The organism is Serratia sp. J2 (assembly GCF_046269175.1).
Lineage (GTDB): Bacteria > Pseudomonadota > Gammaproteobacteria > Enterobacterales > Enterobacteriaceae > Chania > Chania fonticola_C.
In genome coordinates this window covers 1-115,343 of sequence record NZ_JBKABN010000007.1, presented here as the reverse complement: position 1 = coordinate 115,343, position 115,343 = coordinate 1, and the positions used below count along the sequence as shown (strand labels likewise).

Here is a 115,343-nt window from a genome sequence, read left to right as displayed (position 1 = left end):
GGCCTCACCGAACGAGCAGAAGATCACCCCACTCTCCGCCAGCTTTTCACGGTAAGTGGTCGCGACGGAAACCGAGTCGAAAATGGCGTCTACCGCCACTTCGCTACCTTCACGCACCGGGACACCCAACTGATTAAACGCCAGTTCAACCTCGCTAGTCAGGTAGCCGTTTTCCGTACTGGCGCCAGGCTGCTGCTCAGCCCCAGGCTGAGAACCGCAGGAGTCATCACAACTGCCGCAGGACGGCGCTGAATAGTAGCTGTAATCCTGATAGTTCAGCTTGTCATAGTGGGCTTTAAGCCAGTGTGGCTCTTCCATTTGCAGCCAGGCACGGTAAGCCTCCAGGCGGAATTCCAGCATCCACTCGGGTTCGTTACGCTTGGCCGAAATGGCGCGTACCACCTCTTCGTTGATACCTTTGGCCAACTCATCGGTGGCCAGTTGGGTAAAGAATCCTTCCTTGTAGCGACCTTCGCTGACCCAAGCCGGTACATCTTTTGCTGCTTCTACGTTGCTTCGTGTCATGTTGATTGCATCGCTTAAACGCCAAAGCTCTCACCGCACCCGCAGGCGTTCTGAGCTTTAGGGTTATTAAATTTGAACATCTGATTCAGCCCTTCCCGAACAAAATCTACCGTGGTGCCATCGATAAACGGCATCGCTTTGAGCGGCACGAACAGCTTGGCCCCGTCACGTTCGAACAACAGATCGTCGCTGGCCGGTTCGCGGGTCAAATCCAGTACATAGGCAAAGCCCGCACAACCCGATTGTTTGACGCCGAGTTGCAGCCCTTTCACCTGAGCATCCTGCTGCATGAGTCTGATTATCTGCTTCACCGCGCTGTCGCTCAGCGAAATGCCTTGCCAGACGTTGTCTGCCAAGGAAAAAGTACCAACATCTTCCGTATGCATATGGCCTACCTCACATTCGTGTTTTACTACAGCCGATCTGGCTTACCGCCCATGTTAGTGATAATGATTATCACTTCAACCGTTTGTTTTGCGGGGGTATTTACCAAACGCCCGGATTTACGCTCGGCAACACGATAAATCGATGGCGCATCCAGGCAGAATAGACACGGGGATAATTTTTATCCCTCTGAATTCATAGCAATTAATCATATCTTGTACGGCTTATCCCGCAGCCCCGATAAGGTTATAACACCGGATAAGTCGTCTGTTTTAAACATTCATAGAAAATACCTATTTCTGCATTTTGTCTGTCTGAAAAATGCCTTTCCCTGCTTTAAGTCTAGTCGCTCGCGTATTTTTAGCCCGTGGCGGTCAAAAGACCCACAACAGAAAAAAAACTGCGGGGAGCATTGATCATCGCCACAGCTGCAAATATGATAATGATTATCATTAAGCTTTAATTGGGCGTGGACCTATGGCTATCTCGATGAATGCGTGGCTGCTGAGCAAAATTGATGAATACAAGTTCAACATCCGTGATGCCACGGTGGATTTCTATATGGCGGAAGCGGCGCTACAGCGGCCGGAATGCAACATCAATCATCTGAAGCGTTACAACGGCGTCAGCCTTGGCATGGCGAATTTATGCCTGGAAAATGGCGATGACGAGAGTTACCTGCATGCGCTGAGCAAACTGCATAACCGGCTGATCGTCGAGATCAACAACCCACAGCGCTGTCAGCTGTTCCGCGTACAGTGCTATCATTTTGCCCGGCATACGCTAACGCTGATTTGCCAGAAATATTCGATGGAAGGCGGCTGGGACAAGGCTACCGCTTTTCAGAAGGATTTTGTGAAACGGGTCCCCTTCCAGTTATAAAGCTGGCCCCTCTCCCACAGGGCAAGGGGACCGATCGAGTGCAACTGAAATTCGGTGACGCACTTTGGATGAGGGGGCGTTCGCGTTTGCTGAGATGGCCTCCTTACTTCCAAAAAAGCAGAGGCCAACAGCTCCCTCTCCCTGTGGGAGAGGGTTGGAGTAAGGGGGCCTCTATTCCAATACCGCCGTGGTCAGCCGTGAGGTACAGCACAGGCGATCGCGATCGTCGAAGATCTCGATCTGCCAGACCTGATTGCGGCGGCCAGCATGCAACGCGCGACAAACCCCGCGCACCTGCCCTTTAAATACCGCACGCAGGTGGTTGGCGTTAATCTCCAACCCCACCACCTTTTGCTCCCCTTCGGTGCACAGATAACCGGCCATGGACCCCATCGACTCGGCCAGCACCACCGAAGCCCCTCCATGTAACAGGCCAAACGGCTGGGTCGTACGGTGATCGACGGGCATCACTGCTTCTAAATAGTCATCTTCCAAACGGGTGAACTGAATACCCACATGGGCCACCATGCATCCTTCGCCGCTTTGGTTGAGTTGTTCCAGCGTTGTTTCACGTTTCCACAGCTTCACGCAATCATCTCCAGAAGTGCCTGTAATGGATGCCGCACGCCATTGCCTTCAATGCGTTTTACCTGGCTGCGGCAAGAATAACCGGTCGCCAGACAGCGTTGCCTTGGCAAACGTTGTAGCGCCTGATGCCATGATAGCTCATAAATACCCAGGGAATTTTGCAGATTCTTGGCTTCGTGACCGTAAGTGCCCGCCATGCCACAGCAACCGACGCTGACGTTTTCCAACTTGGCGCCAAAACGGGCAAAGATGGCAGCCCACTGCTGGGTACTGGCCGGTAATGCGGTGGTTTCGGTGCAGTGACCAAACAGATACCACGCTTCCCCGGTGGCAGGCTGTTCCGCACGTTCTGCCAACAACTTTTGCAGCCATTCATGGACCAGTTGCACCTGGAAACTCCCCCGTTCGGCCCCGAGAATTTCTTGATACTCGTCGCGATAACACAGCACCAGCGCCGGATCGACACCCACCATCGGCATCCCCAGTTTGGCTACCCGGTTAAGGAAGTCCGCGGTCTTGCGCGCCGTTTTGGCAAAGCGCGTCAGGAAGCCTTTGATATGCTGTGCCTTACCGTTCGGTGAGAAAGGCAACAGCACCGGCTTGTAGCCCAGCTTTTCCACCAGCCGTACAAAGTCTGCCACGACCTGGGCATCGTAATAGCTGGTAAACGGATCCTGTACCACCAGCACATGCTGTTCGCGCTGGCTTTCGCTCAATGCTTCCAACTGTTCAAGCGTCATGCTGAACGCGCTATGGCCCGACAGCTGTTGGCGTAACGTTGGGCTGGATAGCAGCGGTAAATCCACCATACCGATGCTGCTGCGGCTCAGTTCGCGCACCCATGGCTGCTTGAAGAAGAAGTTGAACACCTTCGGCGCTTTGGCCATCAACGGGGTATAGCTCTCGACACCAGCGACCACATAGTCGCGCATTGGGCGCAGATAACGGGTGTGATAAAGCTGCAGGAAGCGCGAACGGAAGCCCGGCACGTCGATCTTGATCGGGCACTGGGTCGAACAGGCTTTACAGGCCAGGCAGCCAGACATCGCTTCTTTGACTTCATGAGAGAAGTCATACTCGCCCTTGCCTGCATGCCAGCTATTACGGGTTTTCTCAACCAGAGTGCGGAAGCTGAGGCGCTGCTGCGGCAACTGCTTTTCCAGCGCGACGGGATCCACGCCCTGCTCTGCCAATAACCGTAACCACTCCCGCACCAGTGCCGCACGGCCTTTCGGCGAATGGATCCGATTCGCGGTGATCTTCATCGATGGGCACATCGGGCTGTGGACATCAAAGTTGAAACACAGTCCGTTGCCGTTACACTCCATCGCGCCACGGAACGAGGTGCGGACATCGATGGGAATGCGGCGATCAAACGTACCGCGTTTCACCGCATCGACTTTCATCATCACGGCATCAACACCCAGCGGCGGGCAGATTTTACCCGGGTTGAGTCGATTGAGCGGGTCAAACGCGGCCTTGATGCGGCGCAGTTCTTCGTAAAGTTCTTCGCCGAAGAACGCTGGGCTATACTCCGCCCGGAAGCCCTTTCCGTGTTCCCCCCACAGCAGGCCACCGTACTTCGCGGTTAATGCCACCACCTGGTCAGAGATCTGCTTCATCAGCACTTCTTGCTGGGGATCGCACATATCTAATGCCGGGCGCACGTGCAGTACCCCAGCATCAACGTGGCCGAACATACCGTAGCTCAGATTATGGCTATCCAACAGTTGGCGGAACTCGGTGATGTAGTCGGCCAGGTGCTGCGGCGGCACGCAGGTATCTTCGGCAAACGGAATGGGTTTGGCTTGCCCTTTGGCGTTACCCAGCAACCCAACCGCCTTTTTGCGCATATTGTAGATGCGCTCAATGCCGCTCAAATCGCCGCAAATCTGATAACCGATCACGCCAGCCTGTTGTTCGGAGATCAAGTCATCCAGACGCTCGCACAACGCTTCCATCTGGCCGTCGATCAGTTCCTTATCGTCACCGGCAAACTCAACGATGTTCAACCCGAGCATCTCTTTATCCGGCACGTTGGTGATCAGTTCGCTGACCGAGTGCCAGACGATATCTTCGCGGGCCAGATTCAGCACCTTGGAATCGATGGTTTCCACCGACAGCGCCTTGGCTTCCACCATAAAGGGGGCATTGCGCAAGGCTGAATCGAAAGAGTCATATTTGACGTTTACCAGCCGCCGCACCTTCGGCAACGGCGTGATATCCAGCCGCGCTTCGGTGATAAAGGCCAAGGTCCCTTCGGCACCGGTAAGAATGCGGGTCAGATCGAAAGTTTGCAGATCGTCGCTCAGCACGTGGCGCAGATCGTAGCCGGTGAGGAAACGGTTAAGCTTGGGGAATTTTTCCAGGATCAACGCCCGTTGCTCGCGGCATCGGTTCAGCACGGTGTGGTAGATCCGCCCCTCTGGCGTATCTTCCTGAGCAATCGTTTCCGCCAGCGGCGTCGGCATGACGCGGGTGTCGATCATTTCGCCCCCCAGCAATACCGCCCGCAGCCCCAACACGTGGTCTGAGGTTTTGCCGTACACCAGCGAACCTTGGCCAGACGCGTCGGTATTGATCATACCGCCAAGAGTAGCGCGGTTGCTGGTAGAAAGCTCCGGCGCAAAGAAATAACCGAATGGCCTTAAATACTGGTTGAGCTGGTCTTTAATCACCCCCGCTTCTACCCGTACCCAGCCCTGCTCGACGTTGATGTCCAGAATGCGGTTCATGTAGCGCGACATATCAACCACAATGCCGGTATTAAGTGCCTGCCCATTGGTGCCTGTGCCGCCACCGCGCGGGCTGAAGGTCAGCGCCTTGAAGCGTTCTTCGTCGGCCAACCGGGCGATCAGCGCCACGTCGGCGGTTGAGCGAGGAAACACCACCGCATCAGGCAACAGCTGGTAAATGCTGTTATCCGTCGCCATCGTCAGCCGATCGGCATAGCTAGTGGCGGTATCGCCGTTGAATCCGCTCTGTTTTAACGCGGCCAAAAAGTCCAGCACCCGTTGAACGAGGCCGGATGCCTGAGAAATTTGTGGGATCATTCGCTTGTTTGACTCTGTCTGCTCTTAATTGCTTAATCGGGCCCGGAACTGGCCCTCCCCTGTCTTTTATTATCACGATAACCGCAAGGGGCGTTACTCGCCCCTGCATCATCGCTATCTACCTCATAATGGCGGGTGTTTTGCCGCTTGTACATCCTGAATTTGGCATTATTTGGCGGGAAAAATGATAGCGCAGCCGATGGCTGCGCTTTAGGAAGAGGAAACTCTGGCGGTTATTCCACCGCGCTTAGTTTAATACTGGCTCCCCAGGAATGATCATGGATGAACGCTCATCCTGCCAGCCCGCAAGGCGCATCTGTTCTTCGATCCACTGACGCGCATGAATGATATCCAACATGGGTTGCGGCGACTTTTCTGTCCACATTTCGATCAGAAAGGTACCACGATAGTTGAGCCGCTGCAGGGTTGTGAACAGCCCGACAAAGTCCACGCATCCGTCACCAAAAGGCACATCGCGGAACTGCCCCGGCGCATCCGCAGTGACCGGATAAGTATCCTTCAGGTGAATTGCCGCGATCTGATCGATGCCGCAACTCAGTTCACTGTCCACATCATTGCCCCAGGCGGTCAGGTTGCCGATATCCGGGTAAACGGTAAACCAAGGTGAGTTGATCTTGTCTGCCAGCACTTTCCACTTGCTGATGGCGTTGATAAAAGGCGTATCCATTATCTCTACCGCACACATCACCTGCGCCCCGGCAGCCAGTGCCACTGCCCAGGCCAGCGAGGCTTCAAAATGCGCTATCGTTTCGCTGTCTTGCGGTTCGTAATAGACATCGTAACCCGCCAGTTGAATGGTGCGAATACCCAAGTCCTGCGCCAGTTTTATCGCCTTGACCATGATAGCCCTGGCCCGCTCGCGGGTGGCGCTATCGCGGCTGCCAAACGGGAAACGCCGGTGCGCCGAGAGACACAGCGTCGGGATGCGAATACCGGTCTGCTGCATGGCCTGAACGATCGCCATCCGTTCGTCCTCGCTCCAGTCCAGGCGAGCCAGACGTCCATCACTCTCATCAATCGACATTTCGACAAAATCAAAACCACAGGCTTTGGCCAGCACCAGCTTCTCAAGCCAACTGGTTTGCTTTGGCAACGCTTTCTCATAAATCCCTAATGGATGATTACGCATTATTTCTCCTCACTGCTGGCCAGCGAATGCTGCTTGGCCCGATTACGATCCATGGCACGTAGAGCCTGCCATTTGTCCAGAAAGATGTTGAACGTCAGCGCGCAGCCCACCCCATAGCCACGTGCAGGCCCTTCGTTAAGAAAGGAGGGGTTAATATTATCTTCACTTAAATATTTAAACTTACGCGGATGTGAGTGTTATTTTCCTGCGGCGTACAATAGTTATTTATTCGCGACCGTCATTTTCTTAAAAACAGCTTACTTATGAGCTTCAATAATTTCCAACCTCGGATTATCCCCGCGGTATTTAGATGAAACGAGTTTATTGGTGATCAGAATATCCACTTCATCCAACATGCATATTTTACAAAAGGAATATTGTTCAAACTTGCTGGAACCGGCCAGCAAAATCTTTTTCGCCGACACCTGCAACATGACCTGTTTTAATCTGGCATTGATTTCATTGCCATCGCGAATACCGTGTTCCTGATTTAACCCTTGGCACGAGAAGAAAAAGGTATTGATCTGAAAATTTCTCAGCGCGCTTTCGGCCACTGGGCCATGAAAGTCATCATGCCTTCTTGAGTATTCACCACCGATGCCTATCACACGGATCTTATCGCGACAGGCCAAGGCCTGAATGATTTTGACCGAGTTGGTGACTACCGTAATCTCAATATCCGGGATCTGCCGTGCCAAAAACCAGCAGGTACTGCTGTTATCCAGCAGAATGCAGTCGCCCGGATGGATAAACTGCAGGGCAGATTTGGCTATTTTCATCTTGATATCAGGGTGTTCTTCCGTTCTTTTGCGAAAGCTCTCAGCCTGATCGACACTGTTTGACACCGCAGTGCGTTCCCAGGAGTCAATCACTGGTACTTCATGTACATCCAGCGCCACGGCTCCGCCAAAGCTGCGGATTAGCTTCTTGTTCTTCGCTAATACCCGCAAATCGCGGCGGATCGTCTCAGGCGATACCTGACAGACCACGGATAACTCAGTTACCAAAGCAGAACCCTGTTGTTGTACGTGCGTACAAATGAGCTTATAACGTTCAGCTTGTAACATGTTATCCCTCTAAAAATACCGAGATTGGCTTAACGCTATAATGATATTTTTTAGTTGGCATGAAAGTGACTCAATTCAAGAAATCCTTTCCCTGACTTTCCCACTCATTATTACGTGATTTTATTAACAATAAACTGCAACAAGACAGAACATCAAACACCTTAATTGTGACTAATATCACATAAAAAAGAGCATTAGACATTATAAAAAGCCATTACCAAAAACAAACGGTCACAATCAGGCACAAAATCAATGCCCGAATGTGACCGATTGCGCCCAAATATAACCATTTACTTTCCCCACCAATGCTGTGCGCTTTATTCCTATTGGCAAGCGCAGTATTTTAACCTGAGAAAAATAATATTATTCGCCAGGTACTCAAGCTTTATTGACGCTAGCGTCTTTACCCGAGTGCGCAGAGAAAAAATTGGTGATACTCCCCACCGCCCAACAGATATCTCACGAGGTAACTCATGTTACAGGAATTAAAACGGCAGGTTTTTGAGGCAAATTTATTATTGCCCAAACATCAATTAGTGACATTTACCTGGGGAAATGTCAGCGGTATCGATCGCCAAAGCGGGTTAATGGTGATTAAGCCCTCAGGGGTGGAATACAGCACTATGCAGATAGAAGATATGGTGGTGGTTGAACTGGCGAGCGGCAAAATCGTCGAGGGAAATAAAAAGCCCTCTTCGGATACGGCAACTCATCTTGCTCTGTATCAGGCCTTCCCCGACATTGGTGGCATCGTCCACACCCATTCCCGCCATGCCACCATCTGGGCGCAGGCGGGAAAGTCGCTTTCGGCATTAGGCACCACCCACGCCGACTACTTCTATGGCACCATACCCTGCACCCGTCTGATGCAGGATGAGGAGATTGCTGGCGAATACGAGCATGAAACCGGTAAGGTCATTATCGAGACCTTTCAACAGCTCGGCATCAACCCTAATGAGATCCCGGCAGTTCTGGTCAACAGCCATGGCCCCTTTAGCTGGGGAACAAATGCGGCCAGCGCAGTGCATAATGCAGTAGTTCTGGAGGAAATCGCCTATATGAATCTGTTTACCCAGCAACTCAGCCCACAGATCCCCACAATGCAAGCCACGCTGTTAGACAAACATTACTTACGTAAGCACGGAGCCAAAGCCTATTACGGCCAATAAACTACTGTCAACCCGCGCCCTGATTATAGCGATAAGCGACCAGCCAGATCCCTGGGTGGTCTGCCCTCCTAGCCGCAAATCTGTTCCCCCACATAACTTATTAATCCCACTAATCAATGAAAGTCTGTACCCCAGACCAAAATTCGCAGGAAAATGTGCGCTTAGCTGTGAAAGTTGCCAAAAATGCTCCATGATAAAAGGGTACCAAGGAATTAACTCACTAGGATGAAAACGCATTCATGACACAACCGCAACGCCGCTACGATTTACCGACGATAATTTTTGGCGTGCTGTTTATCGCCATTTTGATCGTTGCCAGCTTTTGGGTCGTTCAACCGTTTATTTTGGGCTTTGCCTGGGCATCCATGGTGGTGATCGCCACCTGGCCAGTGTTGATTAAGCTACAGCATTTGCTATGGGGCCGGCGGTCTCTGGCCGTGTTGGTGATGACCATCCTGCTGCTCTTGCTGTTCGTACTACCTATTGCCCTGCTGGTTAGTAGCGTGGTGGATAACAGTGCGCCAGTCGTGGCTTGGGTCAACGCACCGGGCCAAATCCACGCGCCACAATTGGAATGGCTACGCTCTACCCCGCTAATTGGGCAAAAACTTTATAGCAGCTATCACCTGCTGGTGAACACCGGTGGCAACGCCTTGATAGCCAAAATACAGCCTTACTTCGGCCAAACCGCTACCTGGTTTGTTGCTCAGGCGGCGCATATTGGCCGTTTCCTGATGCACTGTACGCTGATGTTACTGTTCAGCGCCTTGCTGTATGCCCGCGGTGAGCAGGTCGGTATGGCGATCCGCCATTTTGCCGTGCGCCTTGCTTCCAACAGGGGCGATGCGGCCGTGTTACTGGCCGGGCAAGCGATCCGTGCGGTAGCGTTGGGCGTGGTGGTTACGGCGTTGGTGCAATCCATATTGGGTGGCATTGGCTTGGCCGTTGCGGGCATTCCTGCCGCCACCTTGCTTAGCGTACTGATGTTCGTTTTCTGCGTGGCCCAACTGGGACCATTGCTGGTGCTGATCCCGGCTATTATCTGGTTGTATTGGACCGGTGATACCACCTGGGGGACCGTGCTATTGGTGTGGAGCTGTGTGGTAGGGACGTTGGATAACTTCCTGCGCCCGGCCTTAATCCGTATGGGCGCCGACCTGCCGTTAATTCTAATTTTGTCCGGCGTTATCGGTGGTCTGCTGGCTTTCGGAATGATTGGCCTGTTTATCGGCCCAGTCGTGCTGGCGGTCTCTTATCGGTTGCTTAGCGCCTGGGTAAACGAAGCCCCGGAGCCCACCGCCGATCTGGAAGAAGTCGCCAAAGATTTAGAACAGCTGTGATCCCGGCATCGCCTGCTCATCCATTGGGCAGGCGATTAACCTAAATATTCTCTTTTCCCGCCGCATCGTCCCCGATAATTATTCTGCTGACTCACCTATTGCCATAATAGATGCCATTCAAATACCTGTTCTTGCAATAAACCCGTACATTCCAGGCTGTTTTATTGGGACGATTCTTAATGACGCGCGCCAGATAACTACCTAGTATGAAACTCTATCTTGCTGAAAATCATTGTTTTACAAACATTGTTTTCCAGTCAAGTCAGCTAACAAGGTAACCCCGAATCACTGAATTGCTGTGTGTAGTCTTTGCCCGTCTTTTGATGGGCTTTTTTTTATGCAAAATAACCCGCTCATATAAAAAAACCGCCAGGATTAACCGGCGGTTTTATGTTTTCAACAGACGTTGTTATTCAGGTTTACTTTCTTTGTGACAAATTAACCCAGGTCTGCACCACGGTATCCGGGTTAAGCGACAGGCTATCAATCCCCTGATCCATCAGCCACTCGGCAAAATCTGCATGGTCTGACGGGCCTTGCCCACAGATGCCGACATATTTGCCGTGACGCTTGGCCGCCTGGATCGCCATGGAAAGCAGCGCCTTGACCGCCTCATTGCGCTCATCAAACAGCTCAGAGACCACACCGGAATCGCGATCCAGCCCCAGCGTGAGCTGCGTCATGTCGTTGGAGCCGATAGAGAAACCATCAAAGTGCTCAAGGAACTGATCGGCCAGCAAGGCGTTGGACGGGATCTCACACATCATGATCACTTTCAGCCCGTTCTCGCCGCGCTTGAGGCCCTGACGCCCCAACTCTGCCACCACGGCCTCCGCCTGAGCCACGGTACGCACAAACGGCACCATCACCTCAACGTTGGTCAAGCCCATTTCATTACGTACCCGCTTCATCGCGGCACATTCCATGGAGAAGCAGTCGCGGAAGCTGTCCGCCACGTAACGACCCGCGCCACGGAATCCTAACATCGGGTTTTCTTCGTGCGGCTCATATTTCTCGCCGCCGACCAGGTTGGCGTATTCGTTAGATTTAAAATCGGAAAGGCGCACGATCACGCGCTTCGGCCAGAATGCCGCGCCCAACGTCGCGATCCCTTCGGTCAAGCGACCGACATAGAACTCGACCGGATCGTCATAGCCCAACATCAGCGTCTTGATTTCTGCCTGCAGCTCTGGGGTCTGCTGATCGAACTCCAACAGGGCACGCGGGTGTACGCCGATCATGCGGTTGATAATAAACTCCAACCGGGCCAGCCCCACACCTTCATTTGGCAAGCGAGCGAAGTCGAACGCGCGGTCTGGGTTGCCGACGTTCATCATGATCTTCAACGGGAGCTCTGGCAGTTCAGTGACTTCCGAGCTTTGCACGCTGAATTCCAGCATGTCGCTGTAGACAAAGCCGGTGTCGCCTTCGGCGCAGGAGACGGTGACTTTCTGCCCTTCTTTCAGCAGATCCGTTGCGTGGCCACAACCTACAACGGCAGGGATCCCCAGTTCACGGGCAATGATCGCCGCATGGCAGGTACGCCCGCCACGGTTGGTTACGATCGCAGCCGCCTTCTTCATGATCGGTTCCCAATCCGGGTCGGTCATATCGGTGACCAACACGTCACCCGGTTCAATGCGATCCATTTCGCTGATATTGTGGATGACCTTCACCGGGCCAGCCCCAATGCGATGACCGATGGCTCGGCCTTCCACCAGCACGGTGCTGTTACCGTTCAGTTGGTAGCGTTCCATCACCTGCTCATTAGAACGCACGGTTTCTGGCCGCGCCTGGACTATCAGCAGCTTGCCGGTATGGCCGTCTTTGGCCCACTCGATATCCATCGGGCGGCCATAGTGTTTTTCGATCAACAACGCCTGATGCGCCAGTGCCTGGACTTCATCATCGGTCAAAGAGAAACGATTGCGTTGCTCTTCTGGCACATCTTCGATACGTACCTGCTTGCCGTGATCCTGTGAAGGCGCGTACACCATGCGGATTTTTTTCGAGCCAAGGTTGCGGCGCACAATGGCCGGATTGCCCTTCAGCAGCGTCGGTTTATGGACATAAAACTCATCCGGGTTGACCGCCCCTTGCACCACCATTTCCCCCAGGCCGAACGCCGAGGTAATAAACACCACCTGATCAAAGCCGGACTCGGTATCAATGGTAAACATGACCCCAGAGGAAGCCAGGTCGGAGCGCACCATGCGCTGTACACCGGCGGAAAGCGCCACGCCACGGTGATCGTAACCCTGATGCACACGATAAGAGATGGCCCGGTCGTTAAACAGGGAGGCGAAGACGTGTTTGATCGCCACCATCACCGCATCAATGCCCTGCACGTTGAGGAAGGTTTCCTGCTGGCCGGCAAACGAGGCGTCTGGCATATCTTCAGCCGTGGCGGAAGAACGCACGGCGAAGGAGGCTTCGCTTTCACCCTCGGACAGTTGCTGGTACGCCAGCGTAATTTCACGCTCAAATTCCGCGTGGAAAGGCGTATCGATCACCCATTGGCGAATTTGCGCACCGGCCTTGGACAGTTGAGCAATATCGTCAACGTCAGTCTGATCCAGCAGCTGATAAATGCGCTGGTTAACCCCACTTTGCTCAAGAAAATCGTTAAATGCCTGGGCGGTGGTGGCAAAACCGTTGGGTACGGCCACGCCCAAATCGGAGAGATTGGTGATCATTTCACCGAGGGAGGCATTTTTGCCACCGACACGGTCAACGTCGTGCATGCCAAGCTGGTTGTACCAAAGCACATTACGCAAGTCTGGGCCATTGTTAGACATCGAGACAATCCTTATTGCTATCAGTAGGGTATTGACGGATTTTTGACTCGTACCGCAAAAAACGGCACCCACCCACACTAGCACAATGATCCATAGACAATGGACAGGTGAATCGATCAAGCCAATGAAGAAAATAGCAATTAACAGAATTCCAGCAGGCACAATTTTATTAGGGATCGTTCCCTAAATGGCTAAAAGCTTACAATTCAACAAATTATGTATTATTTAAACTTTTTCTTAAATACCCGTACTTTTAGTGATTTTTTTGACGAAAATAGCGCCAACTTGCGTCGAGGTAGGTAGTTAAAATAGCACTCGCCATTTTATAAAAAATGAAATTATGTTTTACTAAAAAAATCAAATTTCCGCAAATTATTCCCAGCGTCACAAAATTTCTATCCCCCTCTTTACCATATATGGATATGCAGACCATGATGTTGCTATCAGTCGTTTCAGGCATTAAGGAGTTATGGGTGGAAAGAAGCGTTTTTTATATCTCGGATGGCACGGCCATTACCGCCGAAGTCTTGGGGCATGCGGTGCTGTCACAGTTTCCCGTCAAGGCCACCACTTTCACTCTACCTTTTGTGGAAACCGAAGCGCGTGCGCGGGGCGTATGCCAACAGATCAATGATATTTACCAGCAGACCGGGGTGCGTCCACTGGTGTTCTATTCGATTATCTCGCCGGAAGTGCGCCAGGTGATCACCCAAAGTGAAGGGTTCTGCCAGGATATCGTGCAAGCCCTGGTCGGCCCGCTACAGGGTGAATTAGCGGTGGATCCAACGCCGGTGCCTAATCGCACCCACGGGCTCACCGAAAACAACCTGGGTAAGTATGACGCCCGGATCGCGGCCATTGAATACACCCTGGCCCATGATGATGGGATATCGCTGCGCAATCTCGATCAGGCGCAGGTGATCCTGCTCGGCGTATCCCGCTGTGGTAAAACCCCCACCAGCCTGTATCTGGCGATGCAATTTGGTATCCGCGCGGCCAACTATCCGTTTACCGCCGATGATATGGATAATTTGCAGCTACCCGCCGCGTTAAAACCGTTTCAACATAAGTTATTTGGGTTGACCATTAACCCTGAGCGGTTAACGGCGATCCGCGAAGAACGCCGCGAAAACAGCCGTTACTCTTCCCCGCGCCAATGCAGGATGGAAGTTGCCGAAGTAGAAGCGCTGTTTCGCAAAAATCAGATCCGCTATCTCAATACCACCAACTATTCGGTGGAGGAGATCTCCACCAAGATCCTCGATATCCTCGGTATGAGCCGGCGGATGTTCTGATAGTAGGGGCTGGCGGATAGTCGTCTATGCCCCTCTTTTGTGCTTTTTTACCGGTTTTAATCAGCAGATCACAATCTCTACGGTTGAATTCAGCGGTTTTTGCGTTATTGTGATCGCCATCACTTCCCGGTATTCCTGCCGTCGCGAAGAACAAGTTTTAGAGACAATCATGCACAAAACAGATGAACTGCGGACCGCGCGCATCGACAGCTTGGTCACGCCTCAGGCGTTGGCAGAGAAGTTGCCGATCTCAGCATCGGTAGCCGATAACGTGACAGCGTCACGTAAACGTATCGAAAAAATCCTAACTGGCGAAGATAAACGCCTGTTGGTAGTGATTGGCCCCTGCTCCATTCACGATCTGGATGCGGCGATGGACTATGCCACCCGCCTTAACGTATTGCGCGAGCGCTATCAGGACCGCCTGGAAATCGTGATGCGTACCTATTTTGAGAAACCGCGCACCGTGGTGGGCTGGAAAGGCTTGATTTCCGATCCCGACCTGGACGGCAGCTATCAGGTCAACCGTGGCATTGAGATGGCGCGCAAGCTGCTATTGTCAGTGAATCAGCTTGGCCTGCCAACGGCGACCGAGTTCCTGGATATGGTGATCGGCCAGTATATTGCCGACCTGATCAGCTGGGGCGCAATTGGCGCTCGCACCACCGAAAGCCAGATCCACCGTGAAATGGCCTCGGCGCTCTCTTGCCCGGTTGGTTTCAAAAACGGTACCGACGGCAATACCCGCATCGCCATTGATGCCATCCGTGCTGCTCGCGCCGGTCATATGTTCCTGTCGCCAGACAAAACCGGCCAGATGACCATTTACCAGACCAGCGGCAACCCTTATGGCCATATCATCATGCGCGGCGGCAAGACGCCAAACTATCACGCGACCGATGTGGTAGCCGCGTGTGATAGCTTGCGCGAGTTTGATTTACCTGAACAGCTGGTGATCGACTTCAGCCACGGTAATTGTCAGAAATTGCATCGCCGCCAGTTGGAAGTGGCGGAAAACGTCTGCCAACAGATCCGTGCAGGCTCCGTGGCCGTCGCTGGCGTGATGGCCGAAAGCTTCCTGGTGGAAGGCACGCAGAAGATCGTGGCTGGCCAATCACTAACCTACGGCCAATCCATTACCGACCCTTGCCTGAGCTGGTCGGACAGCGAGCAGTTGCTGGCTATGCTGGCCGACGCGGTAGATACCCGTTTCTGATTATTTTAGCCAGCATGCTTTTGGCCTGCTGGCTCTCATTTGCTGCTGCGGTCGCCATACAACAGTTGACCATAGGATTTATCAAGCATTGTGATCACTCTATCAAAACGACTTTTTGGTAGATCAGGCTTTCGTTGATATTGATGTTAATATCATCGAGAAAAAGCAGCGCGCGACCGAACTGCTCATCTCCAAGCCAATAACTTTCGAACTGTGGAAATGAGTAGTTAATATACCCCCAAGCAGGATCGTATATTTGAATGACGCCATTAGCCACCCCATGAAAAACCACAAAGTGCTTTTTTCCAAATCTATTTATGTATAGAATGGCTGGTGAGTGAAGTTGTCTTAATTGTTTTGATGTGATTTTAACGCCTATTGTATCCAGCCCCATTATTTTTGATTGCATGCTAATATCCAAGAGTGAATACTCAGGCTTAACACCTATTTTATTTATCAACATTAGTTCTGATGCACCAATACTATAATACTGCCTTAAAATAAACTCAAAGGATGCCACCCCGCAGGTGTTATCATATAGCTGTTTATTACCCCCGCGGAATTTAGTGTCAAGATAGGTTGCTTCCACATTCGTTTGACAACCGCTAAAAAGCATGAGCCAATATATAACATTCACTATCCATCTCTTCAATAGCTCCCCCAATAAATGTCATGTTAACATTATCACTAGTGAACCCTTTCGATTCTACTCCAAATCATGAACCTATCCATTTAGCCAGGTAAACAATAGTGGGTAGTGCAGATAAATTTACATACATAACACCCATATTTTTAACTCCTTTTATGATTTTATTTTTAGAAAGCCAGTGGATAACAACAGCCATTAAAATAATAAAAAGGGAGTAAAGCGAGGTAAAAACAACATAACCACTGGTTAACCCTGACAAAAGCAGTATCAATGATGAGAACAGCATTACATGTTTCTTTACATTGATAAATATTATAGCGCCTGTAATAAAGTGACAATATGTTGCCATGATAAGAAATCCTATGCTGAATATATTCATATTACTTCTTCTTATGACAACTGCTAGAACATGACCCGCTCCCAGCGCCACCACCAATCGCCGCATTAGTCGCCCCCATAGCACTTACACCTAAAGCCGCACTGGCAGCCGCCCCTGACACCGTAGCGCCCATTAACCCACCCGAAGCACCGGTTACAAAACCACCGACGGCCGCCGTGGCTGCATTCCCCCAATTTATTTGCGCTCCATTTGAGAAGTCAATACCAATTGACCCAGCAGCACCTCCTGCCGCCCCAATGGCACCAATAACCAGAGGTCCAACCTTACCTTTGGTATTATCTAACTCCTCTATATTTAATGGTGAGAATGAATGATATCCCAGCGCCTCTAACTTACGGTATTTATCCTGATCAAAAAATTCAATTTTATTTTCAGCGCACACATTCACACTAAAAACAGAGTAATAACCTAAAGCGCAAAGAAATAAAGCCTGTTTTATCTTCATCATACGCAACCCTTATGCATTAAATGTTTATTACGATACTGAACGCGTTAGATAGGATATTGGAATACTATGCGAAATAAATTTATAACATTCTGACAGGGTAAAGGTTGACACCTATTCACATTCGATAATTCAAACCAAGAGATATAACAGATCCTTTGTTATTACCTACCCCGCCTTTAACACCAACGCTAGCAATAGCATTTTCAGCCAAGTTCACCGTAGTGCCAGCTAATAAGGATGTTTTACTGCTCCACTCTTTCTGGCTAGAAATATAACTATATGCGTTTATGGCATCCTTAGAAAACCCCCAATTTAAATTAACTTCAGGATTTATAGCAAAGACAACTTTCCCCGACATAGTGTATACTTTATAGTCGTTAGTAAACCTCTCCTTCGAAATACCATCGAGATAACCTAATGATAGATTAAGTACCAGAGGATCGTATATCCAACTGAGAGAAGAACCAAGAACGTAACTTTGTAGCGATCCATGTTTAAAATTTGCACCAGAAAACAAAACCGTATAATCTGACAGTCTATAAAACTGGTAACTTAGCCCAACCCCTATCCCATTAAACCTGTACTCATTTTTAGTTGAACCATCATTATTTTCCAATGAAAATTTAGTATTGACCCATTGCCCATTTGCAGTTGCTGATAATGAAAGCTGGCGCGTCAACCCATACATTCCTGAAAAATATCCTGACGCACCATTTTTTTCCCTCCTATACGGTAATGAGGTACGGTCTATAACATATTGACCTGGGCTGATTTGATTTATATAAACCCCGGAATAGGTTCCATCAGAGCTATCATTTATGATGTTTACCCCGACTCCAAATGACCAGCTTTTCTTTTCCGGAAGAAAGTCATCAATTTTTAAAATTGATTTAACCGGTTCTGCACTCACATTCTCCCTTGGTGTCTCTGCATGGGTGATAAAAGATGCCATACCAATTAAAGTCAATAAAATAACACTTCCTTTATTCCCTTTCATATAATCCCTATTTAAATAACATTGACCATGAATAAGATGATAAACATTGAAAAACTCAAGTGTCAATGTCTTTTAATGAAAAAAAGAATTATTTCATATATTATTTTCTTAATTTAAATGTTCTCTTAATATAAAAAGAATTGAGTGCAATGCATTGTTTATATTGGAAAATATCTCTCATTCTGATTTTTTACTGTTCGTGGAAACAGTGTTTTTATAACATGAAACTGTTCATTTCAATACTGAATGACCGTATGCACAACATCTTAGCCGAATTATTTAGTTAGTGTTCTACGCGATAGATTTATGTCATTCAGCTATACTGGCCAAACATCCGAGCTAAACCGATCTGGAGCCCTTCTGTGAACCATTCACTGCTGTCCATTCCCTGTATCACCCTGCAAGGGGAACATAAAACGCTGGCCGACTTTCCGGCGCGAGCCTACCTGGTGGTCAATACCGCCAGCAAGTGTGGCTTTACCCCGCAGTATGCAGGCTTGGAAAAGCTGTGGCAGTATTATCGCTCACGAGGGTTGATGGTGCTGGGCTTCCCCTGCAATCAGTTTGGCGGGCAGGAGCCAGGCAACCCGCTGGAGATTGCCAACTTCTGCACCCTCAACTATGGCGTCAGCTTTCCGCTGTTCAGCAAGATCGACGTCAACGGCGCGCAGGCGCATCCCCTGTTCAGCGAGTTAAAACGCCGTGCTCCCGGTCTGTTAGGCAGCCAACGTATCAAGTGGAACTTCACCAAATTCCTGCTCACCGCCGATGGCGAGCGCATCACACGCTTTGCCCCCATCACCAAACCTGAGCGCCTGTTCGGCCGTATCGAAACCCTGTTGAAATAGCCGTTTTATCAGCAAATTGATCGCAATCAATCTAGCTCCGGTAAGCATGACGACAAAAAGGTTCCATCGGTAAGAAAATTTCCCTTGATGTAACCTTTTGTTCACATGATAATGATTATCAATTTGATACTAATTACCATTTACCGGTTGAATTTATGGACAATCTCAATAATTGCCAACAGTCCAACAACGCTTTGGTTACTCCTGACGGCAGTGCTCCTGCCGCTTTACCGCCCTGCTTCGACAGTGCCGAACTACTGGGCACGGATGGGCTGGCGGTGATCATCCATCAAGGACAACGCTATCAACTTCGCCAAACCAAAGCGGGAAAATTGATCTTAACCAAATAACGTCTTAGTTCCTTTTAACGCCAGCCACCCCGATCTTGCGATCCAGGCAGCCAGCAAATCTATTGATATGTTGAGTCATACGGAGAGTTGCACATGCCTGCCATTTTTGCCTCCCGGCTGCGTTTATCCGCATTAAGCCTGGCCATTGCCTGCGCTTTGCCTACGGTGGTTTTTGCTCAGACCGACACCAGTGTTTCCGCTGCCACCAAGGCACAAGAAAAAAACAGAGATGAGGCCATGACCGTGGTCGCCACCGGTAATCAACGCAGCAGTTTTGAAGTGCCGATGATGGTGACGGTGATCGACGGCAACAGCCCTCAGAGCCAAACCGCCACCACCGCCGGCGATATGCTGCGTCATGTGCCTGGGGTTACCGTGACCGGTACCGGCCGGAGCAATGGGCAAGACATCATGATGCGGGGTTACGATCGCCGTGGTGTGCTGATCCTGGTTGATGGTATTCGTCAGGGAACCGATACCGGCCATATCAATGGCACCTTCCTGGATCCTGGATTGGTAAAACGTATTGAAGTAGTGCGTGGCCCGTCAGCACTGTTGTACGGCAGTGGCGCATTAGGTGGAGTTATCTCCTATGAAACCGTTGATGCCGCCGATCTGCTTTTGCCCGGTCATAACACCGGCTACCGCGTGTTCGGCACGGCAGCTAGCGGCGATCATAGCCTTGGTATGGGTGCCAGCGCTTACGGTAAAACTGACGATCTCGATGGTTTGATCTCTTTCGGCACTCGCGATGTCGGCAATATTCGCCAAGGCGATGGCTTTAATGCACCGAACGATGAGACCATCAGCAACGTTCTGGCCAAAGGCACTTGGGCCATTGATGACAACCAGTCCCTGAGCGGTAACCTGCGCTATTACAATAACCGGGCACAAGAACCCAAAAATCCGCAAACGCCTGATGTTTCAAGCAGTAATGTGTTAACTGACCGTTCTACGATTCAGCGTGACGCACAGCTCGGTTATAAGCTCAAACCTACAGGCCAAGATTGGCTGGATGCCGATGCCAAGATTTATTACTCCGAAGTAGAGATCAATGCGCATACGGACGGCAGCGCAGATGAAGCTCGCAAACAAACCACCAAAGGTGGCAAGCTGGAAAACCGTACCCGCCTGTTCGCCGACAGCTTCGCTTCGCACCTGTTTACCTATGGTAGCGAAGCCTACCGGCAGGAACAGACGCCGGGGGGCGCAACAGAAAGCTTCCCGCAGGCCAAGATCAACTTCGCTTCCGGCTGGCTGCAAGATGAGATCACACTACGTGACCTGCCCGTCTCTTTCCTTGCCGGGACGCGTTATGACAATTTCAAAGGCTCTAGCGACGGTTATGACGACGTCAACGCCAACAAGTGGTCATCCCGTGGTGCGATGAGCGTTACCCCTACTGATTGGTTGATGATGTTTGCCTCCTATGCTCAGGCATTCCGCGCACCGACCATGGGTGAGATGTACAACGACTCCAAGCACTTCTCGATCCCGATGGGGCCAACCACGATCACCAACTATTGGGTGCCGAACCCAAATCTGAAACCAGAAACCAACGCCACGCAGGAATACGGTTTCGGCTTACGCTTTGACGATCTGTTAATGGCCGACGACAGCCTGCAATTCAAGGCCAGCTACTTCGATACCAAAGCCAGGGATTATATCACTACCGGTGTCACCATGGAGTTAGGCCGTGGCCCACGTGGCATGTACTGCATCAGTTGTACCACCTTCTCAACCAATATCGCTCGCGCCAAGATTTGGGGATGGGATACCTCGCTGAACTATAAAACCCGGTGGTTCGGTTTGGATCTGGCCTACAACCGCACACGTGGTAAAGATGAAACTACGGGTGACTGGCTCCCCAGTGTCAACCCGGATACGGTCACCAGCGTGTTGGATATTCCTATTGCCGAGACCGGTTTATCCACCGGCTGGGTAGGAACCTTTGCACAGAGTGCGCATAACGTGGCTACCGGCTACACCAAACAGGCCGGGTATGGCGTGAACGATTTCTACCTAAGCTATAAAGGCCGCGAAGACCTGCAGGGCGTCACCACTACCGTGGTCCTGGGGAACGCCTTCGATAAAGAATATTACTCACCACAGGGCATTCCGCAGGACGGTCGTAACGCCAAACTGCTGGTCAGCTATCAGTGGTAACCCATTGAACCACAGCGGGCAGGCCGTTTTTGCCCGCTCCTCCCCCCACAAGCACAGGAAGAAAAATAATGAGCGAGACCCTATACCAACGTTATGAGCAGGCGAAAATTGATCACCCAGGTAAATATGCCCGCGATCTGGCCGAGCTGTTGGGTATCAGCGAAGCCGAACTGACCCATGCCCGCGTCGGCCACGATGCTCGTCGCCTGCAAGCCGATGCCCGTACGCTGCTGACTGAACTGGAACAGGTCGGCGTCACCAAGTCCATCACGCGTAACAGCTATGCGGTACATGAACAGGTTGGGCGTTATCAGAATCAGCACCTCAGTGGTCATGCTGGGCTGATCCTCAACCCGCGCGAGCTGGATCTGCGCCTGTTCCTCAACCAATGGGCCAGCGTTTTTGCCCTGAGTGAAACCAACAAGCGTGGCGTGCGCCACAGCATCCAGTTCTTTGATCATCAAGGCGATGCGCTGCATAAGGTGTACACCACCGACGAAACCGATCTCGCCGCCTGGTTCGCCCTGGTCGAGCGCCATCAGACTGCGGAAAACTCGGCACTGGAGCTGCAACCGGTCGAGATTAAAGAGAGTAACAGCGCGCCGGATACCGCCAAAATCGATGCCGACTGGCGTGCCATGACCGACGTCCACCAGTTCTTCCAACTGCTAAGCCGCAATAATCTGACCCGTCAGCAGGCCTTCCGCGCCGTGGGTAACGATCTTGCCTATCGCGTGGACAACAGCTCGCTGACGGCGATCCTGGAAGCCGCCAAGTCTGCGCAAAACGAAATCATGATCTTCGTCGGCAACCGGGGCTGCGTACAGATCTTTACCGGCCAGATTGAGCGCCTGATGCCCCAGGATGGCTGGGTCAACATCTTCAACCGCCACTTTACCCTGCACCTGATTGAAGGGGCGATCGCCGAAAGCTGGATCACACGCAAACCAACCAAAGATGGCATGGTCACCAGCCTGGAGCTATTTGCCGCCGATGGCACCCAGATCGCCCAACTTTACGGGCAACGTACCGAAGGCCAACCGGAGCAGTTGCAGTGGCGTGAACAGGTTGCTGCACTTGAACCGAAGGATGTCGCCGCATGATAGCTTCATTGTTTCGTCGCCTGGCGCTGTGCGTTGCGCTGGCATTTCCATTAGCCGCCGTGGCGGCAGAGAGGATTGTTTCGATAGGGGGTGACGTGACCGAGATTGCCTTCGCGCTGGGCGCGGGTGATGAAGTTGTGGCTCGAGACAGTACCAGCCTACATCCTGCTGCGGTGCAGACATTGCCAGACGTGGGCTATATGCGCCAACTGAATGCCGAAGGTATCCTGGCGCTGAAACCCACCCTGATCCTGACCACCGAGTTGGCGGAGCCAGCATTGGTGCTTAAGCAGCTGGAAGACAGTGGCGTGAAGGTGGTGCGTATTCCTGGGGATACCACCGTGCAGGCGGTGCCTGAAAAAATCAGCGTGATAGCCGATGCCATCAATCGCAGTAGCCAAGGCAAGCAGTTGGCTGAACGCTATCAGCAACAGTTGGCAGCGGTAGCCAATACGCCGCTGCCGGTGAAAGTACTGTTCGTGATGAGTCACGGGGGTATTACCCCCATGGCCGCGGGCCAGCAAACTGCGGCAGATGCCATTATCAGAGCGGCTGGGTTGAAAAACGCGATGCAAGGTTTCAGCCGTTACCGCCCGCTCTCGCAAGAGGGCGTGATTGCCAGCGCACCAGACTTGCTGTTGGTGACTACCGATGGCGTTCGCTCCATCGGTGGCCAGGAAAACCTGTGGCTGTTGCCCGGCATGGCTCTGACACCGGCGGGGAAAAACCGCCGCGTGCTGATCGTTGATGATATGGCGCTGCTCGGTTTTGGTCTTGAAACGCCGCAGGCGCAGGGCCTGTTGCGTAAAGCGGCGGAGCAAAAGTAATGCGTTGCCGAACCTCGCCCCGCCTGGCGATCGGCAGCCTGCTGATCCTGCTGACGATCCTGGCACTTGGGGCCGCTAACCTGGGGGCGTTGACACTATCATTTCGCACCCTGTGGCAGGCTCCTCTCAGCGATACCTCCTGGCATATCTGGCTGAATATTCGTCTGCCACGCGTGCTGTTGGCCGTGGTGATCGGCTGTGCGTTGGCGGTTTCCGGTGCAGTGATGCAAGGACTGTTTCGCAACCCCTTGGCCGATCCAAGCCTGTTGGGGATCAGCAGCGGCGGTGCACTGTTCGTCGCCCTGGTGATCGTCATGCCGCTGGCCCTGCCCCCGCTCATCGCGCTATACAGCCATATGCTGGCGGCGTTTCTTGGCAGCCTGCTGGTTTCGATACTGATTTACGGCATCAGCCGCAGCGGGCACGGCAGCCTTTCTCGGCTGTTGCTGGCCGGTATCGCCATCAATGCGCTGTGCATGGCGGCGATTGGTGTGCTGTCGTACCTCAGTAGCGACCAGCAATTACGTCAGTTTTCACTCTGGATGATGGGCAGCCTTAGCCAGTCACAGTGGCCTACCCTGGTAGTGTCCGCTTCGCTGATCCTGCCAGCCGCATTGCTGACGCTGTTACAGGCTCGTCGTTTGAATCTGCTACAGCTGGGTGATGAAGAAGCACATTACCTTGGAGTTAATGTGCAACGCGCCAAGCTGCAGTTGCTACTGTTGAGCGCTCTGCTGATTGGGGCTGCCGTAGCGATGAGTGGCGTGATCGGCTTTATTGGCCTGGTGGTACCCCACCTGGTGCGTATGCGGCTTGGGGGCGATCACCGCTGGTTGTTGCCAGCCTCTGCCCTCGGCGGTGCCTGCCTGCTGTTGGTGAGCGATACGCTGGCACGGACGCTGGTCGCTCCGGCAGAAATGCCGGTAGGCCTGATGACCAGCCTGATCGGTGGTCCCTATTTTCTGTGGCTGGTGATGCGCCAGCGGGAGCGCACCGGTGGATGATTCATCAAAGCTGACAGCACGGCAATTGCGTTACAACCTGGGGGATCGCAGGCTGATCACCGATGTCTCCCTCAGCATCACCAGTGGCGAAATGGTGGCGATTATCGGCCCCAACGGCGCGGGGAAGTCGACCCTGCTACGCTTACTTACTGGTTATCTGGCAGCAGACTGTGGCGAGTGCCGCCTGCAAGGTAAACCGCTTGAGCAGTGGCAACCGCAGCAGTTAGCCAAGGTCCGGGCGGTAATGCGTCAACACAGCGAACTGGCCTTTCCGTTTACCGTGGAAGAAGTGGTTGCCATGGGTCGCTCTCCGCATAGCGGGCGCGATGCCAAACGGGCGATCCAACAGGTGATGGAGCAGACCGATTGCACCAGCCTGGCCCAACGTGATTACCGCCAGCTTTCCGGCGGGGAACAGCAACGGGTGCAACTGGCCAGAGTATTGGTGCAGTTGTGGCAGCCGCAACCCGCACCATCCTGGTTATTTCTTGATGAACCCACCTCGGCGCTCGATCTGTATCATCAACAGCATACCTTACGCCTGCTGCGCTCCCTGACGCGTCAGCAGCCGTTGGCGGTCTGTTGCGTATTGCACGATCTTAATCTGGCCGCGCTGTATGCCGATCGTATTCTGTTGTTGCATCAGGGCCGCCTGGTCGCTTCCGGTACCCCACAGCAGGTATTGCAGACAGATATCCTGACACGTTGGTATCAGGCAGATCTCGGTGTCGCCGCCCACCCGGAGACCGCACTGCCGCAGGTGTTTTTACGTCAGTAACGCTAAGCCATGGAGGGCTTGCTACATTCAGCTCGAACAGGAAATTTCCAGATGCTTGCCCCAATCCGGTGGCAAGGCCGCCAGATCGTCATACTGAGCATCGTCGGCGAAAGGTTGCAGCAACGCCTGGTGCAAACGCGCCAACTTGCTGACATCGTCCTGCTCTGCCGCTTCGATAGCCTGCTGCGCCAAATAATTACGCAAAATCAGTTTAGGATTCGCCAGCTTCATCGCTTGCTGGCGCTCGGCATCACTCACCTGCTCAAGCTGTAAGCGCTGGCGATACTTTTGATACCAACCGTCAAAGGCGCCGCGATCGATAAAGTCATCACGCAATGGCGTTTGCGCCTGCTGCTGCTCAACGGCGCTCAATAAGCGGAAGGTGCGAGTGTAGTCACGTCCCTCTTGCGCCATCAGGCTCAATAAGCCGGTCAGCAGATCGTTATCCTGTTTTGACTGGGTAAACAAGCCCAGTTTGGCACGCATTTGCTCACCATAAGCCTGCATCAACGCCGGTTCATAGGCGGCCAGTGCCTGCTGTAACTGCTCGGCACTCAGCAAACCGGATAGCGTTTGCGCCAATCGATGCAGGTTCCATAACCCCACGGCAGGCTGGTTATCGAACGCATAACGACCCTGATGATCGGAGTGGTTGCAGATATAATCGGGCCGGTAGTCATCAAGGAAGCCATAAGGTCCATAATCCATCGTCAGGCCGAGGATCGACATATTGTCGGTATTCATCACGCCGTGGGCAAACCCCACACACTGCCAATGGGCAATCATACGAGCGGTGCGTTCCACCACATCGGTAAACCACAGCAGATAGCGATCCTGCTCATCAACCCATTGCGACCAATGGCGGGCAATAACGAAGTCCGCCAATTGCCTGACCTGCTCCGACTGTTGGCGGTAATAGAAATGTTCGAAATGCCCAAAGCGGACATGGCTTTCCGCCACCCGCAGCAGCATTGCCCCGCGCTCCGGTTGTTCACGGAACACAGGATGTTCGCTGGTGACAATTGTCAGGGCCCGCGTCGTCGGGATCCCCAGATGGTATAGCGCCTCGGAGGCCAGGAATTCACGGATCACCGAGCGTAGCACCGCCCGCCCATCGCCCATGCGTGAATATGGCGTTAAGCCAGCGCCTTTCAGATGCCAGTCCATACTGCGGCCGTCCACGAGCCGCTGTTCGCCCAGCAGGATCCCCCGGCCATCTCCCAACTGACCCGCCCAGGAACCAAACTGATGGCCGCTGTAAACCTGCGCCAAAGGCTGCATGCCGGGCAACAGGGTTTCTCCTGCCCAGATTGGCGTTTTCTCCGGGGTAAACCAGCTTGCGTCCAACCCCAGTTCCTGAGCCAGTGGCTGGCTGTAATACAGTAAACGGGCCGCTTTAAGCGGCGTCGGCTGCAGTGCGGTATAAAAACCGGGCAGTTGTTGGTAATAAGCGTTTTCAAATTGCGGCATAGGCCCTCCGTAACACTTAGTGTAGAGCCTGGAGGTGCGGATTAACACGGAGGATTTACAAGGGATTCGCCCCTGGCCGATAACCTGCAGGGGCGCGGTAGACTAAAAAGCTGCAGCTTGGTTATTTAGCGCCTGCGGCGTGAGTCTTTTAATGACCTACTACGCGCATGGCTAAAGTGCTTTATCAATGATAAAGCGACAATAATTATCAGTACTGGGATCACGGTAAAAATCATCCAGTCCACTATTTACCCCGGTATGTAAGTAAAAATCAGCTATTATTATCGAACTCTTCAGCAATCCTGCGTAGAGACCGCAGATTATCCACACTGATGGCAGGCCATAAAAACCCCTGTAGCCCTAAAACACCGGTGTTAGTCAGTTTATTGAAATACTCATGTTTCTCAATGCCGCAAACAATAACTCCCTTACAAAGTTGATTGATATTCTTAAGCAGTGAATCGATGACCAGGTCATATCCCTGTTGGGTAACCAATTGCCAATAAAAGCGTTTGTCGATCTTCACAAAATCAAATAAACCATCGTACAACGCGGTCAACGTCGCTTTGCCAGAACCGAAACCATCGAGCCAAAGCGAAAAGTAGGAACTTAACAAGCGGATTTTTCCGTTGTCTTTCCCCGCGGAAAGGTTGGGAAAACTCTCATTAATTTCAAAAGCAATAAACGGCAGCTGCTGCACTCGCTGACGACATGTCTCGCTGCCAAGTAACCAATCGACAACCGTTTCTTCGATATTAATGGTCAATGTCACCCCGCTGGCAACAAACCATGACGCGTGCTTTTCAGCCAGCGTGAGTTGGTCGTTGAATAACTCAATCCTTTGTTCTGGGGTTAATAACCGCAGGCCGATCTCCGTAGGCATCGCCAGGTTGTCGCCCGAGCCAGTAAAACGGGTGAGAAGTTCCACCGCCAGCAATCTTCCCGTCATGGCGTAAATCGGCAAGAAGACGTACTGACTAATAAAATCAACGTCAGATTGAATATTCATTTTAATGCCAGAGGCTTAATGACGTGCAAACCATCGTATAACAATAAGTTATACCGATCAATCCCTCGGGAATAGTTCATAAATAGTAATGTGATTAGCTAGGCGTTGCCAAGTAATTGATAGCTTTAGCGATGTTTTTTTGTTCAGGCAGTCAGGTGCGATAATTATATTTGCGGCATCTATCGTTACACATTAAAAGCTTTACGCAATGCGTGAGTTATTTTTTATGTTCAACGATCAGGTGATGCGGCGACCACCTGATTTCATTAATAAAATTCCTAACTTATTTACCACACAGCACTACTTAATGGTTTCCAACAACCAACGCTGCAACTCACTAAGCTCGCTCTCCTGCTGTGGATATTGCGCTACCAGCTGTGCACAACAGTCTGCCAACGCCTCGCTGCGATAGGCACATCCCACCAGCTTTTCGGCCAAAGTCTGTAATGGCGCAGGGTTGAGGCTGTCGGTGAATATCTGCGCGCGTACAATCGCGCCCTTCTCGACGTCAAAAAAGATATCCACCCCACCCCAGGTAAATCGTTCATTCAGCAAGTGGCTAAACGCTGGCGCTTTGCCAAAATTCCATTCCCAACTGCTCTGCTTGGCAAATTGCTGGGCAAAATCAGGCAGGTCTGGGAAGACATCCGGGGAGATCGCTTCCGGCTGTGCCGTTTCACCATAATGGGCGAAGAAAGCCTGAATAACGGCGTCACAAACCTGCTGATGGTCGATTTCTGGCACAAACTCGGCCAGGTTAGCGACCCTGGAACGTACAGAAGTGATGCCTTTCGCCTGCAATTTTTTCGGATCGGGATTGAGATAATCCGCCAGGCGATTGAGATCGGCATTCAACAATAGCGTACCGTGATGAAAGCCACGATCCTGGGTTTCTCGATAGGCTGAACCGGAAATTTTGCGCATTCCGTCGGCCGTTTCAACCACCAGATCGTTACGCCCGGAAGCCAATGCATCAATCCCAAGCTGTTTCAGCGCCGCCAAAATAATGCCGGTAGAAACGGTTTTATCGTAGCCGGGCTTACCGGCCATAAAGGTAAAGCAGGTATTGCCCAGGTCGTGAAACACCGCCCCGCCGCCGCTGCTGCGCCGTGCCAGACGAATGCCATCCTGTTCCATCCGCCGGGTATTGCATTCTTTCCACGGGTTCTGCGACTGGCCAATTACCACGGTTTCAGCATTACGCCACAGGAAGAGGATTTTTTGCGTGGTCATTTCGCGGAAGATGCACTCTTCTACCGCCAGATTAAACCAGGGATCGTAGGAATCAGAAATCAATAAACGTAAGGAATTCATGGCAGTCACCTCATCATGCAGTGCTGCCATAATACACCAGATAGGGGGTTTGGGTCGTTAAATCCGGCGCGCCTGCCAGTACACCTTGCGCCAGTAAACGTTGTTGAGTGAAGAACGCGTCACGCCTTTGCTGGTCGAGGCATGAATAAACTCGTCGTTGGTATCGTAGATCCCCACATGCAGGCCATTCTCTCCGCTGCCGGTTTTAAAGAACACCAGATCGCCCGGCATCAGCTCGTCGCGCGAGACTTTGGTCCCCAGCCCGGTTTGCTGCGCCGTGGAGCGCGGTAATTGCATATCAAAACGATCGCTGAAGGTGCGATAGACAAAGCCGGAACAGTCAACACCGCCGCGATCCAGCCCGCCGTAGCGATACGGAGTGCCATACCATTGACGCAGTTGCTCGTTCAATTGCGCTACCACCACAATGGAATCGGACAAACGGCCACTCGGCGGTGGCGCATGGCTGCTGCAACCGGCGAGAATTAAACTGGCTAATAGAAACCACACACGCATCGCATTTTACCTTTCACTTGAACACCGAACCGGATCAACCGCCTGCGGTATTTCACCACGCCACTCCAGGTAAGGAGAATGCTGTTTGGCGTTAATTTATCGCCCAAGATAATAAAAAGGCAAGCTTTGTGCGTGAGATATTCGAATCGACAGCGTTTTTTCCGCTATTAACGGTTTTTTTCCGCCCGATGGCTATTAATCAACCAGACGCCGAACAGAATAAACACTGTCCCCAGCGTTTTAAGCAAGGTGGCCGATTCATTAAACCAGGGCAGGATCACCGCCGCCAGGTAAACCAGCGCATAACTGACGCTCAACAGCGGATAAGCCCGGTTCAGCGGCAGGTAATGAAGCGCAAAGAACCAGCACAGCATTGATAATCCATAGCCGAAAATCCCGGCGGCCACCGCCAGCAAGGCCATTCCATACTGGTTGAGTAACGGCCAGGTAACATCGGCAAAGGACAACAGCGGGATCTGCCCCATCCCCCATTTCATCAACAGCTGGGCCAACGTGACTAACAGAACGCTGCCCGCCCCCCAAAGATAACCTTTCATGATTGCAGACTCATCATCAGGATCCCCAGCATAATCGACGCCACGCCGCACCAGTGGCGCACCGTGGTCGGCTCGTTAAACAACCAGCGTGCCGCCAGCGTCACCAGGACAAAGTTGAGGCTCAGCATCGGATAGGCCAAGCTGAGCGGCAGGCGCTGCAATACATTTAGCCACACCAGCATGCCCAGCCCCAATAACAATACTGCCAGCGCCAACCAGCGCAGCGTTAAAGCCCGTCGCCGCTCGCCAGCCTGTTGCCAGGTAAGGGCAGCCTGCTTCTGACACAGCTGCCCCGCACAGGTGAACAGGCTAACCAGGATCACCAATAAATACGCCATCATGGCTGCTGCTTGTACCATACCAATGCCATGCGATGCATCTCGACAACGCTGTCTGGCGTTGGCAAATCTGTCGGCACGTGCTCACCACGGGAGAGTTGCATGATCAGTGACACATCCCCTTGTTTGCGAGCCTCAGCCAACCAGCCAGCAAAATCTTCTTCGCTGATATAGTGGCCGCGCGCATCGGGATACGCCAAGCCATAAGTAAGCTCGCCTTTTTCACCGTACATCAGCACATCGCTGCGTTTCAGTTCCCAGGCCAGGCCTGCAGCGATACCCACGCGATCGGCCAGCACAAACTGGCTCTGGCTGAGCGTAGCTATATTCTCACGAATGAAGTTTTGCGGCTGCTTGGAGTCGATCACCTGTTGCGGAATAGCGTAACCGATCAACAGACAAAGCAGCAGCGGGCAAGCGGCCGCCCAGGTCCAGCGTTTCGCGTTATCACGAGCGGAAATCACGGCAAACAGCAGCCAACCACCAAAGGCAATCAGGCCGAGCACGATTTTCGGCCACTCATCGGCGGTAAACAGATGCACTTTAGGTAACACACCTGAGCCGATGAGCAACAACGCGATAATGCCAATCAGCCCAAACAGGCCATTTAGCACGGCATTCATCTTGAATACCCGAGTACGTAACTGCCCCGCGCAATCCTCGGCGTAAGCCGCCATCAGCAGTGCCAACGGCGCCATGCAAGGCAGAATATAGGTAGGCAACTTGCCTTTGGCGATGCTGAAGAAGATCAGCGGCATCACCACCCAGCTCAACAGGAAAAACAGCTCCGGGCGCTGCACACGCTCACGCCATCCCTTGAGCAGGGAACCTGGCAATAACCCCAACCACGGCAGTACCGCAGCGATCAGGATCGGGATGTAATACCAAAAAGGTGCCTTATGCTGGGCATTGTCTTCGGCAAAGCGCTGAATATGCTCCACCCAGAAGAAGTAGTTCCAATAGTCCGGCTCTCGTTGAGCCACCGCCAGCGCCCACGGCAGGCTGAGCAGTACCGCCACCACAATCGCCACTGGCCCATAGCAGAACAGATCTTTGACCTTACGCTGCTGAATAACAATGGGGATAACGGCAATCACCGGCACCGCCAGCGCCAGGAAGCCTTTGGTCATAAAGCCCATACCACAGGCCAGCCCGAGCAACACATAGGCACCCAGCTTACCTTTGGCTGTGGAGGCTTTCAGCGTCAGGTAATAACTGACCATGGCTGCCGTCAGCCACAGCGAGATCATCGGATCGAGCACGCTGTAAGTGCCGATACTGAATACCAGCACCATCGACAGGAAGATCAGCACCGCCAGATAGGCACGACGCGCATTTTTCCACATCAGCCAGGCCAGAGCAAAGACCAGCAAGGCAGTCAGACCCGTGCTGAATATCGAGCCAAAGCGCACGGCAAAGTTACTATCGCCGAACAACCACTGGCTAATGTTGTTAAACCAGTAACCGGCAACCGGTTTTTCAAAATAGCGCAGGCCTAGCAGGTTAGGCACTATCCAATCTCCGCGCGCCAGCATTTCACGGCTAATTTCGGCGTAGCGGGTTTCATCCGGCTGCCATAGCAGCCGCCCATTCACCGGCAGCAGATACACCAGGGCAAAAAAAATGGCCAATACAATGGCCCAGGATCCTTTCAACGCTTTCATGAAACCTTTTCTCCCCCAACTTCGGTTTGATAACCCAACCAGCCTTCTCGGCCAGGAAATGGTGCGCGAGTAATGCGGCCTAACGGCAGTGATGACACATCTTGGGGCAGCAATGCACTCAGCGGGCAGAACTCGATACCTTGCTGTTTTGCACGCTGTAACAGTTGTTCGAACATGGCCGACTGCGACATGCCTTCCACCTCGGTATGTATGGTGTACACAGGCACCCCACGATCGTTTTCTATCGCTCGCAAAATATAATCATTGAAATCCGCCATGCTGGTCTCACGACCAATCACCTCATCAAAGGTTGGAAGAGTCACGGGGATTTGCACCGTGCCCGGTTGGCCATTCTCTAATAGCGGACGGAACGGGTGGGTGCCACGGCAATCACTGTTATACTCGAAACTAAAACCTTGCTTAACCTCCACGACGCGCTGATCGGCACGCCACCCCGCCACCGCCGAAAATCGGACCGGTTGACCGATCGCGTTTGACAGCGCATCAACGCCCAACTGAACCTGGTGCGTCAACTCGGGTTTGGACCACTTCCCCACCTTGGCCTGCCACCCTTGATGATCCCAGGCATGCAAACCCACTTCGTGGCCCATCTCCAACGTGCGTTTCATCAACGGCCCCAAAGATCGGGAAATATTCCTCCCAGGCCACGCGGTCCCCGCCAGCAGGATATCCCAGCCGTACAGGGAGGCGGCCTTGGAACGTAGCATTTTCAGCAGGAATTGGGGACGAAGCAGGCGCCACAAGTGGCGCCCCATGTTGTCCGGCCCGACGCTGAAGAAGAAGCTGGCCTGAATATCGTACTTGGCAAACAGTTCCAGCAGGCGCGGCACCCCTTCACGGGTACCGCTAAAGGTGTCTACATCAACTCGCAGGCCGACCTTCCTCATGCACCATCACCTTCCTTTACCGTGGTACGCAGGAAGTAGTCCAGAGTTTCGGCAACGGTTTGCTGCATGGCGATCGTCGGCTGCCAGCCCAGCAGGCGGCGCGCGTTCTTGATGCTTGGCGTACGGTGCTCAACGTCCTGATACCCTTTGCCGTAGTAGCTGCTGCTTTCCACGTCCTTGAAACCGGCAAACGGCGGGAAATTGCCGCGCAGCGGATGTTCATTGAAGCTGGCCAACAGCATTTCCGCCAGCTCACGAATACTGGCTTCGTTGGTTGGGTTGCCGATGTTGACGATCTGACCATCACATTGGCCATCGCGGTTTTCAATAATGCGATACAGCGCTTCAATACCGTCGTTGATATCGGTAAAGCAACGTTTCTGCGCCCCACCGTCCACCAGCTTGATCGGTGAGCCTTCGACCAGATTCAGGATCAACTGGGTGATTGCACGCGATGAGCCGATACGTGCCGCATCCAGGTTATCCAGGCGTGGCCCCATCCAGTTAAACGGACGGAACAGCGTGAACTTCAGGCCTTCTTTGGCCCCGTAAGCCCAGATAACCCGGTCCAACAGCTGTTTGGAGACCGAATAGATCCAGCGCTGTTTATTGATTGGCCCGACGATCAGGCGCGAGGTGTCCTCATCAAACTCTTTATCGTCACACATGCCATAAACTTCTGAAGTGGACGGGAAGATGATGCGTTTGTTGTATTTCACACAGTCGCGGACGATTTTCAGGTTTTCTTCGAAATCCAACTCGAACACGCGCAGCGGATTACGGGTGTATTCGATCGGTGTGGCGATTGCCACCAGTGGCAGTACCACGTCGCACTTCTTGATGTGATACTCGATCCACTCGGAATGAATGCTGATATCCCCTTCCACAAAGTGGAAGCGCGGGTTATCCAGGAAGCGGCTGATGGCGTCAGAGCCGATATCCAGACCGTAGATATCGTAGCGGTCTTCGCGCAGCAGACGTTCGGTGAGATGGTTGCCGATAAAGCCATTGACACCCAGGATCAGCACGCGGGTCCGGCGCTTCATCACAGAGCTTGGTTTGGCAGCCAGACGTACGTCGCTCACCATGCCCATTTCCGCTGCCAGGCGGCTGCCTTGCACATACAAACCAGACTCGCTTTGGCCAGCCACGATTTCCAGCGCACCTTCACCACAGGCAATTACCAGTGGGGTGGTGCTCAGCACCGTGCCTGGCTGCTTATCATGCGCGGTATCCAGAACGCGTGCGCGCCAAACGATCACCTTGCGCTGCCCCAGATAGCTGAATGCGCCCGGATAAGGTTCGGTGACAGCTCGCACCAGGTTGTTGATTTCATGAGCAGACTTGTGCCACTGGATCTCACCATCAGCAGCGGTACGGCGGCCAAAATAGCTGGCATCCGCTTCGTTTTGCACCGTCAGGCTGGCCGTACCGTTTTTCAGTTTCGGCAGTTGTTCTTTCAAGACGATCTGCGCCGCTTCCAACACTTTTTTGTGCAGCGTCAGTGCGGTGTCCTGATCGGAAATCGCCACTTTATGCTGACCTACGATATCACCGGCATCCGGACGTTTGACCATCTTGTGCAGCGTGGCACCGGTTTCGGTTTCGCCGTTCACCAGCGCCCAGTTGATCGGCGCGCGGCCACGGTAGCGTGGCAACAGTGAACCATGCAGGTTAAAACCACCTTTTGGAGCCAGAGACAGGATCTCATCGCTCAACATATTGCGGTAGTAGAAAGAGAAAATGATATCCGGCTGTAGCTCACGGATACGCTCAACCCACAACGGATGATTGACATCTTCCGGTGCATACACCGGCAGCTCCAGTTCAGCACCCTGGCGAGCAACGGAAGAGAAGAAGTTGTTTTCACCTGGATCATCGGTATGGGTAAATACGGCCTGTACGTCATAACCCGCTTCTGTCAGCGCTTTCAAGCCTGCGCAGCCGATATCATGGTAAGCAAATACAATAGCTTTCATCATTCTTCTTCCTGAGTATTTTGGGTTGGCTTGGCGCCGACCACTTTCTGGACAAAATAGCGGGGACGAGCACGGACGTCGTTATAAATCCGGCCGATGTACTCCCCTAACAATCCCATACCGACAAACTGTGCACCGATAAAGGTGAATAACACTGCAAACAGCGTGAAGACTCCGCCTGCCGCCCATTCTGGCCCCAAGACCAAGCGCAGCACGATCAACAACACCGCCAGCACGAAGCCCGACAGTGCAATCACGCTGCCTATCACGCTAAGCAGACGCAGCGGCGTGGTGGTCAGGCAGGTGATCAGGTCATACATCAGGTTGATCAGCTTCATCAGGCTATATTTGGAGTCACCGAACTCGCGTTCAGCGTGACGCACCTCGATCTCCGTGGTACGGCGAGCAAAGGTGTTGGCCAGGATCGGAATAAAGGTACTGCGCTCATGGCAATGCAGCATCGCTTCGATGATATGGCGACGATAGGCACGCAGCATGCATCCATAGTCGCCCATGGATTTACCGGTCGCGCGCTGGATCATCATATTGATCATGCGGGAGGCCGTCTTGCGGAACCAGGAGTCCTGACGGTTGGCACGCACGGTACCCACCACGTCATAACCCTCTTCCGCGACGCTGACCAGACGGGGAATTTCCTCCGGCGGGTTTTGCAAATCGGCATCCAGGGTGATCACCAGATCGCCACTGACCTGATTGAAGCCCGCCATGATGGCGGAATGCTGGCCGTAGTTACGGTTCAGCAACACGGCAATAATGCAGCTATCAGGCTGTTCCGCCGCGGCGGTCAGCATGGCGGCAGAGTTGTCGCTGCTGCCATCATCAATCAGAATAATTTCGTAAGGTTGCAATAGTTGTTTACAGGCGGCGGTGGTGCGCTCCAACAAGGCAGGTAAACTCTCCTGCTCGTTGTACACCGGGATCACCACCGAAACTTTGCTAATAGGTTCAGCGCGAGACACGGGAAGACTCCAATACGGAAGACAAGGCATTGACCACGCGATCGACATCGGCTTCGGTCATATCTGGGAACAGCGGTAAAGTGCACAGGCGTGCCGAGTTCCATTCGGTATTGGGCAGTGACAGCTGTGGGTAACGTTCGCGGTAGAATTTTTGCGTATGGGCGGCGCGGAAATGCAGACCGGTGCCGACCCCAACTTCTTTCAGCCGTTCCATCAGTTGATCGCGCCCAATGCCGCAACGTTGTTCATCAACACGCACCATAAACAGGTGCCAGGCGTGATCGTGCGGATAATCTGGTAACCCCAACGGCTGGAAAGGCGAATCTTGCAGCGCGGCCAGGTAACGTTCCGCCAGCACCTTGCGCCGGGCGTTCAACTCTGGCAAACGCGCCAGCTGCACCACAGCGATCGCCGCATGAATATCTGACAGGTTGTATTTGTAGCCAGGTTCAACCACTTCTGCCTGCGGCTTACGCCCCTGCAGTTGGCGGTCAAAAGCGTCAACACCCAGGCCGTGGAACTTCAGGCAGCGGACGCGATCGGCCAGTTCATCGTCATCGGTCGCGATCAGGCCGCCTTCAGCACAGGTCAGGTTTTTGATGGCGTGGAAAGAGAAAATGGCAGTACCACGCGCGCCCACCCATTCACCATTGAAACGGGTGCCTACGGCGTGAGCCGCATCTTCAATCAGGGGGAGGTTGTGGCGTTCAGCCACGGCGCGCAGTTCATCCATCGGTAATGGTGCGCCCGCATAGTGAACGGGAATAATCGCTTTGGTACGTGGGGTGATGGCCGCCTCAACATCGGCTGCACTGACCATCAAAGTGTCCCGGTCAACATCGATCATCACCGGCGTAGCGCCAAGCAATTCGATCATGTTGAGGGTGGAAACCCAGGTTTGTGAAGGGGTAATGACTTCATCCCCTGGCCCGATATCCAGAGCCATCAGAGTGATGTGCATCCCCGCCGTTGCAGAGCAGACGGCAACCGCATGCTTGCAGCCGAAAGTTCGGCAAAACTCGCTTTCCAACTGCTGATTTTGCGGCCCGGTGGTGATCCAGCCAGAACGCAACACCTTTTCTACCGCCGCAATTTCTTCATCCCCAATTGCCGGGCGTGAAAAAGGCAGGAATTGATCCATAATTAAACCCCAAACGTCTAGATTTTCTTTAAGCCACTGTAAGACTTTTACATTTAACGAATAGTAAACGTCGCAAAGAATGATCACTGGTGGATTAACTGCCAATGTACTTGGGCAAGCTTAACTAAACCTTAAGGGAGAAATTATTATCAGGAAACCTTCTGTAAAACTTCTTCATCAAGGAACCAATAATTAGTTGCATAATCATTGAGTTATGCAGTTATATTTTTTTACTTATTTTTTTTCAACCCGTTCAGCGTAGCAGGTAATCGTGGATTTTCCATCTTATTTTGTGAGATTAACGTGAGAATTTGCGCCCTTGCAGGGTAATTATATCGAGCACGTTTACTTTTCGTTTAACCTCCATTTAATCGGTTAAAATAGCAGCTAAACATCGCTAGGCCGTTTTGGTCATAATCCAGCGCTGTTCCCCTACCGCCTGCAGATGAAAATCCACGTCATAAACCTTGGATAATAACCCCGGCTCCATTACCTCGTGGGTGATCCCCTCGGCCACCAGCCGTCCGGCTTGCAGTAACCAGACTCGATCGGCCTGTTGCAAGGTATGATTAAGATCGTGAGCGCAGACCAGTGCACTGCGGCCACTTTGGCAAAATTCGCGCAGCAGGCGATCGAGTGCCACCTTTTGCGCCACATCCAGGCTGTTGGTCGGTTCATCGAGCAGCAGTAATTGGCTTCGCGGGTTGACTGTCGGCCAAACCTGCAATAGCACTGCGGCCAACCGCACCCGCTGCCATTCCCCCCCGGAGAGTTGAGTCAGCATGCGGGATAATTTATCCGCCAGCTTCAGGCTACGAGCCAAATACAAGATGGCGTTCTCCAGCTCGCTTTCGTCCGCTCCGGCGGGCTGATGTAAGGCGAGATATTGAAATACCGGCATCAGCGCAACCGGAGGCTGCTGCTGGCACAGATAAGCCCGGTGCCTTGCCAGTTCATTCCCCGCATACGCTTCCAGCAAACGCCCAGACAGCCGAACTTCGCCAAGCCCTGGCAGCATACCCGCCAATCTGGCCAACAGCGTACTCTTACCCGCGCCGTTTGGGCCGATCAGGTGCACCTGCAACCCAGCGGCGATCTGCCCAGAAAACGGCACTAATCGCCCTTCTACCCCCACCTCACTGAGTTGCAGCATGGCTCTGTTCGCTCCTTTACTTGGCCAAAGCCTGTTTGATGGCCTCGGACACCTGTGGGTCTTCTGGCGTCATATCCGGTGAGAAGCGTTGGATCACCGTACCATCACGGCCAATCAAGAATTTCTCAAAGTTCCACAGGATATCGCCAGTGTGCTTCGGCGCGCGGCCTTTGCTGCTCATCCGCTCCAGGAAACCACTGCCTTCTGGTGCGACGGCCTTTGGCTGTGCGGCAATCAGTTCCCGATACAGCGGATGACGGCCCTCACCATTGACTTCAATTTTGGCAAACATCGGGAATTGGACGCCAAAGGTGCCCCGGCAAAACGCCAGGATCTCTTCATTACTGCCCGGCTCCTGACCAAGAAACTCATTAGAGGGGAAGCCCAACACCGCAAAACCCTGCTCACGCCAGGTTTCATAAAGTTTTTCCAGACCTTCGTATTGCTTGGTCAGGCCGCATTCCGACGCTACGTTGACCACCAGCAGTACTTTGCCGGCATAGGCGTTCAGTGTGGTAGATTGGTTCTCAATGGTTTGCAGGGGAATGGCATAAATGGGGTTGCTCATCAGATGTTTTCCTTTGGTTTTATTTGCAGGTGAGACAGAAAAACGCCGCCGGTCATTACCGGCAGCCGGTTTACCTTACGCTTTTTGTCCGGGCCAGTAACCAGATAAAAAGAGGGGCTCCCAGCGTTGCAGTAACCACGCCGATGGGTAATTCTGCCGAAAACAGCGCAATCCGCGCCACCACGTCAGCCACTAACAGCACGCCCGCGCCCGCCAGCGCGCAGCCAGGTAACAGATAACGTTGGTTGGTCAAACCGCTGAGGCGCAAAATATGCGGGATCACCAGGCCGATAAAGCCAATCACACCCGCCAAGGCCACGCTGGTTCCCACCAGCCAGCCGATGGCCAGCACCAGCAGATTACGCCATATGTGCAGGGAAAGGCCCAACTGCCGGGCCTGCATCTCGCCAAGCGCCATCAAGTTCAGCGCCTTGCCTTGCGCGCATAGCCACAGCAGCGCCGGCAACAAGGCTAACAGCAGCCATTTCTGCCGCCAATCCACCCCGCCGAAACCGCCCATCATCCAGTACATTAGCTGCCGCAGGTCGAGGCTCGAACTGAAATACACGGCCCAAGTCATAATCGCGCTGCACACAATCCCCAGTGCGACTCCTACCAGCAGCAAACGTGCGTTGCTCAACCTACGACGGCGGGCAAAAATCAGCAACAGGGAGGTCATCACCAGGGCGCCTGCGATGGCGTTCATGCTCATCAGCGCCACTGGCAGCAGGCCGTTGCCGAACAGCACCGTCAGCACCAGCGCCACTCCGGCACCGTTGGATACGCCAAGCAGCCCAGGTTCTGCCAGCGGGTTCTCAAACAGGGCCTGCATCGCCGCCCCCGCCACCACCAGGCTTGCCCCCACCAGCATCACCGCCAGCGCTCGTGGCAGACGCAATTGCCAGACAAACAGCTGTGCAGGTTCACTCAACCACTGCGCAGGCCAGATCCACAGATCCCCGGCGCTCAGGCTGAAGGCGAACGCTAGTACGACGCCCAGCGTCAGCCAGGTCAAATAGCGTTTATCGCGACGGTGTTGATACTGTTGTAACAAAGTGAAGGTCTGACTGCTCGGCATAACTACACAACTTCCCTACTGGCCAGGATAACGACCTGAAAATAACGTCTTGCAGCAAATAGTAGGAGGTTAGGACGTTTAGGGGAAGGACTGAGTGAACGAATGGTGGTGAAAGCAGCGGCTGGCACCGCCGGTCATCGAGGTAATGATGGTAATAGACGGGAACAGCATGCAGCGCCGACCTGTGAGGTTGGTAAACCGCCCAAAGAAAAAGGCCGCTTGCGCGGCCTTTTTGGCGTTGTATAACCTACTCTTTCGGGCTGGCGTTCTCCACCCGGCTTTTCAGTTTCTGTCCCGGACGGAAAGTGACCACGCGGCGCGCCGTAATCGGAATGTCCTCACCGGTTTTCGGGTTGCGTCCCGGACGTTGGTTCTTGTCTCGCAAATCAAAATTGCCAAAACCAGACAGCTTGACCTGTTCTCCGTTCTCCAGAGCTCGACGGACCTCTTCAAAGAACAGTTCTACCAGGTCTTTGGCATCCCGTTTGCTAAGCCCTAGCTTCTCAAACAGGTGTTCTGACATTTCAGCTTTAGTAAGCGCCATAGGTTCAATCCCTCAAGGATGCTTGGAATCGCTGTTTTAGAGCCTCTACACATTTTGCAACGGTAGCGGCAATCTCCTCTTCTTCCAGTGTACGGGCGGTATCCTGCAACACCAGACTGATAGCCAGGCTCTTATAACCCTCAGCTACGCCCTTGCCACGGTACACATCAAACAAGTTTACGCCAACTACCTGATTTGCGCCAACTTTCTTACACTCTGCCAAAATATCTTCTGCGGCGACGTTTTCAGCCACTACAACGGCGATATCGCGGCGGTTTGCAGGGAAGCGAGAAACCTCACGGGCCTGAGGCACGGCGCGGCTTGCGAGCTTGTTCCACTCCAATTCAAATACCACAGTACGGCCGTTAAGATCCAGTTTACGTTCAAGTTCTGGGTGAACCACACCGATGAAACCGACACGTTCGCCGTGTAAATAAATGGCCGCACTTTGCCCAGGATGCAGGGCGGGATTGGACTCTGCCTTGAACTGAATTTCGGATAATTTACCGGTCAGCTCCAATACCGATTCCAGATCCCCTTTCAAATCATAGAAGTCCACCGGCTTTCTTGCCAGATCCCAATGCTCATCATGGGTATGCCCAGCAATTACGCCGGCCAGCATGACATCCTGACGGATACCCAGATTTGCCGCAGTATCAGGGACAAAGCGCAGGCCGCTTTCAAACAGGCGCACCCGAGTTTGCTGGCGATTCTGGTTATAAACCACCGCCGAAAGCAGGCCTGTCCACAGTGACAGACGCATGGCAGACATCTCTACCGAGATAGGGCTTGGCAGGATCAGGGCTTCTTCACCTGGGTGCAGCAACGCTTGCACTTTCGGGTCGACAAAACTGTAAGTAATTGCTTCCTGATAGCCATGATCGACCAACATGGTCTTCACGCGCTTCAGGGTCAGATCGGATTCACGGTGTTTGGTCATCACCAGATCGGCGCGCACTGGCACATCCGGGATGTTGTTGTAGCCATAGACACGGGCCACTTCTTCCACCAAATCTTCTTCGATCTCCATATCGAAACGCCAGCTTGGCGCCACCGCCAGCCAGTTGTCGCCCTGCTCGGTAACCTGGCAACCCAGGCGACGCAGAATATCGCTCACCTGCTCGCTTGGCACTACGTGGCCAATCAGACGATCCAGCTTTTCACGGCGCAACGCAATGGTGGCACGCTTAGGTAAGGTGCTTTCATCGCTAACGTCAATGATTGGGCCAGCCTGACCACCGCAGATGTCGATCAGCAGGCGTGTAGCACGCTCCATCGCTTTATGTTGCAGTGCCGGATCTACGCCACGCTCGTAACGATGTGAAGCATCGGTATGCAGACCATGACGACGAGCACGGCCAGTAATCGACAGCGGGCTGAAGAAGGCGCATTCCAGCAGCACATCCTGGGTTTCGTCATTCACGCCAGAGTGCTCACCACCAAAGATGCCGCCCATGGCCAGCGCTTTTTGCTGATCGGCAATCACCAGGGTGTCTGCCTGCAGTTTGGCTTCGTTGCCATCCAGCAGGCGCAGCGTTTCACCTTCGTGGGCCATACGCACCACAATACCGCCCTCAATACGATTGAGGTCAAAGGCGTGCATCGGTTGGCCCAGCTCCATCAGCACGTAGTTGGTGACGTCGACCACGGCATCAATCGAGCGAATACCAGCACGACGCAGCTTCTCACGCATCCACAGTGGTGAAGGTGCCTTCACGTTGATGCCTTTCACTACGCGGCCAAGATAACGTGGGCACGCCTGAGGGGCTTCTACACGGATTGGCAGGGTGTCGGTGATGGTGGCAGCAACCGGGCTCATATCCGGCTCGGTCAGCGGCAGTTGGTTCAGCACGGCAACGTCGCGCGCGACACCAATGATACCCAGGCAATCGGCACGGTTCGGCGTAACGCTGATTTCGATCGCGCTATCGTTCAGTTGCAGATAGTCACGGATATCGGTGCCGATCGGCGCATCTGCAGGCAGCTCAATGATGCCGTCATGATCGTCTGAAATCGCCAGTTCGGAGAACGAACACAGCATGCCTTCAGAAGGCTCGCCACGCAGCTTGGCGGCTTTGATTTTAAAATCGCCTGGCAGTACGGCTCCGACAGTAGCAACGGCTACTTTCAGACCCACGCGGCAGTTTGGCGCACCACAAACGATGTCTAACAGGCGCTCACCGCCCACGTCGACTTTGGTTACGCGCAGTTTGTCGGCGTTCGGGTGTTGACCGCACTCCACCACGTGGCCCACGACCACACCGTTGAATACGCCAGCCACCGGCTCAACGCCGTCTACTTCCAGGCCAGCCATGGTGATTTGATCGGATAATGCTTCGCTGCTGATGGCCGGGTTTACCCACTCGCGCAACCAGAGTTCACTGAATTTCATGTGATATTCCCGCCTTACTTAAACTGTTTGAGGAAACGCAGATCGTTTTCGAAGAACGCACGCAGATCGGTGACGCCGTAACGCAGCATCGTCAGGCGCTCCATACCCATACCGAAGGCAAAACCGGAATAGATTTCCGGATCGATACCCACGTTGCGCAGTACGTTCGGGTGCACCATGCCGCAACCCAACACTTCCAGCCACTTACCGTTTTTGCCCATTACATCTACTTCGGCAGAAGGTTCGGTGAACGGGAAATAGGAAGGACGGAAACGAACCTGCAGGTCTTCTTCAAAGAAGTTGTTCAGGAAATCGTGCAGCGTCCCTTTCAGGTTGGTGAAGCTGATGTCCTTGTCGACGATCAGCCCTTCCATCTGGTGGAACATCGGCGTATGTGTCTGATCGTAGTCGTTACGATAGACACGGCCCGGCGCGATGATACGGATCGGTGGTTGCTGGTTCTTCATTGTGCGGATCTGCACGCCAGAAGTTTGGGTACGCAGCAGGCGCGTCGCGTCAAACCAGAAGGTATCGTGATCGGCACGGGCCGGGTGATGCCCTGGGATATTCAGCGCGTCGAAGTTATGGTAATCGTCTTCGATTTCCGGGCCGGTCTCTACCGAGAAGCCCAGTTCGCCAAAGAAGGTTTCGATACGATCGATGGTGCGAGTGACCGGGTGCAGGCCACCGTTCTCCAGGCGACGCCCCGGCAGAGAGACGTCGATGGTCTCTGCCGCCAGGCGGGCGTTCAGCACCGCAGACTCCAACGCGTTCTTACGCGCGTTCAGCGCATCCTGAACTTCCTGTTTTGCCTGGTTGATCACCGCCCCGGCTGCCGGGCGATCTTCCGCTGGCACTTCACGCAGGGACTGCATCTGTAAGGTAAAATGACCTTTCTTGCCAAAATATTCGACGCGTACCAAATCTAACGCGGCAACATCTTGGGCATCTTCTACGGCTGCCTTGGCGTTGGCAACCAGCTCTGCGAGATGTGACATTGCTTTCCTCTTCCTCTGGCCTTGTGGCCCTAAGTAATTGTTATCTATTATTCCAACACGCCTTTGGTTGATCTTCAAAGAATTTCAAGCCGTAGCCAAGCAAGTGCCGCAGGCCCAAAAGGCGCAGAAGGTGGCCAAAAACAAAAAAGCCTCCACTTGGGAGGCTTAGGCGCTACTTTCCGTTTCTTTTCTTACGCGCAAAGCCTCCTGAAGTCAGGCGCTAAAGTAAAAAAAGAAGCGGAAAATAACAGCGTGCATGTTGGTAGTACCTTGTCGATGGATTGGCAACCAGTGTGATAGCGCCAGCCGATAAAAGTCAATATCTGTATTGAGAACAAACAGTAAAAGAGGGAGCAAGCTCCCTCTTTTCAACCAGCTTACGCCAGTGCTGCTTTCGCTTTTTCAACCAGTGCGCCAAAGGCCACTTTGTCGAATACTGCGATGTCAGCCAGGATCTTACGGTCAATTTCAATAGAAGCTTTTTTCAAGCCGTTAATGAATTTGCTGTAAGACAAGCCGTTCTGACGAGCAGCTGCGTTGATACGTGCAATCCACAGCTGACGGAACTGACGCTTACGTTGACGACGGTCACGGTAAGCATACTGACCTGCTTTGATTACTGCCTGGAAGGCAACACGATAAACGCGCGAACGGGCACCGTAGTAACCTTTCGCTTGTTTCAGTATTTTCTTGTGACGTGCGCGTGCAATTACACCACGTTTTACGCGAGCCATATGCTCTCTCCTAAAGTCTTATTCTAGATTCAAAAAATGTGGCTTATGCGTACGGCAGGCACGCGATAACCAGGACCAGATCGTTTTTAGACACCATGCCTTTCGGACGCAGATGACGTTTACGCTTGGTTGCTTTTTTGGTCAGAATATGACGCAGGTTAGCATGTTTGCGCTTAAAACCACCGCTGCCGGTCTTTTTGAAGCGCTTGGCTGCACCACGTACAGTTTTAATCTTTGGCATGTTAATTAAATCCACTTCGCATTGTTAAACAACGAATCAGTGAGGCGAATAAAACCCACGCACGCTTGCACGGCGTGGGTTCGATTACTTGGAAGCCTTACTGTTTCTTCTTGGGTGCGAGCACCATAATCATCTGACGGCCTTCGATCCTTGTTGGGAAGGATTCGACCACTGCCAGATCAATATCTTCACACAGGTCTTTACGGACGCGGTTAAGCACTTCCATACCGATCTGCTGGTGCGCCATTTCACGCCCACGGAAACGCAGGGTGATCTTGGCTTTATCGCCGTCTTCCAGAAAGCGAATCAGGTTGCGTAGTTTGACCTGATAGTCGCCATCATCGGTGCCAGGACGGAATTTGATTTCCTTAACCTGGATAACTTTTTGCTTCTTCTTCTGTTCTTTGGTCGACTTGCTCTTCTCGTAGAGGAATTTGCCGTAATCCATGATCCGGCAAACTGGCGGTTCGGCATTTGGGCTGATCTCTACTAAATCAACACCCGCTTCCTCAGCTTTTTCAAGAGCTTCATTCAGACTGACAATACCAATCTGCTCGCCATCGACGCCGGTTAGGCGAACTTCTTGCGCGCGAATTTCTTTGTTAATGCGATTTGGACGCGCCGGTTGAACTCGTTTTCCGCCTTTAATACTTTATTCCTCCAGTTGATGAAGACTTCGGCTGCGTATCTCATGTAGCAGCTTGTCTACGACTTCTTGTACGTCCAGGCTCCCCAGGTCTTTGCCACGGCGGGTACGAACGGCAACTTTGCCTGATTCGACCTCTTTATCACCGCACACCAACATGTATGGAACCCGTCGTAAAGTATGTTCGCGAATTTTAAAGCCAATCTTCTCGTTTCTCAAGTCCGCTTTTGCCCGAATGCCTGCATCTTGCAGTTTTTTGGTCAATTGCTGGACGTAATCAGACTGGCTGTCGGTGATATTCATCACCACTACCTGCACTGGAGCAATCCAGGTTGGGTAGAAACCGGCATATTCTTCGGTAAGGATACCGATGAAGCGCTCCATGGAGCCAAGAATAGCACGGTGTATCATTACCGGTACCACGCGTTCGTTGTTTTCGCCAACATACGACGCGCCTAAACGGCCCGGTAAGAAGAAATCGAGTTGCACGGTACCACATTGCCATGCGCGATCCAAACAATCATGCAAGGTAAATTCAATTTTTGGTCCGTAGAAAGCGCCCTCACCCGGCTGATATTCAAACGGAATCCCGTTTTCAGTCAGCGCAGCGGCCAGATCGTTTTCGGCTCGAGTCCACATTTCGTCAGTCCCGATGCGCTTCTCTGGACGGGTGGACAGTTTCACCACAATCTTTTCGAAGCCAAAGACACCGTACATATCGTAGACCATTTTGATGCAGTCGTTCACTTCGGAACGCACCTGATCTTCGGTACAGAAGATATGGGCATCGTCCTGGGTGAAACCACGTACACGCATCAGGCCATGCAGCGAACCGGATGGCTCGTTACGGTGGCAGCTACCGAACTCGCCCATACGCAGCGGCAGGTCACGGTAAGACTTCAGGCCCTGGTTGAAGATCTGCACGTGGCCCGGGCAGTTCATCGGCTTGATGCAATATTCACGGTTCTCTGAAGAAGTGGTGAACATGGCGTCTTTGTAGTTTTCCCAGTGGCCGGTTTTTTCCCACAGCACACGGTCCATCATGAACGGCCCTTTCACCTCCTGATACTGGTGTTCTTTGAGCTTCATGCGCACAAAGGCTTCCAGTTCGCGGAAGATGGTCCAGCCGTCGTTATGCCAGAACACCATGCCAGGGGCTTCTTCCTGCATATGATACAGGTCGAGCTGCTTGCCGATCTTGCGATGGTCACGCTTGGCTGCTTCTTCCAGGCGTTGCAGATAGGCGTTCAACTGCTTCTTGTCTGCCCAAGCGGTACCGTAGATACGCTGCAGCATTTTGTTTTTGCTGTCGCCACGCCAGTAGGCACCGGAGGTTTTCTGCAGTTTGAAATGGTGGCAGAAACGCATATTCGGCACGTGCGGGCCACGGCACATATCCACGTATTCTTCGTGATGATACAGGCCTGGGCGATCGTCATGGCTGATATTTTCATCCAGAATCGCCACCTTGTAGCTTTCGCCACGGGCTGCGAAGGTGTCGCGGGCTTCCTGCCAGCTCACTGTTTTCTTGATGACGTCATAATCTTTGTCGGCCAATTCATGCATCCGCTTCTCCAGCAGATCCAGATCTTCCTGCGTCAGGGTATGGTCGAGGTCAACATCATAGTAAAAACCGTTGTCGATCACCGGGCCAATGGCCATTTTGGTGTCAGGCCACAACTGTTTGATCGCATGACCCAGCAGGTGCGCACAGGAGTGGCGCATGATTTCCAGGCCTTCGGCATCTTTGATGGTAATGATGGCCAACTGTGCATCGGATTCGATGGCATCGTTGGCATCGACCAGTTCACCGTTAACGCGGCCGGCGATACAGGCTTTGGCAAGGCCAGGGCCGATATCACGGGCAACATCCATCGGGGAAACGGCATGGTCGTATTGACGCTGACTTCCGTCAGGAAGAGTAATAACAGGCATTCATAATTCCTTATCTACAGTGGTGACCCACACGACAGATCACATATAGAAATACAATATCGTTTACATACATGATGTTATCTACGCTATTCAGCTTCACTCTGCCAAATATGTACACTCATATGTACACAATTCAAAATGCACCCATGGTGTGACGCGATAACGGACTGACCATTCTAACATCATGGTTTACGCGACTTCTAGCTGTTACTTAATGAACAACTCACACCACCAGATCGTCAAACTCGCTCGTGTGCATATCGTTCAGCGCATACGTGACCACGCCAAACACCTCGACCACTCGATCATCTCCAAAATCTTCATCATCGACAATCGTCACATTCCCTGACCCATCGATATACTCCAAACACCGCACTGGAACCAGGCGCAATCTGCGAATGACGTACTCGCCATCAACAGCAACGAGAATGATGCTCCTAACCGTGCAGTGTTCGTCTGCCCGGTTAAGCTGTTATTCGGGGACTCTTCAGCGGCGCCCGCGGCATTAGGAATGCTTGGCTTCGGCATGAGGAACGAGAACACTTGGCCAATCACTTTAAAAATAGAGCTCAGGATGTCGCCGATAACGCCTTTCGGCTGGTCAATAGACGACAACGTGATCCGTTTCTTTCAGTTCAAAGTTGAGTTAGTCATCGTCTTTTAGGGCAACGCCATTAACACGAATGCAGATGTCCTGGTGCAGGTTATGTTCTGATAACCAGGTATAAAAAAAAGTGCCGCTTGGCACCTCGTCTCGTTCTTTTGGCGTTCCTAGGAATCGCTGAGTCTCAATCAACGGCATATTGGAAATACTCCACTCTAGTGAAAGCCCTTTCGATAATCATCACTGTATCCATCCGTACGCCACAGCCCTCACCTCTGCTATGCAATCAGGCCAACATGGGCAGGCTGTGAGCCTTTGTAGCCAACGAATATTGGATTATCGACCTGCCGCCAAAACACCACATCGCCATCAAAGCACGTCACAAAATCAGCCCCGGCTTCGTAGTCCGGCGTGTGGTGAACCTCGATGCCGAGCACATGCCGGTAACAAACGAGGTTCTCCCGCAAAACCGCAAGACTGGCAAGTATGAGATGGTCAACACCTCGGCACCTGTTCCTGTCTTCCGCTATCTAGTCGAATTGCGTTATCACGACAACCAGACCGGCCAGGAAGAAATCTTCAAAGGTGGATGCAACACGACGGAGTCAATCGTGAACGGAACGGCGCACAAGTTCGGGTTCATCATCCAAGAGATGATCTCCGCTCCGGTTAAAATTGCTTGGTGATAAGGCAGATAGCAAAAAGCCCACCAGTGGAGTGGGCTCTTAACTTAGTGAGACTTCTCTAACTTTTCGATGCAGAACACGCTTTAACTGCGCCTTCTGATAGTTTTGGATCGATTCCATCATTCAGAACTATCCACTCACCAACTTCTTCCTCGAACTCCAAATCTTTCAACCCACCACTCTCATATAATGCATTGAGATTATCTAAATTTTTTTTATCTCGTTCATCTGCATATTCGCTTTCGGCCCAAATGAATGATTTGGCATCTCTAATTGCTTTAGGGTATGTCACTTTGACAGTAACAATATATGAGTCACCAACTTTTTTTTCAGAAACAATGCTATACTTTATTTTCCCATATAAATATTTACTGACTTGATAGTAATCGTTGGTGGTCGGTAATAAATTCCCATCAATAAAGTGAGCACTCTTTAACCACTCATCAGTACACATCGATGTCTTTGATTTCGAGAGCAACCCTGTATCTTTTGTTTCTATAAATTTCCTAACCTTATCCGATGCGGTTTCCTCACCACACCCCAAAAGCATCACCACGCTGGTCATTACGCCAATAGCCAATAGCTTCCTCATATCCCATTCTCATAGGTAAGTAATGGGTAGATGTTAGCAAAGGTGACGGCAATGGGAAGCAAAAAACCCCGGTTAACTGAGTTCAACAAGGTGCCGGTACAAAAGCAGATGATGCGGCAGATACACTAGCCAGATACCCTGCTGCATAATTGATCGCACTTGACTTACCACGATGACTCGGTCAAATTACCCGGGTAAAATAATTTAACCCGGATATAAAAATATGAAAACCCTCAATACGCCGAGCTGCACCGCTTTCTTGCAGCATCAACGAGTGGCTGCCGGGTCTTATGCCGATGTCGCTCAGGCGCTTGCTGCGATGGATCTCACTGCCGGGGGGCTGTTAGTGTTTGATGATGCCACCGGCTCCCAAGTGGATTACCCTTGGCCAGCAGGTTACGTTTGGCCCCAGCCTGATGGCGGTGTCGCTGAGCTTGATGCAGAACCGACAACTCAACCCTCGGTTGGTCGGCCCAAACTCGGCGTAGTGGCCCGCGAAGTGACCCTCCTGCCCCGTCATTGGGAATGGCTGGCACAACAGCGCGGTGGTGCTTCTGCTGCGCTACGTCGTCTGGTTGATGAAGCCAGACGCACCACGGTCGAGCAGGATAATGAACGCCGTATCAAAGAGAACGGCTATCGCTTTATGAGCGCCATCGCCGGCTCTTTACCGGGCTATGAAGAAGCCACGCGCGCACTGTTTGGCCACGACGGCAAGCTGTTTGCCGAGCGAATTGCGCAATGGCCTGCCGATATCCAGGCGCATCTGGCCTGGATGACTCGCGATGCGTTCCCCCGCTGAACGCACTGGTTGTCAGCTACAATAACGTTATTTATGAGCACCGTTAGTGCTCGTTACAGGCCTTTAGGCGCAGGAAAAACGATTAAATGCAAACCCTTCCGCAGCACAAGCAGCCACCGCTTTGGCGCATCTATCTGATCTTTTTGGTGCCCATGGTGCTGTCCAACTTCCTGCAAGGATTTTCAGGCACGCTAAACGGCATCTATATCGGCCAGATGCTCGGCACCCATGCGCTGGCCGCCATCTCCGGTATGTTCCCGGTGGTGTTCTTCTTTATCTCACTGGTGATTGGCGTTGGTGCCGGTGCCTCGGTGCTGATTGGGCAGGCATGGGGCGCGAATGAACCGGAAAAAGTGAAAACCATTGCCGGTACGGCCTTGATGCTGGGCGTGTCGCTTGGCTTACTGGCGGCAGTATTTGGCAGTCTGTTTGCCCGCCAGGCGCTACAAGCGCTAGGCACGCCAGCGGACGTGCTGGAAGAAGCGGTCTCTTACGCCCGCATCATGATGCTGATTATGCCGTTATTGCTGGTATTTGTGTTGTTCACCCAGTTGCTGCGCGGCGTCAGTGACACGGTCTCACCACTCTTGGCCCTGCTGCTGTCTACCATCGTTGGCTTGCTGCTCACACCTGCCCTGATCCGTGGCTGGCTGGGCTTTGCCCCCATGGGCATACAGAGCGCGGCTCTGGCGGGTATGGTCGGTAACGCACTGGCAATGTTGTATCTGACATTGCGTCTGCGCCGCAAAAAACACGTGTTGGCCCCCGACCGGGCCATGCTGGCCGCGCTCAAGCTGGATACGGTGGTGCTACGCAAAGTATTACGTATTGGCCTGCCCACCGGTTTACAAATGGTGGTAATTTCTATCTCTGAGCTGATCATCCTGACGCTGGTCAATCGCCACGGTTCGGATGCCACGGCAGCCTACGGCGCAGTGACACAGATCGTAAACTATGTGCAATTCCCTGCCCTGTCGATTGCCATCACCGCCTCTATTTTAGGCGCTCAGGCCATCGGCGCTGGCAAAACCGAGCGCATTGCTCCTATCTTGCGTACCGGGCTATATATCAACCTCTGGCTGACCGGCTCGTTGATTATTCTGGTCTACCTGCTGTCACATTGGCTGCTGGGTTTGTTCCTGACCAGCCCGGTGGTATTGGCAGAAGCAGAGCATTTATTGCATATCATGCTGTGGAGCATGCTGGTATTTGGTTTCCAGGCGATTGTCGGCGGCATCATGCGCGCCAGCGGCGTGGTGTTGGTGCCGGTGACGATCTCCATTCTCTGCATCGTGGCCGTACAGTTGCCAGCGGCCTATCTGCTCAGCAATCACTTTGGATTAGAGGGGGTATGGATGGCGTTCCCTATCGCCTATTTGACAATGCTGGCATTGCAGACAACGTTTTATAGGCTGGTATGGCGACACAGAAAAATTGAGCGTCTGGTCTGACGCTGGTAGTCACAATACTTTTTGGGCGTAGTGACTGCGCCCCCATTTCATTCTCTTGCTGGGGTTTGTTTTATGTCGAGTATTCTGCAGTTGTTTCAGGCCATCGGGCTGGGGATAGCCCTACTGTTGCCACTGGCCAACCCGCTGACCACCGTGGCGCTGCTGCTTGGTCTGTCGGGAAATATGACCAACGAAGAGCGCAACCATCAGTCGCTGATGGCTTCGGTCTATGTGTTCTGCATCATGACGGTGGCGTTCTATGCCGGTCAACTTGTCATGAGCACCTTTGGGATCTCCATCCCCGGGCTGCGGATCGCCGGGGGTTTGATTGTCGCCTTTATCGGTTTTCGCATGTTGTTCCCACAGCAAAGTGCCGATGAAACACCGGAGGTAGAAACCAAAAGCAGAGAATTGCGCAAGAAAACCTCGGCCAATATCGCCTTTGTCCCACTGGCCATGCCAAGTACCGCTGGGCCGGGTACTATCGCCATGATCATCAGCACCGCATCCAGCGTCAATGAAAATACCCTGGGCTTTGCCCACTGGGTGCTGCTGGCCGCGCCGGTGGCCATTTTCCTGTCGATAGCGATCATTCTGTGGGTCTGTTTACGTAGCTCCACGGCGATCATGAAACTGGTTGGCGAAAGCGGTATTGAGGCCATTTCCCGCCTGATGGGCTTCCTGCTGGTGTGTATGGGCGTACAGTTTATTATCAACGGCGTGTTGGAGCTGATCTCTACCTATGTGCCAATGACCTAACCCAACCGGCCCCGCAGTCGCGGGGCCAATTTGATCGCTATGCCAACCCGTAAACCAAAGCGGAAAGTGCAATCAACCCCATCACAAGTACAAAGACATTACTCAAGGCACGATAACGGCGCATAGCCGGAACCGCGCGCACCGCATACATCGGCAGAATAAACAGGATCACCGCAATCAGCGGACCGCTGATGGTTTCAATGATATGCAAGGCGCTAGGATTCCAGACGGTGGCCGCCCAGGTGAGCAAGAACAGCGCCACGCCGGAGATACGATGAGTCGTCTTGGCATTTAACGGCTTGCCAACGGCGCGGGTTAGCCCATCAATCAGGCTGGTTGCGCCTTCGGTTACGCCTAGAGACGTGCCAAGATAGGACTTTGCCATCGCCAACATCGCCATCACCGGCCCAAGATAGGCAATCAGCGGATTGGAAAACTTGTTGGCCAGGGTGGTCAACACCGTGATGTTCTGCGCTTTCGCCTGCTCCATCTCCTGGTGCGAAAGGCTCAGTACGCAGCTGAACACGAAGAACAGCACGGTGACGCAAATCAGCAGGTAGCTGTAACGCATGATCCGCGCACAACGGCGCTCGGCCTTGTCGCCATATAAGCTGTTCTGGGTGGACGCGAACGACGAAATGATCGGCGCATGGCTAAAGGAAAATACCATCACCGGGACCGCCAACCACAGCGAATGCCACAGGTCGGGGCTGTCAAATTGCGTGTTGGCCAAACCACTGACAAAGTTCTCGGTCTGCCAGGTGGGTACCAGATACAGCGAAATCCCCATCAGAAACACCAGCAATGGGAATACCAGAACGCCCATCGCGGCCACAATAGTATCCTTTCCGCGCAACAGCACCAGATTGAGCACCACCACTACCGCCAAACTCAGCCAGATACGGGGTACCGGGTTGAAGTGAAATTGGTGAGTCAGGAAGCTGTCCAACGCGTTGGTGATGGAAATACTGTAAACCAGCACGATGGGGAAAAACGCCATCAGGTATAGCACCATAATGATCTTGCCGGCTAACACGCCGAAATGCTCGACCACCACGTCCTGAATATTGCCATCGCGGCTGGAGCCGGAAAGGACAAAGCGGGTTAGCGCCAGATGGGGTAAATAGGTCAGAGGGAAAGCGAACAGTGCCATCAATAGCAGCACCAGCGGGCCATTCAGACCGGCATTGATCGGCAGAAACAGGGTGCCGGCCCCCACGGCCGTAGCGTAAAGCCCGAACATCCAGACGGTGTCGGTCTTGTTCCATTTGGCAGCTTGGGCAATGGCCAACCTGCCATGATCTGGAGAAATCGTACTCATGAGACAGCTTACCTTAATCTACAGCGCCAACGATTGCGCCCGACGGAAACTCCCTTCTCCGTAGAATGTTTATATAAAACAGGATATTAATGGCGAGAGAAATTCACCTACCTGATAAAAGGACGGCAAAGGATAAAGAAAATCTCTGGAATGGTCTATATTTCGGCGGTTAACTGCGCGCTTCGTGAGCAGCCGATGCCGCCCACGAGCCGTATGGAATGGAACAATGCCTAGGCGCTGGCGGCGGCGACAAACCGGCGTATTTCACCAATATGCTGCGGGCCGTAAGCACATTGCCCTACTTCTATTTTTGGCTTGTTACGCCCGTGGAAGTCACTGCCGCAGGTAACAAACGCCGAGCGGCCCACGGTAAACTCATACAGCTGGCTAGCCAATTCGGGTGAATGATAGCTTGAGAACACCTCTACCCCCATCACACCAATCTTCAACATTTCATCGATGACTTGGGTATGGTCCTGTTTAACGTTGGCACCGATATGTGCCAGGATCGGTATTCCCCCGTTATGGCGGATCACCTCCACCATGCGGCTCATGGCGGGATAGGTGACCGGCATATAGCACACCTTTCCTGGGCCAAAAAAGTCCCAATAGAAATTGATTAGTGGCATATCGGCCCTTTCCCCCCCGGGCCGATAAGGCATCAGCAACGGATGCCCGTCATTACGCGGATCGTCGAGTATCACTTCACCCATCTGCTCTTCCTGCGGGATAGCGCCACCGCATACCTGCTCCAGACGTTGCTCATCCAGATGGAATTTCAACCCGCGTAGTTTGGCAAACTTTAGCGGCGTCAGTTCCAGTTGAATGGCACTGAAATTATTATAGATTTCCACAAAGTCATTGCTGGGGGTAAACCCGTAACCCAACAGGTGGAAGTTACGCCCAGCGAAGGTGCAGTCGATCTCGATACCGGACAGGACATTGAGGCTGGACGATGCCAGCGCCTTGGCCTCCGGCACCGAATTGGCATTATTATGGTCGGTCACCGCCAACGTACTGATGCCGTTGGCCATGCAGCGTGCAATCACCGTCTCAACCGGGAAGTCTGCATCATCGCTGTAGTTAGAATGCATATGCAGGTCGATTTTTTCCATGGCAATGTCCTTTGACGAATGCTCAAACCAAAACCATACTAAAGCAGCCGCTGAATGCATACAGCGGATTTGACACTTTTTATAGACGGGATCACAAAAGCGTGGGTCTGCTCACGGGTAGTAGATCGAGATTCTGACGAGATCGATAACGGTGCAAACTGTTAACAGGCATTGCCGGTGTCAAATAGCTGCGGCTTCTTGGTCATCAATCTAAAATGCCCCGCTTTTCCGGGGCATTTCACCTGAAGAAATCTGCTTTTTGGTCAAATAGGGTAAACCGCAACTTATCATGTTCGGAAAAGCAGCGTATCGATTAACCTTACACATTTCCTTTTGAACTTGATGCGCTTTCTGTAGGTGTATTTTTTACCAAGACTAATACAGATACGCTTACGCCTATCGACCTCAAAAGCGACGGAAACGTACACTACTATCAATAAAACTATTACCATCACGCCCCTAACCTCCCTTTAATTTCAATTCTCCCTTACGATTAACATTAATAACATTAATGAAATTTTTATTCACCACCTAAAAAACCCACAACAACCTAATCAATAACAATGACATATATGAAATGTGAAGTTAAACATCTCGCAAAAAGGTAAAATACTCAGATAAAATAGCTTAAAACCCTAGGAACACACCGATAAAGGTGATCAAAAATCAACCACCCTGAAATGATTAACAAATCTAATTTATTTAAGGGTAATTAAGACGATTAAAGGGCCTCGAACGAGGCCCTTGGGAAGCTTACTTGGCACCCAGCGGCTCTGGGACAGCAGAACTGCCCATCGCCTTCTCATCGCGGATTATTGAACGATCCTTACGCACGTCAGCCACATCGGAGGCACTGATGGCCTTGGCATTGTTCCCCCAGCTCGAACGGATAAAGTTCACCACGTCCGCCACCTGCTGGTCGTTCAAGCGCCAGCCAAACGGCGGCATGGTGAGATTGGAAACTGCTCCCTTCACCGCTGGCGTGGTATTGCCGACCAACACAATGTGGATCAGCGAAGTCGCGTCTTCGGTCTGCACCACCGGGTTGCCCTTCAGCGCCGGGAAGGCGCGCTTGTAACCAACACCATCGGTACGATGACAAGCGGCGCAGTTATCGACGTACAGCGCGGCTCCGGGCTTACTGTCGTTACCACGCCACAAATCTTTGGCAACGCTGTCTTCAACCGGTGCGGCCTGCTGTTTACCGTCTTTCGGCGGTAAGGTTTTCAGATAGCGGGCGATCGCGGTCAAATCCTCATCGCTGAGATATTGCAGGCTATGTTCGATCACGTCGCTCATGCCACCAAAAACCACAGACTTATCGTTGCGGCCGGTTTTCAGGAACTCGGTCAGTTCACTCTCGCTCCAGGTGCCTAGGCCATCTTTATTATCGCCACGCAGGCTGGATGCCACCCAACCGTCGATCGGCGCGTTACTGCCAGACAGGTAGTCATCCCCTTCCGTGTTGCTCAATGCTTTCTCTTGCATGGTCAGGCTACGCGGCGTATGGCATGCCCCACAGTGCCCAAGGCCTTCGACCAGATAGCGACCACGTTCGATAACCGGATCGGCGTTAGCGTTTGCCGCGAAATCGGCAGGCGTGGGTGCAAACATCGAACGCCAGATGTGCAATGGCCAACGCATGGACAGCGGCCAGGGAATATCGGAGTCTTTGTTCGCTTGTTCGACGGGTTGCACGCCGTGCATGAAATAGGCGTACATGGCACGCATATCCTCCTCTTTTACCAGCGCAAAAGAAGGATAAGGCATCGCCGGGTACAGAGTGCTGCCGTTCTTGGCGACACCTTTACGTACCGCATTGTCGAAATCTTCAAAACTGTAATCGCCAATCCCGGTAGTTTTGTCCGGGGTGATGTTGGTGGAATAGAGAGTGCCAATCGGCGTTTCCATCGCCAAACCACCCGCAAAGGGCACGCCGTCTTTACCATTGGTATGACAGGCCACACAGTCACCGGCACGTGCCAGATATTCACCCCGTTTGAGCAATTCGCTGCTGACCGCCGCGTCCTGCGCCAAAACGGAAAAACTCAGTGCACTGAGAACCAGTGCGGGAACCAAAGCTTTCATCACTCGCCTCCTCATGCCTGTACCAATGGGCCTGGGTTTTTCAGATACTGCTCGCGAATGGCACGGGCAGACCAGTAGGCCAACGCGGCAACGGTGCCGGTCGGGTTGTAGCCTAGCCCCTGCGGGAAGGCCGATGCGCCGATCGAGAACACGTTATGCACGTCCCAGCTTTGCAGATAACGGTTTACCGCGCTGGTCTTGGGATCTTCTCCCATCACCGCACCGCCGTTCATGTGCGTAGTTTGATAGCTGGTGGTATCGAAATGGCTGTTGGCATTTTTCGGGCTGCCGGAAATCAGTTTCGGGTTCATCGCCTTGGCAATCGGAGCCATCTTGTTAAACATAAACTGCGCCATCTTGATGTCGTTTTCCTGCCAGTCGAAGGTCATCCGTAGCAGAGGTTGACCAAAGACGTTTTTATAGGTCGGATCGAGATCGAGGTAATTGCTACGATAAGACTGGTGCGCGCCATGCGCATCCATAGAGACATGGTGCGTATAAGCATCCGCCACCGCGGCTTTCCACTTGCTGCCCCAGGCTGGAGTGCCAGGAGGCGTCGGCAGGCCGGAGATCGGTTTGGTACCCGCCTGGTTAACCCAGAATGGTGAGCCACCGACAAAGCCTTCTTTGCCGTGGTCAAAGTTATCCGCGTTAAAATCATCCACACCGACGCCGTTGCCGCCAGCGCCTATAAACGGGTTGGTGTGGACGTCCTTATCGAAGAACGCCTTGATGGTAGTCATGTTCTGGTAGGCAAAATTACGCCCAACCACCCCTTCACCGGTCTGTGGGTCGTAAGGTTTGCCAATGCCGGAGAGCAGCATCAGGTGCACATTGTGGAACTGGAAGGCTCCGAGGATCACCAGATCGGCAGGTTGTTCAATCTCGCGCCCCTGGGCATCGATATAGTTGACCCCGGTCGCCCGGCTTTTGTCGGCGGTCAGGTTAACCTTCAACACGTTGGCGTTGGTACGCAGCTCAAAGCGCTTCTCCATGCGCAGTGCTGGCAGGATATTGACGTTTGGCGAGGCCTTGGAATACATGTAGCAGGCATAACCGCTGCAGTAACCGCAGAAGTTGCAAGGACCCATCTGCGCGCCATAGGGGTTGGTATAGGAATCTGAGGTATTGGCAGAGGGCAGATTGTAAGGGTGATAACCCACTTCACGCGCCGCCTTTTCAAACAGCTGCGCGGAGAAGGTGTTCTTCTGCGCTGGCAGTGGGAAATGGTCGGAACGGTCTGGCGCAAAGGGGTTTCCGCCTTTGTCTTTACCCACCAACTGCCCCTTCACCGACCAGGCAGTGCCTGAGGTGCCGAATACCTTCTCGGCCTTATCGAAGAACGGCTCCAGCTCGTCGTAGCTCACCCCAAAATCCTGGATCGTCATGTCTTTTGGAATAAAATTTTTGCCGTAGCGCTCTTCATAATGGCTGCGCATACGCAGCTCGATAGGATCGATACGGAAATGCACGCCAGACCAGTGCAGACCCGCTCCACCCACGCCGGTGCCTGGCAGGAAAGCCGCCAACTGGCGATAAGGCACTGCGGTTTGGCTGGTGTTGTGACGGATGGTCACCGTACTTTTGGAAAGGTCCTGGAACAGCTTACGGCGGATATTATAGGTCAGCTCATCGATCACCTGCGGGTAGGAGCCGTCTGGGTAGGTATCGCGCATCGGGCCACGCTCAAGCGCCACCACGTTCAGCCCGGCCTCGGTCAACTCCTTGGCCATAATGGCACCAACCCAACCAAAACCGACGATCACCACATCCTGCTTCTTCATTACCGTTGCCATAATTATCCTCTCTCCCCACGAATCGATACCGGTGGGAAGGGATAACGTTCCCCTCGCTCAACCCAGTCCATAAAGTCAGCGCGTGCGCCCGGAAAATTAATCAGCTTCCATCCCACCATTTCTTTGTTACCGCCATGGATCGGATCGCTGAAAAAACCTTCACGAGTATTTTGCAATAGATAAGAGAAGAACAGCTTGGCAGGCAGTTGCGCAAAATCGGCCTCACCGGATTCGAACCTCTGCAACAGCGCATCCTGTTGTGCGCCATCCAGCTCGGCGAATACTTTACCTGTCGTTTTCTTGCTGTAGGCATCCGCATCGCTGATACCGAGGTTATAAATCTGTTTCGGCACCAACGGTAGTTGATAACCCATTTCCGGTGCGACATCGGGATTGAACGGCCCTTGCATGTACCAGATTGAACCGGTGGCATAAGGCGTATTCATCTGCCGATCGATAAACTCCGGCACGCCGGCTTCCAAAGCGCCCGGGCCGCGCTCGTCCGCAGGGATCAAACGCGCAACCGCCGCCTGAACAAAGGCCCACTCTTCGGGGGTAAAGAAAGTAGGTTGATAGTCAGTCTGCTTGGGAGTATCACTAGCGGCAAGCACCGGTGTGGCCGCCGTCAGGGCACTCACACCGCTGCCACCGATAACGGCTGCGGGGATCAGCGTCATCGATTTCAGCAAGAAATCACGCCGGGAGTTGTTGGTTTTATCGTTCGACATAGCACATTCCTTCCAAAAAAAATCACAACTATTTAACCTCAACCTCGCGGTCTATACGGAGTTTAAACATATATTGTTACGTAATTGTTTATTTTTTGAAGGTCAGAATGTGAGCTTTGGTAGCAATGTTACCGGTAACTATTTGATTGAACGTAAAGTTTTCTTTGTTAATGTAAAATTAACAATTTGTGCGGTTTTTTAGTTCAAAAGGCGGGAGAGCAGCGGAAATGGGATGTGTAGCACATTTTTACCGGCAAGAAATAGCAAAACCGGCCCCTTAGCGAGGCCAGCCGTAGACAATCTTAGGCTAGTAGGCCATCGCTTGATAAGCGGTGGTAACCTTCCACAAGTAACGCGGCGCTTGCGGTGCCGGGTGCTTCTTCTGGATATGCTGATAAAACTCGTCCGGGCTCATCTGATTGATGCGGTTTACCGCCACACGTTTATCTGATGAGAAGGTCCGTAACATCGCGCCAGCCCCGTTCACATAGGAAACGATGGTGGCATAACGTAACGTTTGTGGATTAGTGATCCCGGCTAGCTGCTGGCTTTGAAGAATATTGATATAGGCTGTTCCCAGATCAATATTGACCGCCGGATCCTTCAACTCACGTGAACTTGGCTGTCCGTTCTTTCCCTTCATACGGTAAGCATCACGTCCAGCGGTTGAGGCTTTCAGCTGCATAAGCCCCACGGCATTCGAGGTGCTGACCACATTCGGGTTAAACCCGGACTCCACCTGAATGATCGCCTTAATCAGCGTTTCATCGACGCCATAGTTGCTGGCGGCCTGACGGATATAATCGTTATAAGCGACCGGTGTACCGGTACGGTTGCTTGTTGTTTGCGGTGGGGTTTTTAGCCAACCGCCCGAAGTGCCACTGCCTGTCTGGTTGCCGGTTGTTTGCGGATCTTTCGCACAACCGGCTAATAGTACGATTGCCATCAGGCAACCTATTTTTGTTTTCACAGAATCCCTCACTCCTTTCAATGAGTTGCGTAGCATATACAACTGGTAAGGATACCTGCATAACTTTTTTGGTCTATTCTCAGGCTATCCATATACCAAGAGGTGATTTATGAGTCAATCTTCGTCCATAGGATTTGTGGTGTCTTTCACCTATCCGGAACAGAGCTTAACCGATTTAGCCAAATTAACCGGACAAATGACGCTGGCCGGTTTTTCCACCATGCTCAGCGACAGCAATGGCGTACCCCATGAGCTGGGGATCAACAGTTTTTCGCTAACAACGCCATTAAATCAAGAAGATGTAAAACAGTTGGCACAGGGGCTGGGCGAGGTGGCATTGGGGGCAAAACCCGAGGTCGAGATAGTCACTGGCAGTGACTACTTTAAGCGGTTACATCCCGATACATAAAATGTTATAACTCACACGGCGGTACTATTTCATTAACAACAAACTAACCCCTTGGCAAAGCTGGGTGATGCTTGACTTCCGCTCAATTGATATTGATAATCATTTTCATTTGAATCAGGAGACGTCATCATGCCAATGAAAAACAACGTATTTACTCGTCGTCGTTTTAGCTTGTCCCACTTTCGCCCCCTTGCCCTGCTCTGCGTATGCCTCAGCGTTATTGTTGTGAGCCAACCGGCTTTGGCAAAGGACAAACTGCGCGTGGTGACAACCTTCACCATTATCCAGGATATCGCCCAGAACGTGGCAGGCGACGCCGCCGTGGTAGAGTCCATCACCAAGCCTGGGGCGGAAATCCACGACTATCAGCCCACGCCGCGCGATATCGTTAAGGCACAGCACGCCGATCTGATTTTATGGAACGGAATGAACCTGGAGCGCTGGTTCCAACGTTTCTTCGAAAATATCAAACAAGTGCCTGCCGCCGTAGTGACCGAGGGGATCACCCCGCTACCGATCCACGAAGGCCCGTATAACGGTAATCCAAACCCCCATGCCTGGATGTCGCCAAGCAATGCGCTGATCTACATCGAGAACATCCGCAAAGCGCTGGTACAGCACGATCCTGATAACGCGGAAACCTATAACCGCAATGCCAAAGCCTACGCTGAAAAAATCGCGGCGCTGGATGCCCCGCTACGCGAGCGTTTGTCGCGTATTCCGTCAGCCCAGCGCTGGCTGGTAACCAGCGAAGGTGCCTTTAGCTATCTCGCCAAAGATTATCAACTGCAAGAAGTCTATCTGTGGCCGATCAACGCAGACGAACAGGGTTCACCGCAGCAGGTGCGCCGGGTGATTGATACCGTGCGGGCCAACCACATTCCGGTGGTGTTCAGCGAAAGCACCATTTCGGATAAACCTGCCAAGCAGGTGGCCAAAGAAACCGGCGCACAATACGGCGGCGTGCTGTACGTCGATTCGCTGTCTGCCGCCGACGGGCCGGTGCCCACCTATATCGATCTGCTCAATGCCACCGTGCAGACCATCGCCAAAGGATTCAATCAATGAGTGCAGAGACCTTTATCCGCCCTGAGCTCAGCGTGGATGACGTATCGGTCACCTATAACAACGGCCATACGGCGATCCATAACGCCAGTTTTACCCTTAGCGGTGGTTCGATCTGTGCGCTGGTGGGGGTTAACGGCAGCGGAAAATCGACCCTCTTCAAAAGCATCATGGGCCTGGTAAAACCGACATCTGGCCAAGTGATGCTGAGCGGGCAACCGGTTGTCGCCGCGCTGAAGAAAAATATTATCGCCTACGTGCCGCAAACCGAAGAAGTTGACTGGAACTTCCCGGTGCTGGTGGAAGACGTGGTGATGATGGGCCGCTACGGCAAAATGAACTTCTTGCGCATTCCTACCAAGGAAGACCGGCTACGGGTCGATAAGGCCTTGGAGCGCGTTGGCCTGAGTGAGCTGCGTAGCCGACAGATCGGCGAGCTTTCCGGCGGGCAAAAAAAACGTGTTTTCCTGGCCCGTGCCCTGGCTCAGCAAGGAACGGTACTGTTGCTTGATGAGCCTTTTACCGGCGTGGATGTCAAAACCGAGAACGCCATTATCGAGCTGTTACGTTCGCTGCGCGATGAGGGACACCTGATCCTGGTATCGACCCACAACCTTGGTAGCGTGCCGGAGTTTTGCGATCGGGTGATCCTGATTAACCGTACCGTGCTGGCCGCCGGCCCGCTCGAGACCACGTTCACGCAAAGCAATCTGGAACTGGCATTCGGTGGTGTATTGCGCCATATCAACCTCTCCGGGCCCGATTTGCACGATGACAACGATCCCCGCACCGTGACCGTATTAACCGATGATGAACGCCCTGCGGTGTTTTATGGCCATACCAAGAGCGATCCTCCAGCGCAAAGTCAGCAAAAGGAGAATAATCCCTGATGCTCGAACTCCTGCTACAGCCGTTCAACTACAACTACATGGTCAAGGCTATGTGGGTCAGCGCCATCGTCGGTGCGGCCTGCGCTTTTCTGTCGGCGTATCTGATGCTGAAAGGCTGGTCGTTGATGGGGGATGCGCTTTCCCACTCCGTGGTGCCTGGCGTGGCCGGTGCCTATGCCCTTGGCCTGCCCTATGCAGCCGGTGCGTTTTTCACCGGTATGTTGGCCGCGCTGGCGATGACGTTGGTACGCCACGTTACCCGCCTGCGTGAGGATGCGATTATCGGCTTTATTTTCTCCACCTTTTTCGCCGTCGGCCTGTTGATCATTTCACTCAATCCCACCTCGGTGAACGTGCAGTCGATCATCTTCGGCAATATTCTCGGTATCGCAGATGAAGACGTGTTACAGGTGGAGATTATTATCGGCGTTTCGTTACTGATCTTATGCCTGGTGTGGAAAGACCTGCTGGCGGTATTTTTCGACGAGAACCACGCGGTATCGATCGGGCTTTCGCCATTAAAGTTGAAGATCCTGTTCTTTACCCTGCTGAGCGCTTGTACCGTGGCCGCACTGCAAACCGTCGGCGCCATTCTGGTGATCGCCATGGTGATCACTCCCGGTGCTACCGCCTATCTGCTGACCGACCGTTTTGGTCGGCTGGTGATTATCGCCATCGCGATCGGCGCCTTGACCAGCGGCCTGGGTGCCTATCTAAGTTTCTTCGTCGACGGGGCAACCGGCGGCGTGATCGTCACGTTGCAAACGCTGGTGTTCCTGGCGGCCTTCCTGTTCGCACCGAAGCACGGGCTGTTAGCCTCAAAACGCCGCGTCACCCGTGGCAATTCTCCGGAGGGCAACTGATGGAACTCCTGTTGCAATGGTTCTCTGAGCCGTTTGCCTATCCCTTTATGCAGCGCGCCATCATCGCGGCTATCGTCACCGGTGTCGTCTGCGCCGTGCTGTCTTGTTATCTGGTGTTGAAGGGCTGGTCACTGATGGGAGATGCCATTTCTCACGCTGTGCTTCCCGGCATCGTGCTGGCCTTTGTGTTCAGTATTCCGCTGGCGATTGGCGCATTTCTTTCCGGCATTTTCTGCGCGGTCGCGACGGGTTATCTGAAAGAACACAGCCGGGTAAAGGAGGATACGGTGATGGGGATCGTATTCTCGGGCATGTTTGCCTTTGGGCTGGTGCTGTTTGCCCGCATAGATACCGATCAACACCTCAGCCATATCCTGTTCGGCAATATGCTGGGGATCACCGACGGTGAACTGCAGCAAACATTGTGGATCGCCGGGATCACGCTGGCGATCGTGCTGCTCAAGCGCCAGGACTTTATGCTCTACTGTTTCGATCCGAACCATGCGCGCGTCATTGGTCTGCCAGTGAAGTTACTGCACTACGGCTTACTGTGCCTGCTAGCGTTAACCATTGTGGCCTCGCTACAGGCGGTGGGAGTGATCCTGGTGATTGCGATGCTGATCGCACCGGGGATCATTGCATTCACCCTGTGCCGCAGTTTCAACCGGATGCTGATCGTCGCCACCGTCGCTTCGGTTTTTTCCTGCGTGCTGGGCACGCTGATCAGCTTTCATATCGACGGCGCAACCGGGCCGTGCATCGTGATCGTGCAGGCGCTGCTGTTTGTCATCGCCCTGCTCTATAGCCACTTCAAACCCGTGCAACGTCACGAAATCACCGTAGTTAAAACCACCCCGTAGGCGCCGCATGCGGCGCCCATTTATTGTTGCTGATAAATATCGGGCCGTGCGATCTGCCAGACAAAGTCCTGCTTATTGACCGGCTGATAGCCTACCTGTTGATACAGCCCCGGGGCACTGCTGGTCACCAACATAATGCGCCGCAAGCGTTGTAACACCGGATGCTCCAGCATGCAGGCCATCAACCATTTGGCCAGCCCCTGCCGCGTAAACTCGGGGATGACGAACACGTCACACAAATAGCCGAACGTGGAGTAGTCCGTCACCAGCCGGGCAAAACCAATCTGCTGGCGCTGATGATAAAGGCCAAAACACAGGCTGTTGTCGATCGACTGCTGCACCGTTGTCAACGAGATCCCCTGCGCCCAACTGGTAGTCGCCAAAAAAGCGTGGGTGACAGCCAGGTCCAACTCGCTTTTATCACTGTTGATACGAAACTCACCGCGCTGCCACTGCTGACTCGGCTCCATTGCCCACTCCCGTGAAAATTGATTGGTTTGAAAGTAACGTCTAAACATCGTCGAGCTTTTGCCAAGTTGCAAGCTGAGACGTACTTAAATTAATCAATAGCGTATATACTTTGACCAGACACGCGGCGATGATATTTTCGTCAATAGATGGCGCAGCTGTGCGCCACATCGTGTTTTCGCCGCAGGAAAGACGCTAACCTAATGAAATCGCAGGCAACACAGAAGGGGATTACTATGTGGCAAGCCGTTAGCCGTCTGTTGAGTGAACATCTTGGCAGCGCAGAAATCCGCGAAAGGACTGAACTGCCTGGGGGAGAAATCCACCCGGCGTGGCGCGTGAGTTACGGTGACAGCGAGGTGTTTGTTAAATGTGATGCCCGCGAAATGCTGCCGATATTCACCGCAGAGGCAGACCAACTGGCGCTGTTGGCGCGCAGCAAGACCGTGCGTGTCCCCGAAGTGTATGGGGTTGGCAGCGATCGCGATTACAGTTTCCTGCTGCTGGAGTATCAACTCCTTAAGCCGCTGGATGCGCACGGGGCGCACTGTCTCGGCCAACAGCTGGCCCGCCTGCACCAATGGAGCGAACAACCGCAGTTCGGCCTCGACTTCGATAACCATCTTTCCACCACGCCGCAGCCCAACGCCTGGCAACGCCGCTGGGCCGAATTTTTTGCCGAGCAACGCATAGGCTGGCAGCTACAGCTGGCAGCGGAAAAGGGCATGACCTTCGGTGATATCGACGAAATTATCGACGTGGTGTACCTACGCTTGCAAAACCATCAGCCACAGCCCTCCCTGCTGCACGGCGATTTGTGGCCTGCCAACTGTGCTCAGGCCGCCGATGGGCCTTTGCTGTTTGATCCAGCCTGTTACTGGGGCGACAGAGAGTGTGATTTGGCGATGCTGCCGCTTTATCCCGATTTGCCCGCCCAGATTTATGACGGCTATCAGAGCGTGTGGCCGCTGGAGGCCGGGTTTATAGAACGTCAACCGCTGTATCAGTTGTATTATCTGCTCAATCGCAGCAACCTGTTTGGCGGGCAACATCTGGTCATGGCACAACGGGCCATCGACAAGTTGCTCCATCCAGAAACGCTGTAATATAAAGGGTGGCACATTGGTGCCGCCCTTTAATTTCAGATCTAGGCCACTCCGGCCATTTGCCCTAGCAGCTTGAGCACGAAATAAGCCACCACGGCGATCACCACCGGCAAGATATACAGCGGGAAGTATTGCAGCAAGATGGTGTGGTGCGGCAACGTCACCCGCTCTTCCAATTGCTCACGCGTGTGCCCTTCGCTGCCCTTGGCCTGTTCGAGGATCATCTGATCTTCCAGTCCCTCACGGATAAACTTCACCTGACGCGACATGCGCGCACCGGAAGTCTGCAATGCCAGGCCGACAAAAATCAGGAAATAGATAATGATAAACATCAGATTAGCGCCGCTAAACAGGCTCTTATCCACGTCCGGTACCGGTGAGTTGTACCAGAAAATATTCAGGAATGGCGTATTAAAGCGCACCATGTCGACCATAACGTGGACAAAATCCAGCATCACGGCGTTGATCCCTCTGGACTTCTCACTGTGTTGATAAACAAAACCCAGCAGTGAAACCAGCGTTGAAAGTAACGCCGGGATGAAAACGACCCATCCGAAAATGCGTTTCAAGATGGCAACGCGCCCAGCCTGTTGATACGTCATGTGTTCCCCTTGTAAGCGACGTAACCGTTGTTGCGCTAAGTCTACCTGTAGTTAATGAAACTCGCCCACCGTTTTCTTCGTCTTCCAGTCTGAATCCAGTGAGATCCAGCACTTTGAGATAACCCCCCGGCCCGAAGGGTGCAGGTGCCTGAACAAAAATGATAGAGTGGCGAAAACATTTTCTTTTACTGGTGCTGCAGGAGTTAATTGTTAATGGCTTATTCGCAACGCATAGCAAGCGCAATTTTTGATATGGACGGTCTACTGATCGACTCTGAACCCCTATGGTTACAGGCGGAAATGGACATTTTCAGCTCATTGGGGTTGGATCTGTCTGACCGTCACAAACTTCCGGATACGCTAGGTTTACGCATCGATCTGGTGGTGCGGATGTGGTTCCAGGCCATGCCGTGGCAAGGCCCCTCTCAGGAGGAAGTCGCTGGCCGCATTATCGAGCGGGCCATCGAGTTGGTACGGGAAAAGCGCCCGTTGCTGCCTGGGGTGCAACAAGCGCTGGAACTGTGCCGTAGCCTGGATTTGAATATTGGGCTGGCCTCCGCCTCTCCGCTACATATGCAGCAGCAGGTGCTGAAGATGTTCGATCTGGAGAGCTATTTCGATCAGTTGGTTTCGGCCGAATACCTGCCCTACAGCAAACCTCACCCGGAAGTCTATCTGATCGCCGCCGAACGCCTGGGCAGCGATCCACAGCACTGCATTACTCTGGAAGACTCCTTCAACGGTATGATTGCCACCAAAGCGGCGCGTATGAAATCGATCGTGATCCCTGCGCACGAATACAGCCAGGATCCGCGCTGGGCCTTGGCTGACCTTAAGTTGCAAAGCCTCGAGCAGTTGACCGCCGCCCACCTGGCCTGACCTTGACGGCATCGGTCCTGCCGGTGCCCTTTCCCCAAAAAAACAAAACGTAATTTCATTTTTATTGAATTAACATCCCATTCAAATTATGCTAATCGCATAAAGAAAACACCGGGCGAATCGGTGACACTGTCACTGCCACGCAGTAGCCGTCGTAAGCCCGGTGCTTTCTTCCCTCACGGCTAGAGAGCAATGCTATTATTCTGAATTCCTTCGACTTAATGGGAAAGGTGGCGCTGTTCACCGGCTGCAATATCGGCCTGGGACAAGGCATTGCGATTGGGCTGGCGCAGGCCGGTTGCGACATTATCTTCCCGCGAAGTTGAGCGAACGCAGCATTGCAGCGCCCCTACATTACGAGCCTAGCTGTGTAACTTACCCGTCAAGCACGCCGTTTCAACCCTTTGTAAAACGGCGTAAAATTAACAACTCGTTACAGGGTAACCGCTTCCGTAACTGTAAAAATTCCCATATACTGGATAAATTAACAGTTTAGTAGCCGGAATATAGCAACATGACCGCGGAAGGACATCTCATATTTTCAGTTGCCTGCGCGATCTTTGCCAAGAAAGCGGAGGTGACCCCCGTGCTCGCCGCTGGCGATTGGTGGCACATCATTCCTGCCGCGCTGCTGACGTCGCTGTTACCCGACATCGATCACCCTAAATCCATCTTGGGCCAGCGCCTGCGTTGGATCGCGATCCCAATCTCACGCGCCTTTGGTCACCGTGGTTTCACCCACAGCCTGCTGGCGATCGTCGGCGGCATGTGGCTATTTCAGCTAGAAGTGCCGCGCAGTTGGCCTATCCCCGCAGACGTGCTACACGCCATGATTATCGGGTATTTCAGCCACCTGCTGGCCGATATGCTCACCCCTGCCGGCGTGCCGTTACTTTGGCCCTGCCGCTGGCGTTTCTGCTTGCCAATATTGAATTCACAAAAAGGCAACCAGCTGGAGCGGGTGCTGTGTCTATGCCTGGTGGCTTTCGCCATTTACTGGCAAGGGGATTACACTCTTCCGGTGCAGTCCTATTTTGAGCAAATAAAAAATATTAGACTGTGATCACAAAATAACGCCTATTTTTCCACCTTCCCGCTCATTACATCACCGTTTTTAAGCCAAAAGTTATATTAAATTCTTTTTGGATATAAGTGCGCTGCACCGCAAACTGTTAGGATATTTACATCGCATTACATCGGTGCGTGGCACCTTTTATTATAAGAAAACAAGATTGGAGAAACTGGGGATGAATCTACCGCTCGTATTAAACGTGCTGGTTTTTGCCGCCCTCCTTTTGCTGTTGGCGCAAACCCGCCATAAGCAATGGAGCCTGGCTAAAAAAGTGCTGGTTGGCCTGGCACTGGGTGTGGTGTTCGGTTTGGCACTGCAACTGGTATACGGCTCGGACAACCCGGTGCTGAAAGAGTCCATCGGCTGGTTTAACATCGTCGGTAACGGCTATGTACAGCTGCTGCAAATGATCGTGATGCCGCTGGTTTTCGCCTCTATCCTGAGCGCGGTAGCCAAGTTGCATAACGCTTCTTCACTGGGCAAAATCAGCTTCCTGACCATTGGTACCCTGCTGTTTACCACGCTGATTGCCGCACTGGTGGGCGTATTGGTCACCAACCTATTCGGGTTGACCGCAGAGGGTCTGGTCCAGGGCACACAAGAAACGGCTCGTTTGTCGGCGATTGAAACCAACTACGCGGGTAAAGTGGCCGATCTGAGTGTGCCACAATTGATCCTGTCATTTGTGCCGAAAAATCCGTTTGCCGATCTGACCGGGGCTAACCCAACGTCAATCATCAGCGTGGTGATTTTCGCTGCCTTCCTCGGTGTGGCTTCTCTGCAACTGCTTAAAGATGACCAACCGAAAGGCCAGCGCGTGCTGGTAGCTATCGATACCCTGCAAGCCTGGGTGATGAAGCTGGTCCGTCTGGTGATGAAGCTGACTCCTTACGGCGTACTGGCGTTGATGACCAAGGTCGTTGCAGGCTCCAATATCCACGACATTATTAAGCTGGGCAGCTTTGTGGTTGCCTCTTACCTTGGTCTGGCGATCATGTTCGTGGTTCACGGTCTGCTGCTGAGCTTCACCGGCGTTAACCCGCTGAAATTCTTCCGCAAGGCGTGGCCGGTGCTGACCTTTGCCTTCACCAGCCGTTCCAGCGCTGCCAGCATCCCGCTGAACGTCGAAGCGCAGACTCGCCGTCTGGGCGTGCCAGAGTCGATTGCCAGCTTCTCAGCGTCCTTTGGTGCCACTATTGGTCAGAACGGTTGCGCGGGTCTCTACCCGGCAATGCTGGCGGTGATGGTTGCGCCAACCGTGGGTATCAACCCGCTGGATCCACTGTGGATCGCAACGCTGGTCGGCATTGTTACCGTCAGTTCAGCCGGTGTTGCCGGTGTGGGCGGCGGCGCGACCTTTGCTGCGCTGATTGTGCTACCAGCGATGGGCCTGCCGGTGACCCTGGTCGCCCTGCTGATTTCGGTTGAACCGTTGATCGACATGGGCCGTACCGCGCTGAACGTTAGTGGTTCGATGACCGCAGGTACCGTCACCAGCCAACTGATGAAGCAGACCGACAAAGCCATTATGGACAGCGAAGACGAAACGGAACTGGCTCACCGGTAATACTAGACTGATCCGCAAACTGAACCGGTGCCCAGGCGCCGGTTTTTTTTCGTCATGACTGCCAATGATATCTCATTAGTATTAGTGTGTAGCAAATAGGATCCGTGGAGCCCATTATGATTGAAACGCGCCTGCTACATCAGTTCATCGCCGTCGCCGAGGAATTACACTTCAATCGCGCAGCACAACGGCTGCATATGGCACAACCCCCGTTGAGTCAGGCTATTCGTCGGTTGGAGCATGAGATCGGCGCTCCCCTGTTTGAACGCACCAATCGCAGCGTGTCGCTCACGCCTGCTGGAACCGACTTTCTGGCAACGGCAAGAAAAGTGTTGCGCCTGCTTGATGAAGGCGTCGAACAGACCAGGCGAGTAGCGCAAGGCATCGAAGGCCATCTCACGTTAACCTTCATTAATATCGCCCCCTATGACGCATTGCTAGGCGCATTGCAGCGCTTCCGCTCTGCATTCCCCGCCATCTCCTTCACGATGCGTGAGGCCACGACTCAAGAGCAGGTCGAGGCACTGGAACATGGCCGCGCCGAGCTCGGTTTCATGAGGTCACCGGGCAGGACGGCTCCGGAGCTGCGCTTCGAGTCCATTCTGCGAGAACCCATCATGATTGGCCTGCCAGCCACACACCCTCTCGCGTGCCATGAGATCATTCCACTGGCCGCACTGCGAGATGACGCCTTCGTATCGTCACCACGGCACCTGGGCCAGGGCTTCCATGACCAGCTGGTTCAGCTTTGCGCAGCAGCAGGGTTCATACCATGCATTGCTCAACAGGCGCGTCAGCTGCAAACTCTGGTTGCTTTGGTGGCCAGCGGCTTCGGCGTTGCACTGTTGCCCGCGTCGTTGGCGCAGGAGGGTCGCAAAGACGTGGTATTCCGGCCAATCCAGGTCAATGCACCAGACGCACTGCGGAATGTGGAATTTCTGATGGCTTGGAACCCGCACTCGCCTTGTCCTATTCGAGACAAACTGATCGATGAGGTGCGAGATGCCATGGCATCTCGCCCTTGATTGAAACCTGATAAGTCTTGTTTCGGTACAAATAAGATATTTTACACTCAGGAGCGGTCGCTCCATCATCGTGCTATTGCCAAACGGAGGTACATGATGACAGATCGACGCTTAAACGAGCCGTTCAAAGACAAGGTAGCGATTGTCACTGGCGGTGGCCGGGGACTTGGGAAAGCTTACGCCAAGGCCCTCTTGGAGCGTGGCGCACGGGTAATCGTTAGCGACCTGGGAACCAGCCTTACCGGAGACGGGGCTGACCCAGACGTGATGAGGGAGGCGATACATGCCTTGCAGGTCGACGGTGGATCGTTCATCACCCACAGCGGGCGCCTGGATAACGAGGATGGCTGCCAACAACTCGTAGCGCTGGCCATCGAGCAATTCGGCGCGCTGGATATCCTGATCCACAACGCGGGTTGGGTCGGCTATCAGCCCATTGAGACACAGGAAGAGGAATTCCTTGAGCGCTCCCTTGGCATCAACGTGCGTACGCCGATCTGGTTGAGCAAGCACGCCTGGGCGCATCTCAAGCTTTCCCCATCACCACGGATCGTGCTGACAACCTCTGACCGTGCCATGTATCAACGCTACGCGCAGCCAGGCCTGACGGCCTACGCCGCTGGCAAGATGGCCCAAGTGGGCATCATGAATGCCCTGAGTATGGAAGGAAAACCGGACGGCATTCTGGTCAACGCCATCTCTCCAGTAGCCAAGACCCGTATGTGGGGGATCACACAGCCACCCACAGACCTAAAACCCGAGTGGGTGGTGCCGGGCTTGCTGTATCTGGCCAGCTCGTTATGTCAGGACACAGGCGTTATCCTGCGCGCCAGCAACGGTCAGTTCACTGCAACCCGCTTTTGTGAAAACCCCGGCGTAACCTATCCTACGGATCTGTCGCGAATTGAGTGTGCCAGCGTGGAGGATGTCGCCCACAATTGGCCGCGCATCAAGGAGTTTGGCGATGTGTGACGAGTGTCGTCTGCACAAGATCGCCGAAGTCCGTGCCGACCTTGGCGAGAGTCCAGTCTGGGATAAAGACAACCGCCTTTTGTACTTCGTCGATATCTCTGGTGGCAAGATTAACGTCATGACCCCGCAAGCACGAGTGGCATCCGTCTATCAATCGACGGCGCGCATCGGTGCCTTGGCCCTTACGGATAGAGGCAATCTGATCTTCACCGAAGATACGCGGGTTGCCATTCTGGATCCCAAGGAAGGCGTGGTCCGCACGCACTCTACCGCTGTCCATAACAAAGGCTGCTATCGGTTCAACGACGGGGCCTGCGATCCGCAAGGACGCTTTATTACCGGCCTGATGCACGAGGGGCCGAACCGTGAGGCCGGAGCGCTGTACCGCTATGACAGTGAACTGAACGCCCAAACCATCCAGAGGAATATCGCGCTGCCTAATGGCCTGGCCTGGTCGGAAGATGGCCACACGCTGTTCTTTGTCGATTCCATCGCACGTTCAATATTTCGGGCCGCATACACTCCCAACGGGGAACTGGAGGCCGTAATGCGCTTCGCCGAAACCCCGGCAGGACTTGGACGTCCCGATGGTATTGCCCTGGATCGAGCCGGTGGATTGTGGGTCTGTATGTTCAACGGAGGATGTTTGCTGCGCTACGACCGTAACGGCAGCCTGGGCGAGTGCGTCGCCATGCCCGTGCCGCGCCCCACCAGTTGCTGCTTTGGCGGGGAAGGTTTGGAAACCTTATTCATCACTACGGCGCGCTTTGCCATGACGCGCTCTGAACTGGCTGAATACCCTGATTCTGGCGACCTCTTTGCTATTCGCCCAGCTATTGCCGGTGTTCCACGTCACTTGTTCAAAGAGTGCAAGATGGGCCGATAGCAGAGCAGTGGGATTTTATAAACCGAGGGAGATAACAAAGGCTGGGAGGGAAAGCGTAGGGGCGAAGCTATATTCGGCCCCCTACAACTGCGGCAAGCTTAAAACGGGTAGTCGTGATAACCCATTTGCGCTGAAATCAGACGAGCGGCGGTGTGCAACTGCGCCACGTAGCCCTCTTTGCCTTCTTCAGAGAAGCGGATGGTCGGGAAGGAGATGCTCAAGCCCGCGATCACCACGCCAAAACGGTCAAATACTGGCACCGCGATGCAGCGCAAGCCTTCTTCCTGTTCTTCGATATCTTCGCCAAACCCCTGCTCACGGACCTTATCCAACAGCGGCAGTAATTCAGCGGCGCTGGCGATGGTGTGCGGAGTGCTGCGGGTAAACTCGACGTGGGACAGGATTTCTTCCACTTCGCCGCGATCGCGCCAGGCTAGCAGAACTTTACCAATCGCGGTGCTGTGTAGCGGGTTGCGGCGACCGATGCGTGAATACATACGCAGGTTATACATGGAGTCGATTTTGTGGATATAGACGATGCTGTCTTCATCCAGCGCCCCCAGGTGGATGGTCTCACGCGTCTGGTTAGACAGTTCACGCATCTGGATGTCCGCGCTGCGGATCAAATCGACGTTTTGCAGCGATTTGGCACCCAGTTCAAACAGCTTGAGGGTCAGCGAATATTTCTCCGACTCCCCTTCCTGTGAGACATAACCCAGCGACTTCATGGTTTGCAGGAAACGGTAAACGGTACTTTTGGACATCATTACCCGCTGTGAAAGCTCGGTAATGCCGATCTCACGCTCATCACCCAGTGCCTGCAGGATGCCAAACACTTTCAGCACTGATGAAACGGAATCCGGTTGTTTGTCTAGATCTGCGTTAGCCATGGTTAATACCTTAACTTAACTATTTTTGTTTTAGGAAATTTGAACAAGAGTTTCAGTATAATCGGAACATTTCACCCCATGCAATGGAAGTTGCGCAATATTCGCCATTATTGATGGGATTAGCGGCAGACATCCCACTGCTTTTACATTTAGCACAGAAACGGCGGGTGCATTCGGCGGGAAATATGATTAGCATTGTAATATTCCCCCTGTTTAGTAACCATCTCCATGACAACGCTTGCTAATTCCGACGGCTTACCCGTCCCGCAACGCTACGGAGCGATCCTGGCCATTGCGCTGGGCATTACCGTTTCAGTACTTGACGGAGCTATCGCCAACGTGGCCTTGCCGACCATCGCCCGCGATCTCAACGCCAGCCCGGCCAGCTCGATCTGGGTGGTCAATGCCTATCAGTTGGCGATCACCATCTCGTTGCTATCGCTGGCGTCCTTGGGCGATCTGATTGGCTATCGCCGTATCTATCAGGCTGGTCTGCTGGTATTCAGTATTACTTCATTATTCTGCGCACTGTCCGATTCGCTATTAACACTGACGATTGCACGCGTGCTGCAAGGGTTTGGTGCCGCGGCGATTATGAGCGTCAATACCGCACTGATCCGCATTATCTATCCGCAACGCTTTCTTGGCCGTGGCATCGGAATAAACTCGCTGATCGTAGCCTTCTCTTCCGCCGCTGGGCCTACGGTCGCCGCCGCCATTTTATCCGTGGCCTCCTGGCAGTGGCTGTTTGCCATCAATCTGCCGATCGGCATCGTCGCACTGATGCTGGGAATGAAATATCTGCCGGCTAATAGCCAGAAAAGCAGCAATCAGCGCTTTGACCCCACCAGTGCGCTGATGAATGCCCTGACGTTTGGTCTACTGATCACCGCCATTAGCGGTTTTGCCCAGGGGCAAAGTCTGCTGCTGATTGCCGCTGAAATCGCGGCATTGCTGGTGATCGGTTACTTCTTTGTGCGCCGTCAGTTGCGGCAGACATCCCCTTTACTGCCGGTGGATCTGCTGCGCATCCCTATTTTTGCGCTGTCGATGGGCACCTCGATCTGCTCTTTTGCCGCCCAGATGTTGGCTATGGTGTCGTTGCCCTTCTTCCTGCAGGCCTCTCTGGGCCGTGACGAGGTGGCGACGGGTTTGCTGTTAACGCCCTGGCCGTTGGCCATTATCGTGATGGCACCGATTGCAGGCCGCCTGGTGGAGCGTGTTCATGCGGGGTTACTGGGAGGGATTGGTTTGGCGACCTTCGCGCTCGGTTTGTTCCTGCTGGCACTGTTGCCACATAACCCGACGGATCTGGATATCATCTGGCGCATGGTGCTTTGCGGTGCGGGCTTTGGGTTATTCCAGTCGCCCAACAACCATACCATTATTTCTGCCGCTCCACGCCACCGCAGTGGCGGAGCCAGTGGCATGCTTGGTACTGCGCGCCTGTTGGGGCAAACCTCCGGCGCGGCGCTGGTGGCATTAATGTTCAACCTGTTCCCCACCAGCGGCACACACGCTTCATTGGTATTGGCGGGAGCTTTCGCCAGCGTCGCTGCCGTGGTGAGCTGCCTGCGCATCACTCAACCCCGTGCGAACCTCGCCGAACCCGGTAAATAGCTTATCGAGCACTGCGCCCGTTTGAATAGCAAAAACCCCGGCTCGCCGGGGTTTTTGCTTGATACAGGGTTATTTCAGATACTGGCCGGAACGCAGCGCTTCGATACGCTTGTCCAACGGCGGGTGCGACATAAACAGCTCGCTGAACGACTTGGATTTGCCGTTGATGCAGAAAGCCATCAGGGTGCCCGCTTCCTGCGGTTCATAGCTGGTTTTCAAGCGCTGCAGCGCAGCGATCATCTTCTCACGGCCAACCAGTTTGGCTGAACCCGCATCGGCGTGGAATTCACGATGACGTGAGAACCACATGGTGATAATACTGGCCAGAATACCAAATACCAGCTCCAACACCATCGAAACACCGAAGTAAATCATCGGGTTGCCGTTACCTTCGCCTTCCCCATCACGGTTACCGAGGAAACCGGCGGCCACCTGAGCAATCAGGCGAGACACGAAGATCACGAAGGTGTTCACCACCCCTTGGATTAGCGTCATGGTCACCATGTCGCCATTGGCAACGTGGCTGATTTCGTGGGCGATAACCGCTTCCGCCTCATCACGGCTCATGCTTTGCAGCAAGCCGGTACTAACCGCCACTAGCGATGCATCGCGGCGTGCGCCGGTTGCAAAGGCGTTAATGTCAGGCGCTTGGTAGATAGCCACCTGCGGCATGGCGATACCCGCCTGCTGCGATTGGCGACGCACCGTGTCCAACAGCCAGCGTTCGGTTTCGTTACGCGGCTGTTCAATCACTTCCCCACCGACGGAGCGCAGCGCCATCCATTTGGACATCAGCAGTGAAACAAATGCACCGCCAAAACCGAACAGACCGGCCATGATCATCAGGCCCTGAACGCTACTGGATTGGATCCCTGTCAGGCTAAGCACCAGCCCGAAAACCAACATCACCGCCAGGTTGGTGAGCAGGAACAAAGCTATACGCATCATAGAATGTTTACTTCCTCGTTATTTGTTAACAAAAGGCGACCTCAGATACCCAGATCTTATGGGCATTGGTCACAATTTCAAGATTGGCAGGCCATTAAGCCACTAAAAATACGTAACTTTACAAAGTCACGAAGAAACAAGGGTTTTACAAAGTGTAAACGATCTCGGAGCACAGAGTGGAGACCCCAACAGAAATTTTAGTGCGAGTATAGCGAAAAAAAAGCGCACCCGTAGGTGCGCTCGATAACGTTAAATCCGCAAATAACTTACTTGGCGGCGGCCGTCTGTTGCGATGGCTGCTGCTTTTCGTTATTGGCCAGATCCAGCGCGATCTTGACCGTTTCATCCAGATACGGATCCGGCTCCTTGTAGTCCTTTGGCAGATCTTCCAGGGACTTCAGCGGTTTCTTACCCTCACGCTCCAGGCGCTCATTAATACGGTTCAGGCGCGTAGCATCATCGTCATGGTTCTCTTTCTCACGGATAGCCAGATTAAGAGAAACGATGTTGCGCTTGTCTTTCAACGCCTTGTAATGGGCAATATCCTGCGCGATGTATTGGAACTCGGGATCCTTGGCGATACGCTGCGCATGGTCTTTCAGCAGTTGCGGTTCAAACGGCTTCAAATCACCGGTTTTGGTGTAGGCAGCTGCATTGATGCTATCCCACGGCATGGCGTTATCTTCGAAGCTCTCGCCGGTTTCTGCCGGATCGATCCCCGTTGGCATCAGAATATCTGGTGTGACGCCTTTACGCTGGGTGCTGCCACCGTCAACGCGGTAGAACTTCTGGATGGTGTACTGGACAGAGCCCAGCGCGGGCCATTCAGGGCGCAGCATCTGATCGTAAATCCGGTTCAGTGAACGGTATTGCTGCACCGTGCCTTTACCGAAGGTAGGCTCGCCCACGATCAGCGCACGGCCATAGTCTTGCATTGCCGCAGCAAAGATCTCGGAAGCGGAGGCGCTGAAGCGGTCAACCAGCACCACCAGCGGGCCTTTGTAGTAGACAACGCCGTCGTTATCCGCATCTTCACGGATCTTGCCGTTGTTATCACGCACCTGAACAACTGGGCCACTTGGGATAAACAGACCGGAAAGCGATACCGCCTCGGTCAATGCTCCGCCGCCGTTGCCGCGCAGATCGATAATCAGACTGTCGACATTCTGCTTGGCCATTTTTTGCAGCTGGACTTTTACGTCATCGGTCAGGCCGACGTAGAAGCCAGGGATGTCCATCACCGCGACCTTCTGCTTGCCGACGGTCTTGATCGTCATTTTGACTGCGCGATCTTCTAGACGGATACGCTCACGAGTCAGCGTAACAATACGGGTTTTGGTGCCTTTACCTGCCGGCAGGATCTCCAGGCGAACCTTGCTACCCTTCGGCCCTTTGATCTGCGAGACGACGTCGTCAAGACGCCAGCCGATCACATCCACCATCGGTTTGCCTGCCTGGCCAACGCCGACAATACGGTCGCCCACGGCGATCGCCTTGCTCTTGGCTGCCGGGCCGCCTGCCACCATGGAGTTGATCACGGTGTAATCATCATCCATCTGCAACACGGCACCAATCCCTTCCAGCGAGAGACTCATCTCGGTATTGAACTGTTCGGTATTGCGTGGCGACAGGTAGTTGGTATGCGGATCGATTTCGTGGGCAAACGCAGTCATGATCAGCGAGAACACGTCTTCGCTGTTGCTTTGCGTCAGGCGTTTGATCGCAAACTGATAACGCTTGGTCAATGTGTCACGGATCTCTTTATCCGTTTTGCCGGTCAGCTTCAGGTTCAACTGATCGTATTTGACCTTGGCGTCCCACAGACGATCCAATTCGGCCTTGTCTTTCGGCCACGGCGCTTTGCTGCGGTCTACGTCAATGGTGTCATTGCCGGTGAAGTTCATCGGCTTGTCGAGCAGTGACAGCGCATACTGATAGCGCTCAAAGCGGCGTTTTTGCGCCAGATTGAACAGCGCATAAGGCGTAACCAGTTTGCCGGATTTCAGCTCTTCACCCAGCGTGCTGCGTTTGTCGGCAAATTGCGCGACGTCGGAGGCCAGCAGCACATTGTGGCTGTAGTCCAGCATATTCAGGTAACGATCGAAGATCTTGCCTGAAAAATCCGCATCCAGAACAAACTGGCGATAATGAGAGCGAGTGAAGCGCGAGGTTACGCGCTCACTCACGGTTGCATGTTCAGCTTCCTGCTCAAGCTTGGGCAGTTGATCGATGCGGATGTTGGCTGTATCCGCTCCGTAACTGACACCTGCCCACAGCAAAGCCGCAACTGCGGTTAATCTGACAAATTTGTTCATGCCTTGGTTGGCCTCCGTATCAGAACTGCAAGTGTTCTGCGCGCACAATCATCGCCAGACCGGAGGAGAGCTGTACACGAACGCCATCTTTAGCGATTTCGAGTACGGTTGCGTCCATCGCGCTCTGACCTGCTCTGACTTTGATTTCCTGGCCAATTTGCAGTTTTGAGATGTCTGTGACTGGCACATGACGCGGCTGGCTGGCCTCTTTGGCTACACGAGGTTCACGAGCTTGCTGTGGGCGTGCTTGTTGTGTGCGCGGCTTGCGGTTCTCTGCTGCGGCTCCGCCTTCACGACGTACGGCTGGCTTTTTGCCGGCATGACGCGGACGACGAGGCTCGGCAGTGGCAGACTCACCAGCAGCTTCACGTTTTTTGGCATTCTGTTCGGCACGTTGCGCCTGAACTCGCGCTTTGGCCTCTTCAAGCTGCTGACGAGCATGATCGACATGCTGCTGTTCCAGCTCACCGCACGGGTTACCGTCCAGGTCTACACGCTGGGCGCCAACTTTGACACCGTACAGGTAACGCCAGCTTGAGGTATACAGGCGCAAAGCTGAACGCAGCTGAGTTTTGCTGAGGTTCTCTTCCCCTTGTACACGTTCTACCAGATCCTGAAAAATACCGATTTTCAGCGGGCGTGCTTCGCCTTCGGCGCTAAAGCAGAGCGGGAAACGCTCGGCAAGAAAAGCAATGACTTCTTTAACTGTGTTCAACTTGTGTTGATTTTCCATGAAATTTCCTGATTACAACGGGTTGCCAACAAGCCGCAGGCATGAACAGGCGTCATTATAATGACGCCATCGCTAAATGCCACGTTAACCGTAGATCAACTTGCCGCTACAGTGACATATTTCGCAAAATTGCTCTGTGCCAGCCGTGCGCAAAGCCCCGCCACCACTGCTTTCAGGCCGATTTCGTCCTGTTCATCGAAGCGTTGATAAACTGTGCTGTCGATATCCAGAACACCGATGACCTGACCACTGACCTCTAACGGCAACACAATTTCCGCGTTGCTGGCTGCATCGCAGGCGATATGTCCAGGAAATGCATGAACATCGCCAACGCGCTGCACCTGGTTCTGCGCCGCTGCCGTACCGCACACGCCCTTACCCAACGGGATCCGCACGCAGGCAATCTTGCCTTGGAACGGGCCTAGCACCAGTTGATGGCCTTCCATCAGGTAAAAACCGACCCAGTTTACGTCATCAAGACGCTCATTGAGTAGCGCACTGGCGTTAGACAATGCGGCGATAAAATTATCTTCCCCATCCAGCAATGCGCTCAAATCGCGTTTTAATTCCGCGTAGAATGATTCTTTAGTCATGATTAACCGTTCAAATACTCAAATAGCCCAGACTTAACCCCTATAAAATAAGCATTAAATGCGTATAGCCACAAGGTTAATCATCTGTTGCTTCACAAAACACGGTACAACAGGGTATGTTTGCCGTCTAAAAATCATTTGTAACCTGCGATGCCAATCCCTTTTTACCGGTTGATGGCATTGACGGGTTGGTTTTCCAGCTACGCTAAGTAGACCTCAGGTCGCCAAACAGCACTCATGATGAAGATACTCGCCATTACCGGCCCGCTCTCCAAGGCTCGCCACCAACGCTGTTGTGAATGCGATTTACTGTTCACGTTGCCGTCGTTAACCCGCAATCAGGCCGCCTACTGCCCACGCTGCAACGCCAAGGTGGTGAATGGCCGCGACTGGTCAATGACTCGCCTGACCGCCGTAGCCGTCACCATGCTGTTGCTGATGCCCTTTGCCTTTAGCGAGCCGTTGATCAGCATTCGTCTGCTCGGCACGAAGATTAACGCTAGCCTGTTGGAAGGCATCTGGCAAATGAGCAGCCAGGGTGATCCGTTTACTGCCAGTATGGTCGCCTTCTGCACCATCGGCGCGCCGCTGACGCTATCACTGTCATTGCTGTATCTGTGGTTTGGCCATGCGCTCGGCATGAACCTGCGGCCTGTGTTGCTGATGCTGGAGCGTCTGAAAGAGTGGATCATGCTCGATATTTACCTGATCGGTATGGTGGTCGCGGCGATCAAGGTCAAGGAATATGCAGATATTCACCCCGGCAGCGCCCTGATTGCCTATCTGGCATTGACCCTGCTCAGCCTGCTGACGCTGATCCACATGAACCTGGAGCAGATGTGGGAACGCTACTATCCGCAGGAACAGCCAGAGGGTAAACCAGAGGCGTTACACGTCTGCCTGGCCTGCCATTTTACCGGTTTTCAGGATGAGCGTGGCCGCTGCCCCCGCTGTCATGTGCCGATGTGCCATCGCCAACCTTACAGCCTGCAAAAAACCTGGGCCGCGCTGATTGCCGCCATCGTGCTGCTGATCCCCGCCAACCTGCTGCCGATCTCGGTGGTTTACGCCAACGGCGCGCGTATGGAAGATACCATTTTCAGCGGCGTCGTTTCGCTGGCCAATTCGGGTAATATGCCGATCGCCGCCATCGTATTTATCGCCAGTGTCCTGGTACCCTTTACCAAGGTGATCGTCCTGCTGGTGCTGCTGTTCAGCATTCATTTCAAAACGTCGCACAGCCTCAAAACCCGTATCCGGCTGCTCCGGCTGGTCACCTGGGTTGGCCGCTGGTCGATGCTCGATCTGTTCGTGATCTCGTTGATGATGTCGCTGATCAATCGCGACCAACTGTTATCTTTTACTATGGGGCCAGCAGCTTTTTACTTTGGGTCTGCGGTTATTTTAACTATCCTTGCCGTACAGTGGCTGGACAGCCGATTGATTTGGGATGCACATGCAACAGGAAACGCCGAATACGCCGACTGAGGCGCGGGTCAAAAACAAGCGCCGTATCTCGCCATTCTGGTTACTGCCGTTTATCGCCCTGCTGATTGCCGGGTGGCTGGTCTATACCAATTACCAGGAGAGCGGCAATAGCGTCACCATAGACTTCCAGTCTGCGGCAGGTATTGTCGCTGGCCGCACGCCGGTACGTTACCAGGGTGTGGAGGTGGGTACCGTGCAAAGCATTTCGCTGAGCAAGGATCTGCGTAGTATCGTGGTTGAAGCCAGTATCAAGAGCGATCTGGAAGACTCACTGCGGGAAGGCACACAATTTTGGCTGGTAACCCCTAAAGCCTCATTGGCCGGGGTTTCCGGCCTGGATGCGCTGGTAGGGGGTAACTACATCGGCATGATGCCGGGCAGGGGCAAGCCACAAACCCACTTCACCGCGTTGGACACGCAGCCGAAATACCGTCTGAACACCGGTGAGCTGATGATCCACCTGCAAGCAGACGACCTCGGTTCCCTGAACACTGGCTCGCTGGTCTATTATCGCAAAATCCCTGTTGGTAAAGTTTACGACTACACTATTTCACCAGGTAACAAGGGCGTGATCATCGACGTGCTGATCGACCGCCGCTTTGCCAATCTGGTGAAGGATAACACCCGCTTCTGGAACGTTTCCGGTTTTAAAGGCGATTTCAGCCTGTCCGGTGCCAGCGTGCAGATGGAAAGTCTGGCAGCGCTGGTAAATGGTGCGATAGCCTTTGATTCCCCGCTCGACGGCAAGCAGGCCAAAGCCGATCAAAACTATACGCTGTATCCGGACCTGGCCCGCAGCCAACGCGGGGTGAATATCACGCTGGACCTGCCCGACGGCAACAGCCTTAGCGAGGGGCGCACACCGCTGATGTATCAAGGATTGCAGGTCGGCACCTTGACTCGCCTGGCTCTGCAACAGGATAGCAAGGTAACCGGCGAACTCACCATCGATCCTTCGGTGGTCGATCTGATGCGTAGTGGCACGCGCATTGAGATGCGCAGCCCAAAAATCAGCCTTAACGACGCCAAGCTAAGCCAGCTGTTGACCGGCAACACCCTGGAATTGGTGCCGGGTGATGGAGAACCCCAGCAGCACTTTACCGTGTTGGACAGCAGTAAAACGCTGCTGCAACAGCCTGGCGTGGTAACGGTCACCTTGAATGCCCCGCAAAGCTACGGCATCGACGTCGGGCAACCGTTAATCGTGCACGGCATCAAGATTGGCCAGATCCTGACACGAACCCTGACCGACAGCGGCGTAACCTTTACGGCGGCGATCGAACCTCAACACCGCAGTTTGCTGCATAAAGACAGTAAATTCGTGGTCAACAGCCGTGTGGATGTCAAATTCGGGCTGGACGGCGTGCAGGTGTTGGGTGCCAGCGCCCAGGAGTGGCTGGACGGCGGCGTACGCCTGATCCCTGGAGGTAAAGGCGAACCGGACGCTCAGTATCCGCTGTACAGCAACGCGGAAAAAGCCGCCGAGGGCATCGTCGGCAACAACCCACTGCCGACCTTGACGCTTACCGCTGCCAGCCTGCCAGATGTGCAAGCCGGCTCGGTGGTGTTATACCGCAAGTTCCAGGTGGGTGAGATTGTCAACGTACGGCCCAAAGCCAACGAGTTTGACGTTGAGGTCTATATCAGCCCGGAATACCGCAAGCTGTTAACCAGCGAAAGCATTTTCTGGGCGGAAGGTGGTGCCAAGGTGCAATTGAACGGCAGCGGCCTCACGGTGCAGGCTTCTCCGCTCAACCGCGCGCTGAAAGGCGCCATCAGCTTTGATAACCTGCAGGGCGTTACGCTGGATAAAGGGGCCAAACGCGTGCTGTACGCCTCCGAAACCGCCGCTCGCGCCGTGGGTAGCCAGATCACGCTACGCACCTATGATGCCAGCAAACTGTCCCCTGGCATGCCAATACGCTATCTGGGCATTGATATCGGCCAGCTTGAATCTCTGAAACTGGCACCGGAGCGTAACGAGGTGCTGGCAAAAGCAGTATTGTACCCAGAGTATGTGAAAACCTTTGCCCGTCTCGGCAGCCGTTTCGCCATCGTGTCACCGGAGATTTCTGCCGCGGGGGTCAATAATCTGGACTCCCTGTTGCAGCCCTATATCAACGTGGAACCTGGCCACGGCGGCTCAATGCGCACTTTTGAGCTACAGGAAGCCAGCATTACCGACTCCCGCTACCTGGATGGGCTGAGCGTGATCCTGGACGCCGCAGAAACCGGTTCGCTGCAAATCGGCACGCCGATCCTGTTCCGTGGCATTGAGGTGGGTACCGTGACCGGTTTCTATCTGGGGGCGATGTCAGATCGTGTTCACGTCTCACTGCGCGTCAGCAAGAAATACCAGCATCTGGTGCGTAACAACAGCGTCTTCTGGCTGGCCTCTGGCTATAACCTGCAGTTTGGCCTGACGGGCGGTGTGATAAAGAGCGGTACCTTCCAGCAGTTTATTCGCGGTGGTATTGCCTTTGCCACCCCACCAAGCATTCCATTGGCCCCTAAAGCCACGCCGAACAAACACTTCCTGCTGAATGCGGAAGAGCCGAAAGATTGGCGCGAATGGGGCACCGCCATCCCGAGGGATAACTGATAGCTATCGGCAGGGTTCACTGTTCTGAACCCTGCCGAGTTCACCGTACCGAAGCTGCCGCCACCTGAATAATCCCTATCATTGCTGCTTTGTCATCCATCTCATTGACCGTAACTTGCCGGTATTCTCAGGCAGGCAGTTTATGGTAAACTAGCCCCTTCGATTTTTTTCCGCCCTGAGAGCTCCCTGTGGCTAAACCTGCCCCTGCTTTTTTGCCTCCTGCGTTTCTCGACGCGACTCGCGCCATCATGCCTGACCATTTATCCATGGATGACTTCATCGCTATTTGCCAACAACCCTTGCGGCGTAGCCTGCGGGTCAACACGCTGAAAATCAGCGTTGCCGACTTTCTGGCGCTGGTAAAAGACTACGACTGGCGGCTGGAACCCATCCCCTGGTGCTCAGAAGGCTTTTGGATCGAGCGCGAGGACGAAGCATTACGGCTGGGTAGCGCGGCGGAGCATCTAAGCGGCCTGTTCTACATTCAGGAAGCCAGCTCCATGCTGCCGGTGAGCGCCCTGTTTGCCGGGCGTGAGACCCCGCGCCGGGTGCTGGATGTCGCCGCCGCGCCGGGTTCCAAAACCACCCAGATCGCCGCGTTGATGGGCAACCAGGGCGGCATTGTCGCCAATGAATATTCGGCTAGTCGGGTCAAGGTATTACACGCCAACATCAGCCGCTGCGGCGTCAAAAATACGGCGCTGACCCATTTCGACGGCCGGGTGTTTGGCGCCGCCTTACCGGAAAGCTTTGACGCCATCCTGCTGGATGCGCCCTGCTCTGGTGAGGGCGTGGTGCGTAAAGATCCGGATGCCATGAGCAACTGGTCACCAGAAAGCGTAGCGAGCATCGCGCAAACCCAGTGGGAACTGATCGACAGCGCCTTCCACGCCCTGGCACCCGGCGGCGTGATGGTTTACTCCACCTGCACGTTGAATGCTCAGGAAAATCAGCAAGTGGTGCATCAACTGTTGGCCACCTACGGCGATGCCGTCAGCGTAGAGCCACTGGACGATCTGTTCCCACAGGCACAGCTTGCCCTCACCCCAGAAGGCTTCCTGCACGTATTCCCGCAGATTTATGACAGTGAAGGCTTCTTTGTCGCCCGGCTGCGTAAAAATCACAGCGTTCCGGCCCTGGCCAAACCGAGCTATAAACTGGGTAAGTTCCCCTTCACCCCGCTCTCGGCCCAGGAGTCCGCACTGGTGGCACAGGCTGCCGCAGCTTCTGGCTTAACCTGGGATGACACCAGCAAATTATGGGCGCGGGATAAAGAAATCTGGCTGTTCCCCGCCGAGCTGGAGCCTTTAGTCAGCAAAGTGCGTTTTTCACGCATTGGCCTTAAGTTGGCGGAACGCTTCCCAAAAGGGTTCCGCTGGCAGCATGAGGCGGTGATCGCCTTGGCTGCCAGTGGCAACCCACAGACGTTTGAGCTTGATGCGGCGCTGGCCCAGGAGTGGTTTCATGGCCGCGATCTCTACCCCTCGCAACCCCCACAAAGCAATGAGTGTATCGTCACTTATCAGCATCAGCCGCTAGGGCTGGCCAAACTGATCGGCAGCCGGATTAAAAACAGCCTGCCCCGCGAACTGGTGCGTGATGGAGTGTTGGATTTCCATCAATAACATTTAATAGGCCACGGTCACCGTTACAGTGTCACTATAACTCCCTGCTGGCTGGTTATTTTGCGAGAGATTAACCGAAGCAGTATAGGGGAAGGATTGCGAGGTGCCCGTGCCCGTCGCGTTGCTATTGGTGGCGGCGGTCCAAACGGTGCTATCCCCCTTGAACAACTGATACTGAATATAGCTGGTGGTGCCGTTTACCGTAGACGCCATTTGCCGATATTGCCCCGAACTGGCGACGCTGCTGGTCAGATTGACAGAATAGCTGGCATTTAGGGTACAACGTACGCTGATGGTATTGGCAACAACCGCGGTGAGGCCAGACGGCAAGGCCGCAGTCCCAAAACCGACGTTCGGCGCGCTGTCGATATAGCAGTAGTTGGTGATGACGAGCGACAGATTAATATTGGAACCGCTCGTTATACTACCGGTATCAGGGAGACAAAGCAGATTGCCTACCGCAATTGAGCAGATGCTCCAGGACCAGGTAATCGGGATGGTGTCGGTATAAGTGCCGGCAGCCAGATTAGAGTTCATTTGCGGTCGAATAAAAATCGGCAGCGTACTGTTTGGCCCGGTGAACAAACCGAGTAAACCCAACGCGGTGGTATTGCTCCAGGTAATAACGCTGCCCTGATTATAAAGCGTACTGCAGCCACCATCCTGGCACAGGCTATAAGGCAAATACTGGCCGGTAGCCGCGCTGAATAAACGTGGCTGGGTGCTGACAGGGTGCAACGTCGTGCCGATGGTGGCGGTAATGGTATTGGTGCCGCCAATATTGAGCAACCCGCCAGTACAGGTCAGCCCGCTACTTACGGAGGTGACCAATGGGGCGCTGCTGACCGCAAAGGAGTTTTGCGTGCCCAGCGAACCGTTGGTGGGAGTAGCCGTGCAGCCCGCCCTTCCTGATGGAATAAAACCCGCCAACAGCATCAATGCCAATCCTGCTCGCATCCATCGTAATAGCATAATCATGATTTCTTCTCTTCAGCACTGCCTTGGCAGACCAGCGGCCCGACCTGTTCAATGCTGTGATAATTAGGGTTCAGGTCGAAGCCCACACGGCATACCGAGCGATCCTCCCGCTGGATACTTAACTGGCCATGGGGTTGTAAATGCGAGAAGTACACCAGCCCGTCATAACCGACAACGGTGGTTTGTTGCGTGGTTTGTTCCGTGACCAAGGTGCCCAGCTTCAGCGGTTGCCCGGCGGTGTCATGTAGCGTGATATTGGCCGAAAGGACTTTTTGTACCGGGAATTTCACCACCATCCCGCTACCTTGCTTAACGGCAATGCGATTGTTGACCTGGTTGGCCACCACGTCCGCCGGTAACGGCAGCGTGTCGATCTCGACCTTGGCCGGATAGTACGAGCTGATCGACGGGATCAGCAGATGCCCGTTGCTGTCGGTGGTGCCCATCTTCTGATTCTCGTACAGTACCGAAACCCCGGCGTAATTGTCGGTATCCACCACGATAAACGCGTCGTTGATCTTGTCCGACAGGAACCAGGAGTTGGCCATGAACACCACTGAGCCGCTCAGGTCTGCCCAATTGGTGTATTCCCCTTGTGGGCCAAAGATGCCGCCTTGCAGCGTAGCATAGCGGGTTTTCCAGGTGGCATCGGCCTGTTGATAGCCATCACCACCGCCGCTGTAAGCCAGGTTCCAGCCCATGCCGCCATCCGTGGGAGCCGCCTTGCTGGCCCCCACCTGCTGCTGATAATGCCCATTATTGTTACGTGCCAACCCCGCATTGAGGCTGACATCACTGCCCAGTGGAATAATGAATTGCAGCTGCGCACTGTAGCCGTTATCCCCCAACGTTTTGTTGAGTGAGACAAACATGCTGCTCTGCCCCCACAGGGCACGGCTGTAAGAGAAGTTCACCAGGCGGGTATGAGAGTTATCATAGGCCTGGACGTCGTAATAGCCCAAGCCCAGGGTGCCATTGCTTGAGCCGAACGGCGAAGCGCTGAAGGTGGCCTGATCGGATTGACGGCTCAGGCGGGTATTGCTGGTGTAAGATGTGAGATCCTGATAGCCCACGGTGCGCGAGGCCCGCTGTGCCGAAAAGCTGAATAACGTCGAATTATAGGAGTAGCCCAACGTGTACTGACTACCGTCTTTTTTGTCCGTCACGTTAGTTCCCAGCGGATTATCAATACCCTGATTGGTGCCAGACATACCTGGTGTATTTGGCAGGACAATCTGATCATTCACCACATCGCTGGTCGCTACTGGCGGATGGTTGGCTTTGCTCTGGCTACCAGACAGGCTTAGCGTCCCCCAGGTTCCCACCGCAATATCGGCCCCTAACCCGCCGAGCGCCAGCCCTTGCGTGGCCTCGCTGTGCCCTGAAAGCGTCAAATAGTTACTCAGCCCGTAGCGGTAAATTCCGCTGAAGGCTGCATCTGAATAATCGCCATTAGAGATGCCATAATTCTGGCGCACCGCGCCGAGTGACACATCAAAGTCGCTCAGGTTTTTACGCAGCAGGGTATTGGATACATAAAACGGCACCGTGGTTGATACCTGGCGCCCGACCGCATCGGTGGTAACGATCGTCGCTTCACCGGCCCCGTTGATGTAAGGCACATTGGTGAGGGTAAACGGCCCGGAGTTCAGGTTATTGCTGCTGGCCTTAAAGCCGTTGAGAAATAAATCCACAGTGCTGGGGACCGCTGCGGTACCGCTATATTGCAACAGCGGATAGGTCACCAGATCCGGGCGCAGGGCAAAATTGCGGCTGATGCGTAATCCCCCCATGCGGGCCGAATTACTCCAGGTTAGCGAGTTACTGACAAAATCCCCAAGCTGATAGCTGATCAGATCTTGTTCATCGCTATAACGCCAGAACGTATCGTAGCGCAAATAGCGGTCTTGAACGGCACTGCCGCCGTCGCCCGATACGGTGTCGATATTGTAGCGATAGGTCCCGGTATTACTGATAATCCCCGCATTGCTGAACAAGCGTTGCTCCATCCAGGTGGCAACCGAACTGGAACCTTCGTGGGGATCGGTATAATAGGCATCGTAGTTTAGCAGCAGACCGGTGCTACTTTGCGCCACGGTGTAATTCATCAGCTCGCCGCCGCCGACGTCCTGTTTTGGCAGCCAGGTATCCGGTACCTGAAAAATCAGCTGCTGGGCGGCAGAATCATATTTCACCTTCACCCCTGGCAACTCCTCGACCTTAATCAACCCTTGCTGGCCATTGGTCCGTACGTGGTTCTTTGCCAGCACGCCGGCCTCCACGTAATACGCATTTTCCCGATAGGTCACAGGAACCACCTGGCCGTCGCTCTGGCCATTGACGACCAGGGTCAGGTAGAACATTGCATTGGTGATCACCGGTGCCGCACGCGGGGCATCGGGCAATGATGAGTACTCCTGCGCCTGAACGCAGAAGGTACTCAGGCATAGCAGGCACAGACCGCCCCGGCAATACAGCGGATACTGATGACCGGGACGAGTAATGGCTCGGTTCGGCATTCGTCGCGCTTCCTGCCGCTATTCGCCGCGCGGAATGACGATGGGTTTGGTGTTATCGGCAATTTGCGCATTGAGTTGCGCACCAGGACTAACCCCGGCAGGAACCGGCCAGCGCATTGACTGCCCTGGCAAGACGTAGCCCATAAAGCCCGCGATCATGGTTTTCACGCCCTGCTGTTGGTTGCCTTTCTCTGACCAGAACACATTACTCAGCCGCGCATGCACAATGCCGCTATTACGAACCTGTAAATAGGTTTTCCCGCCGTCATTGACCGTGCGCCATTGCAGCACTGGACGCGTCGCCGTGGCAGCATCGCGTTTGATATCGCTACGTTCGTTGGTCCACAAGCCAGCACCATCCATAAACAGCGGCAGCAGATAGCGCATCTGTAACTGCAGCCCGACCACCGCTTTACTTTGCCCCCCGGCAGCGCCACTGATCGGCGACGGGATTTCATCAACGATGATGCGGTACGCCTGCTCGGTATTGGCCGGTACCGGCGTATTGCGGATCAACCTGATCAGTTGGCGTTGCCCCGGCGGTACGGTAGCAAAAGGTGGACTGGCGACCACATTATTCTGATCGGCATAGCGCTCATTAAAATTTTCCTGTTTCCATGCCAGCACCCGCACCTGGAGAGAAACGGGCTCTGCCCCGCGATTTTCCAGCCATAATGCAGAGCCGTTCTGATCGGACTCAATGATTTGATATACCGGCCAAACCAGCACCGAGCTGGCGGCTTGTGCCGTGATTGAAGCACACAGGGTGTAACTCAGTACTACAGCGCTGATAATGCGGGTAAACAAGGTCGACATAGCTCATATCCTGATGATTCAATAAGTTAATGTTACGGTGACCGTATCGGTATAAGTTCCTGCCGAAGGCAGTGTGGTCACGGCGTATAACCGGGCATAAACCGGGTAAGTTTGTGTGGTACTGGGAAAACTGGGGATAGACATCACCAATGCGCCATTGCCCCAGACCTGACTACGGTTGGCATCGCGAAACAGCTGATAACCCAGAGTGTCGCTATTGGCGGTGTTTTGCATGAAACGCCGGGTTGCGCTGCCACCGTGAGTCCCGTAATCCATAGCAATGGCGACCGTCGTTCCCGGCGTACAGGTCACCACCACCGAACCGGCACCGGCGGTACTCACGGTATCGACATTACTGGTAATGGTCGTCATGGATCCGAAATTGATGGTGCCAAGGTTGGAGGTAGGGCTGGAAAATGAGCTGCCAAAAGCACAGCCGTTGGTCAGGGTTGCCGTCACGGTAAAGGTCGTGGTGGTTGGCGTGGCAGCACGTAGCGCACCGCACATCATCAACGGTAGCAGGATCAAGGAGACATGGCGCATCAATGCCCCCCGCTACCAGGACACGGTGACATTCACCGTATCCAGATAAACACCGGCAGCCGGTGTGGTTTGCGCCGGAACACGGCCATAGACGGTGTGCCATTGATCTGCTCCGTTGCCGGTGTCACTTAGCCCGGTGGTGTTATCCCAAATCGTCCCTCCGGGTTGGTTGGTATAAAGGTTGTACTGCACGCTAATCGAGCTATTGTTGGTATTCACCATTTTGCGATTCGTGACCACGCCACTGCTGCCCCCATCCAGCAAGATTTTATAACTCAGACCACTGACGCATTTGACACGGATTGAGCCCGCCAACTGGGCGCTGGTCGCGTTGATCACAGTGTTCACAGCGGCAAAAGTGCCGAAATTCATCGTGCCAAAGCTGGTATTGCCCGACGTTGTCGTTCCCGCTTCACAGGCGGGCAGCAACGTGGCTGCAATGCCGATCGTCGCCGCCTGACCTAAGGGAATGTTGAGCAGTAAAGACTGCGACAAGATCGCTGGCAACAGCAGCAATACCTTGATCCCCATGCTCGTTCCTTCCCGTAGAGAAAACCAGCCAGGGGCTGATTCGCCCCCGACGGAATAACAGCCTTACCAGGAAAGCGTGGCAACTACGGTATCGTTGTAAGTCCCTGCGGTTGGTGTGGTACTGAGCTGGTCGCCAGGTAATACGCGGCCATAAATCGGGATGTTTTGTGCGGTCGTGCCCGTCGTCAAGGCAATCGGCGTATTAATGGCGATTTCCGTGGTACGCGCACTATCAGAATAGAGGCGATAAGGAATGGTGTCGCCGCCGGAACTCATGGCACGCAGCGCGCCCGTTGCCGCCAGCCCGCCATTGAGCGACAGCGTTGGGCTCAGGCCAGTGCTGCAGGTGATGGTGACCGCGCTGGAACCATTGGCACCAAATACCGTACCGTTGATCACGCTGGTCAGATCGGAGTAACTGCCAAAGTTCAAGGTCCCCCATTGGTTGGCACCGCCGGTTGCACCGCCGTTACCCACGGTACATCCGCTACCGATCGTCAACTGAATGCCAACTTGCCCTGTCAAAGTCCCCGCAGCCTGCACACCTGAAGCCAATGACAAGGTTGCAGCAGCCAGCAAGGCCAGTAATAAACTCTTTTTTTCGCCCATGATAACTCCCAATAACAACTTACACCGATGTGTATTCATGCAACCAGGTTGCGTATGGAAATTCTCTGGTGGACTCACATACTGCCAAAAACTGCCAAAGGACGACGCTCAAACCGGGTTCTGTTTTTTTGCTAGCGAACCCTGGCGGCAAAAACCTGATGACACAGGCTTTCGTGGTTAAATATAGATTAATAAATTTAGCTTAAGCGGAATTTATCTGCCTTTAATAAAATAAGGATAAAAAACCATTTTTCATATTATTAACAAATTTTACTCCAGTAAAACTCGACATACCTCGACTTTAAAATTGTTAAGGAGTGCGATGGTGAGAAACGTTAATATTTATCGTGGCAATTAAGTCAGTATTAACGGCTGGGTCTAGTGTTACGAGCAGTGTCCGGCGGGCCGATAACTACTTTTTTTGTGACTTTTTCGCCTGTTTGTCTATGCTTAGTGGGTGGTCGCAACTGGTCACACCTCATACCACTAGCTTCAGCAAGGAGTTCCAATGGGCAAAACCGTCGTGAAAATAGGCAGCTTCGAGGTTGATGACGCGCATTTAACGCCAGCATCTGAACACGCCGAAGGGAAAAGCACCCTGGCGATCCCCTGCAAATCAGACCCCGACCTGTGCATGCAACTGGACGGTTGGGACGAGCACACCAGTATTCCGGCTATGCTGGATGGCCAGCAGTCGCTGCTGTACAAACAGCATTACGATCGACATGCGGATGCCTGGGTGATGCGGCTGGAGTAGAGAGATTCAGGAGAAAGGACGCGCCGTGTTCCCATTGGGCACGGCACGTTGTTTTATGCGATGGCGATACCGCGCCCGGCAAAGAAACGGCCGAAATCTGCCAGTGACATTGTCACCTTCTGACGGCTGGCGAGGCTATCACCGGAAGGATTATGAAAGGTGACACTATGCCGATCCGCAGCGAACACCAGCACCAGATGCCCACCCCGCGCTGGCGGCTGTATCGCTGGTTGCCGGATACTCGGATGCACCGAGGCGATAAAATAGCGGTGTTGCTCCAATAGCGGCGGCAACTGATGTTCATCGAGATTGACTCGCACCTCTGCCGTTAGCGCAAACTGTTCACGCACAAACTTCACAAAGGGCGCATAAATCAGCCCCTTGATCCGTTCTCCGTCACGCACATAGGCCCCGTAAGGCAAGCTGCGGCGTGCCAGCTCCAGCAATGGCGGTGCAGTACCGTCCCGGTGCGTCAGCACCATTTTCAGACAGGCCATACCGCACACGTGGTTGGCCCACTCGACATATTCCGCCGGACTAGCCGCCCCGCTCTGCACCCAGTTGGCATCATCCGCCAACGTAGCACGCCCGGCAATCAGATTGGCAGCCAGCTCTGGCGTCGCCCATTGACACACGTAGGGCACTTCAGGCAGTGACATCACTCAGAACTTTTCGATAACCTTGAAATGCATCAACACCAACGTCATATCCGGTGAGAACAGTTCATACTCTTCAAAGAAGCGTTTGTGCTCTTTGCGCCAGTAATCCAGCGAGCGATCGCCTTCACCTTCCGCCAAGGCATGAGCCGCATCCACCTGTTCATAGGTGCTCATATCCACTTTCGTCAGCTCAATGGCGCACACTGGCTCGTTCTTGCCGTCCACCACCACAAAGACATCGCCAGGCTGTGGGATCCCTTCGCCATCCAGATTGGAGCAGGTGGCGATCTTGACCCCATCCAGCACCAGCTTCACCAACTCATCCGCCTGCTGTTCGGTATCACCAAACGCCCAACGTTCTACATTTTCATACTTTTCAGGAATGGCCATTGCTTTACCTTTATTGATTGAGTCACAGGTGCTCAGGCAATATTACACCGTATTCCCTCACGTCTGCATCCATCACGTTGTCGCGCAGGCTCGCAGCCCCTGCTTTTTACCTGACTTTACGGTAAAGTTCTGTGCGTATCGCAGTGCAGCATTCATACTGTGGATCAAGACGTCCTCAATGGCAGCCAACCTGCCAGGGCAGTAAAATGAACCAGGCAGAGCAAGATCCCGATGACACCTTCAGTGATTTACTGAAAATCATCACCTTTATAGCCATCACCCTTATCGCTCTGGGTAGTTGGTATCTCTGCGTCTAAAGGAAAATAAGGAACCCCGAATTGCCAACCAAGCGTATGCGTACCAAACACTGGAAAATGTTTGTGATCCTGGTGCTGATCTGTCTGGCCCTGCTGTTATTGCGCTGGGCGGCTATCGTCTTCGGTTAATCCTGCATTTTGTTAGCCGCCTCTCCCGCTCGGGTAGGAGGCGCTTTGGCCACTGGCTCAAACAGCTCTCGCAAATAGGCCATCCGGGCTTCCCCCTGCGGTAGCCACCAACGGCACCAGCGATTGTTCACTTCGGCATGTCGGCTAAGTTGATAATAAGCCGCTAGTTGTTCGACCAGTTTCATGGTTGCGCCCCTCTCGTTGAATTGACCAATCCAGTATTGAATATAAAAACCAGAAGAAACACTGATGGGATAATTTTTATACTTCCGGTTTTATTTTCTCTGTGGCCTGACGGGTAGCGCTACCGGTTGGCAACTGCTACATTGAGCAAAAATCACCCAGCCGAGGTTAGCGATGAAGTTCTCGGAACAGGAGATCAAACCAGTATGGGATGAGGTTGCCCGATTGATTGGCGACAGCGTGATGCAGTTACGTCATCGCGGCGAGGAATTATCGGTGGGGAGCCTGTCCAGGCAGTTGGCGCAGCATCTGGCGGAAAGTCACGATATCGAGCAGCGCATCCTGATCGCTGCGGCGATCAACATGCTGAAAGAGGGAAAGTGAATCGCCAACCGAAGTGGTTGGCGATCCTGTAAGAGCCCAAGGTATGCAAGCCCGGCCTCTCTAGATGCTATCTTCTCACGTCAGCCTTGGCTGAGTAATCGGAATAGTCCAGATTGGTGACAAAGAATACGCGGACGCGGCCTACAGCGCCCCTACAACAGCGTGGCAGGCACGATATCTGCCCATAAGACCTGAGCATCATTGCCCTGAGCCACCAGCCGCAGCGGACCATCCCCTGGTAGCCACCAGCATCCCTGGCGTGCGCCCAGCAAGCTTCCATCCGGCAACTGCCATTCCCCTCGCAACACATACAACACTCCGGCATGTTGTAACGACAGCCCGATGGTCTCAGCAATGCGTTGCACCTGCGCCTGGTAGTGGCCACGCCGCGTCATGATGTTGAAATCCTGGCTGCTGCCGCCTAATAATCTGGCCTCTAGCGCCACATCCCCAGAGAAGGCAAACGGCTCACCGATGCGCTGCAGCTGGTGATCGATCAGTCCTTCGCTGTACAAATGTACGCCATCGCCTTCTAGCAAAGTGATGGAACGGTCAATACCGTTAAAGGCCGAGAAAGGCCCGTCCTGCGCGATGGTAGCAATGCTGGCGCGCCAGCCGAATTCGGCGTTACCCGGCGGTTGGCAGGTAATTTCACGGGTTTCTCCGCCGCCATTACGCCATGGGCTGACCGGCAGTTCGGCAAAATCGAAACGGTTCAGTTTCATCATGCCTCCTGTTGGAACGTTTTCAGTACCTGTAGGAACTCAGCGCTGCTTTGCTGTTGTAACGCGTGACGCCCCTGCTCAATCACCTGCCGACCAGCAACAAATACGTCGCGGATTTGCTCTTTGCCCCCGGCAAACAACCAGCGGTTGAGGATAGATGCATCAGGCGCAGATGCCAGATACGGGTCGTCACCATCCAACACCAGCCAGTCCGCACGATAGCCTACCGCCAGCTTGCCAATTGCCGTACCACAGGCCTGAGCGCCGCCCCGTAATGCCTGTTGATAAAGCACGTCGGCCACGGCGGGTTGCTCCGGCGTGGTCAGGCGGTTACGGCGTTGATCGCGCAGCCGCTGCCCATACTCAAACCAACGTAACTCTTCCACCACGTTTAGGGAAACGTGGCTGTCCGAACCGATCCCCCAGCGCCCCTGGTGATGCAGGTAACTGTCGCCTGGGAAAATGCCGTCACCGAGATTGGCCTCGGTGGTCGGGCATAATCCGGCTACCGCTTTGCTGCGAGCCAGTTGCTCAAGCTCTTCACGATCCAGATGAGTGGCATGCACCAGACACCAGCGGCTATCCACCGGCAAATGTTCATACAGCCAGGCCACCGGGCGTTGACCGCTCCAGGCCAGGCAGTCGTTAACCTCTTTTTGCTGCTCGGCGATATGAATATGTACCGGCAACGCCTGGTCAGATGCCGCCAGGATCTGCTGCATCTGCCCCAGTTCAACCGCCCGCAGCGAATGGAAACATAATCCCTGATTCTGCAATGGCTGACCTGCCAGTTGGCGAGCTATCACCTGTTGCTGTTCGAGGTAGCTCTCTGCACTCTGAATGAAGCGCCGTTGTCCCACTTGCGCAGGCTGGGCACCAAACCCGGCGTAACTGTAGAGCACCGGCAATAGGGTCATGCCAATGCCAGCCTGAAGCGCGGCCTCGCTGAGGCGCCCGGTCATCTCGCCCCGGTCGGCATAGGCTTTTCCTTCCGGTGTGTGATGCAGATAATGGAACTCGGCAACCTGGGTGTAGCCGCCCTTGAGCATTTCGATATACAGTTGACGGGCGATAACACCAACCTGCTCCGGGGTTAAGCGCTGAACCAGGCGATACATCAGATCGCGCCAGGTCCAGAAGCTATCTTGTGGGTTGCCCGCTACCTCTGCCAGCCCGGCCATCGCGCGCTGGAAGGCATGAGAGTGCAGGTTCGGCATGCCCGGCACCACGTCACCGTGCAGCCGCAGACAACCGTCAGGGTCGGCATTGGGGGTCACTTGGACCAATTGACCGTGAGCATCAACTTCGAGCCGTACGTTATGGGCCCAACCGGTCGGAAGCAGTGCGCGAGAGGCAAAATAAGCAGGCATAGCAGTATTCCAAAGTAGGTGTAACGGCTAAGAACGCACGACTGTCACGCCGCGCAGGTAAAAAATTTGTAAACCAGTTTCATTCATCTGGTGAACGGACGCTTACTTGTATATACATATACATATCTTCAACATCAACAGTAAACTGGTGTTATTATTTTTTTATTTGACGAGGTTAACGTCGTGGTAGATCAACAGACCGTGTTGCAGTTGGCTGCAGCAATGAGCGAGACCCCCGCCCCGATCTATCAACGGGTCAAACAGGCCATCGTAAGCCAAATCCGTGCGGGCCACTGGCAGCCGCACCAACGCGTCCCCTCGGAAAGTGAACTGGTCAGCGAGCTGGGCGTCAGCCGCATGACCATCAACCGGGCCTTGCGTGAATTGACCAGCGAGGGCTTTTTGATCCGCATGCAGGGTGTAGGCACCTTCGTGGCCGAGGCCAAGGCACACACCGCGTTGCTGGAAGTGCATAATATCGCCGACGAGATCGCCGCCCGTGGGCACCGCCACAGCAGTAAAATTTTGCAGTTGACCGCCCGCCCGGCCAGCGAAGAGGAAGCGACGGCATTGGGGATCCTGCCGGGTCAGCAGTTGTTCTACTCGCAGATTGTGCATTATGAAAATGACGTGCCGGTGCAGGTGGAAGATCGCTGCGTCAACCCGCTGGCGGCCCCGGATTATATGAAGCAGGATTTCGATCGGGTCACGCCCTATATTTACCTGACCCAATCCGCCCCGTTGACCGCAGGTGAACATATTGTCGAAGCCGTTGTGCCAACCAAGCAAGAGCGCGAACTGCTGCAATTGGAAGACCACGAACCGGGCCTGCTGATCCATCGGCGCACCTGGTCTGGCAAAATGGTGGTAACCTCCGCCCGCCTGCTCTATCCAGGCAGCCGCTATCAACTGTTTGGCCGTTTTACCAATCAGGTTTGAGTTAGACCAACCGTGTTACCAATGGGGCGCAGCATGCGCCCCATTGGTTGGGTCCAGTGACGCTAATCCCTGCCTTTTTCGCGTTTCATCACATCTTGGTAACAAATTTTTATCCCCTCTCTTGTCGCAGACCGGCGAATGCGCTAGGTTGTTTTTAATTGTATATACAACCATGTGGGAGCGGGAACACCATGACGTCTGAGATCCACTGCGACAGCCTGTGGCACGGGGCCGATATCGTCACCATGCGTGACGGCAAGTATCACATCATCAGCAACGGCGCGATCGCCGTACGCGCAGGCAAGATTGTCTGGATGGGTGAACAGGCCGCCATGCCTGCCTTGGCCGCGACCAAAACGGTGAAGCTTGACGGTGGCATCATCACCCCCGGCCTGGTGGATTGCCACACGCACCTGGTGTTTGGCGGCAACCGCAGTGGTGAGTTTGAACAACGTTTGAACGGGGTAAGCTACGCAGAAATTGCTGCTCAGGGCGGGGGCATTATCTCCACGGTCAAGGCCACGCGCGATGCACAAGAAGAGTTGTTGCTGGAACAAGCACTGTTCCGCCTGCGGCCATTGCTGGCTGAGGGTGTCACCTGCGTAGAAATCAAATCCGGCTATGGCTTAACGCTAGCAAGCGAGTTGAAAATGCTACGTGTCGCGCGTCGTCTGGCAGAAAAATTGCCAGTCGAAGTGAAAACTACCTGCCTGGCCGCTCATGCCCTGCCACCGGAATATGCCGGACGCAGCGACGACTATATTGACCTGGTGTGCAATACCATCATCCCTGAAGCCGCAGCAGCTGGCCTGGCAGATGCAGTGGATGCGTTTTGCGAACACCTGGCCTTTTCCCCTGAGCAGGTTGAGAGGGTTTTCGCGGCCGCTGAGCTTGCTGGCCTGCCGATAAAACTGCACGCGGAGCAGCTTTCAGCGCTCGGCGGTAGCGCATTGGCGGCACGGCATCACGCCCTTTCCGCCGATCACCTGGAATATGCCACCGAACAAGATGCGATAGCGATGGCGGCAGCCGGAACCGTGGCGGTGCTGTTGCCAGGTGCCTACTACCTGTTACGTGAAACGCAGTGCCCACCGATTGAGCTATTCCGCAAGCACGGCGTAGCGATGGCTATTGCCAGCGATGCCAACCCTGGCACCTCACCCGCGCTATCGCTGCGTCTGATGATTAATATGGCTTGCACCCTGTTCCGTCTTACGCCGGAAGAAGCGCTGGCAGGCGTAACGCTGCATGCCGCCAAGGCTTTGGGCCTGCAGGAAACCCACGGCTCGCTGGAAGTGGGCAAAGTGGCCGATTTTGTTCACTGGCCGCTGGCACGCCCGGCAGAGCTGGCTTACTGGTTGGGCGGTCAACTGCCCTGCACGGTGATTTTCCGAGGAGAAGTCCGTTAATGATTTGCGATCCTTTCGAGTTCCAGAGCGGCCAACTGCCGCTGTTGATCAGTATTCCCCATGCCGGTACCCGCTTGACGCCAGCGGTTGAGAAAGGGCTGACCGATGAGGCCCGCCCCCTGCAAGACACCGACTGGCATATCCCACGGCTGTACGATTTTGCCCGTGCCATGGGTGCCAGCATTCTGGTGGGTAACTATTCGCGCCTGGTGATTGACCTCAACCGCCCAGCAGATGACAAACCGCTCTATACCACTGCCACCACCGGTCTGTTTCCTGATGTGTTGTTCGATGGCCGCCCCAGTTTTCTACCGGACGCCGCCCCTTCTGACCAAGAACGGGCCGGATATCTGCAAAACATCTGGCAGCCCTACCATCAGCAACTACAGAATGAGCTGACACGGCTAAAAGCCCAACACGGTTACGCTTTACTGTTTGACGCCCACTCGATCGCCTCTGTGATACCGCGCCTGTTCGACGGTAAGCTACCCGATCTCAACCTCGGCACTAACGGTGGTGAAAGCTGCCCTGCTTCACTGAGTGACAGGCTGGTCACCTGTTGTCAGCAACAACAACAGTTCAGCCACGTGCTGAACGGGCGCTTTAAAGGGGGCTATATTACCCGTGCCTATGGTCAACCGCAGGAACACCAGCACGCGGTACAGTTGGAGTTAGCGCAAGTGAACTATATGTCCGAGCAGACATTCGAATTTGATGCCGTCCGTGCTGCACCTTTACAACGCCTGTTGCAGCAGATGATAGAAAGCATGCTGGCCTGGGGCGAACAACAACGCTAATCCGCCACAACTCCGGTGCCGCTATTGCGCCGGAGTTGACCTTGCCCTCACCATTATCCCCTCCTGTCTTTCACGCCCTTCCATGATGATTTGAGCACTGCATCCCAATTTTGATGGAAAGGTTGCCCACTGGTCTGAACAGCGCACAAAACAGCGGCCCGTGACTTTTTCCTTGCGCCACAATTGGGCCTCTTTCATCCCATGCCAACCCGTTGCAAGCCAGAGATCAGGGATTGAAAGACCACCCTTGCCATACCCGCCATCCACTTCTTTATCCTGGCTGCGGTAGACACTCGTGTGTAGTCGGCCACGGTGATGTGTGGCGTTCGTTATCTCAGGAGGAAACTATGTCTGACACCCCGCTAAACTGGCGCGCCGCACAGGCAGCCGCCGCTCAACTGTTGGCAGGCTGGCAAACCGCAGGCCAACCCGGTGGGGCTATCACCCTGTTTGATACTGATACGACCCAGGCGGTGGTATGTGCAGGGCTGGCCGATCTGGCACGCCGCGATCCTTTCACTACCGATACCGTGGTGCGCTATGCCTCGATCACCAAACATATTTTTGCCGCGCTGGCGCTCAATGCCACCGACAACGCCCTGCGGCTTGACGATCGCCTTGGCAGTCTACTGCCAGAATTGCAGGGACAACTGGCGGAGGTGACGGTAGGACAGGCTTTGGACATGACCAGCGGGCTACCCGATATTCGGCAAACGCTGGGGCTGCTTGGCGTCTCGAGCAACACCGTCAGTGAAGCCCAACCGGTGATGGAGTTTATCCATGGTTTAACCCGGCTCAACTACCCCGCAGGCAGTGAGATCACCTACACCAATACCGGTTACCGTCTGGTAGAGGCGGCATTGAAGACGAAAGGCTACGCTTTTGATGCTCTGGTTCAGCAGCATCTGGCCCGCCCTCTGGACGTGCAGCTACAAGCTCCCGAAGGCTGGTTTGATGTGGTGCCTGGGCTGGCTCCGGGCTATTGGCACTCGGCCAAAGGTTGGCAGCAAACCAGTGCTGGTTTGCATCTCTCCGCCTCTGGCAGCCTGACGGGGAGCGCCAACGCCCTCACCCGCTGGTTGCAATGCCTGCTGGCCAATAGCGGCCCTGGCAAAGGGGTTCTGACGCAGCTAAGTGCCCCACGTAAGCTCAGCCAGGGCCAAATCAGCCATTACGGACTAGGGCTGGCACAAACGCCGCTTGGCAGCCAGACTTTGCTGGGCCATGGCGGTTCTCATGCAGGCTACAAGACCTATTTTCTGCTGGCGCCGGACCGGCAAGCCGGTGCCCTGCTGGTCGCCAACCGTGAAGATTGTGACAGCTTTGCCATTATTTTACAGGTGATGGCGGCGCTGCTGAATGAACCGCTGCCCCAACGCAGCACGGCGATCCCAGATGGCATCTACGCCACCCAGGCGGAACCATACTGGTTGGAGGTTAAAGGGGGCAACGTGGCTTATCTGGGCACCAACGAACCGCTGTATCAAAGTGGAGATGGTTATGCGGTATCGCTCTCGGCCCATCAGCCAATGCGCCTTAAGTGGACGGGTGACGCCGTAGAAGGTGAAGTTGGCCACGTTGCACGCCGCTTTCTGCCGGTGGCTAGTGAAACGGCTTGCCTAAAACAGGTTCAAGGGCACTGGTATCATCCACAATACCGCACCGCGTTCGAAATTTGCGGCAACCAGATCCACATCGGGGTCGGCCCCGCAGCGCAAACCGGCACCCTGAGTTCGCTGGGGGATGGGCGGATATTGGTTGAAAGCAACGATGGGCCCAGCCTGAATCGGTTTTGTCTGTATTTCCGCGGTTACCAGGTCGATCTGATCGCCAGCCGCAGCCGGGTACTTACTTTCAAAAAGAGCATCAGCGCCCACGCGTAAAGGTTCACCGTGCTATAGAGGGGCGCCGCATGCTGAGCCCGCCTAGCCCCCCTTTGCCTCATCAGCAGGTCACTGCCCGACATATCATTCACGCCAGCTATTAAAAAATGGATCGTGGCCATCAGACAAAAAATTGTTCACGCGCAAAACTACTCATGATAACCGAGTAAATGCCGTAAATTTTTCTTGCGACGAAATAAGCCATCCAGTAATTTTAGTGGGCCACAAAAATGAGTAAACCAGCTCTTTTTCGTTGCACCTCAAAACTCATCTTATGTCATCGATAAATGATAGTACTCAATTTCCCGCCGTCCCGTGCGGGAATTCTTTTACTACTTTTTACTATAGTAACGCCGCTTTTTAGCGTTTTTTGTTGCTGTTTTGTTGCAAATAATTTACCTTTAGGCCTTGAAAACCTCAACCACTCAGCTTGGCAAAACCGCTATTTCTGGGCGTTTAGGAGTTATATCCATGCACATGACGCTGATGGAGTACATCCAGCTGCACTTCAATGGTGATATTTATCGCTATGCACAATTTGAAGGTGTCAGCCGTGAGCAAATCCTCAAGTGGATCGATAATGAGTGCTACGTTATCAAGGGCAAATTGGTTATGCCGGTTAAACATTTACCCGCAGAAAATTACCTGAAATAATGATAAAAAAACCCCGCCAGTGCGGGGTTTCCTGTTTCTGATACCACGGAAAATCAGAAGTTATAACCGGCAACCAGGTAGTAACCCCAGCCGGTGGACTTGATTGGCCCCTGCGGCGTACCGATATCCACCCCATCATTCCATTGACCACCGTTATGGAAGTAACGTGCCACGAAGGAGTAATGCCAGTGATCGTAGTTCAGCGCTAAAATGTGGCTGGAGGCGATAGAGTTGCTGGTACGCGCCTGGCGGCCATCCACTACGAAGTTGTCGCTGCCCAGATCGGAGTCAAAGTCAAAGTTGGTGAAACCGATATAGCTCAGGTTGCCACCCCACATTTCGGTCAACGGCACAAAGTATTTCACCTTGAAGCGATAGCCGTCCCAGCTGTTCTCGTTGGATGCACCATAGTTCTGCCATTGGTATTTGGCATAAATGTTCATCGACAGGCTCATCGGCAGACCGGTATCGATATCGGTGCCTAGCCCCATATACCAGGTGCTTTGACGGGAGGCGTTGTTACGCCCCATGTCGTAAATGTAGTTGTTGGCAAAATACCACTCTTTGAACGGCCCAAAGCCCAGGTTGGTGCCGGTCAGTTTGTCGATGGAGAAGCGTGGCTCGATCTCCATAAACAGCGGTGAGCCTTTATCCCAGATACCACGGTTTGGCGTGTTACCGGTGCCGAAGAACTTTGGCACGTCCACGTAGCCATAGAAATCCAGCCAGTCTTTCTTGGCAAAGGCTTCATACTCCAGATACACGTCATTGTTCAGCTGCGGCCCGAAGCGGGTATGGTAGCTGCCTACTACGTTGACACTCTGATGCCACCAGTCTGAAAGATACTGGCTGTCTTTGCTTTCTGCAGCCATGGAAGCGGGGCTGAAAGACGCGGAGAGAAGCACACCTGCTGCGAGAGCTATTTTCTTCATTTTATTACCACATGCTGAGTGGGCCATTCCCTGCCCGTTAGAATGATATGAGTCTGGCGACGCCTGCTGTAAACAAACGGTTACCTATTGCCGGTTGCCGTGCGCATTATAGAAAGCTCTCGCTGTAATAATCTGTGATCCAGTTAGGCATTTTACTATTAAGTAATCGATTGCGTTCTCATTTTTTAAAATAAATTGCAGTGCAAAACATTTTTGATGTGATTTTCATCATATCGATAAATTTCAAACGACGATTTTTGGTGTCTTTGTGTTCAACACCAAATTTTAACCAGGGGTTAAAAATCGCGTAAAAAAGCCGACGCTTATGTCGGCTTAGTGGCAGGCTGGGGCAGCATACGCCCCCTTATATGGCTAACCGGTTGGTTTTTTCAGCGAGCTCCGGGCACAGCTTTGGCAATGTTCTCTTGCCGGAACACCACCTCATCACCCGTGGCAATTTCCCATTGGCTGACCGGGATATCGATTTTCGGCGAGGCCACGACTACCGAGCCATGGATCAGCTTGTCGTCACGGCGCAGGATCATCACATCCAACTGGTATTCATGCGGCAGGTTAGCGGTGGTCAGTCGGACGATATCGCCGGTGCTGAAACTGTGGCCATTAAGCGCTGGTTGCTGAATAAATTGAATATCTTTTCTCATTTCCCCGTTCCTTCTGGCAGAACACTTACCTTGAGATTAGCTCGAAATTCATTATTCTGCCGCCTGCGCAGGTAAAAAACAGGCCTCAGTTGCCGCGAGTCGCCCACCAGCAAATCAGCGACCCTAGCGTTACCATCATCACCCCCTGCCAGAAGTTGAGGGTCAGCGCGGTGCTGAGTACCACGGCGGCAAATACCGATGACAACACCGGGGTAAAGTAAGATACGGTCGCCAGCAGCGTCATATTGCCATGCAGGATCCCGACGTTCCAAGCTGCATAGCCAGCCCCCATCGCCGTCCCCACGCACAGCAACGCCACCACAACCGGCAGGCTAAAGTTCATGCCGCTTTCATTACTGAAAGGATAAATCAGCCACAGCGCCAGAGCGGTCAGGGAGATAAACAGCACCACCGCGTTTTTGCCCTGGGCGATCCTCTTGGTCACGTTGCAATAGATGGCCCAAATCACCGCACCACTGAATGCCAGCCCGTAACTCAACGGATTGCTGCGCACGTTGGCCAGCATTTGCGCCGGTGACCAACCGCCGCTGCCACTCATGATCCAGCCAATCCCAAACAGGGAAAGCAACAAACCAGGCACCACCCACCATTTGGCCTTTTGCCCATTGAACAGGATGGCCATCAACACGGTAAAACAGGGCCAAAGATAGTTGATCATCCCCAACTCAATAGCCTGTGTGCGGTTGCTGGCAAAGCCCAACGACAGCGAGAGGCAAATCTCATACAGCACAAACAGCAGGCTGCCGAGGATCAGATAGGAACGGCGGAACTCGCGCAGCTTAGGAATGCCCATCACCACCAGCAGAAACAGCGTGCCCACACTATAGATCATCGCCGCCCCGCCGACCGGCCCCAGCCCTTCACTGACGCTGCGGATCAGGCCAACCACGCTGCTCCATAACACAATGGCCAGCAGGCCGAGCAAGGTGGCTTTATGGGAAGTAGACAACGGAGGCATTAGCGTAGGATCCAATTGGTTATTTTTGCGCGGTTTTTTACTCTACTGCCCTACTGGGGAAAAAGAAAGGGCGCAACGCTGCGCCCATACCTTTACTGCTGAGGCTGGCGCTCCAACTGCGGAGGAGGCTGGCGGAAACGACGGGTAAGATAGGCAAGATAGCCAAACCCGAGCGCCGCCCACAACAGCCCCATGGTCAAGGAACTTTTTTCCAGGTTCAGCCACAAGATCCCTACCGTCAGCGCTCCCACCAGCGGCAAAATCAGGTAATGGAAGCGGTCTTTCCAGCTCTTGTTGCGCCCTTGACGAATATAGAAGTGACTGATCACCGAAAGGTTGACGAAGGTAAAGGCCACCAGCGCGCCAAAGTTGATCAGGGCGGTCGCCGTCACCAAATCGAAGGATAATGCCGATAACGCCACCAAACCAACCAGCAGCACGTTAAGCGCTGGAGTGCGCCATTTAGGATGCACGTAACCAAAGAATTTTTCCGGGAACACATTGTCGCGCCCCATCACATACAGCAGCCTGGACACGCTGGCATGGGAAGCCAGGCCAGAAGCCAGGGTGTTGATAAAGGTGACGCACAGGAAGATGGACTGGAACAGCTTGCCGCCCACATACAGCGCGATTTCCGGCAGTGCCGCATCTGGCTGTTTGAAACGCTCAAGTGTTGGGAAAAACAGCTGAATAAAGAACGATACGGCGATAAAGATCACACCACCATAGAGTGCGGTAAGGAAGATAGCGCGTGGGATCACACGGGCGGCATCAGGCGTTTCTTCACACAGCGTAGTGACGGCGTCAAAACCCAGAAACGAAAAGCACAGGATGGTGGCGCCAGTAATGATAGGCAATAGATGAGCGTTTTCACTGATAAAAGGTTGCAGACTCCACACCTGGCCAACCCCTTCGCCATTGTGCAACCCCCGTACCACCAGGAAGATAAACACCACAATAATCGCTACCTGCGCCACAACAAACAGGGTGTTGAAGTTTGCCACCAGGCTGACGCTTTTCAGGTTGATGGCGGTGATCAGGATCACAAAGCCGACCACCCAGATCCATGGTGGGACCTCTGGGAACAGCGCCGTAAGATAGATTTTGGCCAATAGTGTATTGATCATCGGCAAAAACAGGTAATCCAGCAGCGATGACCAGCCAACCAGGAAACCCACGTGCGGGTTGATAGCCTTTTGCGCGTAAGTGTAAGCCGAGCCCGAGGTCGGGAACTGGCGCACCAGCTTGCCATAGCTGATGGCGGTAAACAGCACCCCGGCCAATGCCAACAGGTAAGACGCCGGAACGTGCCCGTCCGTCACGCCAGAAACGATACCGAAGGTGTCAAACACCGTCATTGGCGTCAGATAGGCCAGGCCCATCATCACCACTTGCCACAGTTTCAATGTCTTGCGCAGTTGCGGTTTGCCCGCGCCATTATCGTCGATGGCACTTATCGTCATTGGGTTATTCCTCACCGGCGTCCTGTACGCCAAGTTGGAAGAAGTCATCACCGTCGCGCACGGCTTCGCCAGGCCACAGGTAGCCCGCGGGAATGCGCCGGCGCGCGGTAGGATCGGGCTGAGGACGTCAGGCGTTTTTCAGCATCCACTCGATTTCGGTTTCGGTGATCAGCCGCTCAAACTGCTCCAGCTCATCGGTCTTACAGGCCAGATAGACGTGGCTGAAACGTTCGCCCAGCAGCGCATTGAGCACCGGCTGGTGTTCGAACTCATACAGCGCATCGCTCTGACGGATCGGGAACGGTAGCCCCTCTTGCTCCAGCCCGTTGCCGGTGACTGGCTCAAGCAGCGGTAACTCAGTGTCGAGGCCGTAGACAATCCCGGCCAGAATGGTTGCCATCACCAAATATGGGTTGGCATCGGCGCCCGCTACGCGATACTCCACGCGGTGGTTGTCGCGATCGCCACAGGGAATACGTAACGCAACGGTGCGGTTGTTATGGCCCCAGGATGCCTGGGTGGGAACGTACATCCCCGCCTGGAAGCGGCGGTAGGCGTTGACGTTGGGTGCCAGCAGCGCCATAGAGGCAGGCATCAAGGCGATCATGCCAGCCAGCGCCTGCTTCAACAGCGTGGAGTCTTCACCATCCGCGTCGGCAAAGACGTTGTTACCCTGCTTGTCCAGCATGCTGATATGCACATGCATACCGCTGCCCGCATGTTCCTCGTAAGGCTTGGCCATAAAGGTTGCATGCATATGGTGCTTCTCTGCCACCATGCGTATCAGCCGCTTTAACGCCAGGGCGTGGTCACAGGCCTGTAACACATCATTGGTGTGATGCAGGTTAACCTCAAACTGGCCCGGTGACGCTTCCGCTACCGCGCCGTCGGCCGGGAGCCCTTGCAGGCGGGCAAGTTCGTCGATCTCGCTCAGCACGTCGGCAAAGTGGTTGAGGTTGTCCACCGAATAAACCTGGCTCTGGGTGTTACGCTCCTGGGTGCCTGGGGCGCAAGGGGGTTGCAAATAACCTTCCGGATCGCGCTGGCGATCGATGAGATAGAACTCCAACTCTACCGCTACTACGGGGAATAACCCGCGCTGACGCAAACGCTGCCAGACTCGGTTCAGCACATTGCGCGGTTCAACGTCAAAGGGAGTACCATCTTCATCCAGCATGGTGAGCAGTACCTGGCCCAGATATTGCGGATCGGCCGCCGATGGCGTCAGGGTTCCGGCTACCGGCACACAAATATGGTCCGGCTCACCCATTTCCTGCCCCAAACCCGCCTCTTCCACCACGTTGCCAAGAATATCCATCGCGAACACCGAGGCTGGGAAGTAACAGCCCTTCTCCAGTTTACCCAGCCCGCTTACCGGGATGCGTTTGCCACGGAAGCTGCCGTTGAGATCGGTCAGCAGCACGTCGATATGCTGGGTTAACGGATAACGTTCCAGATACTTCTTCACTTCGCGCTGGAACGTGCTACTTCGCCTTTCTTCATTGTGTTGCACAAAGTTTTCGACTTCTACGATGTTGGTTTGCATGTTTCACCCGCCGTTGTGTTTGGTCTGTGGTTCTCACACTTACTGGCTTCGATGTTTTGACCATCTTGCTCAATATAATGTCCACCAATGAAACATAGATGCAACAAAAATGTTTTGCAAGTGTTAATTTTGGTTTGAATATTGGCCATTCGACTGCTAGATTTAGTGAATATTGAACAAAAAAGGCGATTAAACGGCTTATCGGTCATAATTTCGAACAACCTGTAGGGGATAGCATGGGCAATATATTTAACAGACCAATCGTCGGCGTCGTGATGTGCAGATATAGGTTAAACCAGCACCTCACCCAGACCTTGCAAGAAAAGTACCTAAATGCGGTGTTAGCTGCTGGAGGATTACCGATCGCCCTGCCGCACGCGCTGGCAGAGCCGGAAATGCTGGCAGAGTTGCTACCCCACCTCGACGGCATCCTGCTGCCGGGTAGCCCCAGTAATGTGCAGCCGCACCTTTATGGTGAAAACGGCGATGAGCCTGACGCCGATCCTGGGCGCGATGAATTGAGCCTGGCGCTGATCGGCTTGGCACTGAGCAGGCGCATTCCCCTTTTCGCCATTTGCCGCGGTATGCAAGAGCTGGTGGTCGCGACTCAAGGCACGCTACACCGTCGTTTATATGAACAACCCGAGCTGCTCGAGCACCGTGAAGATCACGATCTGCCGCTGGAACAGCAATATGCCCCTGCTCATGAAGTTACTGTGCAAGACGGGGGATTGCTGGCGCAGCTGCTGCCGGATTGCCACCGGTTCTGGGTGAACTCCCTGCACGGCCAAGGAGCCAAAACCCTTGGCCCAAGCGTGCGTGTTGAAGCCTATGCCGCCGACGGCCTGGTGGAAGCCCTCAGCATTCGCGATCAACCCTTTGCCTTAGGGGTGCAGTGGCATCCTGAATGGAACAGCGATGAATATGCCCTGTCCCGCCTGCTGTTTGAGGGATTTATTAACGCCTGCCAGCACTACCAAAAGGAAAAACGCCTATGAGCGACGTCAGCTTGGCACCGGGGAAACGCTTATCACAGATCCGCCAGCAGTTAGGGCTATCACAGCGCCGGGTAGCCGAACTGTCTGGCTTGACGCACAGTGCCATTAGCACCATTGAACAGGACAAGGTCAGCCCGGCCATCAGTACGCTGCAAAAGCTGCTGACAGTGTATGGGCTGTCGCTATCGGCTTTCTTTACCGAACCGGAACAGCCGCATGAGCCGCAGATCGTGATCGACCATGACCATCTGATCGAAATCGGCAGCCAGGGAGTTTCGATGAAGCTGATCCACAACGGTGACCCTAACCGCACCCTGGCAATGATGATCGAAACCTATGATCCGGGCACCACTACCGGTGAGCGGCTCAAACATCAGGGGGAGGAGATTGGCACCCTGCTGGAAGGCGAAGTGATGCTGCAGGTCAACGGGCAAAGCTATCACCTACGGGCAGGCCAGAGCTACGCCATCAACACCGCGATCCCCCATAGTTTCAGCAACACTTCGGCGCGCATTTGCCGAATTATCAGCGCACATACGCCGACGACATTCTGATTAACGGAGCAAGGTATGGACTTCCACCACCTGGAATATTGGCAACAACGGGCACAGGCCCTGAAGATTGAAAACCGGTTGTTTATCAATGGCCGCTACCTCCCGGCAGCCGAAGGGGAAACCTTTAGCGTTCAGGATCCTGCCGGGGTTCGCGAACTGGTACAAATGGCCCGTGGCAGCCACATCGATATCGATTTGGCCGTCAAGGCGGCGCGCGAGGTGTTTGAACGCGGCGACTGGACGCAAGCCTCCCCTGCCAAACGCAAGGCAACATTGTTCAAACTCGCTAACCTGATGGAAGAGCACAGCGAGCAATTAGCGTTGTTGGAAACGTTAGATACCGGCAAACCCATCCGCCATAGCCTGCGCGATGATATTCCAGGGGCGATCCGCTGTATCCGCTGGTATGCCGAAGCCATAGACAAGGTGTATGGCGAAATTGCCCCAACCGGCCATGATGCGCTCGCCCTGATCCAGCGGGAGCCAATCGGCGTGGTGGGTGCCATCGTGCCGTGGAACTTTCCGCTGCTGTTAGCCTGCTGGAAGTTAGGCCCGGCGCTGGCGGCCGGGAACAGCGTAGTGCTGAAACCCTCGGAAAAATCACCGCTTACGGCGGTTTATCTTGGCGCTTTGGCACAGCAGGCAGGATTACCGGATGGCGTCCTGAACATTATTCCTGGTTTCGGCCACGATGCGGGCAAGGCATTGGCACTGCATAACGACGTGGATGCTCTCGCCTTTACCGGCTCTACCCAGGTAGCCAAGCAGTTGATGAAGTACGCCGGTGAATCCAACATGAAACGCGTGTGGCTGGAGGCCGGTGGCAAAAGCGCCAACATTATCTTCGCCGACTGCCCGGACCTGGATAAGGCGGCACAGGGAGCGGCGGCCGGGATCTTCTATAACCAGGGCCAGGTGTGCATTGCCGGTACGCGGCTGCTGGTAGAGGAAAGTATTCAGCAGGCCTTTTTACAAGCATTGCAGCGGCATGCAAAGGCCTTCACACCGGGCAACCCGCTCGATCCGCAAACGCTCATGGGTACGCTGATCGACCAACAGCACTGTGAAAAAGTCACCCGCTATATCGAACAGGGTTTGAACCAGGGAGCCTCGCTGTTCCTTGATGGACGTGCCCATCCGCAAGGCGAGCATCACGGCTATCTCGGCCCTACCATTCTCACTCAGGTGGATAACGCGATGCACATCGCTCGGGACGAGATTTTTGGCCCTGTCTTGGCCGTCACGACCTTCAACGGTGAGCAACAGGCACTCACATTGGCCAACGACAGCGAATACGGGCTTGGCGCGGCCGTCTGGACCCGCGATCTGTCACGGGCACACCGCATGGCCCGCCAGTTGAAAGCAGGCACCGTGTTCGTCAACAACTATAACGATGGCGATATGACCGTACCATTCGGCGGCTACAAGCAAAGCGGTAACGGCCGTGATAAGTCGCTGCATGCGCTGGATAAATTTACCGAACTGAAAACCACCTGGATTTCACTGGAATAAGGATTTGATGATGACTGAACACGTAAAAAGCTACTATGCGGCAACGGCCAATGACCATCAGCCTTATCCGCAGTTGAATGAATCGATCGATTGTGACGTATGTATCGTGGGGGGCGGCTACACCGGCCTGTCATCGGCGCTGTTTCTGGTCGAAGCCGGTTATAACGTGGTGGTGCTGGAGTCTGCCCGCATCGGCTTTGGTGCCAGCGGCCGCAACGGTGGCCAACTGGTCAACTCCTACAGCCGCGACATCGACGTGATCGAAAGCCGTTACGGTGCAGAAAGCGCCAAGCTGCTTGGCAGCATGATGTTTGAAGGCGCAGAGATTATCCGCAGCCGTATCAAGCGCTATGCCATTGACTGTGACTATCGCCCCGGCGGGATCTTCGCCGCGCTGAACAATAAGCAATACCACGCGCTGATCGAACAAAAGCAGCACTGGGAGCGTTACGGCAATACGCAACTCGAACTGCTGGATGCCGACCGTATCCGCCAGGAGGTCAGCAGCGATCGTTACGTTGGCGCGTTACTCGATCACAGCGGTGGCCATATCCATCCGCTCAACCTGGCGTTGGGCGAGGCCGAGGCCATTCGCCTGCAAGGAGGACGGATCTTCGAACAGTCCGCAGTCACCAATATTCGTCACGGAGAGCCTGCGGTTGTCAGCACCGCCAACGGCCAAGTCACCGCTCGTTACGTGATCGTAGCCGGAAATGCCTATCTGGGCGATAAACTGGAGCCAAGGCTGGCCAAACGCAGTATGCCGTGCGGGACTCAAGTGGTCACCACCGAGCCCTTGGCTCCAGAAGTGGCAGCCTCACTGATCCCGCAAAACTATTGCGTGGAAGATTGCAATTACCTGCTGGATTATTACCGTTTAACCGGCGATAACCGGCTGCTGTACGGCGGTGGCGTGGTCTATGGCGCCCGCGATCCGGATGATATCGATAACCTGATCCGCCCTAAGCTGCTGAAAACTTTCCCGCAGCTAAAAGGCGTACGCATTGATTACCGCTGGACAGGTAATTTCTTGCTGACGCTATCGCGCATGCCGCAGTTTGGCCGGTTGGAAAACAATGTCTACTACATGCAGGGCTACAGCGGGCACGGCGTGACTTGCACTCATCTGGCAGGCAAGCTGATAGCAGAGCTGATGCGTGGCGATGCAGAGCGTTTTGACGCCTTTGCCAAACTGCCACACCTGCCATTCTTTGGCGGCCGTAACCTGCAAATCCCCTTCACCGCCATAGGCGCTGCCTACTACACCCTGCGCGATCGAATTGGGGTTTAATTCAACGCCAGCTCAGCACAAATCTGCTACTTAAGTTGATACATTTTTCTAACTAGGCTGATTCTTACAGGTCGGACTAGTTAGAGCCTTTGTTTAACAAAATTATCAGTAAGTTAGCGATCTTAATTTTTATTAAATAGCGTTTAATATTTTACAGGGCATTTACTTAATATTAATAACTACCGTGATGAATTAGGGCGGATTTTAAACTGAAATTTGCTGATCCCACTATATTTTATATTGTTTCTTTCTTGCTCTACCGCCAAAAAAACAATATTATGAGACTTAGGATTAACGTTAATTAAGTTAATTATACTGTCTGACATGGAGTGAATCAGCATGACAAAGCCCCAATATCTCATCGAAGGAGATGTCCTTTTCTGTCCGAATAGCGTCGGTTTTTATCATCAGGAACTTCAAGAAGAAATCGTCACCATTTCCTCATCTGCAGCTCGACTTTTCTCCTTTCTTATTAAAAATAAAGGAGAAATTGTTGAGAGAGAAGTGCTTCTGCAAAGAGTGTGGGATGATTACGGTCTACAGGCCAGCAATAATAATCTCAACCAATGCCTGAGCACGCTACGGCGGATCATCAAGAGCATGGGCATTGATAAAAACATCATAGAAACCATACCAAAAGTAGGGTTAAGAATAGCCAATGACGTCGCCATTGAAGAGATCGCAATTAATCAGGGTGAACCTGAATTACCCTGTAAAAACAAAAAGAATTTTCTGAGCAAAGTTAAAATCACTTACGTTTTAATTGCGCTGGTGATTATATTAACGGTGACTACCGTGGTGCATATATTTCACATCTATCAGCACTACTACCAATCAGATGCGAACTATACCGCTATGAGGTGGAACAATGCGGCCTGCGAGTTATCTGCAGATCCGTCAGTAGGTAATATGCCTAAGCTTTCCTCTTTTGCCAACACAGGCAGTCACCTATTAAAAAGGGAGCTGGTTAGCTCCCTGAAACTGTAGTCATTTTCGCCAAGTAGCGGCGCAGCATGCTGCGCCCGCTGATTCAACCGACAGGCTCTAGCTCACATCGCTACGCCGATAAAGCGCAACACCTACGGCCAACACGCCAAGCATGCCGGCACAGCTACGGTTCACCCAGCGCATCACGTTCGCCGAGAATTTACGCATCGCATGGCGGCCGCCGTAGGCGTAGATCGTCATCATCACGCAGTCGATCATTGCGCTGACCAAAGCCAGGATCAGGTATTGCATGGCGATCGGCTTTTCTGGCTGAATAAACTGCGGCAGAAAGGCCGAGAAAAACAGCAAGCCCTTAGGGTTGGACAAACCGACCATCAGGGAGCGCAGGAATGCCGTTTTCCCGGTCGCCGCGGCGGCGCTAGCGCTTACCGCCAAAGCTTTTACCGGCGCTCGCCACAGCACCCAGGCCAGGTAGACCAGATATAACGCACCGCCCCACTTCACTACGGCAAACAACTGCTCAGAGGCCTGCAACAACGCCCCTAGTCCGCAACCGACAGCGCCGATCAGCAACAGATCGGCCAATACCGCCCCCAGGAAACCGTAACTGGCAATACGCATACCGTGGATTGCACCATTGTTTAGCGCCAACAGCATGGAAGGGCCAGGCGTTACCATCACCGCACTGACGGCAATCACGTAAAGCAAAAGCGTAGTTAACTCCATCAACAACTCCGGATAAATGTAAAACTCTCTGCGCCGCTGCATCGCAATACGACAACATCGCTATGGGTGGGGAATATAGGGGATCAGCCCAATGTGATTCAAGTCACATTCTGTTTGAGAGGGGGTAATGGAGCAAGAGATCACCCCAAAAGGCATAAATTCAACAAAAAATAACCAGCATGCGGACTTATTACTCACAAATAACGAACAAATTCACAAAACGTATGAATAATGCCAAATGCATACAAATTAATTAACTATAATGTTGCAATAATGCAGCAATTTATTGATGAACTCTCGTCTCAAAAAACATATAGTAATAGCAGATTAGTTATCAACGATTTCCCTGGTGTTGTTGTGTTTGCCCCTCATTTTTTGCGGGGCTTTTTTCTTCCCCCTCGCCCCTTCTCCCCACTTGTTACTCCCTTTTTAGCGCGCAGCTGGCTACGTCTCTACCAGTGGTTTACCAATCTATGTGGAGCTATCACCGAGCGATAAAGGTACACTGAACTCCTCCTACCTCTACCCGGTGAAAAAGATGTCTTTCTTTGATGCTTTTAAGCTATTCGGTGACGCCCCCGTTGATGTCACCTGCCCTGAATGCGCAAAAAGTTCGCCGCAAAATCGCAGCAAGGTGAAAAAAAACGTCACGCTGATCTGCCCCCACTGTGGACATTATTTCCGTAAACGCGAAGATTGAGAGTGCCAGGAACGAACTGCGTCGGCTGAGATAGACGAGAGTGGCTACGAAAAAACCGCTTAGGTGGACATGGCAAACACGGCCATTATCCCCATGAGCAACGATTGGGTAATGCCTGCCCTCTTCATTGAAGAATTTACCCCGGAATTTCACTCCAGGCTGACCCCATGACTATCGACTCCCAGTCTCTGACGCTCAAACAGGTTGGAAGCTAAGCACTGTTTGTTTGAATTGCTGGTAGGTTTCGTCGTCATATGGCGCGGGGATGTCAGCATTTTTGATCGCTTTTATCGCAGCTTCACACAGCGGAGGATAGCCGTTGCCCTGCAGGTCATATACCTTCCCGTCTTTAGACATCTTGATGTTGATGTCACAGGTTTTACCGCGATAGTCATCCTCGATAAAAAGCTTCCGTTGAATGGCTGTCTGAACCTCACGTGCGTATCTGGTCGGCTTATCAACGAACGGTGCCACCTCTGCTGGCTTTAGCTCGATGGGTTTGTTATTGGTGCTTTTGTGGGGGCTACAGGCCGAGGCAAACAACATGCTGAGTAGACAAACAGAGGCAAGTTTTTTCATGTCTAAATTCCTTTTTAATGCTTGCATTAAATGTAGCAAAAAGGATCTTTCGCGATTACAACCGAAGTTGATTTCTGTGCTGGCTGCATTGCAATGAATATTGGTAGACACAAGGGATTTAAAGACTGCTGATAAAACTTCACCGGCCTCACACGTAGGGGCGCTGCATGCTTAATTTTAAACCGTCCAACTTCTTGGGGTCAGTTCACATGCTGCGCCCGTTTTTTATCAATAGGTTAGCTAGTTTCGAACAGTTTGTGCCGTTAAAA

General features: G+C 53.6%; 111 protein-coding genes, 2 pseudogenes and 1 other annotated feature (1 of these 114 running past the window's edge). Of the genes and pseudogenes, 47 read left to right on the top strand and 66 right to left on the bottom strand.

Annotated elements, in window-relative coordinates; all coding sequences use genetic code 11:
- Positions 1-525 carry the 5' end (the start) of a Fe-S cluster assembly protein SufB gene (sufB, locus tag ACKWMY_RS09770; RefSeq protein WP_024529887.1) on the bottom strand. 975 nt of this gene lie to the left of the window's left edge, so 525 of the gene's 1,500 nt are visible here — the first part of the coding sequence; it begins with the start codon at positions 523-525; its stop codon lies off the left edge, out of view.
- Between the two features lie 14 nt (positions 526-539).
- Positions 540-911 (bottom strand): Fe-S cluster assembly scaffold SufA, encoded by a 372-nt coding sequence (gene sufA / locus ACKWMY_RS09765; protein ID WP_021178114.1) that lies wholly within the window; start codon positions 909-911, stop codon positions 540-542.
- Between the two features lie 475 nt (positions 912-1,386).
- On the opposite strand from sufA, the gene ACKWMY_RS09760 reads away from it, so the two are divergent.
- Positions 1,387-1,791, top strand: coding sequence for a hypothetical protein (locus ACKWMY_RS09760; RefSeq protein ID WP_024486172.1), 405 nt, complete (start codon positions 1,387-1,389; stop codon positions 1,789-1,791).
- A gap of 171 nt (positions 1,792-1,962) precedes the next feature.
- Here ACKWMY_RS09760 and menI read toward each other — a convergent pair whose 3' ends face one another.
- From menI to ACKWMY_RS09740, 4 genes are all read right to left on the bottom strand, one after another.
- Positions 1,963-2,379 (bottom strand): 1,4-dihydroxy-2-naphthoyl-CoA hydrolase, encoded by a 417-nt coding sequence (gene menI / locus ACKWMY_RS09755; RefSeq protein ID WP_021178115.1) that lies wholly within the window; start codon positions 2,377-2,379, stop codon positions 1,963-1,965.
- The gene (locus ACKWMY_RS09750) at positions 2,376-5,432 is read right to left on the bottom strand and encodes an FAD-binding and (Fe-S)-binding domain-containing protein (protein ID WP_024531325.1); all 3,057 of its coding nucleotides are present in this window, start codon (positions 5,430-5,432) and stop codon (positions 2,376-2,378) included. The genes menI and ACKWMY_RS09750 overlap by 4 nt, the downstream gene beginning before the upstream one ends.
- A gap of 247 nt (positions 5,433-5,679) precedes the next feature.
- Positions 5,680-6,582: an L-ribulose-5-phosphate 3-epimerase gene (locus ACKWMY_RS09745; protein WP_261160759.1), complete on the bottom strand. Its 903-nt coding sequence runs from the start codon at positions 6,580-6,582 to the stop codon at positions 5,680-5,682.
- Between the two features lie 257 nt (positions 6,583-6,839).
- Complete coding sequence (locus tag ACKWMY_RS09740) at positions 6,840-7,649, bottom strand: DeoR/GlpR family DNA-binding transcription regulator (protein ID WP_024531327.1); 810 nt, start codon at positions 7,647-7,649, stop codon at positions 6,840-6,842.
- A 473-nt stretch (positions 7,650-8,122) separates the two neighbouring features.
- On the opposite strand from ACKWMY_RS09740, the gene araD reads away from it, so the two are divergent.
- Both araD and ydiK read left to right on the top strand, forming a co-directional pair.
- On the top strand, positions 8,123-8,818 hold the full coding sequence (gene araD / locus ACKWMY_RS09735) for an L-ribulose-5-phosphate 4-epimerase (RefSeq protein ID WP_074031032.1): 696 nt from the start codon (positions 8,123-8,125) through the stop codon (positions 8,816-8,818).
- A gap of 239 nt (positions 8,819-9,057) precedes the next feature.
- Positions 9,058-10,158: an AI-2E family transporter YdiK gene (ydiK, locus tag ACKWMY_RS09730; protein WP_308870239.1), complete on the top strand. Its 1,101-nt coding sequence runs from the start codon at positions 9,058-9,060 to the stop codon at positions 10,156-10,158.
- 419 nt (positions 10,159-10,577) lie between these two features.
- On the opposite strand, the gene ppsA is transcribed toward ydiK, so the two are convergent.
- Positions 10,578-12,956, bottom strand: a complete 2,379-nt coding sequence (ppsA, locus tag ACKWMY_RS09725) for a phosphoenolpyruvate synthase (protein WP_199062300.1) — start codon at positions 12,954-12,956, stop codon at positions 10,578-10,580.
- A gap of 473 nt (positions 12,957-13,429) precedes the next feature.
- On the opposite strand from ppsA, the gene ACKWMY_RS09720 reads away from it, so the two are divergent.
- Both ACKWMY_RS09720 and ACKWMY_RS09715 read left to right on the top strand, forming a co-directional pair.
- Positions 13,430-14,251: a pyruvate, water dikinase regulatory protein gene (locus tag ACKWMY_RS09720; RefSeq protein WP_021804571.1), complete on the top strand. Its 822-nt coding sequence runs from the start codon at positions 13,430-13,432 to the stop codon at positions 14,249-14,251.
- A 169-nt stretch (positions 14,252-14,420) separates the two neighbouring features.
- A complete protein-coding gene (locus ACKWMY_RS09715; protein WP_021178121.1) occupies positions 14,421-15,467 on the top strand; it encodes a 3-deoxy-7-phosphoheptulonate synthase in 1,047 nt (348 codons plus the stop codon).
- Positions 15,468-15,561: 94 nt separating this feature from the next.
- Here ACKWMY_RS09715 and ACKWMY_RS09710 read toward each other — a convergent pair whose 3' ends face one another.
- The 4 genes from ACKWMY_RS09710 to ACKWMY_RS09695 form a co-directional block, all read right to left on the bottom strand.
- Complete coding sequence (locus ACKWMY_RS09710; RefSeq protein ID WP_409486239.1) at positions 15,562-16,104, bottom strand: C39 family peptidase; 543 nt, start codon at positions 16,102-16,104, stop codon at positions 15,562-15,564.
- Between the two features lie 79 nt (positions 16,105-16,183).
- Positions 16,184-16,495: a hypothetical protein gene (locus tag ACKWMY_RS09705; protein ID WP_409486238.1), complete on the bottom strand. Its 312-nt coding sequence runs from the start codon at positions 16,493-16,495 to the stop codon at positions 16,184-16,186.
- 1 nt (position 16,496) lies between these two features.
- On the bottom strand, positions 16,497-16,964 hold the full coding sequence (locus ACKWMY_RS09700) for a hypothetical protein (RefSeq protein ID WP_024529996.1): 468 nt from the start codon (positions 16,962-16,964) through the stop codon (positions 16,497-16,499).
- 115 nt (positions 16,965-17,079) lie between these two features.
- On the bottom strand, positions 17,080-17,961 hold the full coding sequence (locus ACKWMY_RS09695) for a hypothetical protein (protein ID WP_409486237.1): 882 nt from the start codon (positions 17,959-17,961) through the stop codon (positions 17,080-17,082).
- 362 nt (positions 17,962-18,323) lie between these two features.
- On the opposite strand from ACKWMY_RS09695, the gene ACKWMY_RS09690 reads away from it, so the two are divergent.
- The 7 genes from ACKWMY_RS09690 (at position 18,324) to ACKWMY_RS09660 (ending at position 25,037) form a co-directional block, all read left to right on the top strand.
- On the top strand, positions 18,324-18,809 hold the full coding sequence (locus ACKWMY_RS09690; RefSeq protein WP_024529998.1) for a glutathione peroxidase: 486 nt from the start codon (positions 18,324-18,326) through the stop codon (positions 18,807-18,809).
- Between the two features lie 155 nt (positions 18,810-18,964).
- Positions 18,965-19,159: a hemin uptake protein HemP gene (gene hemP, locus ACKWMY_RS09685; RefSeq protein ID WP_021804574.1), complete on the top strand. Its 195-nt coding sequence runs from the start codon at positions 18,965-18,967 to the stop codon at positions 19,157-19,159.
- Between the two features lie 93 nt (positions 19,160-19,252).
- Positions 19,253-21,325, top strand: coding sequence for a TonB-dependent hemoglobin/transferrin/lactoferrin family receptor (locus ACKWMY_RS09680; RefSeq protein WP_409486236.1), 2,073 nt, complete (start codon positions 19,253-19,255; stop codon positions 21,323-21,325).
- A gap of 68 nt (positions 21,326-21,393) precedes the next feature.
- Positions 21,394-22,428, top strand: a complete 1,035-nt coding sequence (locus tag ACKWMY_RS09675) for a hemin-degrading factor (protein WP_409486235.1) — start codon at positions 21,394-21,396, stop codon at positions 22,426-22,428.
- Positions 22,425-23,255: a hemin ABC transporter substrate-binding protein gene (locus ACKWMY_RS09670; RefSeq protein ID WP_409486234.1), complete on the top strand. Its 831-nt coding sequence runs from the start codon at positions 22,425-22,427 to the stop codon at positions 23,253-23,255. The genes ACKWMY_RS09675 and ACKWMY_RS09670 overlap by 4 nt, the downstream gene beginning before the upstream one ends.
- Entirely contained in the window at positions 23,255-24,259 is a 1,005-nt protein-coding gene (locus tag ACKWMY_RS09665) for a FecCD family ABC transporter permease (RefSeq protein WP_024530002.1), read from the top strand. The genes ACKWMY_RS09670 and ACKWMY_RS09665 overlap by 1 nt, the downstream gene beginning before the upstream one ends.
- The gene (locus ACKWMY_RS09660; protein WP_074031021.1) at positions 24,252-25,037 is read left to right on the top strand and encodes a heme ABC transporter ATP-binding protein; all 786 of its coding nucleotides are present in this window, start codon (positions 24,252-24,254) and stop codon (positions 25,035-25,037) included. The genes ACKWMY_RS09665 and ACKWMY_RS09660 overlap by 8 nt, the downstream gene beginning before the upstream one ends.
- 27 nt (positions 25,038-25,064) lie before the next feature.
- On the opposite strand, the gene ACKWMY_RS09655 is transcribed toward ACKWMY_RS09660, so the two are convergent.
- From ACKWMY_RS09655 to ACKWMY_RS09545, 23 genes and pseudogenes are all read right to left on the bottom strand, one after another.
- Positions 25,065-26,507 carry a protein adenylyltransferase SelO gene (locus ACKWMY_RS09655; RefSeq protein ID WP_074031020.1) on the bottom strand — a complete coding sequence of 481 codons (1,443 nt, stop codon included), beginning with the start codon at positions 26,505-26,507 and terminating at the stop codon, positions 25,065-25,067.
- Positions 26,508-26,778: 271 nt separating this feature from the next.
- Positions 26,779-27,516, bottom strand: a complete 738-nt coding sequence (locus tag ACKWMY_RS09650) for an EAL domain-containing protein (protein WP_024530005.1) — start codon at positions 27,514-27,516, stop codon at positions 26,779-26,781.
- A 300-nt stretch (positions 27,517-27,816) separates the two neighbouring features.
- On the bottom strand, positions 27,817-28,830 hold the full coding sequence (locus tag ACKWMY_RS09645) for a lipoate--protein ligase A (protein WP_409486233.1): 1,014 nt from the start codon (positions 28,828-28,830) through the stop codon (positions 27,817-27,819).
- Between the two features lie 57 nt (positions 28,831-28,887).
- Complete coding sequence (locus ACKWMY_RS09640; protein ID WP_021178133.1) at positions 28,888-29,346, bottom strand: NlpC/P60 family protein; 459 nt, start codon at positions 29,344-29,346, stop codon at positions 28,888-28,890.
- Positions 29,347-29,513: 167 nt separating this feature from the next.
- Positions 29,514-29,903: a 4-amino-4-deoxy-L-arabinose-phosphoundecaprenol flippase subunit ArnF gene (gene arnF / locus ACKWMY_RS09635; RefSeq protein ID WP_024530007.1), complete on the bottom strand. Its 390-nt coding sequence runs from the start codon at positions 29,901-29,903 to the stop codon at positions 29,514-29,516.
- A complete protein-coding gene (gene arnE / locus ACKWMY_RS09630; protein ID WP_024530008.1) occupies positions 29,900-30,244 on the bottom strand; it encodes a 4-amino-4-deoxy-L-arabinose-phosphoundecaprenol flippase subunit ArnE in 345 nt (114 codons plus the stop codon). The genes arnF and arnE overlap by 4 nt, the downstream gene beginning before the upstream one ends.
- Positions 30,241-31,905, bottom strand: coding sequence for a lipid IV(A) 4-amino-4-deoxy-L-arabinosyltransferase (gene arnT, locus ACKWMY_RS09625; RefSeq protein WP_074031019.1), 1,665 nt, complete (start codon positions 31,903-31,905; stop codon positions 30,241-30,243). Before arnT ends, arnE begins: the two co-directional genes overlap by 4 nt.
- Positions 31,902-32,813: a 4-deoxy-4-formamido-L-arabinose-phosphoundecaprenol deformylase gene (gene arnD / locus ACKWMY_RS09620; RefSeq protein WP_024530010.1), complete on the bottom strand. Its 912-nt coding sequence runs from the start codon at positions 32,811-32,813 to the stop codon at positions 31,902-31,904. Before arnD ends, arnT begins: the two co-directional genes overlap by 4 nt.
- Positions 32,810-34,792 carry a bifunctional UDP-4-amino-4-deoxy-L-arabinose formyltransferase/UDP-glucuronic acid oxidase ArnA gene (gene arnA / locus ACKWMY_RS09615; RefSeq protein ID WP_024530011.1) on the bottom strand — a complete coding sequence of 661 codons (1,983 nt, stop codon included), beginning with the start codon at positions 34,790-34,792 and terminating at the stop codon, positions 32,810-32,812. Before arnA ends, arnD begins: the two co-directional genes overlap by 4 nt.
- Positions 34,792-35,772 carry an undecaprenyl-phosphate 4-deoxy-4-formamido-L-arabinose transferase gene (gene arnC / locus ACKWMY_RS09610; RefSeq protein WP_024530012.1) on the bottom strand — a complete coding sequence of 327 codons (981 nt, stop codon included), beginning with the start codon at positions 35,770-35,772 and terminating at the stop codon, positions 34,792-34,794. Before arnC ends, arnA begins: the two co-directional genes overlap by 1 nt.
- The gene (gene arnB / locus ACKWMY_RS09605) at positions 35,759-36,913 is read right to left on the bottom strand and encodes a UDP-4-amino-4-deoxy-L-arabinose aminotransferase (protein WP_024530013.1); all 1,155 of its coding nucleotides are present in this window, start codon (positions 36,911-36,913) and stop codon (positions 35,759-35,761) included. The genes arnC and arnB overlap by 14 nt, the downstream gene beginning before the upstream one ends.
- Before the next feature lie 397 nt (positions 36,914-37,310).
- Positions 37,311-38,066, bottom strand: coding sequence for a vitamin B12 ABC transporter ATP-binding protein BtuD (btuD, locus tag ACKWMY_RS09600; RefSeq protein WP_024530014.1), 756 nt, complete (start codon positions 38,064-38,066; stop codon positions 37,311-37,313).
- 16 nt (positions 38,067-38,082) lie between these two features.
- Entirely contained in the window at positions 38,083-38,634 is a 552-nt protein-coding gene (locus ACKWMY_RS09595; protein ID WP_409486232.1) for a glutathione peroxidase, read from the bottom strand.
- Between the two features lie 70 nt (positions 38,635-38,704).
- Complete coding sequence (gene btuC, locus ACKWMY_RS09590; protein WP_409486231.1) at positions 38,705-39,712, bottom strand: vitamin B12 ABC transporter permease BtuC; 1,008 nt, start codon at positions 39,710-39,712, stop codon at positions 38,705-38,707.
- 247 nt (positions 39,713-39,959) lie between these two features.
- Positions 39,960-40,256 carry an integration host factor subunit alpha gene (gene ihfA / locus ACKWMY_RS09585; protein WP_004943604.1) on the bottom strand — a complete coding sequence of 99 codons (297 nt, stop codon included), beginning with the start codon at positions 40,254-40,256 and terminating at the stop codon, positions 39,960-39,962.
- Between the two features lie 4 nt (positions 40,257-40,260).
- Complete coding sequence (pheT, locus tag ACKWMY_RS09580) at positions 40,261-42,648, bottom strand: phenylalanine--tRNA ligase subunit beta (protein ID WP_024530017.1); 2,388 nt, start codon at positions 42,646-42,648, stop codon at positions 40,261-40,263.
- Positions 42,649-42,662: 14 nt separating this feature from the next.
- Complete coding sequence (pheS, locus tag ACKWMY_RS09575) at positions 42,663-43,646, bottom strand: phenylalanine--tRNA ligase subunit alpha (RefSeq protein WP_021804595.1); 984 nt, start codon at positions 43,644-43,646, stop codon at positions 42,663-42,665.
- 139 nt (positions 43,647-43,785) lie between these two features.
- Positions 43,786-43,910, bottom strand: a sequence feature (Phe leader region).
- Positions 43,860-43,904, bottom strand: coding sequence for a pheST operon leader peptide PheM (gene pheM / locus ACKWMY_RS09570; RefSeq protein WP_121608962.1), 45 nt, complete (start codon positions 43,902-43,904; stop codon positions 43,860-43,862). Its footprint overlaps the feature before it by 45 nt.
- 113 nt (positions 43,911-44,023) lie before the next feature.
- On the bottom strand, positions 44,024-44,380 hold the full coding sequence (gene rplT / locus ACKWMY_RS09565) for a 50S ribosomal protein L20 (protein ID WP_004963673.1): 357 nt from the start codon (positions 44,378-44,380) through the stop codon (positions 44,024-44,026).
- Positions 44,381-44,423: 43 nt separating this feature from the next.
- Positions 44,424-44,621 (bottom strand): 50S ribosomal protein L35, encoded by a 198-nt coding sequence (rpmI, locus tag ACKWMY_RS09560; protein ID WP_024485856.1) that lies wholly within the window; start codon positions 44,619-44,621, stop codon positions 44,424-44,426.
- Positions 44,622-44,718: 97 nt separating this feature from the next.
- Positions 44,719-45,270 carry a translation initiation factor IF-3 gene (gene infC / locus ACKWMY_RS09555; protein WP_071683678.1) on the bottom strand — a complete coding sequence of 184 codons (552 nt, stop codon included), beginning with the start codon at positions 45,268-45,270 and terminating at the stop codon, positions 44,719-44,721.
- A 3-nt stretch (positions 45,271-45,273) separates the two neighbouring features.
- Positions 45,274-47,202, bottom strand: a complete 1,929-nt coding sequence (gene thrS, locus ACKWMY_RS09550) for a threonine--tRNA ligase (protein WP_024530019.1) — start codon at positions 47,200-47,202, stop codon at positions 45,274-45,276.
- Positions 47,203-47,990: 788 nt separating this feature from the next.
- Positions 47,991-48,294: pseudogene (locus ACKWMY_RS09545) on the bottom strand (peptidoglycan endopeptidase).
- On the opposite strand from ACKWMY_RS09545, the gene ACKWMY_RS09540 reads away from it, so the two are divergent.
- On the top strand, positions 48,223-48,492 hold the full coding sequence (locus tag ACKWMY_RS09540; protein WP_260524019.1) for a hypothetical protein: 270 nt from the start codon (positions 48,223-48,225) through the stop codon (positions 48,490-48,492). The pseudogene ACKWMY_RS09545 and the gene ACKWMY_RS09540 sit on opposite strands and share 72 nt — an antisense overlap.
- A 58-nt stretch (positions 48,493-48,550) precedes the next feature.
- On the opposite strand, the gene ACKWMY_RS09535 is transcribed toward ACKWMY_RS09540, so the two are convergent.
- Positions 48,551-49,084: a hypothetical protein gene (locus ACKWMY_RS09535; protein WP_409486230.1), complete on the bottom strand. Its 534-nt coding sequence runs from the start codon at positions 49,082-49,084 to the stop codon at positions 48,551-48,553.
- Positions 49,085-49,307: 223 nt separating this feature from the next.
- On the opposite strand from ACKWMY_RS09535, the gene ACKWMY_RS09530 reads away from it, so the two are divergent.
- The 3 genes from ACKWMY_RS09530 (at position 49,308) to ACKWMY_RS09520 (ending at position 52,096) form a co-directional block, all read left to right on the top strand.
- On the top strand, positions 49,308-49,886 hold the full coding sequence (locus ACKWMY_RS09530) for a DUF2239 family protein (RefSeq protein ID WP_024530020.1): 579 nt from the start codon (positions 49,308-49,310) through the stop codon (positions 49,884-49,886).
- 86 nt (positions 49,887-49,972) lie between these two features.
- Positions 49,973-51,337, top strand: coding sequence for an MATE family efflux transporter (locus tag ACKWMY_RS09525; protein ID WP_024530021.1), 1,365 nt, complete (start codon positions 49,973-49,975; stop codon positions 51,335-51,337).
- Positions 51,338-51,409: 72 nt separating this feature from the next.
- Positions 51,410-52,096, top strand: coding sequence for a MarC family NAAT transporter (locus tag ACKWMY_RS09520; protein ID WP_024530022.1), 687 nt, complete (start codon positions 51,410-51,412; stop codon positions 52,094-52,096).
- Between the two features lie 37 nt (positions 52,097-52,133).
- On the opposite strand, the gene ACKWMY_RS09515 is transcribed toward ACKWMY_RS09520, so the two are convergent.
- The 6 genes from ACKWMY_RS09515 to ACKWMY_RS09490 form a co-directional block, all read right to left on the bottom strand.
- Positions 52,134-53,417 carry an HAAAP family serine/threonine permease gene (locus tag ACKWMY_RS09515; protein ID WP_409486229.1) on the bottom strand — a complete coding sequence of 428 codons (1,284 nt, stop codon included), beginning with the start codon at positions 53,415-53,417 and terminating at the stop codon, positions 52,134-52,136.
- A gap of 230 nt (positions 53,418-53,647) precedes the next feature.
- Positions 53,648-54,532: a PHP domain-containing protein gene (locus ACKWMY_RS09510; RefSeq protein ID WP_409486228.1), complete on the bottom strand. Its 885-nt coding sequence runs from the start codon at positions 54,530-54,532 to the stop codon at positions 53,648-53,650.
- Positions 54,533-55,285: 753 nt separating this feature from the next.
- Positions 55,286-56,620 carry a c-type cytochrome gene (locus ACKWMY_RS09505; protein ID WP_409486227.1) on the bottom strand — a complete coding sequence of 445 codons (1,335 nt, stop codon included), beginning with the start codon at positions 56,618-56,620 and terminating at the stop codon, positions 55,286-55,288.
- 11 nt (positions 56,621-56,631) lie between these two features.
- Entirely contained in the window at positions 56,632-58,416 is a 1,785-nt protein-coding gene (locus ACKWMY_RS09500; protein WP_024530026.1) for a GMC family oxidoreductase, read from the bottom strand.
- A 2-nt stretch (positions 58,417-58,418) separates the two neighbouring features.
- Positions 58,419-59,144, bottom strand: coding sequence for a gluconate 2-dehydrogenase subunit 3 family protein (locus ACKWMY_RS09495; protein WP_409486226.1), 726 nt, complete (start codon positions 59,142-59,144; stop codon positions 58,419-58,421).
- Positions 59,145-59,451: 307 nt separating this feature from the next.
- The gene (locus tag ACKWMY_RS09490; protein ID WP_409486225.1) at positions 59,452-60,114 is read right to left on the bottom strand and encodes a transglycosylase SLT domain-containing protein; all 663 of its coding nucleotides are present in this window, start codon (positions 60,112-60,114) and stop codon (positions 59,452-59,454) included.
- A gap of 109 nt (positions 60,115-60,223) precedes the next feature.
- Between ACKWMY_RS09490 and ghoS the strand changes: the two genes are divergently transcribed.
- The 5 genes from ghoS (at position 60,224) to ACKWMY_RS09465 (ending at position 64,201) form a co-directional block, all read left to right on the top strand.
- Positions 60,224-60,523: a type V toxin-antitoxin system endoribonuclease antitoxin GhoS gene (gene ghoS, locus ACKWMY_RS09485; RefSeq protein ID WP_024486844.1), complete on the top strand. Its 300-nt coding sequence runs from the start codon at positions 60,224-60,226 to the stop codon at positions 60,521-60,523.
- A gap of 129 nt (positions 60,524-60,652) precedes the next feature.
- On the top strand, positions 60,653-61,591 hold the full coding sequence (locus ACKWMY_RS09480; protein ID WP_248006677.1) for a metal ABC transporter substrate-binding protein: 939 nt from the start codon (positions 60,653-60,655) through the stop codon (positions 61,589-61,591).
- Positions 61,588-62,478 carry a manganese/iron ABC transporter ATP-binding protein gene (locus ACKWMY_RS09475; protein ID WP_024530031.1) on the top strand — a complete coding sequence of 297 codons (891 nt, stop codon included), beginning with the start codon at positions 61,588-61,590 and terminating at the stop codon, positions 62,476-62,478. Before ACKWMY_RS09480 ends, ACKWMY_RS09475 begins: the two co-directional genes overlap by 4 nt.
- Positions 62,478-63,341, top strand: a complete 864-nt coding sequence (yfeC, locus tag ACKWMY_RS09470) for an iron/manganese ABC transporter permease subunit YfeC (RefSeq protein WP_024530032.1) — start codon at positions 62,478-62,480, stop codon at positions 63,339-63,341. The genes ACKWMY_RS09475 and yfeC overlap by 1 nt, the downstream gene beginning before the upstream one ends.
- Positions 63,341-64,201 (top strand): metal ABC transporter permease, encoded by an 861-nt coding sequence (locus tag ACKWMY_RS09465; RefSeq protein ID WP_199063253.1) that lies wholly within the window; start codon positions 63,341-63,343, stop codon positions 64,199-64,201. Before yfeC ends, ACKWMY_RS09465 begins: the two co-directional genes overlap by 1 nt.
- Positions 64,202-64,221: 20 nt before the next feature.
- On the opposite strand, the gene ACKWMY_RS09460 is transcribed toward ACKWMY_RS09465, so the two are convergent.
- Positions 64,222-64,671: a GNAT family N-acetyltransferase gene (locus ACKWMY_RS09460; protein WP_024530034.1), complete on the bottom strand. Its 450-nt coding sequence runs from the start codon at positions 64,669-64,671 to the stop codon at positions 64,222-64,224.
- Positions 64,672-64,905: 234 nt separating this feature from the next.
- Between ACKWMY_RS09460 and ACKWMY_RS09455 the strand changes: the two genes are divergently transcribed.
- Positions 64,906-65,775 carry a fructosamine kinase family protein gene (locus ACKWMY_RS09455; protein ID WP_024530035.1) on the top strand — a complete coding sequence of 290 codons (870 nt, stop codon included), beginning with the start codon at positions 64,906-64,908 and terminating at the stop codon, positions 65,773-65,775.
- A 41-nt stretch (positions 65,776-65,816) separates the two neighbouring features.
- Here ACKWMY_RS09455 and ACKWMY_RS09450 read toward each other — a convergent pair whose 3' ends face one another.
- Positions 65,817-66,377 carry a YniB family protein gene (locus ACKWMY_RS09450; protein WP_021178205.1) on the bottom strand — a complete coding sequence of 187 codons (561 nt, stop codon included), beginning with the start codon at positions 66,375-66,377 and terminating at the stop codon, positions 65,817-65,819.
- Between the two features lie 213 nt (positions 66,378-66,590).
- On the opposite strand from ACKWMY_RS09450, the gene hxpB reads away from it, so the two are divergent.
- The 7 genes and pseudogenes from hxpB to ACKWMY_RS09415 all read left to right on the top strand — a co-directional run bounded on the left by hxpB (position 66,591) and on the right by ACKWMY_RS09415 (position 72,778).
- Entirely contained in the window at positions 66,591-67,256 is a 666-nt protein-coding gene (gene hxpB / locus ACKWMY_RS09445) for a hexitol phosphatase HxpB (RefSeq protein ID WP_074030957.1), read from the top strand.
- Between the two features lie 197 nt (positions 67,257-67,453).
- Positions 67,454-67,567 (top strand): annotated as a pseudogene (locus ACKWMY_RS09440) (2-deoxy-D-gluconate 3-dehydrogenase); the annotation flags it as partial.
- Between the two features lie 203 nt (positions 67,568-67,770).
- Positions 67,771-68,319 carry a metal-dependent hydrolase gene (locus ACKWMY_RS09435; RefSeq protein ID WP_074030956.1) on the top strand — a complete coding sequence of 183 codons (549 nt, stop codon included), beginning with the start codon at positions 67,771-67,773 and terminating at the stop codon, positions 68,317-68,319.
- A gap of 184 nt (positions 68,320-68,503) precedes the next feature.
- Positions 68,504-69,895 (top strand): L-cystine transporter, encoded by a 1,392-nt coding sequence (locus ACKWMY_RS09430; protein WP_074030955.1) that lies wholly within the window; start codon positions 68,504-68,506, stop codon positions 69,893-69,895.
- A gap of 116 nt (positions 69,896-70,011) precedes the next feature.
- Complete coding sequence (locus ACKWMY_RS09425) at positions 70,012-70,920, top strand: LysR substrate-binding domain-containing protein (RefSeq protein WP_024530038.1); 909 nt, start codon at positions 70,012-70,014, stop codon at positions 70,918-70,920.
- Positions 70,921-71,013: 93 nt separating this feature from the next.
- Positions 71,014-71,892, top strand: a complete 879-nt coding sequence (locus ACKWMY_RS09420; protein WP_409486224.1) for an SDR family NAD(P)-dependent oxidoreductase — start codon at positions 71,014-71,016, stop codon at positions 71,890-71,892.
- On the top strand, positions 71,885-72,778 hold the full coding sequence (locus ACKWMY_RS09415) for an SMP-30/gluconolactonase/LRE family protein (RefSeq protein WP_409486223.1): 894 nt from the start codon (positions 71,885-71,887) through the stop codon (positions 72,776-72,778). Before ACKWMY_RS09420 ends, ACKWMY_RS09415 begins: the two co-directional genes overlap by 8 nt.
- Positions 72,779-72,876: 98 nt before the next feature.
- Here the strand turns inward: ACKWMY_RS09415 and kdgR are convergent, their stop codons facing one another.
- A complete protein-coding gene (gene kdgR, locus ACKWMY_RS09410; RefSeq protein ID WP_021178210.1) occupies positions 72,877-73,668 on the bottom strand; it encodes a DNA-binding transcriptional regulator KdgR in 792 nt (263 codons plus the stop codon).
- A gap of 228 nt (positions 73,669-73,896) precedes the next feature.
- Here kdgR and ACKWMY_RS09405 point away from each other — a divergent pair, with 228 nt between their 5' ends.
- Positions 73,897-75,288, top strand: a complete 1,392-nt coding sequence (locus ACKWMY_RS09405) for an MFS transporter (protein ID WP_029712248.1) — start codon at positions 73,897-73,899, stop codon at positions 75,286-75,288.
- A 69-nt stretch (positions 75,289-75,357) separates the two neighbouring features.
- Here ACKWMY_RS09405 and htpX read toward each other — a convergent pair whose 3' ends face one another.
- From htpX to ACKWMY_RS09385, 4 genes are all read right to left on the bottom strand, one after another.
- Positions 75,358-76,236: a protease HtpX gene (htpX, locus tag ACKWMY_RS09400; protein ID WP_021178212.1), complete on the bottom strand. Its 879-nt coding sequence runs from the start codon at positions 76,234-76,236 to the stop codon at positions 75,358-75,360.
- Between the two features lie 266 nt (positions 76,237-76,502).
- On the bottom strand, positions 76,503-78,551 hold the full coding sequence (gene prc / locus ACKWMY_RS09395) for a carboxy terminal-processing peptidase (RefSeq protein WP_409486222.1): 2,049 nt from the start codon (positions 78,549-78,551) through the stop codon (positions 76,503-76,505).
- Positions 78,552-78,570: 19 nt separating this feature from the next.
- Positions 78,571-79,284 carry an RNA chaperone ProQ gene (proQ, locus tag ACKWMY_RS09390; protein WP_409486221.1) on the bottom strand — a complete coding sequence of 238 codons (714 nt, stop codon included), beginning with the start codon at positions 79,282-79,284 and terminating at the stop codon, positions 78,571-78,573.
- A 95-nt stretch (positions 79,285-79,379) separates the two neighbouring features.
- Positions 79,380-79,877, bottom strand: a complete 498-nt coding sequence (locus tag ACKWMY_RS09385) for a GAF domain-containing protein (RefSeq protein WP_024529988.1) — start codon at positions 79,875-79,877, stop codon at positions 79,380-79,382.
- 240 nt (positions 79,878-80,117) lie between these two features.
- Here ACKWMY_RS09385 and yebS point away from each other — a divergent pair, with 240 nt between their 5' ends.
- The 3 genes from yebS (at position 80,118) to rsmF (ending at position 85,592) form a co-directional block, all read left to right on the top strand.
- On the top strand, positions 80,118-81,365 hold the full coding sequence (yebS, locus tag ACKWMY_RS09380) for a membrane integrity lipid transport subunit YebS (protein WP_074031035.1): 1,248 nt from the start codon (positions 80,118-80,120) through the stop codon (positions 81,363-81,365).
- Entirely contained in the window at positions 81,334-83,967 is a 2,634-nt protein-coding gene (locus tag ACKWMY_RS09375; RefSeq protein WP_024529986.1) for a PqiB family protein, read from the top strand. Before yebS ends, ACKWMY_RS09375 begins: the two co-directional genes overlap by 32 nt.
- A gap of 188 nt (positions 83,968-84,155) precedes the next feature.
- Positions 84,156-85,592, top strand: a complete 1,437-nt coding sequence (gene rsmF, locus ACKWMY_RS09370; RefSeq protein ID WP_409486220.1) for a 16S rRNA (cytosine(1407)-C(5))-methyltransferase RsmF — start codon at positions 84,156-84,158, stop codon at positions 85,590-85,592.
- Between the two features lie 3 nt (positions 85,593-85,595).
- On the opposite strand, the gene ACKWMY_RS09365 is transcribed toward rsmF, so the two are convergent.
- From ACKWMY_RS09365 to ACKWMY_RS09340, 6 genes are all read right to left on the bottom strand, one after another.
- The gene (locus ACKWMY_RS09365; protein WP_409486219.1) at positions 85,596-86,570 is read right to left on the bottom strand and encodes a spore coat protein U domain-containing protein; all 975 of its coding nucleotides are present in this window, start codon (positions 86,568-86,570) and stop codon (positions 85,596-85,598) included.
- On the bottom strand, positions 86,567-89,089 hold the full coding sequence (locus ACKWMY_RS09360) for a fimbria/pilus outer membrane usher protein (protein ID WP_409486218.1): 2,523 nt from the start codon (positions 89,087-89,089) through the stop codon (positions 86,567-86,569). Before ACKWMY_RS09360 ends, ACKWMY_RS09365 begins: the two co-directional genes overlap by 4 nt.
- 18 nt (positions 89,090-89,107) lie before the next feature.
- Entirely contained in the window at positions 89,108-89,905 is a 798-nt protein-coding gene (locus tag ACKWMY_RS09355; protein ID WP_024529982.1) for a molecular chaperone, read from the bottom strand.
- Positions 89,906-89,923: 18 nt separating this feature from the next.
- Positions 89,924-90,448: a spore coat U domain-containing protein gene (locus ACKWMY_RS09350; RefSeq protein ID WP_074030948.1), complete on the bottom strand. Its 525-nt coding sequence runs from the start codon at positions 90,446-90,448 to the stop codon at positions 89,924-89,926.
- A gap of 12 nt (positions 90,449-90,460) precedes the next feature.
- Positions 90,461-90,979, bottom strand: coding sequence for a spore coat U domain-containing protein (locus ACKWMY_RS09345; RefSeq protein WP_074030947.1), 519 nt, complete (start codon positions 90,977-90,979; stop codon positions 90,461-90,463).
- A 63-nt stretch (positions 90,980-91,042) separates the two neighbouring features.
- The gene (locus ACKWMY_RS09340; protein WP_024529979.1) at positions 91,043-91,588 is read right to left on the bottom strand and encodes a spore coat U domain-containing protein; all 546 of its coding nucleotides are present in this window, start codon (positions 91,586-91,588) and stop codon (positions 91,043-91,045) included.
- Positions 91,589-92,096: 508 nt separating this feature from the next.
- On the opposite strand from ACKWMY_RS09340, the gene ACKWMY_RS09335 reads away from it, so the two are divergent.
- Entirely contained in the window at positions 92,097-92,345 is a 249-nt protein-coding gene (locus tag ACKWMY_RS09335) for a DUF1480 family protein (RefSeq protein WP_021178226.1), read from the top strand.
- A 53-nt stretch (positions 92,346-92,398) separates the two neighbouring features.
- Here the strand turns inward: ACKWMY_RS09335 and ACKWMY_RS09330 are convergent, their stop codons facing one another.
- Entirely contained in the window at positions 92,399-93,004 is a 606-nt protein-coding gene (locus ACKWMY_RS09330; RefSeq protein WP_024529978.1) for a hypothetical protein, read from the bottom strand.
- 3 nt (positions 93,005-93,007) lie between these two features.
- Positions 93,008-93,394, bottom strand: a complete 387-nt coding sequence (locus ACKWMY_RS09325) for an ASCH domain-containing protein (RefSeq protein ID WP_409486217.1) — start codon at positions 93,392-93,394, stop codon at positions 93,008-93,010.
- 338 nt (positions 93,395-93,732) lie between these two features.
- Here ACKWMY_RS09325 and yniD point away from each other — a divergent pair, with 338 nt between their 5' ends.
- Complete coding sequence (gene yniD / locus ACKWMY_RS09320) at positions 93,733-93,840, top strand: small membrane protein YniD (protein WP_223499378.1); 108 nt, start codon at positions 93,733-93,735, stop codon at positions 93,838-93,840.
- Here yniD and ACKWMY_RS09315 read toward each other — a convergent pair.
- Positions 93,837-94,025: a hypothetical protein gene (locus ACKWMY_RS09315; RefSeq protein ID WP_074030945.1), complete on the bottom strand. Its 189-nt coding sequence runs from the start codon at positions 94,023-94,025 to the stop codon at positions 93,837-93,839. The two genes, yniD and ACKWMY_RS09315, sit on opposite strands and share 4 nt — an antisense overlap.
- 172 nt (positions 94,026-94,197) lie before the next feature.
- Here ACKWMY_RS09315 and ACKWMY_RS09310 point away from each other — a divergent pair, with 172 nt between their 5' ends.
- Complete coding sequence (locus ACKWMY_RS09310; RefSeq protein ID WP_024529976.1) at positions 94,198-94,407, top strand: hypothetical protein; 210 nt, start codon at positions 94,198-94,200, stop codon at positions 94,405-94,407.
- 152 nt (positions 94,408-94,559) lie between these two features.
- On the opposite strand, the gene ACKWMY_RS09305 is transcribed toward ACKWMY_RS09310, so the two are convergent.
- Complete coding sequence (locus ACKWMY_RS09305) at positions 94,560-95,132, bottom strand: HutD family protein (protein WP_024529975.1); 573 nt, start codon at positions 95,130-95,132, stop codon at positions 94,560-94,562.
- A complete protein-coding gene (locus tag ACKWMY_RS09300) occupies positions 95,132-96,502 on the bottom strand; it encodes a formimidoylglutamate deiminase (protein ID WP_211134911.1) in 1,371 nt (456 codons plus the stop codon). The genes ACKWMY_RS09305 and ACKWMY_RS09300 overlap by 1 nt, the downstream gene beginning before the upstream one ends.
- Positions 96,503-96,685: 183 nt before the next feature.
- Here ACKWMY_RS09300 and hutC point away from each other — a divergent pair, with 183 nt between their 5' ends.
- The 5 genes from hutC (at position 96,686) to ACKWMY_RS09275 (ending at position 102,184) form a co-directional block, all read left to right on the top strand.
- Positions 96,686-97,441 carry a histidine utilization repressor gene (gene hutC / locus ACKWMY_RS09295; RefSeq protein ID WP_409486216.1) on the top strand — a complete coding sequence of 252 codons (756 nt, stop codon included), beginning with the start codon at positions 96,686-96,688 and terminating at the stop codon, positions 97,439-97,441.
- A 191-nt stretch (positions 97,442-97,632) separates the two neighbouring features.
- Positions 97,633-98,850, top strand: a complete 1,218-nt coding sequence (hutI, locus tag ACKWMY_RS09290; protein ID WP_409486215.1) for an imidazolonepropionase — start codon at positions 97,633-97,635, stop codon at positions 98,848-98,850.
- Complete coding sequence (gene hutG / locus ACKWMY_RS09285) at positions 98,850-99,647, top strand: N-formylglutamate deformylase (protein WP_024529971.1); 798 nt, start codon at positions 98,850-98,852, stop codon at positions 99,645-99,647. The genes hutI and hutG overlap by 1 nt, the downstream gene beginning before the upstream one ends.
- Positions 99,648-99,994: 347 nt before the next feature.
- A complete protein-coding gene (locus ACKWMY_RS09280) occupies positions 99,995-101,530 on the top strand; it encodes a serine hydrolase domain-containing protein (RefSeq protein ID WP_309047915.1) in 1,536 nt (511 codons plus the stop codon).
- Positions 101,531-102,001: 471 nt separating this feature from the next.
- Positions 102,002-102,184: a hypothetical protein gene (locus ACKWMY_RS09275; protein WP_074030937.1), complete on the top strand. Its 183-nt coding sequence runs from the start codon at positions 102,002-102,004 to the stop codon at positions 102,182-102,184.
- A gap of 53 nt (positions 102,185-102,237) precedes the next feature.
- On the opposite strand, the gene ACKWMY_RS09270 is transcribed toward ACKWMY_RS09275, so the two are convergent.
- From ACKWMY_RS09270 to ACKWMY_RS09250, 5 genes are all read right to left on the bottom strand, one after another.
- A complete protein-coding gene (locus tag ACKWMY_RS09270) occupies positions 102,238-103,116 on the bottom strand; it encodes a nucleoside-specific channel-forming protein Tsx (protein WP_024529967.1) in 879 nt (292 codons plus the stop codon).
- Between the two features lie 389 nt (positions 103,117-103,505).
- The gene (locus tag ACKWMY_RS09265) at positions 103,506-103,778 is read right to left on the bottom strand and encodes a hypothetical protein (protein ID WP_024529966.1); all 273 of its coding nucleotides are present in this window, start codon (positions 103,776-103,778) and stop codon (positions 103,506-103,508) included.
- A gap of 85 nt (positions 103,779-103,863) precedes the next feature.
- Positions 103,864-104,757, bottom strand: a complete 894-nt coding sequence (gene yddG, locus ACKWMY_RS09260) for an aromatic amino acid DMT transporter YddG (RefSeq protein ID WP_074030935.1) — start codon at positions 104,755-104,757, stop codon at positions 103,864-103,866.
- A 92-nt stretch (positions 104,758-104,849) separates the two neighbouring features.
- On the bottom strand, positions 104,850-106,220 hold the full coding sequence (locus ACKWMY_RS09255; RefSeq protein ID WP_074030934.1) for an APC family permease: 1,371 nt from the start codon (positions 106,218-106,220) through the stop codon (positions 104,850-104,852).
- Positions 106,221-106,347: 127 nt separating this feature from the next.
- Entirely contained in the window at positions 106,348-107,766 is a 1,419-nt protein-coding gene (locus tag ACKWMY_RS09250; RefSeq protein WP_173409413.1) for a glutamine synthetase family protein, read from the bottom strand.
- Between the two features lie 236 nt (positions 107,767-108,002).
- Between ACKWMY_RS09250 and puuD the strand changes: the two genes are divergently transcribed.
- The 5 genes from puuD to ACKWMY_RS09225 all read left to right on the top strand — a co-directional run bounded on the left by puuD (position 108,003) and on the right by ACKWMY_RS09225 (position 113,108).
- Positions 108,003-108,764, top strand: coding sequence for a gamma-glutamyl-gamma-aminobutyrate hydrolase (gene puuD / locus ACKWMY_RS09245; protein WP_024486944.1), 762 nt, complete (start codon positions 108,003-108,005; stop codon positions 108,762-108,764).
- Entirely contained in the window at positions 108,761-109,318 is a 558-nt protein-coding gene (gene puuR, locus ACKWMY_RS09240; RefSeq protein ID WP_024529961.1) for an HTH-type transcriptional regulator PuuR, read from the top strand. The genes puuD and puuR overlap by 4 nt, the downstream gene beginning before the upstream one ends.
- 15 nt (positions 109,319-109,333) lie before the next feature.
- Positions 109,334-110,830: an aldehyde dehydrogenase PuuC gene (puuC, locus tag ACKWMY_RS09235; RefSeq protein WP_409486214.1), complete on the top strand. Its 1,497-nt coding sequence runs from the start codon at positions 109,334-109,336 to the stop codon at positions 110,828-110,830.
- A gap of 10 nt (positions 110,831-110,840) precedes the next feature.
- Positions 110,841-112,121 (top strand): NAD(P)/FAD-dependent oxidoreductase, encoded by a 1,281-nt coding sequence (locus ACKWMY_RS09230; protein WP_021178247.1) that lies wholly within the window; start codon positions 110,841-110,843, stop codon positions 112,119-112,121.
- Positions 112,122-112,460: 339 nt separating this feature from the next.
- Entirely contained in the window at positions 112,461-113,108 is a 648-nt protein-coding gene (locus ACKWMY_RS09225) for a transcriptional regulator (RefSeq protein ID WP_024529958.1), read from the top strand.
- 57 nt (positions 113,109-113,165) lie between these two features.
- Here ACKWMY_RS09225 and ACKWMY_RS09220 read toward each other — a convergent pair whose 3' ends face one another.
- Positions 113,166-113,795: a LysE family translocator gene (locus ACKWMY_RS09220; RefSeq protein WP_024487014.1), complete on the bottom strand. Its 630-nt coding sequence runs from the start codon at positions 113,793-113,795 to the stop codon at positions 113,166-113,168.
- Positions 113,796-114,333: 538 nt separating this feature from the next.
- Here ACKWMY_RS09220 and ACKWMY_RS09215 point away from each other — a divergent pair.
- Positions 114,334-114,495 (top strand): YnfU family zinc-binding protein, encoded by a 162-nt coding sequence (locus ACKWMY_RS09215; RefSeq protein WP_021178250.1) that lies wholly within the window; start codon positions 114,334-114,336, stop codon positions 114,493-114,495.
- Positions 114,496-114,690: 195 nt separating this feature from the next.
- Here ACKWMY_RS09215 and tolA read toward each other — a convergent pair whose 3' ends face one another.
- Positions 114,691-115,074, bottom strand: a complete 384-nt coding sequence (tolA, locus tag ACKWMY_RS09210; RefSeq protein WP_024529957.1) for a cell envelope integrity protein TolA — start codon at positions 115,072-115,074, stop codon at positions 114,691-114,693.
- Positions 115,075-115,343 lie beyond the last annotated feature (269 nt).

Coding starts and splice junctions, on each gene's coding strand:
- sufA (WP_021178114.1), bottom strand. CDS start 911: ATGCATACGGAAGATGTTGGTACTTTTTCCTTGGCAGACAACGTCTGG.
- ACKWMY_RS09760 (WP_024486172.1), top strand. CDS start 1,387: ATGGCTATCTCGATGAATGCGTGGCTGCTGAGCAAAATTGATGAATAC.
- ACKWMY_RS09750 (WP_024531325.1), bottom strand. CDS start 5,432: ATGATCCCACAAATTTCTCAGGCATCCGGCCTCGTTCAACGGGTGCTG.
- ACKWMY_RS09745 (WP_261160759.1), bottom strand. CDS start 6,582: ATGCGTAATCATCCATTAGGGATTTATGAGAAAGCGTTGCCAAAGCAA.
- ACKWMY_RS09740 (WP_024531327.1), bottom strand. CDS start 7,649: ATGTTACAAGCTGAACGTTATAAGCTCATTTGTACGCACGTACAACAA.
- araD (WP_074031032.1), top strand. CDS start 8,123: ATGTTACAGGAATTAAAACGGCAGGTTTTTGAGGCAAATTTATTATTG.
- ydiK (WP_308870239.1), top strand. CDS start 9,058: ATGACACAACCGCAACGCCGCTACGATTTACCGACGATAATTTTTGGC.
- ppsA (WP_199062300.1), bottom strand. CDS start 12,956: ATGTCTAACAATGGCCCAGACTTGCGTAATGTGCTTTGGTACAACCAG.
- ACKWMY_RS09715 (WP_021178121.1), top strand. CDS start 14,421: ATGCACAAAACAGATGAACTGCGGACCGCGCGCATCGACAGCTTGGTC.
- ACKWMY_RS09705 (WP_409486238.1), bottom strand. CDS start 16,495: ATGAATATATTCAGCATAGGATTTCTTATCATGGCAACATATTGTCAC.
- ACKWMY_RS09700 (WP_024529996.1), bottom strand. CDS start 16,964: ATGATGAAGATAAAACAGGCTTTATTTCTTTGCGCTTTAGGTTATTAC.
- ACKWMY_RS09695 (WP_409486237.1), bottom strand. CDS start 17,961: ATGAAAGGGAATAAAGGAAGTGTTATTTTATTGACTTTAATTGGTATG.
- hemP (WP_021804574.1), top strand. CDS start 18,965: ATGGACAATCTCAATAATTGCCAACAGTCCAACAACGCTTTGGTTACT.
- ACKWMY_RS09680 (WP_409486236.1), top strand. CDS start 19,253: ATGCCTGCCATTTTTGCCTCCCGGCTGCGTTTATCCGCATTAAGCCTG.
- ACKWMY_RS09675 (WP_409486235.1), top strand. CDS start 21,394: ATGAGCGAGACCCTATACCAACGTTATGAGCAGGCGAAAATTGATCAC.
- ACKWMY_RS09670 (WP_409486234.1), top strand. CDS start 22,425: ATGATAGCTTCATTGTTTCGTCGCCTGGCGCTGTGCGTTGCGCTGGCA.
- ACKWMY_RS09665 (WP_024530002.1), top strand. CDS start 23,255: ATGCGTTGCCGAACCTCGCCCCGCCTGGCGATCGGCAGCCTGCTGATC.
- ACKWMY_RS09655 (WP_074031020.1), bottom strand. CDS start 26,507: ATGCCGCAATTTGAAAACGCTTATTACCAACAACTGCCCGGTTTTTAT.
- ACKWMY_RS09650 (WP_024530005.1), bottom strand. CDS start 27,516: ATGAATATTCAATCTGACGTTGATTTTATTAGTCAGTACGTCTTCTTG.
- ACKWMY_RS09645 (WP_409486233.1), bottom strand. CDS start 28,830: ATGAATTCCTTACGTTTATTGATTTCTGATTCCTACGATCCCTGGTTT.
- ACKWMY_RS09640 (WP_021178133.1), bottom strand. CDS start 29,346: ATGCGTGTGTGGTTTCTATTAGCCAGTTTAATTCTCGCCGGTTGCAGC.
- arnF (WP_024530007.1), bottom strand. CDS start 29,903: ATGAAAGGTTATCTTTGGGGGGCGGGCAGCGTTCTGTTAGTCACGTTG.
- arnE (WP_024530008.1), bottom strand. CDS start 30,244: ATGATGGCGTATTTATTGGTGATCCTGGTTAGCCTGTTCACCTGTGCG.
- arnT (WP_074031019.1), bottom strand. CDS start 31,905: ATGAAAGCGTTGAAAGGATCCTGGGCCATTGTATTGGCCATTTTTTTT.
- arnD (WP_024530010.1), bottom strand. CDS start 32,813: ATGAGGAAGGTCGGCCTGCGAGTTGATGTAGACACCTTTAGCGGTACC.
- arnA (WP_024530011.1), bottom strand. CDS start 34,792: ATGAAAGCTATTGTATTTGCTTACCATGATATCGGCTGCGCAGGCTTG.
- arnB (WP_024530013.1), bottom strand. CDS start 36,913: ATGGATCAATTCCTGCCTTTTTCACGCCCGGCAATTGGGGATGAAGAA.
- btuD (WP_024530014.1), bottom strand. CDS start 38,066: ATGCTGCAACTCAGTGAGGTGGGGGTAGAAGGGCGATTAGTGCCGTTT.
- ACKWMY_RS09595 (WP_409486232.1), bottom strand. CDS start 38,634: ATGAGCAACCCCATTTATGCCATTCCCCTGCAAACCATTGAGAACCAA.
- btuC (WP_409486231.1), bottom strand. CDS start 39,712: ATGCCGAGCAGTCAGACCTTCACTTTGTTACAACAGTATCAACACCGT.
- ihfA (WP_004943604.1), bottom strand. CDS start 40,256: ATGGCGCTTACTAAAGCTGAAATGTCAGAACACCTGTTTGAGAAGCTA.
- pheT (WP_024530017.1), bottom strand. CDS start 42,648: ATGAAATTCAGTGAACTCTGGTTGCGCGAGTGGGTAAACCCGGCCATC.
- pheS (WP_021804595.1), bottom strand. CDS start 43,646: ATGTCACATCTCGCAGAGCTGGTTGCCAACGCCAAGGCAGCCGTAGAA.
- rplT (WP_004963673.1), bottom strand. CDS start 44,380: ATGGCTCGCGTAAAACGTGGTGTAATTGCACGCGCACGTCACAAGAAA.
- rpmI (WP_024485856.1), bottom strand. CDS start 44,621: ATGCCAAAGATTAAAACTGTACGTGGTGCAGCCAAGCGCTTCAAAAAG.
- thrS (WP_024530019.1), bottom strand. CDS start 47,202: ATGCCTGTTATTACTCTTCCTGACGGAAGTCAGCGTCAATACGACCAT.
- ACKWMY_RS09535 (WP_409486230.1), bottom strand. CDS start 49,084: ATGAGGAAGCTATTGGCTATTGGCGTAATGACCAGCGTGGTGATGCTT.
- ACKWMY_RS09530 (WP_024530020.1), top strand. CDS start 49,308: ATGAAAACCCTCAATACGCCGAGCTGCACCGCTTTCTTGCAGCATCAA.
- ACKWMY_RS09525 (WP_024530021.1), top strand. CDS start 49,973: ATGCAAACCCTTCCGCAGCACAAGCAGCCACCGCTTTGGCGCATCTAT.
- ACKWMY_RS09520 (WP_024530022.1), top strand. CDS start 51,410: ATGTCGAGTATTCTGCAGTTGTTTCAGGCCATCGGGCTGGGGATAGCC.
- ACKWMY_RS09515 (WP_409486229.1), bottom strand. CDS start 53,417: ATGAGTACGATTTCTCCAGATCATGGCAGGTTGGCCATTGCCCAAGCT.
- ACKWMY_RS09510 (WP_409486228.1), bottom strand. CDS start 54,532: ATGGAAAAAATCGACCTGCATATGCATTCTAACTACAGCGATGATGCA.
- ACKWMY_RS09505 (WP_409486227.1), bottom strand. CDS start 56,620: ATGAAAGCTTTGGTTCCCGCACTGGTTCTCAGTGCACTGAGTTTTTCC.
- ACKWMY_RS09500 (WP_024530026.1), bottom strand. CDS start 58,416: ATGGCAACGGTAATGAAGAAGCAGGATGTGGTGATCGTCGGTTTTGGT.
- ACKWMY_RS09495 (WP_409486226.1), bottom strand. CDS start 59,144: ATGTCGAACGATAAAACCAACAACTCCCGGCGTGATTTCTTGCTGAAA.
- ghoS (WP_024486844.1), top strand. CDS start 60,224: ATGAGTCAATCTTCGTCCATAGGATTTGTGGTGTCTTTCACCTATCCG.
- ACKWMY_RS09480 (WP_248006677.1), top strand. CDS start 60,653: ATGCCAATGAAAAACAACGTATTTACTCGTCGTCGTTTTAGCTTGTCC.
- ACKWMY_RS09475 (WP_024530031.1), top strand. CDS start 61,588: ATGAGTGCAGAGACCTTTATCCGCCCTGAGCTCAGCGTGGATGACGTA.
- yfeC (WP_024530032.1), top strand. CDS start 62,478: ATGCTCGAACTCCTGCTACAGCCGTTCAACTACAACTACATGGTCAAG.
- ACKWMY_RS09465 (WP_199063253.1), top strand. CDS start 63,341: ATGGAACTCCTGTTGCAATGGTTCTCTGAGCCGTTTGCCTATCCCTTT.
- ACKWMY_RS09460 (WP_024530034.1), bottom strand. CDS start 64,671: ATGGAGCCGAGTCAGCAGTGGCAGCGCGGTGAGTTTCGTATCAACAGT.
- ACKWMY_RS09455 (WP_024530035.1), top strand. CDS start 64,906: ATGTGGCAAGCCGTTAGCCGTCTGTTGAGTGAACATCTTGGCAGCGCA.
- ACKWMY_RS09450 (WP_021178205.1), bottom strand. CDS start 66,377: ATGACGTATCAACAGGCTGGGCGCGTTGCCATCTTGAAACGCATTTTC.
- hxpB (WP_074030957.1), top strand. CDS start 66,591: ATGGCTTATTCGCAACGCATAGCAAGCGCAATTTTTGATATGGACGGT.
- ACKWMY_RS09435 (WP_074030956.1), top strand. CDS start 67,771: ATGACCGCGGAAGGACATCTCATATTTTCAGTTGCCTGCGCGATCTTT.
- ACKWMY_RS09430 (WP_074030955.1), top strand. CDS start 68,504: ATGAATCTACCGCTCGTATTAAACGTGCTGGTTTTTGCCGCCCTCCTT.
- ACKWMY_RS09425 (WP_024530038.1), top strand. CDS start 70,012: ATGATTGAAACGCGCCTGCTACATCAGTTCATCGCCGTCGCCGAGGAA.
- ACKWMY_RS09420 (WP_409486224.1), top strand. CDS start 71,014: ATGATGACAGATCGACGCTTAAACGAGCCGTTCAAAGACAAGGTAGCG.
- ACKWMY_RS09415 (WP_409486223.1), top strand. CDS start 71,885: ATGTGTGACGAGTGTCGTCTGCACAAGATCGCCGAAGTCCGTGCCGAC.
- kdgR (WP_021178210.1), bottom strand. CDS start 73,668: ATGGCTAACGCAGATCTAGACAAACAACCGGATTCCGTTTCATCAGTG.
- ACKWMY_RS09405 (WP_029712248.1), top strand. CDS start 73,897: ATGACAACGCTTGCTAATTCCGACGGCTTACCCGTCCCGCAACGCTAC.
- htpX (WP_021178212.1), bottom strand. CDS start 76,236: ATGATGCGTATAGCTTTGTTCCTGCTCACCAACCTGGCGGTGATGTTG.
- prc (WP_409486222.1), bottom strand. CDS start 78,551: ATGAACAAATTTGTCAGATTAACCGCAGTTGCGGCTTTGCTGTGGGCA.
- proQ (WP_409486221.1), bottom strand. CDS start 79,284: ATGGAAAATCAACACAAGTTGAACACAGTTAAAGAAGTCATTGCTTTT.
- ACKWMY_RS09385 (WP_024529988.1), bottom strand. CDS start 79,877: ATGACTAAAGAATCATTCTACGCGGAATTAAAACGCGATTTGAGCGCA.
- yebS (WP_074031035.1), top strand. CDS start 80,118: ATGAAGATACTCGCCATTACCGGCCCGCTCTCCAAGGCTCGCCACCAA.
- ACKWMY_RS09375 (WP_024529986.1), top strand. CDS start 81,334: ATGCAACAGGAAACGCCGAATACGCCGACTGAGGCGCGGGTCAAAAAC.
- ACKWMY_RS09365 (WP_409486219.1), bottom strand. CDS start 86,570: ATGATTATGCTATTACGATGGATGCGAGCAGGATTGGCATTGATGCTG.
- ACKWMY_RS09360 (WP_409486218.1), bottom strand. CDS start 89,089: ATGCCGAACCGAGCCATTACTCGTCCCGGTCATCAGTATCCGCTGTAT.
- ACKWMY_RS09355 (WP_024529982.1), bottom strand. CDS start 89,905: ATGTCGACCTTGTTTACCCGCATTATCAGCGCTGTAGTACTGAGTTAC.
- ACKWMY_RS09350 (WP_074030948.1), bottom strand. CDS start 90,448: ATGCGCCATGTCTCCTTGATCCTGCTACCGTTGATGATGTGCGGTGCG.
- ACKWMY_RS09345 (WP_074030947.1), bottom strand. CDS start 90,979: ATGGGGATCAAGGTATTGCTGCTGTTGCCAGCGATCTTGTCGCAGTCT.
- ACKWMY_RS09340 (WP_024529979.1), bottom strand. CDS start 91,588: ATGGGCGAAAAAAAGAGTTTATTACTGGCCTTGCTGGCTGCTGCAACC.
- ACKWMY_RS09335 (WP_021178226.1), top strand. CDS start 92,097: ATGGGCAAAACCGTCGTGAAAATAGGCAGCTTCGAGGTTGATGACGCG.
- ACKWMY_RS09330 (WP_024529978.1), bottom strand. CDS start 93,004: ATGTCACTGCCTGAAGTGCCCTACGTGTGTCAATGGGCGACGCCAGAG.
- ACKWMY_RS09325 (WP_409486217.1), bottom strand. CDS start 93,394: ATGGCCATTCCTGAAAAGTATGAAAATGTAGAACGTTGGGCGTTTGGT.
- ACKWMY_RS09315 (WP_074030945.1), bottom strand. CDS start 94,025: ATGAAACTGGTCGAACAACTAGCGGCTTATTATCAACTTAGCCGACAT.
- ACKWMY_RS09310 (WP_024529976.1), top strand. CDS start 94,198: ATGAAGTTCTCGGAACAGGAGATCAAACCAGTATGGGATGAGGTTGCC.
- ACKWMY_RS09305 (WP_024529975.1), bottom strand. CDS start 95,132: ATGAAACTGAACCGTTTCGATTTTGCCGAACTGCCGGTCAGCCCATGG.
- ACKWMY_RS09300 (WP_211134911.1), bottom strand. CDS start 96,502: ATGCCTGCTTATTTTGCCTCTCGCGCACTGCTTCCGACCGGTTGGGCC.
- hutI (WP_409486215.1), top strand. CDS start 97,633: ATGACGTCTGAGATCCACTGCGACAGCCTGTGGCACGGGGCCGATATC.
- hutG (WP_024529971.1), top strand. CDS start 98,850: ATGATTTGCGATCCTTTCGAGTTCCAGAGCGGCCAACTGCCGCTGTTG.
- ACKWMY_RS09280 (WP_309047915.1), top strand. CDS start 99,995: ATGTCTGACACCCCGCTAAACTGGCGCGCCGCACAGGCAGCCGCCGCT.
- ACKWMY_RS09275 (WP_074030937.1), top strand. CDS start 102,002: ATGCACATGACGCTGATGGAGTACATCCAGCTGCACTTCAATGGTGAT.
- ACKWMY_RS09270 (WP_024529967.1), bottom strand. CDS start 103,116: ATGAAGAAAATAGCTCTCGCAGCAGGTGTGCTTCTCTCCGCGTCTTTC.
- ACKWMY_RS09265 (WP_024529966.1), bottom strand. CDS start 103,778: ATGAGAAAAGATATTCAATTTATTCAGCAACCAGCGCTTAATGGCCAC.
- yddG (WP_074030935.1), bottom strand. CDS start 104,757: ATGCCTCCGTTGTCTACTTCCCATAAAGCCACCTTGCTCGGCCTGCTG.
- ACKWMY_RS09255 (WP_074030934.1), bottom strand. CDS start 106,220: ATGACGATAAGTGCCATCGACGATAATGGCGCGGGCAAACCGCAACTG.
- ACKWMY_RS09250 (WP_173409413.1), bottom strand. CDS start 107,766: ATGCAAACCAACATCGTAGAAGTCGAAAACTTTGTGCAACACAATGAA.
- puuD (WP_024486944.1), top strand. CDS start 108,003: ATGGGCAATATATTTAACAGACCAATCGTCGGCGTCGTGATGTGCAGA.
- puuR (WP_024529961.1), top strand. CDS start 108,761: ATGAGCGACGTCAGCTTGGCACCGGGGAAACGCTTATCACAGATCCGC.
- puuC (WP_409486214.1), top strand. CDS start 109,334: ATGGACTTCCACCACCTGGAATATTGGCAACAACGGGCACAGGCCCTG.
- ACKWMY_RS09230 (WP_021178247.1), top strand. CDS start 110,841: ATGACTGAACACGTAAAAAGCTACTATGCGGCAACGGCCAATGACCAT.
- ACKWMY_RS09225 (WP_024529958.1), top strand. CDS start 112,461: ATGACAAAGCCCCAATATCTCATCGAAGGAGATGTCCTTTTCTGTCCG.
- ACKWMY_RS09220 (WP_024487014.1), bottom strand. CDS start 113,795: ATGGAGTTAACTACGCTTTTGCTTTACGTGATTGCCGTCAGTGCGGTG.
- ACKWMY_RS09215 (WP_021178250.1), top strand. CDS start 114,334: ATGTCTTTCTTTGATGCTTTTAAGCTATTCGGTGACGCCCCCGTTGAT.
- tolA (WP_024529957.1), bottom strand. CDS start 115,074: ATGAAAAAACTTGCCTCTGTTTGTCTACTCAGCATGTTGTTTGCCTCG.